The organism is Mesorhizobium sp. HAY1-8B (genome assembly GCF_056868045.1).
In genome coordinates this window covers 5825642-5937919 of record NZ_CP200321.1, presented here as the reverse complement: position 1 = coordinate 5937919, position 112278 = coordinate 5825642, and the positions used below count along the sequence as shown (strand labels likewise).

The window sequence follows — 112278 nt, the reverse complement described above, 5'->3', positions numbered from 1 at the left end:
TCGACGGAGACGCTGAACTATTACGGCTACATCGTCGCCTTCACCAATTTCGACATTTCCTACGCGCTGGCCATCGCCGTCATCCTGACCATCTTCACCAATGTCGCGCTCTTGACCATGTACAGCGTCCTGTTTCCGAAAGCGGGAGAGCGCTGATGGGCCGGCGCGCGGTTTTCTATGTCGGGCTGCTCATGCTTTTGCTGGCGGTGCTGTTCCCGCTCTATTGGGTGGTGGTGACCTCGTTCAAGACGACGCGCGATGCCTTCGCCATCCCGCCGGTCTGGCTGTTCGACCCGACGCTCGACAATTATCGCACGGTGTTTGCCAATCGCGGCTTCCTCAGCGCCTTCGCCAACTCCTTCATCATCTCCATCCTGTCCAGTGCGCTGGCGGTGGCCATCGGCTCGATCGCCGCCTACGGGCTGGCGCAGCAGCCGGCCGACCTGCGCCGTTCCAAGGAAAAATTCATCCTCAGCCTGCGCATCGCACCGGCGCTGCTGTTCGTCATTCCGATGTACTACCTGGCGACGCGGATCGGCGCGCTGAACCAGCACTGGCTGCTGATCGCCGCCTATGCCTTCGTCAACGTGCCGTTCGCCATCTCGCTGCTGATCACCTTCTTCGACGACATTCCGAAGGAACTGCGCGATGCGGCCCGCGTCGACGGCGCGCGCGAGTTCGGCGTTTTCTGGCATGTCTATTTGCCGGCGGCGCGCGGCGGGATGATCGCGACGCTGATCCTGTGCGTGCTGTTCACCTGGAACGAGTTCTTCGTCGCTTTGGTGCTGACCGGCCGCGACACGCAAACCTTGCCGGTCTCCATCACCTCGTTCCTGACCTTCCAGGGCATCCAGTGGGGCGCGCTGACGGCCGCCGCCACGCTCATCATGCTGCCGATGATCGTGCTTGGCGTTCTGGTGCAGGGGCAGATCGTACGCGGCATGACGCTGGGCAGCGTGAAAGGCTGAGGGGATACGATGGCGAATTTGTCGATACGGTCGGTGTCGAAATCCTACGGCGCGGTCAACGTGCTGGACGATGTCTCGGTCGAGGTCGAGGAGGGCTCCTTCGTCGTGCTGCTCGGGCCTTCGGGCTGCGGGAAGTCGACGCTGCTGCATGCCATTGCCGGACTGAACCCGATCGATTCCGGCACCATCGTCATCGGCGACCGCAACGTCACCAATCTGCCGGCGCGGGAGCGCGACGTGGCGATGGTGTTCCAGTCCTACGCGCTCTATCCGACCATGTCGGTGGCCGAGAACATCGCCTTCCCGCTGAAGATGCGCGGGCTCGACCGCAAGACATCACAGGAAAAGGTCGATGCGGTGGCGAAGCTGCTGCAGATCGAACCCTTGCTGGGGCGCAAGCCGCGTGAGCTGTCCGGCGGCCAGCGCCAGCGCGTCGCCATCGGCCGGGCGCTGGTGCGCGATCCCCGGCTGTTCCTGTTCGACGAGCCGCTGTCCAATCTCGACGCGGCGCTGCGCACCGAATTGCGCGCCGAGATCAAGCGCCTGCACCAGTCGATCCGCCGCACCATGGTTTATGTAACGCACGATCAGACCGAGGCGCTGACGCTCGCCGACAAGATCGTCGTGCTCAAGGCCGGCAAGATCGAGCAGATCGGCACGCCGCTGTCGCTCTATGACGACCCCGACAATGCTTTCGTCGCCAGCTTCATCGGTTCGCCGCGCATGAATTTCCTCAAAGCGCGAGCGGCCGAGGACGGGAAGGCCGTGCTCGTCGGCGATGCCAGGGTCGACGTCTCGCATCTTGTCGCCAAGCTCGTCGGCGGCCAGCAGGTCACCCTGGGCATCAGGCCGGAGCATCTAGACGAAAAGCAGGGCGTCGAGCTTACGCTCGCCGTCGATGTCACCGAGCGCCTGGGATCGACCTCCTATGTACACGGCGCCCTGCCGAGCGGCGAAACGGTGGTCGCCGAACGGCGCGAGGACCAGCCGCGTTTCGGCGAGACGATCACGTTGCGCTTCCAGCCCGGCCGCACGCGCATCTTCGACGCGCACGGCTTGCGTGTTCGCTGATCCCTGTGCTTCCTGCGTGATTTCAACGGCTTGTGGCTGGACCCGGCAGTTCTGCGCGAATCTCCGCGTCGTGTTCGCCGCGCACCGGACTTTTCGCCGGCGTCTTTTGCGTCTGTCCGGAAAAGCGGGGAGCGGCGGCGGCCTGCAAAATGCCGTCCACCGTCTGCCACGAGCCGCGTGCGGCCATGTGCGGATGCCGTTCTGCCTCCTGCGGGCTGAGCACAGGGGCGACGCATGCGTCCGAGCCTTCGAACAGCCTGGCCCATTCGTCGCGCGGTTTTGCGGCAAAGATCGCCGCCAGCCGGCTGCCGAGCTGCGGCCAGAGAGCGCGGTCGAATTGGTTGGCGAATTGCGGATCGCCGGCGAGGCCGAGCCGGTCTAGGAACAGCGCATAGAATTTCGGCTCGATGCACTGGACGCTGATGAAGCCATCATCGGATGTGCGGTAGACGCGGCACCAATGCGGCCCGTCGAGAAGGCTTCTGCCGCGTTCGGCGGCGAGGCCGCCGATGTGGCCGAGCACCATCATCAGGTTCATCATGTGGGCCGAGCCGTCGACGATCGCCGCGTCGACCACGGCGCCTTCACCGCTTGCGCGCGCGTTCATGATGGCGGCCAGCATGCCGATCACCAGATAGAGCGCGCCGCCGCCTATGTCGCCGACCAGCGTCGGCGGCGCCATGGGCGGCTCGCCCGGCAAGGAAGCGTACCAGAGCGCGCCCGACACGCCGATATAGTTCAAATCATGCCCGGCGGTGTGGGCGAGCGGGCCGTCCTGTCCCCAGCCGGTCATGCGGCCATAGACCAGCTTTGGATTGGCCGCCAGGCAGGCCTCCGGGCCGAGCCCGAGACGCTCCGTGACGCCGGGCCGGAATCCCTCGATCAGGCCATCGGCGGTGGCGACGAGACGCATCAGCAGGGCGGCATCTTCGGCATCTCCGAGGTCGAGCGCGATGGAGCGCTTGCCGCGATCGAGCAGCGAGCGTTCGGGCAGGCCCGGCAGGTGCGCCTGCTTGCGGTGGACGACGATAATGTCGGCGCCGAGATCGGCAAGCAGCATGCCGGCGAAGGGCGCCGGCCCGAGCGCCTCGATCTCGACGATGCGGACACCTCTGAGCATTCCACCCTCCACGGCGTTCATCCCCTTTGGTATCGCGCGGGGCGACGGTGTGTAACCCCACTGTTTTGGCATTGAAGCACGCGCCGCTCGCATATACTTCAGGGCCATGAAAAAAATCGGTTTCCTGTCATTCGGGCATTGGACGCCCTCTTCGCAATCGCAGGTGCGCTCGGCTTCGGACGCGCTGCTGCAATCCATCGATCTCGCCGTCGCGGCCGAACAGCTCGGCGCGGATGGCGCCTATTTCCGCGTGCATCATTTTGCCCGCCAGCTCGCTTCGCCATTCCCGCTGCTGGCGGCTGTCGGCGCCAAGACCAGCCGCATCGAGATCGGCACCGCCGTCATCGACATGCGTTACGAGAACCCGCTCTACATGGCCGAGGATGCGGGTGCCGCCGACATCATCGCCGGAGGCCGCCTGCAGCTCGGCATCAGTCGTGGCTCGCCCGAGCAGGTGATCGATGGCTGGCGCTATTTCGGCTACCAGCCGCATGAGGGCAAAAGCGACGCCGACATGGCGCGGCATCACGCCGAGGTCTTCCTCGACACGCTGCGCGGCGAAGGCTTCGCCCAGCCCAATCCGCGGCCAATGTTCCCCAACCCGCCCGGCCTGCTCAGGCTCGAGCCGCATTCGGAAGGCTTGCGCGAGCGCATCTGGTGGGGTGCTGCCACCAACGCCACCTCGGAATGGGCGGCCAAGCTCGGCATGAACCTGCAGAGCTCGACGCTCAAATTCGACGAGACCGGTAAGCCGTTCCACATCCAGCAGGCCGAGCAGATCCGGGTCTATCGCGAGGCCTGGAAGGCGGCCGGCCACGCGCGCGAGCCGCGCGTCTCGGTCAGCCGCAGCATCTTCGCGCTGGTCGACGACCGCGACCGCGCCTATTTCGGGCGTGGCAATGAAAGCCGCGACCAGATTGGCTTCATCGAGGAGAACACCAGGGCGATCTTCGGCCGCAGCTACGCCGCCGAGCCGGATGTGCTGATCAAGGAATTGGCGCAGGACGAGGCGATCGCCGAGGCCGACACGCTGCTGCTCACCGTGCCCAACCAACTCGGCGTCGACTACAACGCCCATGTCATCGAGGCGATCCTGACCCATGTCGCGCCAGCGCTGGGCTGGCGCTGACGGCCGCGCCGTGTAACCATCTCCCGAAGCGCGGCGTGCGGATCGGGAGGTTCACGGCATGGCGAAGAGGGCCCTGATTGCCTGGGGCGGCTGGGAAGGCCACACGCCCGAGCGTAGCGCCGAGGTTGTGCGCAAACTACTTGAGCGCAACGGATTTGATGTCGCGCTGGGCGAGGGCACGGCGATGTTCGCAGATCCGGAATTGCCTTCCTTCGACCTCATCGTGCCCGTCATTACGATGTCGACGATCGAGAAGGCCGAGCTTCAGAACCTGACGCAGGCCGTTCGGGGCGGAAGCGGGCTCGGCGGCTTCCACGGCACGATGGGCGACAGTTTTCGCAACGAGCCCGACTACCAGTTCATGACCGGCGGCCAGTGGGTCGCGCATCCCGGCAACATCATCGACTACCGGGTGGTCATTACCCGGCCGGACGATCCGATCACCAGGGGGATCGGCGACTTCGCCTATCGGTCGGAGCAGTATTACATGCATGTCGACCCGAGCAATGAGGTGCTCGCGACGACGACGTTCCGCGATGCCCATTTCCCGGGCATTGGCGGCGTCGTCATGCCGGTGGTCTGGAAGCGGCGGTATGGCGCGGGGAAGATCTTCTACAGTTCGCTTGGGCACACGGCGGATGAGTTCGCGGTGCCTGAGATGGCACTGATCGTGGAACGCGGTTTGCTCTGGGCGGCGCGGGGTTGACCTATACCGGTCACCAATTGCAATGGGGCAGCCGGGAACCAAGGCGGCAGCGGTGTCCGCATTCCTGCAATGGCTGGAAAGCCGCCGCTATCGAATTACCATCCGGTGAATGGCGAGGGGGACAGAATGGATCACCAGCGGACTGTATTCCTGGTCGGAGGGGGCACGGGCGGAGACGAGGAAGCCGTGTTTACACTGCATGTGGACGGCGCCGTCTGCAGCCTCACATGCGACTACCGCGGCAAGGTTATCAAGGCCGATGAGGAAGACTTTTTCGAGGCTCTGTTCCAGATCCGTCAGGCACTCGAAGTCGATGGCTTGCTGCCCTTCTGTTACGGGGCAAGTGCCAATGTCTATCCCGAAAATACCGTGATGGAGAAAAGTCGCGGCCTGATGGCCTGCAAGGTGAAGATGGGACAGCTTCCCCAGCAGACCGATCTGGTCGACATATTTGACGATGGCCCTGACGTGGTTCCGGTTTTCGTCCATATGCAGCAGGAGTTTTGGGAAGAATGGCTGGCTTCGCTGCCTTCCTAGCAACTGGCGTTCATCCAATCCCGCCGGTGACGGTGTAGGCGCCCGCGCTGCGTCCATCCTCCAATCGCACCACCGCCGTAACGATCGAGCCATACGAGCCGCGCCAGACGCTGTGGAAGCGCTGATGCTCGGCGGCCGGAACAAGCGCCCGTCCTTTGAAGCGCGCGTCGCTCCGCTGCATGGCGACGGGCTCTCCGTTGACGTGCACCTTGATGCTGGCGTTCGTCGCCTCGATGGGCAGATCGAGCGCGATGACGATTTCGTCCCGTCCGTCCAAAGTGCGCGTCTCGGCGGCAAGCGCGATTGCGAGTGGTGGCGCCTTGCCGCTGCCGGCTCGAGTGGACCGGCGTGAAAACACATCATCGGCCAGCTCCGGCGTGCGTGGCGGGCTCGTGCGGCGCTGCGTGGCGCGTTCATAATCACCGGCCATGCGCAGCAGGCTTTCGTCGTCATAGGCCTTGCCGGCGAAGGTGAGGCCGACGGGCATGCCGATATCGGCCATGGTGCCCATCGGCACGGTGACGGTCGGGATGCCGAAATGACGCCAGACCAGATTGCCGTTGGCGACCCAGGTGCCGTTGCGCCAGGCGAGCGCGGCCGACGCCTCGCTGATGTCGGCGTCGGCGGGGCCGACATCAGCCACGGCGGGCAGCACGACGGCGTCGATGCCGTTTGCGTCCAGCCAGTCCTCGAGATCGACGCGCCTTGTTGTTTCCAACCCTTTCAGCCCATCTGCAATAGTCGGGATGTCCTTGAAGGGCGTGACACCGGATTTGGCGCGCTCGACATATTCAGCGACATCGAAGCCGCCTTCATAGCGGTCGGGCAGCGTGCCGGGCGGCTGCGGAAAGATCCTGGGGCCGTCGACCGAGGCGAGATCGGGCAGCGTCGGGTCGGCATTGGCGCGCAGGAAATCGTCCCAGCCCCAGATGCACAGGTCCCAGATTTCGCGGTCGGCGAAATCCGGCGGCACCAGCCCTCGCTCGGCCATGGTGCGCGCGCCGGGGCGGTCGCGTTCGTAATTGGAGACGACAGGAAAATCGACCTCCACCACCTCGGCGCCCAGCCTTCTTAGGTCGGCGGCTGCCTGTTCCCATAGTGCAAGCACCGAGGCCCGGGTTTCGATCGGCCGGTTGGCCTCGCCGTCGCGGCCGATATACATGCGGGGCACGCCGAGCCGTTTGCCCTTCAGCGAACCCCCGAGCGTCAATTCGGTGTAGCGTGGCGGCCGCACCTCCGAGTTCCTGGGCAGCACGACCCAGGGCTGCGCGCGCCAGAAGTCGCCTCGCGTCTCAGGATCCTCGGCGACGATCACGTCGAGCAGTTCGAGCATGTCGGGCACGCTGCGCGTGTGCGGCACCACGACATCCATGGTCGGCACCAGCGGCCAGTTGCCGCGCACGGAAATCACGCCGCGCGAGGGCGTGTAGGCGACCAGCGCGTTGTTGGTGGCCGGCGCGCGCCCGGACGACCAGGTTTCCTCGCCCAGCCCGAAAGCGCAGAAACTGGCTGATGTCGCCGTGCCGGAGCCATTGGACGAGCCCGACGCGAAGGCGGCTGTCAGGTAATCGGCATTGTAGGGGCTTTCGGCGCGGCCATAGACGCCGCGCTGCATGCCGCCATTGGCCATTGGCGGCATGTTGGTGAGGCCGACCAGCACCGCGCCGCCGGCGCGCAGCCGGGCAATGGTGAAGGCGTCCTCGTTGGCGACGAGATGCTCGAAGGCCGGCGAGCCCGCGGCGACCGTCAGGCCTTTGACCTTGTAGCTGTCCTTGGCGGTGTAGGGGATGCCGTCGAGCGGCCCGAGCAAGGCGCCGTCGCGCCGCCGCCGGTCGGAAGCGGCGGCCTCCTCGAACATATCAGGATTGAGCACCGGAACGGCGTTGAGGCTGATGCCGTGACGGTCGAAATGCGCGATGCGCCTGAGATAGGCCCCGACCAGTTCGACGCTGGTGGCGAGGCCCTCGTCGAGCGCACGGCGCAATTGTTCGATGGTGGCTTCGACGATGTGCAGGCTGGCATCGGTCATCTTCTGGTCCCTGGGGCGTTTCCAGGCCATGGATGAGCGAGGCCGCCAGCTTCGGCAAGGGCCAACAAGCAGTCTTTGCCGGAACGTGTTGTTCCTGCGGCCGCTGGCCGTGTTCAGACGTCGGTCTCCAAGCGATTTTTTGCGCGTCCCGCCGCATGGCATGGGCCCAGTCGGCGATGCCACTGGCATATACGTTCCATTGTGATAAAAAAAACATCACCCGTTGCAACTTCCGGCGAACGGTTGCGTTAACGACTCCCCGGGGGGAACACGAGGTTTGCATTGGACCGTTTTGAGATCCTGAACGAGCCGACAGGCACGTATTCCATTTTCGACAGATTCACGGAGTTGCCGGCGACGGTGGGAGGCAAGACATTCATCGGGCTCTACCGGCACGAAGTGCCACTGGCCCTGCTCGCCGCAATGGATGCTTTCAGGCCTGGAGCCGGGTCGCTGCTGCAGTCACTCACGGTGCTGGGCGGCTGGCGTCAACAAAATGACTTGAAAGATCGTCCGCCGGACGGGTTGCAAGCGTAAGTTGAAGCTCGCATAAGTTGTACAAAGAGCATATCATAGAAGAAAACACCGCCGTTATCCCAGCATGAGAAGGGGAATCATGTCTGACCAGAATGCCCTTATCCGCGCGGCCATTGGACGGCTGCTTTCGGAGAAAACCGGAGTCGCGGTCATTTCCATGAAAGAGAGTGTCGCCGAGCTGCTGGCCATGACCGGTGCGGCGCTGACCGTCGAAACCCTGCAGGACCTGCTGCTGGAAATGGCCGAGGTGCGCGGCATGACGGTCATGCTCGACGTCTAGGGCAAGCCACCGTTTCACACGTTCCCGGAGCAGCTTCAGCGCAATTCGAACACAGCCGGTACCGTTCAACTCGCGTGGCCAAGGCGCTCCGCTTTCCGCGCCGGTGCCAGCGTGCCATCGCCGTAGATCATCCGGCCGGCGCGGAAGGTAGCACGGACGCGTGGCACCGGATGGCGGTCGGCCACCACGAGATCGGCCAGGAGGCCGGGCTCGATGGCGCCGCGATCCGTGAGCCCCAGGGCCCCGGCAGGATTGGCGCTTGTCAGCGCCGCCGCCGTCACGAGCCCTTCGCCACGCAGCGCCGCCAGGCCGAGCACGGCCGGCAGGATCGAGGCCGGGTGGTAGTCGCTGGCCAGCATGTCGAGCAGCCCGGCCTCGTAGGCCTGCCGCGCGGAAAGATTGCCGGAATAGGATTCCCCGCGCAACGCGTTGGGCGCGCCCATGGCGGTGTGCATGCCGAGCCTGCGGGCTTCCCGCGCTGCCTCGAGCGTCACCGGGAATTCGCTGAGCGCGGCGCCCAGGCCATGGACGAGCTCCACCTTCTCCAATGTGTCGTCGTCATGCGAGGCCAGCACGACGCCATGGGCCCGCGCGCGGGCCGACAGGTCCTGCAGCGCGTTCAGCACATCGCCCTGGCCCTTGCGGCCGGCCATGCGCTTGCCGACGACCTCGGAGGCCGCGGCAACGGACATGCCGCGCTCGTTGGCGATGCGGGCGATGTAGAGTTCGACGTCGCGGTATTGTCCTTGCCCGGGTGTGTGATCCATCAGCGAGATCAGGTGCAGCCGACCGGCATCCATCAGCTTCTGCAGCATGGCGATCGCGGGGGTGAAGGTCACCTCGAAGCGGGCATGGATGCGGTGGTCGACCAGCAGGTCGTCCTTCAGTTCGGCCATGGTCTCGATAATCGCCGACGTATGATCTTCCGAGCGCAGCACGCCGCTGGTGACGCTGGCGCCGATGAAGGAGAGCGCGGCATAGGCCGTGGTGACGCCACATGAGGCAAGCTTCTTGTCGAGCTCGGCGATGCCGATCCGCATCGGCACGTGGACGCCGGTGCGCGGCTCGACTTCCTTCTCCACCATGTCGCCATGCATGTCGATGAAGCCCGGCAGAAGCAGGCGCCCGCCGCCCTCAATGTCGGCATGCTCGACAGGCGCGTCGCGGATCTCGGCAATCCGGCCGTCTTCGATCCTGACGGCGCCGTTCGGGACGACACGGTCGCGCAGGACGATCTCGAATTCACTCAGCCACATCTGATGTCTCTTGCAAGGAAGCTGTTTCAAGGTGGGTTTCGCGGTCGGCGAGGCGGGCGACATCATCGGAGTGATGCGTCTCGAGGACCTTGCCGAGCCTGGATCGATAGCACGAGGACCGATCAATCAAGGCGAAAATTGTATGGCCATCGCAGGTCCTGTGGCTTGGCGTGAACGAGTTGACGGGGGCGCCGACCCGGCGGACTGGTCGGTAGCTCATGTTCCACGAATCAACCCGTCGCGCGTCACCATAACGCTGCCCGCTATCGTCCTTGTGACACCGGAATCGTGTGAACGAGCAACATGTGCCGCGGCGCCCGTGCCGCAGCCTTTGGCGGGAAGGGCGGATCAGCTTCATCCGCGACTATCGCTAGTCGGCTATGTCACCGACGAAGCCGAGCTGGTGCTGCCAGCGGACGCGGATCCTTCGGCCGCGGCACCGGATACTGATGAGGGGCGACCTGGCGCCGATTTCGCTCAGCGACGTTTTGGCAGCCGGCAGCGATGCGCAAGCATCACCGCCGGCCTGATGGCAGGTTTAGCGGAAGTCGTTAACCGCGCTTTTCAATCACGGCGTACAGCACGTTGCGGTTCTCGCCGAAGTACACCCGCGCCTCGACGGTGTTGCGGTCGACGCTGGCATTGACGATGTTCCACATGTCGACTTCCGAGCGCAGCAGCAGCACCCAGTCCATGAACGTTTCCCGGTAGCCGGCGTCGGGGGTTCCCTCGGCGTAGTTGGCGAACAGGAATGTACCGTTCGGCTTCAGCATCTGCAGGCAGGTCTTGGTCAGCTTCACGGCGACGTTGTGCTGGAGGTAGTCGTAGAGGCCGGAGGCGTAGATGAGGTCGAACTTGCCGAGTTTGTGGCCCCTGGTGAGCACCGTCCGCACCGAGCCGTCGATGGCCTCGACCGCGGTGCCCTGGAAGTCGCGCGCGATCAGTCCGACACTCTGCGGATCCTGGTCGAGCGCGACCCAACGCTTGAGACCGCCTTCGGCCAAGGCGACGGAGCGATTGGCTTCGCGCAAATGGCCGGCGGCGATCGCCAGCACCTCGGTTTCGGGTCCGTTCCGGGCCGCGACCTCATCGACATAGCGGGTCAGGAGATCGCGCCGTTCCCGCGCCGCGACGCATGACGGAACGTTCTGGGTATGGCTGTAAAGCGCCTTGCCGATCTCCGAGGCGTTGGCCACGCTCTCGGCCACGTGCGGGTCGCAATAGATGTAGTCGAGCAGCTCCGCGTCGCCGGAATACCCCCTGGGCTTGGTGAAGGACCAGTGCGTCAGCGGATCCTGGAGGAAGTAGTTCAGGATCGGGTGGTTCTGCGCCACCGGTATCAGGGCTTGCCAGACATCGGGATGAACCTTGGCACGCAGCGCATTGAGCAGCGACAGCAGGCGGCGGACGATCTCGGCGGGAAATTTCTGCTGCTCGACCTGTTGCTGTGTCGCGTGGAGGATGAGCGCCAGTTCCGCGCGGGCGGTTTCGAACGCTTCGCCATGATGCTCAAGCGTGCCTTTACGCAGACTGCCGGCGATCGTCTCTGCGGTAATCAGGCTTTGGCCATCGAACACGGTTTGCACAACCAGGACTCCTTGGTTAACAGTCAGTTAACTTATTACTTAGAATGCTCCATTTGCCAACGCGGGCCGACCGCATTTTATTGTTATGATTAATTTCCCGCTAACCATCTCAATTTATTAGCGATCTTGCAGATAAGATTCTGGGTTCGAGTTAACGCAAACTTGTCTGGCGCCACTGCATTTTACCGCGTGGCAATCGTGTCGCGTCCCAAGGAGTCGTCCTGCGTGGGGGCAGAAGCTGGAAAAGAGTTCGGACCGCAAAGTCCCCTTCAGCAGGGGTTTGTGGACGAGCGCGCGTCATCCAGATTGGCCGACACGGTGGATGTGGAACCGTACGATCCGCGTCACGAACTGGGGGCCGACGAACTCCGCATCCTTTACCGCAGGGAAGCCCAGGCGAAGCGAAGGGCGGAAGCCAGGCCGGGCCTGTGGATCGCCGTCGTCATCTATTTGCTGTTTTCGGCATCGGATCTGCTGCTGATACCTGACGTGGCGGCCTACACGATCACCGCGCGCTTCGCGGTTGGCCTGACCGCACTGCTGGTCCTGGAAGCACAGCTTCGCCGGGGAGCCGCGACGGAATGGCTTGACGTGACTTGCGCCGCGGCCATCATCTTTGGCTATATCGGGTGGTTGTTGCCGGCATCCATGGGTGAAAACAAGGAAAGCGTCGCTTATTACATGGTGTTCGGCACCATTTTCATGATGAGTGCCAATCTATTTTTTACGTTCAGGTTCAAAGTGTCGATCATAACGTCGACAATCATATTGTGCATCTTGTATGTGGTAAATTACTTTGTTCCGGCGTCGCTGACGTACAAGATGGTGTTTGGTACTTTCTACGTTTCGTGCTTCACGTTCACCTCCTATGTGAACTGGAAGCTGAACGAGGAGCGCTACAACGTCTTCCTGAACGCTCTCGAGGCCAAGATCCAGCACAAGGAGGCCACCGAACGCGGCAAGGCCCTGCTGAGGCTGTCGCGGACGGATCCGCTGACAGGCCTGGAGAACCGGCGCGCGATCGACGAGAAGCTGCGCGATTACTGGAGCGACTGGCAAAAGCTTGGCAGCAAGTTCGCGGCCATCCTCATCGACGTCGACTTCTTCAAGAAATTCAACGACTGCTACGGCCACCAGGAAGGCGACCGCTGCCTGATCCATGTCGCCAATGCTCTTAGCGATCTGATCAAGAACCACAATGGCTCGATCGGGCGCTATGGCGGCGAGGAATTCATTGTGCTCGCCCGCATGGACAAGAAGAGCCAGGTGGCGGAACTGGCGGAAGCCATCTGCCGCACGGTGGAGAACCTGGCGCTTACCCACGAACTCAGGCGGGATGGGATCTCGATCGTCACGGCGAGCGTGGGTGCCGCCTTCACCAGGACGCAGGCCGGTGCCAAGCTGGAGAAGATCATCCACGAGGCCGATCGCGCGCTCTATCTGGCGAAGGCCAGCGGCCGCAATTGTGCCCGGCTGTTCGACCCGACCGATCCGCAAAGCAGCGACGAAAGCGAAAACCTCGCGGCCTTGCTGAAGATCGCGATCGGCCAGGGCCTCGTTTCGCTCGTCTATCAACCTATCCAGGATGTCGTGTCGGGCCGGGTCGAAGCCGTGGAGGCGCTGATGCGTCTCAAGATGCTCGACGGTACATTGGTTCCACCGAGCCTGTTCATTCCCGTCGCGGAGCGAACCGGCGCGATCCTGGAACTGGGGCGCTGGGCGATAAGGACGGTCTGCTGCGAACTCCTGGCGGACGATCACATCCCTCTCGTCAGCGTCAACGTCTCTCCGATCCAGCTCAAGACGCCTGGCTTCGCGGCGTCCGTCGCGACCATTCTGGGCGAGACCGGCGTGACCGGCAACAGGCTGGCCTTCGAAATCACCGAAGGGCTTGAGATGGAGATGCATTCGGACATCCTGCGCTGCATCAGCGACCTGAAGCTGCTTGGCATCAAGATCTGGCTCGATGATTTCGGGACCGGATTCGCCGGCCTTTCATGGCTGCGTCTGATCGATTTCGATACGGTCAAGATCGACCGCTCGTTTCTTCACGACTGCGGCACCCCGAAGGGCATGGCCATGCTCCAGGACATTATTGCCCTGGTCCGCAATCGCGGCCACCAGATCCTGGTCGAAGGGGTGGAAACCGACGAGCAGATCGCCCTCATGCGCGAGTTCGGCATCGACAAGATCCAGGGCTTTCGCGTCGGCCGACCCGTTCCCGCCGCGAATTTCCAGGCAAAGAGGGCCCTCCACAAACGCCCGTTCCTCAAGTCCGCCTGACAGGCGCGGGCGAACGCGGTTTCCGAGGCAGCGACCGGCTTGCGGCGGCGCGCGAACTCACCCCAGCAGATTGCGTGCCGTGCGCATGAAGATCCTCGACCCGATCGGGATCAGGTCGTCGGGAAAGTCGTAGTCCGGATTGTGGAGCGCCGGGTGGCGCTCGCCGGCGCCCAGGAAGAACATCGCCGATTTGGCGCTGTGGCCGAACAGGCCGAAATCTTCCGAGGCGCGCATCGGCAGGGCTTCTTCACCATGCACGACGCCTTCTTCCTGAAGCGCGCGTTGCAGGTGTTCCACCGCATCCGGCGCGTTGACGCTGGCGACGAAGATCTCGTGATAATCCCAGCGGACGGAAAGGCGGTGCCTGCCCGCGATCTCCCCGGCCAGCGCCTCGGCGGCGGCGCACAAATCCGCCATGCGTTCGTCGCGGCGGGTGCGCAGCGTTGCCCAGACCTGCGCATGCGCGGGCGCGATGCCGAACACGGCTTCGCCCATTTCGGCATGGGTGACGGTGACCATGGAGAAATCGTCATCGGCGAAGGTGGCGCGGCCGAGCGCGGGCAAAGCCGGCATCAGCTCCGAGATCGCCGGCATGGGCGAAATACCGGTCTCCGGCATGGAGGAATGCGCGGTCTTGCCTTCCAGCACGATGCGCATGCCGCGCGAGGCGCAATTGACCACGCCGGGCTTCAGCCGCACCTCGCCGAACGGCACGCCGGGCAGATTGTGCAGCGAGAAGGCGAAATCGGGCGCGATCTCGCCGTAGCGGGGATCGGCGACGACGCCGGCGGCGCCATTGCCGGTTTCCTCCGCCGGCTGGAACATCAGCACGACGCGGCCGCTTGCCGGGCGTTCTCGGCCGAGCTGACGGCCAAGGGCGGCCAGGATCGCGGTGTGTCCGTCATGGCCGCACATATGCGACTTGCCCGGCACCCGCGAGGCATGCGGCACGCCCGAAAGCTCCTCGATCGGCAGCGCGTCGAGTTCGGAGCGGAACAGCACGGTCGGGCCGGCCTTGCCGCTGTCATAGACCGCCGCCACGCCGTGCCCGCCCAATCCCGTCAGCACCTTGTCCGGGCCGGTATCGGCGAGGAAGGAGACGACCTCTTGCGCCGTCTTCTCCTCTTCATTGGAGATTTCCGGCTGCCGGTGCAGCTTGCGCCGCCACTCAGTGATCTCGACGATATCCCGGTTGGTGAGGGTCACGCGTTTCCTCCGCCGTTTGCCCTGATCGGCGCAGTGTCGCAAACGCCGCTAGCGTACGCGATTGGGGCAGAGCGCTTTGAACTGGTCCAGCGTGACATCGTATGACGAGGCGCCGGAGCCATCGAGCACCACATTGTCATCGATCGATGTGATCAGATAGTCGGTGGTCACGTCCGTGCCCTTGTTGCGGCCCTGGAACAGCATGTTGGCGCCGTAGAAGGTGGTGAATTTGCCGGTCTTGCAGTTGGCCGTGATCTCGAAGTGCAGAGGCGCCTTCATTTCCGCGTCAATGCACTCCTTGGAGAAATCGTGGCCATATTCGCGGCAGTAGACACCCGCTTTGCGCCTGTCGTGTTTGGCCAGGATGCTGGCATGCGTGGAGCCGATGCCTGACTTTTTGACGATGGTCAGTTCCATCCCCACCTTGTTGCCGTAATAGATCGTACTCGCCTGCGCCGCTGTCGCCAGGATCAAGGCGGGCAACACAACCAACAGATGTCGCATGGAACTCCTCCCTTGGCCGGGAAAGGATTCACGCCCGCGATCGCGCGGTCAAGGCCCTCGATGCACAACCGCCGCCGACGGACATGCCATCGGTGGCGGGCACTTTCCGGACTGGCCTTATTGATTGATCTCGGGCTCGACGAGCTTTGCCAGGTTCCGCAGCGATTCCTGCCAGCCGAGATAGCAGGCCTCGACCGGGATGACGTCGGGGATGCCGGCCTGGGTGATGTCGATCTCGGTACCGACCGAGACCTTTTTCAGGATCACTGTCACCTGGATCTCGCCGGGCAAATTGGGGTCGTCGAACCGGTCGGTGTAGCGCAGGCGCTCGCCGGGAACGAGTTCGAGATACTCGCCGCCAAAGGCATGGCCGCCGCCCGTCGTGAAGTTGCGGAAGGACATCTTGAACGTGCCGCCGACCTTGGCCTCGAGATGATCGACCGTGCAGGTGAAGCCGTTCGGCGGCAGCCACTTGGCCAGCGCGTCGGCTTCGACGAAGGCGCGATAGACCTTCTCCGGGCTGGTGGTGAGAACGCGGTGCAAACGTACGGTTCCGGGCATATCGTGTCCTTTCATGATGCGTGTTCGATGTCCCAAGGACGAACGGGGCTTGACCGATCCGACACAGGCTCTCAAATTTTTGAGAACCGGCGGCAATGCGGCCGTGCAGGCTTGGCGTAGGGCAATTCCGGTTGATTTGGGACTCGATTTTGCGGCGGCTGGACCAATCGTCGCAAATGACGAACCGGATAGCCATTATGAGGAGAGTGTTTATAACGGTCGCTGAAATCGCGATATCCAAGGGGAGACGATGCGCTACATACGTCCGCTTTCAATCGAAGATGCCGTCGGCCAACTGGCCGGATCGGCTGGCACGGCAGCCATCCTGGCCGGAGGCAGCGACCTTCTGGTGAGGATGAAGGGGGGCTTTGTCGAGCCCGACCTGATCGTCGACATCAAGTCGATCGCGTCCTTGAGCGAAATCCGCGAAACGGCCGACGGCTTCAGCATCGGGGCCGCCGTTCCCTGCGCCGTGCTGGGCGAGAACGTGGCCCTGAAGAAGGCATGGCCCGGCGTGGTCGAGGCGGCCAAGCTGATCGGCTCCAAGCAGGTGCAGGGCCGCTGCACAATCACGGGCAATCTGTGCAACGCCTCGCCGGCGGCGGACAGCGTGCCGGCGCTGGTGGCGGCGGGTGCAAGGGCCGTGGTTGCCGGGCCTTCGGGCAAGCGCACCATCCCCGTTGAGGCCGTGCCGACCGGACCGGGCAAGACCTCGCTCGCCAAGGGCGAGATCATCGAGGCGATCCTGCTCGACAAGCGCACGCCGCGCTCGGGCGACGCCTATCTCAGGTTCATTCCGCGCACCGAGATGGACATCGCCGTGGTCAGCGCCGGGGTGAACCTGACGATCGACGAACACGGCGTCATCACCGCCGCCCGCGTGGCGCTGGGTGCTGCGGCACCCACCGTGCTGCTGGTCGAGGAGGCCGCCGAGGCGCTTATCGGCAGGAAGCTGGACGAGGCAGCGCTTGAGCGGCTGGCAAAAGTCTGCGCCGGCGCCTGCCGCCCCATCGACGACAAGCGCGGTACCATCGAATTCAGACGGAAGGTTGCGGGTGTGCTGGCCAAACGTGCCGCCACATCAGCCTACGCACGTGCAGGAGGCAAATGATGGCTGGCATAGCAGTCTCGACGACAATCAACGGCGACAATATCGAATATCTCTGCCAGCCTGACGAGACGCTGCTCGACGTGCTGCGCGACCGGCTCGGCCTGACCGGCGCCAAGGAAGGCTGCGGCACCGGCGACTGCGGCGCCTGCTCGATCATCCTCGACAACCGGCTGGTCTGCTCCTGCCTGGTGCTGGGCGCCGAGGCCGAAGGGCGGCGTATCGAGACCGTCGAGGGCATGGCGCATGGCGACCAGCTGCACACGCTGCAGCAGAAATTCCTCGAGCATGCCGCGCTGCAATGCGGCATCTGCACGCCGGGTTTTTTGATCGCGGCCAAGGACCTGCTCGCCAAGAATCCCGACCCGAGCGAGGAGGAGATCCGCTTCGGCCTCGCCGGGAACCTGTGCCGCTGCACCGGCTATGACAAGATCGTGCGCGCCGTCCAGGACGCGGCACATGTGATGAAGGGAGCCTGAAGATGAATTTCGATCCGCGTTTTTCCGGGCGTAAATTCACATCCGTCGGCACACGCCCCATCCGCCCCGACGGCGTCGACAAGGTGACGGGCCGCGCCCGCTACGGCGCCGACTTCAACATGGCCGGCCAGTTGGTCGGCCGCGTGCTGCGCAGCCCGCACGCGCATGCGATCATCAGGAAGATCGACACGTCGAAGGCGGAAAAGCTGAACGGCGTGAAGGCGGTGATCACGGCGAAAGACCTGCCCGACCTGACCGATGGCGATGCCGCCATGTACGACATCCTCGACAATTGCATGGCGCGCACCAAGGCGCTCTATGACGGCCATGCGGTGGCCGCGGTCGCCGCCGTCGACGCCCGCACGGCGCGGCAGGCGCTGAAGCTGATCGAGGTCGACTACGAGATCCTGCCGCATGTCACCGATGTCGACGAGGCGATGCGGCACCACGCTCCGCTGATCAACGACACGATCTTCACCGAGGGGCTGGAGGAAAAGCCGGTAAAACCCTCCAACGTCACCAAGCGCAGCCAGTTCGGCCATGGCGACGTCCACCAGGGTTTCGGCCACGCCGACTTCATCGTCGAGCGCTCCTTCAAGACCGAGCAGACGCACCAGGGCTATATCGAGCCGCATGCCTGCGTGGCGAGCGTCTCGTCCGACGGCACCGCCGACCTCTGGGTCTGCACGCAGGGCCATTTCGTCTATCGCCAGCACTGCGCCCAGCTGCTTGGCATGGAAGCCTCGAAGCTGCGCGTCACCTCCTCGGAGATCGGCGGCGGCTTCGGCGGCAAGACCCATGTCTGGGCCGAGCCGGTGGCGCTTGCGCTGTCGCGGAAGGCCGGACGGCCGGTGAAGCTGGTGATGACACGCGACGAGGTGTTCCGCGCCTCGGGGCCGACCAGCGCCACCTCGATCGACGTCAAGATCGGCGCCCGCAAGGACGGCACCATCACCGCCGCCGAAGCGACGCTGCGCTATTCCTGCGGCCCCTATGCCGGCGCCTGGGCCGAGATCGGCGCCATGACGGCGTTCGCCTGCTACAAGCTCGATAACGTCAAGACGGTCGGCTACGAAGTGCTGGTCAACCGGCCGAAGACCGCGGCCTATCGCGCGCCCTCGGCGCCGATGGCGGCCTTCGCGGTGGAAAGCGCCGTCGACGAGCTCGCCAAGGAGATCGGCATGGACCCGGTCGACTTCCGCATCAAGAACGCCGCCCAGGAAGGCACACGCTCGTCCTACGGTCCGGTCTACGGACCGATCGGCATCGGCCCGACGCTGGAAGCGGTGAAGCACCATCCGCACATGAAGGCGCCGCTCGGCAAGAACCAGGGCAGGGGCATGGCCTGCGGCTTCTGGTTCAACTTCGGCGGCCAGACCTGCGTGGACCTCAACATCGGCATGGACGGCTCGGTGTCGCTGGCCGTCGGCACGGTCGATGTCGGCGGGTCGCGCGCGTCGCTGTCGCTGGTGGCGGCGGAGGAGCTCGGCATCGACTATGCCCAGCTCAAGGCGGTGGTCGCCGACACCTCCACCCTCGGCTACAACGACATGACCGACGGCAGCCGCGGCACCTTCTCCTCCTCGATGGCGACCATCTCGGCCGCCCGCAACGCGATCAAGATCCTGCGCGAGCGCGCCGCGCAGATGTGGGACATTTCCGTCGACGACGTGGTCTGGGAACAGGGCCACGCGGTCGCCAAGGGCGAGAAGCACGGCAATCTCGGCAAGCTCTCGCTGAAGGAGATCGCGGCGCAGTCCGGCAAGACCGGCGGGCCGATCGCCGGCCACAGCGAGCTCGTCGCCGACGGCGCCGGCGTCTCCTTCGCCACCCATATCTGCGACATCGAGGTCGACCCCGAGACCGGCTCGACCAGGGTGATCCGCTACACGGTGGTGCAGGATGCCGGCAAGGCGGTGCACCCGACCTATGTCGAGGGCCAGTACCAGGGCGGTGCCGCGCAAGGCATCGGCTGGGCGCTCAACGAGGAGTATATTTACGGCAAGGACGGAAGGCTGCAGAACGCCGGCTTCCTCGACTACCGCATCCCGGTGTGCTCCGACCTGCCGATGATCGACACGCAGATCCTGGAAATCCCCAACCCCAACCACCCCTATGGCGTGCGCGGCGTCGGCGAAACCTCGATCGTGCCGCCGCTGGCGGCGATCGCCAACGCGGTGTCGAACGCGGCGGGCGTGCGCATGACCCACATCCCGATGTCGCCGCCACGGATTCTCGCGGCCATCGAGGCGGAACGGGGAGGTTAAGTCTGGTCGAAGTCACCCTTTGGGGCGCGCTCGGCCAGCTCGCCGGCGGCAAGAGCAAGGTCGAGGTCGAAGCCAAGGACATCAGGGAGCTGTTCAGGAAACTGGCTGAACAGTATCCCGGCTTCGAGCCGTGGATCGATCGCGGGATTGCTGTCGCGATCGACGGGGTGATTTATCGGGATACGTGGAGCAAGGAGCTACCGCCGGGCGCGGAGATTTTTCTGCTGCCGCGGTTGGCTGGGGGGTGAATGCCTAGGTTACAATCTTCGTCGGACTTTGTTTGGCCGACATAAAGTTACAAACTTTATCCGCCGTTCCTGAGCAGACGAATAATTCTGGTGAGGGGGAGTTACTGGCCGCAATTTTGGTAGCTATTCTGCGGTCAACAAATTTTCTTTTTGCAAATATTCCCCAATAATATAGCATTACGGCCCGTGTCAAAAATCTAGTTGGGACTATCAACTTGCTAAAAATCAACAGGCGGCCTGGCACTCAAGATATCTCTTGGTTTCTGGATCAACATGCGCTTAGCAGGCTCGACCTGTCGCCGCCGTATCAGCGGAGAAGCGTGTGGACCCCCAAAGATAGGAGATATTTTTTGGACACGCTGTTCCGTGGCTTTCCATGCCCTCCTATCTACCTGCACAAGACAATCGACCAGACAGGAGGTGCGGTCTTTCATATTGTAGACGGGAAGCAACGGATTGAGACGATCATACGGTTCTCTCAAGGAAAACTCCGTATTCCAGAGGACTATGGCGATGATCGCCTCAACAATAAACGTTGGAAAGATATCCTTGCGGACACTCCGTTGAGAAACCAATTTCTAAACTATCCATTTGTCGTAGAGTATTTTGATGATGTTGACAGTACCGTCGTAAATGAAATTTTTGAAAGAATGAATAAAAACTCTCGCAAGCTTACTCAGCAGGAGCTTAGAAATGCTCGTTATGATGGCTGGTTCAGCAATGAGGTTGACCGAGAACTTGAAGAGCCTATCTGGCGAAATCTTGGCATAGTAACTGCTGGTCGAGCTCGTCGAATGGCAGATGCGCAATTCATTGCAGAATTGTTCATGGTTGTAATTGACGATCGTATCGTCGGATTTGAACACAACTTAATTGATGAAGCCTATGCCAATTATGAGGATCCTGAAAATCCCGACTTAGCTTTCAACAAAGAGTCTTTCTCTGAGCGATTAGCAAAATCCCGATCTGACCTCCAAAAAATCTATGAAGCAGATAATTCGGTATCCGCATTTTTGTCGAGCGTCTCCAATCTGTACACTTTGTGGGCCGTTCTCGTTCTTGATCGAGAGAGGCTGCCTAGTGATACGGAGTTGAGTGACCGGTACTTGAAGTTCGTTTCGGAGATAGACGCGGTTGCGCAGCAGAAGAAAATCGAAAGAACTGCACCGATTCCAGGCGAGGATGCACTCCAAACGGCGGTAGATTATGGGTCGTTGGCTTCTCCTGAAGCCTTGGATTACTTTGACGCCAATCAGAGTGCGACGACCGAATTTCCGCAACGGGCCAAACGTTTCAGCGCACTTCGCCGGGCTTTGAAAATTGAAAATTGATAAAGCAATAAGGGATGCTTACGACGACCAGCTGAAACTGAGCAGCCTCGTCGAGAGCGATGTAATAGCGTTAAGCAAAAAGTTTCCCCCAGAGTGGCATTTTACTTCTCGACTTAAATCTATCGAGAGTTTCGCGCAGAAAATTGAAGCTGGCCTATGCCATTCGAATATGGCCATTGATGATTTATTTGCGTGCACTATTGTTGTCAGGAATTCAACGGAGATCACGCGAGCAACCGCGCTCGTCGAGGATGTATTTGATATCGTTGAACGTCGCCCGGCCAGCAGTACGGCAACCAAAAGCAGGCCTACGGAATTTCATTTCGACGATCTTCGCCTTTATGCCAATTTAAAGGAATCGTTCCGAGGGCGGCAGCCTATCAATGATGTTCGCTTCGAAATTCAGGTCAAAACTTTCCTTCAGCATGCTTGGGCAATCGCCACGCACGATCTGACATACAAAACGGATAAAGTCAGTTGGGCCAAACTTCGTGTAGCATCGCAAATACGCGCAATGCTGGAGCACGCCGAATTATCTATCGACCAGTTCGATAAGCTGGCCGGCTCTGAGATTCTCGCCAAAGATCACAAGGAATTTCGCGAGGTTGCTGAGATCATCGTTCTGCTACAAGCCCATTGGGAGTCGGCCGCGCTTCCACGCGATCTTCAACGGTTGGCGCAAACGATCAGGGCAGCATCTCTAACCTTTGATTTGTCCGTAAAGTCGATGTTCGGGTATCTCGTCGATGAGAGGAAAAAAGGTGGTGGCGTAGCCAGCCTCGATCATTCTCCCTACGGGGAACTAATCCAAGCAGTGCTGCATCAGCATGTTTTCGACGGAGAGAGGCTGCTTGATCGTGCAAAAAAGCATCGTTGGCTGGATAAGATAATGGTTTCGCCTTTCATCGATTTGCCGTCCAATCTCGAGAAATTGAAGGGCGTTATCATCGAAACCTATTGAGTCCTCCGCAGCCTGATTTTACGGTGACGGCCGAGGCTTCTTTCTATCTCGCGAAGCGATTCTTTGTGAAGGAAGCCCCTGTCAATCCAAAACTGATCTGCGATCTGTGCTGCGCTATGATATTCTTTGTTGCGCAAACGAATGTCTACTTTATGGAATGCGGCGTCGACGGCAGCATCGTCCGGGCCGTCGAGAATCACTCGTAACCTTCTAACGTCGCGGGGCTCATGCTTGAGCAAGCCTGATCCGTATGGCCTGCCTTCGAGTTCCGCTGACAGCTGCCCAAACGACGATGCCAGTGAAAGGGCGATTTGCTTTTTTGAAAGAGCCGCAGCGGAATCGAAGAAGATTCTATAGAGGGTATTAGTGCAATGCAGACGCTCCGGATTTAAAGCCATTCTTGGGGCAATGTGGGACATTCCAGTGAAGAACGCATCTGCAATCAAATGATCGAACGGCTGATGCCAAATATCTCTCTTTTGGAAAGTAATATTGCTCGCTATTTTAGCCTCATCCATTTTTTCCAAATATGTTGTAACTTCGGCGTCGATCTCTGTATCGCCGGATCTCGTATCTAAAATTGCCGACCGTTCGCCAGAGGCGAACGCGGTCAATAAGTCATTGGCGGAAACTGTTAGCCCGTTAATTTGATCGGCCTTAGATACTATTGGCAAAAGCCAATTGCCGGTGATCCTGGTTCGCCGTGCTTTTTCGACGTCGAAAAGGAAGAAGTTTGAATCGCCCGTGACTAATCCGATTCTAATCTTGCATAGATCGCCTAACTGTCGAGTCCGTCCTAGGTCCAGACCGTGTTCGTCAAGGCGCTTTGGGGACTCCGGAATATCAGCATTGCCAAAGAGAATATTCTTGACAACATTTATGTCATTGACGGCAACTATCGAAATTGTCGAACTAGCCTCATTTCGTCTTTGACCCCAGCCGTCGGCGAACAAGAGAACCGATCTCTCACTGGCTCCCTCGTTTTCAAATAGGTGTTCTCTGATTGAGAAGGCTTGTACCTCTTTGAAATGCGTCGCAATGTACTGTCTTATTTTTTCTGCGTAGGTTGCGTGCAAGAAACTGTGGGGCAATACAAATGCCGCCCTCCCACCAAGGCGCAAAAACCGGGTCGCTTGTAATAGAAAAAATGCCCAAAGATTTGCTTGCATTGGCATGTCTATGCCAATGGCTTTCTTTACAAGTTTGGCATTCTCTCGAATCGTCTGACCAAATACATGGTGGCGAACGTAGGGCGGATTCCCGACGACGACGTCAAATCCAGGCACATCAAAGGCGTCAGTTGAAAGTGATAGAAAATCCTCATTCTTGAACTGCGTCGGTTCGGTCGAAAAGCCTCGCTCTTTAAGCACCTGAAAAGCGGAGGGGTCGATGTCGGTTCCCATGACCTGTTTCGACGGCGCATACGAGCCAAGCGAGATGAGACGCCTTTGGATTGCGGCGATAAATTCGCAACCCCCAAAGCTCGGTTCAAGCACCAAGTCGGTGCCGGTTCTTACAGCCCACCTGCACAGCAGATCCGCCACTGGCGCTGATGTATAGTATGCCCCCAAGGCTCGCCGGCTGTGATTTTTGAGATGACGGTCCACGGCAGGTCCCTACTTGGTATGGGCATGTCAGTTATCGGGCCGGCTTCCAACGGGCCGCCGAATTGGGCACAATCGAACGCAAACCCGAACTGGTCAGCTTCGGGAATCAGCTTCGGCTCTCTAGGTTTCGTCTACTACGAATCTCAGCAATCGAGCAGCGAATTGGCCTTTTGAGCAAAGCGTCGTGTTTGCATCCCTAAAATCTATTGTCGCTGGCCTCCAAATTAACGGCAACTCTGCCGTAGCGTCGTTGTCGCCTGCATCTCAAAGCCCTAGTCAACTCCTCCTTAGACCGTCTCCCAGTCTGGGGCTCGGTTCACACAAATCTGGCTCAGCTGTATCCTGCTTCCCGTAGGATTGCTCTACGCCCCAACCACCCCCGCCGCCTGCGCCCGCACATACGCCAGCCCGGCCACCGCCAGATCGCCCACAGCCATGCCCCGGAACACAAACGCCGTGGCCTCGCTTGCGCTCTGTCGCCCCGCAAAGTCGCCGCAGACAAGGCCCGTCAGGTCGCCGGCGACCAGCGCTGCGTCGACCATGGGTTTGGGCATCTGCTTCTCCTGCTCCAGGTCGTCGACGACGATGCGGTCGAAGCGGCGCATGGTTGCGGGCAGCCAGGGCAGGGCTAGGTCGGTGATTGCGGTGAAGCTGCCCGGTTTCAGCCAGTTGGCGTCGAGGAACGGTTCGGGTTCGGGCACCAGGGTCACGGTCGTCACCACCATGTCGGCACCCTCGACTGCGGCCCTTGCCGTGTCGCTGGGGATTGCCTGGAGGCCGCGCGAGCGGGCCATCTCGCAAAGCGCGTCGCGATTGCTTTTGCCGCGACCGAAGGCGCGGATTTCGCGCAGGGGGAAGAGGTCGGCGAAGGCTTCCAGGTGGCCGCGCGCTTGCACCCCGCAGCCGATGAAGGCGACGGATGATGAATTGTTCCGTGCCATGCGCCGGGCGGCGACGGCGCTCAGGCCCGCCGTGCGCTTGGCCGTCACCCAATTGCCGTCGACCAGGGCCAGCGGCAGGCCCGTCTCGGCGTCGAGCAGCGTGATCAGCGAATTGATCGTGGCCAGTCCGCGCTGGGCGTTGCGGGGGTTCACCACCAGCGACTTGGTGGCCAGCACCGGCGGCACGGTGGCGACGCCCAGCGTGGCCATGAAGTAGCGGTCGTCGCCCGGCCACACGGCGGCCTTCGGCGCGCACCAGACTTCGCCGCGCCGCTGGCCGGCGATCTGGCGTTCGATCTCGTCGACGATGTCAGGCGTGGAAATCGCCAGGCGATCGAGAACCGCCGACGAGAGATAGGGCAGCGTTTCGGCGGCCGGGGACTGGTTGTTCATCTTGTCATGTTCCCTAGAGCATGATGCCGAAAAGTGTGAAGCGGTTTTCGGACGACATCATGCTCTATCTGTTTGATTTTAGAGACGGATTCAGATTTCAGGTCGATTCGACCTGAAATCATCCGGCTCTAGGAGATCATCAGACTACACGATGCGCGCGGGACCGAAAGCCTCTCGCCGCGAGCGGCGTGTGCAAGGTCAGGCCGCGCTGCCGCTCTGGCGCCTTGCGGCGGGGTCGAAGAGCGCTTCCGCCGCGAGCGTCCGGCTGGAATGGCCCGCTTCATAGGCGAGCGCCTCGGGCGCGGGGAGGGCGGGCGAGAACAGAAAGCCTTGCGCGACCATGCAGTCGAGGGAGCGCAGGATCAGGCGGTCGGCGTCCGTCTCGACCCCCTCGGCCATCACCTCTATGCCCAGCGCGCGGCCGAGATCGATGACCGTCTTGACCAGCGCCTGGTCCTCCACGGACTTGGCCAGGTCGCGCACGAAATGCTTGTCGATCTTGATCTTGCGGATGCGGCTGTCCTTCAGCGCGACCAGGGTCGAAAAGCCGGTGCCGAAATCGTCGAGCACGATCGATATGCCGGCGTCGGCGAGGCGGCCGATCTTTTCGTCGACCCGGTCGCGGTCGACCGGCGCTTCCTCGGTGATCTCGATCTCCAGCATCGCCGCGGGCAGGTTCCTGGCCTTCAGCATGTCCAGGATCATGTCGTCGACATTGCCCGCCTCGAGCTCGCGCGGCGACAGGTTCATCGCGACCCGCACATCGCCGCGGCCGCTCCCCGCCAGCGCCTCGATCATGGCGCAGCAATTGCGGAACACCGTTTCCGTCAGCAGCGGCAGCAGGCCGGTCTCGCGCGCCGCGGTGACGATCTCGGGCGGCGAGATCGCCCCGTGGAGCGGGTGTTGCCAGCGCAGCAGCGCCTCGAAACCCACCACCGCGTTGGTGTCCAGGCGCACCAGCGGCTGGAACCATGAGCACAGCGCGCCGGCCTCGATGGCGCCGCGCAGGTCGCGCTCGATGCAATGCTTGCGCTCCAGCGCCTGGTCGAGCCCGGCATCGAAGATACAGTATTCGTTCCTGCCCTTGCGCTTGGCCGCGTAGAGCGCGAAATCGGCCCGCAGCAGCATTTCCGTCAGTCGTGGATTGTCCGAAACGTAGATGCCGACCGAGGCGCCGACGCGCACCGAGTTCAACGCCGGATCCGGCTGCGCGATCGCCGCGATGAGCGCGCTGGCGAGCGCGCCGGCCGCATGCGCGGATCGCGCGGCGGAAAACAGCAGCACGAACTCGTCGCCGCCGATGCGCGCGATCGTGGCGCCTTGCGGCGCATGGCTTTCGATCCTGCGCGCGACCTTGACCAGCAGGTCGTCGCCGATGTTGTGGCCATAGGTGTCGTTGACGGATTTGAAGCCGTCGAGGTCGACCAGCATGGTCACGAACGGGCCGTCGGAAGGCCCCAGCTGTCGGATTGCCTGCTCAAGCCCGTACCGGTTGAGCAAATTCGTCAGCGGATCGCGCCTGGAATTGCGGTCCATCTCGGCGGCGAATTCCCGCGCCTCGTATTTGAGGCGGCTCGTCTCGCGGAAGCTGGCCTGGCCGAGCAGCGCGCTCCTGACCATTCCGCCGAGGAAAAGCACGATGGTGAAAGCCAGGACGTAGTTCTCGATACCGCCCCTGGCCAGCACGCATCCTGCGGCGACCAGAAGCGGCAGCGTCATGAAATTGATCGCCGCCGGCGTGTACGAGGCCGAGTAGGTGACGGAGCCGGCCGACAGGCCCGCCAGCACGATCAGATAGAGCGGCGCCTGCGCGGTGGTGTATCCGTCGGCCAGCACGGCCAGGAAAGCCCAGGCAATGCCGGACGCCAGAGCCAATGCGCCGTAAAGGGAGAGCCGGGCGCTGACCGGCCTCGGGCCGTTCCCGGAAATGTCCGGCTGGGCGGCGGCGAGCGCCAGGCGCGCGCCGTTGATGATGCTGACCGCCGCGAACCACAGCACCGCGCCAAGGCCGCCATGCGAGAGCATCTGCACGGCCAGGATCAGCGCCGACAGCATCGAGGCGATCGGCATGGAAATGAAGATGCCCTTCCGCAGATCAGCGAACTGATCGCGGAGGATCCCGGTTGCCACGGCTTCGCTCTGCCCCTGGGGAGAAGGGCCAGCAAACAAGCGCTTGAAATGCCCTGCCATGGCATCCTCGTTAGGACAGTGGAATGAAAATCGTGTTAAGGATTTCAGCGGTTTACGGCGTATCTCTCAAATAAAGGCCGGCGGTGGGCCGTGGCGGAGGATCGCAGCAAGCGTCCGTGACCTCGTGTCCCGGTTTCGCGGCAAAGGCCGGAGAAACTCATGGTCTCGGCGCAGGTTTGACTGGCGCGCGGATGCCGAACACCTATACTGGGAACATCAAGCGAGTGGGGTCGCCATGAGCAAGGAATTCAGTGTGGCCGACGCCTATGGCACGGGCCGCGCCGTCTTCATGGGACTTGAGCTGATCGTCGCGCCCGGTGCGCTCGTGCCCCGGCCGGAGACGGAGTTGCTCGGCGCGACGGCTCTCGATGTCTTGCATCAGATGAACCTGCCGGCGCCGCGCATCATCGACATGTGCTGCGGCGCCGGCAATCTGGCCTGTGCCATCGCCCACCGCGTGCCCGCCGCACGCGTCTGGGCGAGCGACCTCACCGATGGATGCGTCGAGGTGACACGACGCAACGCCGCCCATCACGGCATGGCCGACCGTGTCTCGGTGCATCAGGGCGATCTGTTCGACGCCCTCTCGGGCCAGGGACTTGAAGGGACGATGGACGTGATCGTCTGCAATCCGCCCTACATTTCAGAAAAACGGCTCGAGGGCGACCGCGCGCATCTGGTCGAGCTCGAACCGCGTGAAGCGTTCGCGGCAGGCCCTTACGGCCTCAGCATCCATATGCGGGTGGTGAAGGACGCGCCGCGATATTTGCGGCCTGGCGGCGTCCTGCTCTTCGAGGTCGGCCTTGGCCAGGACCGGCAGGTGATGGCCCTGCTGGAGCGCAGCAAGGCATATGAGAACATCCGCGCCGTCTCCAACGAAGCGGGCGAGGGCCGGGTGGTCCTGGGACAAGCCAGGGCGCAGGCATGAGCGTGCGGAACGCCTGGGCAATTCCAGGAAAACTGTGAAGCGGTTTCGCCCAAAATTGCGTGGAAACAAAGGGATAGGGCGCTTCGCGTTGAAACGGATTCATGCGATGCGCTTCAAGTCCTTGTTTTCATGCATGCCGTTTTCCCAAAGCCGGGGTTGCTTCCGGGCGACATCCATCAAGGCCTACGCCGGCAATCAATTCATCTTGCGCAGGATGTACTGCTCGATGCCCTGAATGGAATCGAGGTTTTCAGGCAAGAGCTCGCTGTCTTCGACGATGATGCCGAAGGTCTCCTCGATGAAGCCGATAATCTCGAGCACCCCCGTGGAGTTGACGATGCCCTGATCGAGCAGGGACGTGTCGTCCACCAATGCCTTGGCGTCGCTCACGTAGAAATTCGAAACCAGGAAACTGCGAATTTGCTCGCTGTAGATTCCGGTGCGTTCCTTGGTAGTCAACATGAATTCGCCCTCCGTTGCGGCCTCAAAAATCCAGCGACTTCGTCCCCCAAAGCGCCTCGCGTTGAAAAGGATTCATGCGACGCTCTTTCCAGGTCCTTGTTTTCATGCATGTCGTTCTCCCAGGATCGGGGTCACTTTCGAGCGGCATGCGGTGGCCCGCCTCATGACAGGGCCGTCTTCTTGAGTTTGCCGGTGTCCGTCATCGGCAGGCTGGCCACGACGACGATGGACTTCGGAACCATGAAGTTCTCCAGTCGCTTCTGGCACTCCATCCGCAACTGCTTTTCGCCGATGATCCTTCCATTCTCCATCACGACAAATGCCTTCACCGCCTGCCCAAGGAGTTCGTCCGGAACACCGATCACCGCCGCTTCCCGGACCCCTGGAATATCCATGAGCACGTTCTCGACCTCCTTCGGCGCCACCTTCTCGCCGCGCGATTTGATGATCTCGTCACCACGGCCGACGAAGTAGAGATAACCCTCCGCGTCCATCCGGCAGTAGTCGCCGGTGTACAAGACCTGCTCGCCCGGCAGCGGGCCGGGCTTGAGCTTCCTGGCCGTCGCCTCGGGCTTGCCCCAATATCCCTTCATCACCGTCGCGCCGCGGATGACGAGCTGGCCGACGACGCCGGGGCCGACCCGCCTGTCATGTTCGTCGACAATCCACATCTCCGTGTTCGGGATCGCGATCCCGACGCTCAACGGCTTTCGCTCGAGGTCCTCTGGCGGCAGATAGGTGCAACGCTTGCATTCGGTGAGGCCGTACATCGAATAGATGCGTGCACTCGAAAACAGCTCGCGAAGCATGAGAATATGCTTGAGCGGCAAGGCGGCCGCGGTGTTGGTGACGTAGCGAATGCGTGAGAAATCCTGGTCCTTGAGGGACTTGAGCTCGGAGAGCGCCGCAAAGATGGTCGGCACGCCGGGAAAACCCGTAACCCCCTCTTGCCTGATCAGTTCAAGGACCCGCGCCGGGAAGGCGAACGAGCGCTCGAGCACCAGCCGGGCGCCGGTGCGGAAGGCCATGATCATCTGGTACAGGCCGTAGTCGAAAGCCAGGGGCAGGACGTTGAGGATCACCTCGTCCTCGCCAAGCTCAAGGTACGAGGCGATCGACGTGCAGGCGGTCATCATGTTTCTGTGCGTCAGCATCACGCCCTTGGGTTCACCCGTCGAACCGGAGGTGTAGATGATGGCGGCGAGATCGACATCGATGCAGCGCCGCGCCGGCGGTGCGCGGCCGTCGGCGGCGGCCGCGGTGTCCCAGCGCACGGCATGCGGCAATCGGGAGAGCTCGACGTCGTCGATCGACCCGGAAACGATCATGCGCAGAAGCGACGGGCAGCCGCGCACCGGCTCGCGGAAGATCGCGTGCAGATGCCCGTCCGTGATCAACGCCGTCGGCTTGCAGTCGTTGAGCAGGTAATCGAGCTTGTCGCTCTTGGTGAGCGGGTTGACGATGCATACCACCGCGTTCGCCTTGAGCACCGCCCAGAAGCTCACCACCGTCTCGACGGTGTTGTCGGCGAAGATCATCACGCGGTCGCCGCGCACGACCCCTGACGCGGCCAGATCCCGGGCGATCGCATTGGCGCGCGTCTCAAGCTCGCCATAGGTGACACGTTGCTTGTTGCACACCAGTGCAACCTTGCCGCCGAGCCGGCTGGCGGAGTGGGCGAGGTAGTCATGCAGCAGTGGTACGGCATCATGCAACATGCAAGCATTCTTCCCGATGTTCGCGATCGACGTCGACGCTGAGCGCATATTCGCGAGTTGCACTGGGACAGCTCGCGACAAACTGCCGATGAAGGAGTTGGGTCGACAGCACGCCGACCAGCGCCATGTTGTCGGCATTGGACAGATCGCCGTCGCCGGTCCTGGCCTGGCACTTGCCGAGCAGGCGCGTGACCGCCTTCGGATCGAAGATATTGGCCTCGCGCAGCGCCGTCTCCGAAAGCGCCTCGCGAACGTATTCCGGCGCGTCGTCGGCGACGAAGCAAAGCGCGTTGGGCGCGCGGAATGGCTGCTTCTTGCGGGTGACGATCTCGGAGGGCACGATCGGTTCCGCGACGCGTTTCAGCACGTGCTTCTCGTCGAGGACGCGCAGCTTGTAGGCGGCCGGAAGCGAATTCGCCAGGCTCACAAGTTCATCGTCCAGGAAGGGGAAACGCCCCTCGACGGAGTGGGCCATCAGCATCCTGTCGCCTTGCGAGGAGAGCAGATAGCCCGACATCAGCGTCTGGACCTCGAGATACTGGTCCTGCGCGAGCGGGCTCCAGCGCGGGAACTCCGCGGGTAGCCGGGCGAGCAACTCGGACACGGCGTCGCGGCGCTCGGTCTCGGCGCGCATGTCGGCGGAAAACAGGCGCTTGATGGCGCTGGTGGTGTGCCAGCGTGTGTCATGGGCAAAGCCCGGCGCGTCATAGGCCTGGATGTTGCGCCCGAAGAACTGGCGCGCCATCGCCTGCTGTTGCACCGGCGAGCGGGTGAGGTAGGGGTAAAGACGTTCCAGGAGCCGCGAGCGCCGTGTCGATGCCGGCTGGCGGCCCCAGAACCGGCGGACCTTGCCTTCGCGGAACAGGTCGTAGCCGGCGAACATCTCGTCAGCCCCTTCGCCGGTCAGCACGACCTTGATGCCACGCTCGCGCACCAGCCGCGAGAGCAGGAACAGCGGCGCCGGGGCGGTCCGCAGTATCGGGCGCTCGGTGTGGTGGATCACCGCCGGAAAGATGGCGGCGATATCGCCGCGCGAAACCACCACTTCGTGATGCTCGCTGCCGGTTGCCTCGGCAACCAGGCGCTGGAAGCGGGTTTCGTCATATTCGGCGTCGGCGAAACGCAAGGAGAAGGTCTGGAAGCGTTCGCCGGCGAAGCGCCTTCCCAGCGCAGCCACGAGCGAACTGTCCAGTCCACCGGAGAGGTAGCACCCGACAGGCACGTCGGCGCGCACCATCCTGAGCGCCGTCGCGGCCTCAAGGGCGTCACGCACGCGGTCCACCGCGTCACCGCAAGACCCGGTGAACCCGCCCTGCCGCGATCCGGAAATCTCTGGGTAGGAGGGCCGCCAAAAGGCCCGCTCGCGAACGGTGCCATCCTGGTAGGTGCGGACATGCCCCGGCTCGAGTTCATGGATTCCCTGGAATACCCCTTGCGGCGGAACGACCGTCCAGAGCGTGAAAGTCTGATCGATGCCGGCCGGATCAAAGGCGCGAGGGACGGTTCGATCGGCCGCGAAGATGGCCTTCACCTCGCTGGCGAAATAAAGGCGGCCCGCGTGCTCGCACAAATGCAGGGGGCAAATGCCGAACCGGTCGCGCGACAATACGAGACGACCCGCCATCGAGTCCCAGATTGCGATTGCCCATTGGCCGTTCATCCGCTCGAAGGCTGCTTCGCCCCACGCACGATAGGCATGGAGCGCGACCTCGGTGTCGCTGCGGGTCCGGAAGCGATGGCCGAGCGCGATCAGCTTTTCCCGCAGCTCGACGTAGTTGAATATCTCGCCGTTGAACACGATCCAGGTCGTATCGCCTGTGTCCGCGAGCGGCTGCTGGCCGTTGGAAAGATCGACGACGGAAAGCCGCGCGTGCGCCAGCCCCGCGCGTCTGTCCCGGTAAAGGCCGTGCTCGTCCGGGCCGCGATGCGCCAGCGCCCCCACCATCCGCATCAGCGCCTCACGCGAAGGAGAAGCCGCCGCGGCGTTCAGCCCCACAATTCCAGCGATGCCGCACATCCCCGGTCAATCCTCGTCAATTCCGGCGGACAGCAAGGGCCGCGCGTGAAGATAGTGGGCGGCCCGCCGTTTCGCGTCGATGTCCTTGAAGACTTTCTGGAGCTGGGGCTCGGTGAGGCCGGCCGCCGCCGCGACCTCATCGCCGGCGATCCCGTGGTTCAGGCCATAGAGGCATAGATCCATCAGGTGGTAGGGTAGCGCGAAATAGAATTCCTCTTGGCTTTGCGCCATGGAGAAGGTGTCGGTGGTGGGCGCCCGCCGCTGGATTTCCTCGTCCACCCCGAGATATTCCGCGAGTTGATAAACCTGGGTCTTGTAAAGGTGGACGATCGGCATCACGTCGGCGGTTCCGTCACCCTGCTTGACGAAAAAGCCCTGGTCGTACTCAAGGCGGTTTGGTGTCCCGGCAACCGCGTATTTGAGGCGGTCGGCGTGGTAGTATTCCGTCATCTTGCGCAGGCGCTGCTTGTAGTTGGTCGCGGCGACGATCTGCAGGTAGGCGGCAGGCGACAGGCGCACCGTGTCGACCTTGCCCTCCGGATCCTGGACCGTGAGCCGGGTGATGTTGAGGCCGTTGCTCTCCAGCACCGATGCGAGCACCAGCTTGCATTTCCAGCCCTCCCCATAGTCGGGAACGACGGTCCGGATCGCCTCGATCTGCCGGCTGTAGGCGCCAGTGGCCTCCAGTGCCGGTGCCATGTCCTCCACGACGTTTTCAATGCCAAGCTGTGCCGCGACACGGCGGCCAAGTCTCAGCGAGTTGCCGGAGGAATCCCGCTCCGGCATGAACAGTCCTAGGACCCTGTCCTTGCCGAACGCGTGCGTGCACAAGGTCGCGACGACGGAGCTGTCGATGCCGCCGGAAAGGCCGACAACCACGCCGCGACGATGGAGCGTGCCAAGGACCTGCGTGCGCAAGGTGTCAACGATGCGATCGACCTGCGCACGAGCATCGAGCAGCAGCGCGTCCTTGCTGAAGTGTGAGATCACGTCGATGACAAATCCTCCCTTTTGCGAGACTCGGCCGGGGAGTAGGTCTGCACAACCGCCCTCTCGATGAGGGGACGGTTGGTGGCAAGATGAGGCTCCACGACAAGGTCGATGTGGTTGCCGTTGATCGCAACCACGTCCAGCCGTGCCAAGGCGCTATCCCAGCCCAAGGCCCGAGGCATTCCCTCCCGGCGGCATCGAAACAAGGTGCCGGCGATCGGCAGGGCCGGTTTCGGTGCGTCCAGCCACTGGAAGAAAGACCGCGCCCGCAAGACCTCCTGCAGTTCCAGTTTGGTTCTGAAGCTCGTCGGGTTGAACTCTCCCTTGGCCGAGCGGTCGAGAAACCTGGCGAGATACGCCTCGCAGCCCATTGCAACGGTGATCTTCGCAAGGGCCCGGCAAGCCATCCGGTGGGCGGATATGCGATTTGTCCGAATGCGATGGAATGTGCGGGTCAGCGTTGCCCAGAAGTCGCTCGGCTCGTTCAGAAGGCTCGTGTCGAGGATGCCCAGAAACCTGACCGGCCGACCGGCGGCCAGCAGCCGTGCGGCAACCTCGAATGCGACCGCGCCGCCAAGCGAATGGCCGAGAAGCCGCACGGGGCCGGCAGGCTGGGCGCGGCCTATCTGTTCGAGCGCGGCGGCAGCCATGGCGGAGAGAGAGTTATGTCCGTCCAATATCGCGGCGAGGCCGGGGTACCTGATGGGATTGACCCGGGCGACTTTGCCCATGGCGGCCGCGAAGGCGGCCAGGCTCGGACCATAGCCGACGGATCCCGGAAACAGGAAAAGAACCGGGGGGTGATGCTTCTTCTCGCGCCGTTCGCCTGCCTGCGCGGACGCGACCGCCTCAACCATCTCGTTGAAGCTCATTCCGACGGTGAAGGCCTCAAGGCCTAGTTCCTGCCCGATGGCGCTTTCGATCGCCATGACGCAATGCAGCAGCTGCAGCGAATCTCCTCCCGCCTCGTCCCAGTTTCCCGCCGCAACGCCCGTGTTGAGAACCTGCATCCACGCGTGCTGCACGATTTGCCTGGTATTCAGTTCGCCTCCGGCGGGCGGCGGTCGGGCAGCGGGCGGTTGGGCGGCTGGCGCCGTCTTTCTGTCCGAGCGATCCAATTGGATGAGGCTTGCCAGGTCGACCTTTCCGCCCAGCAGGCGCGGGATGGCGGCGATGGTGTGCAACCTCGAGGGACGCAGTGGCGCCGGCAATGTCGTTCTGACGAGCTGGCGAAGCTCCTCCGCGAAAGCAGCCCCGGCCAAGTGTTTGGGAACCGCGAACGCGATGAGTTCTTTCTCCGGCGTCACGATTGCCACGGCATCCGCCACCGAAGGCGCGCCACGCAGGACCCGTTCGAGTTCGGCGGGTTCGACGCGTCGACCATTGATCTTGATCTGGCGCCCCTTGCGGCCGACGACCCACAACAGCCCATCATCGTCCAGCCGAACGAGGTCGCCCGTCGCGAAAACCCGAACACCGGGATCGTCCGGGTCCGGCCGCGCGGGAACGACGACGCCGTTCTCCCAGTGGCCAAGCAGCACATAGGGGCTCTTGATCAGAAGCTCTCCACTCTCGCCTGTCCTGACACCGCGGTCCGCTTCGTCGACAATGGCGAATGCCATCCCGGGAAGCAGCCTGCCAACGGGGACCGACGTGTCTTGCTCCGGCCAGTTCGCCGGCAAGAACCATTGCGAACCGGTGGTCTCGGTCGACGAGTAGCCGATCTGGATCAGGCACTGGTCCGAAACGGCCTTGCGCAGCAACCCGATGTCCGTCCACGACACCTTCTCCCCGCCGATCCGGGCCACTCTGAGTGAGTGGAAGGCGTCGGCGGGGGCCTCGGTCAGGAGCGCCCGAAGCAGCGCCGGCACCAGGTAGGCGACCGTCACGCCTTCGGTTTGCAACCGGGCGCGCACCGCGCGCAGGCCGACCGCCTCCACCTCGAGAAGATGCAACGCGGCGCCCGTCAGCAGCGCGGCCAGAATCTCCCGGCAACCGGCAATCGTGGCCGGCCCGGTCAGCGGCAGGAACACGTCATCCGCGTTTATATGGCACGCGTCGACATATTGCAGGACCCGCCAGAGCAGGCTGCGTTGGCTGTTGACGATCCCCTTGGGACGCCCGGTGCTGCCTGAGGTGTAAAGCACCATTGCGGGCGCATCGACGGAAACGGGCGGCGGTTGTGGTGATGCCCGCTGAGCGTCCGGCGCGACGCCGGCGGCAATATCGATCCACAGCACGTCCTGCGCCAGATCGACGGGGCGGCCATTTCCAGAGCCTATGATGGCGCCAAGCCGCGCGGCATTCACAATCTCGATGATCCGAGAGCCGGGATCTCTCATGTTGAGCGGGACCGAAGGCCGTCCGGCCGCCATGCTCGCCAGCATTGCCACCGGGTACCAGACCGAGTTGGCCTGAAGGATCCCGACCGCCTGTCCTTCGGGGACGACGGCAGCAAGACGGCGGGACAGTGTCTCGACAGCCCGGAAAAGCTGGGAGTAAGTCAGGCGGTCGGCACCGTCGCTGATCGCGAGCTTGTCCGGATATTGCCTTGCGACATTTGCGAGGTGATCGAAGATGGGACTGTCCGCAAAATCGGCGCCCATCCGCTGATAGCGGCGCCAGACAGGCCCACCCTCGTCAAGAGCATATTCGGGCACGTCAGACCATCCGCGGGGTGTCGTTGGTCGACAATCCTCCTGTAGATCCTGATCCACTGCTTCCGATTGCAAATACGCTGGAGACATTCAGAGCCCCACCAAGCTGAATGCCGACCATCGCTCGCCACCGGAATCTTTTCATCAATCATTCGGATGATGCCTCGATCGTGACCGGACAGCTTCTTCCCGGCCGGCCTTCGCCGGAAGTACTCTAATGCCCTCCGGCAACAGCCGGGTCCGCCCCAAGGTCCCCGGCGGCGAGACGTTTGCCCAGGACCAATGCCACCTGTCTCCGGGGCAGGAACCCATGAGCCCTCCCAAGAGTCCACGGGTCTGAACAGTCATTCAAATGAATGTTGGTGGGGTTTGTAATCTGGCTAAGGTTCGAGTCGCAGGTGAGTGACTGCCTGCTTGGAGACGCTGGGCATTTCGGCATGATCATCGAGTTGTTTGGGCCGCCTGGTGCAGGCAAGACCACACTTCTTCGCGGCCTCTGCCAGGGGATGGCGAAGCAAGGCATCAACGTCAAGACAGTGAACGGCTATCGCCTGATTGAATACGGGTCGGCCCAGGATGACGGCCCGGAGGTACGCCATGGCATTGGGCGTATCGGCAGAAAGATCGCCACCTCGGGTCCTGTCTTGCTATCGACCTTGCCAAGGGACGGGGTAGCGGCGCGGCTTCTGGCGTCGATCCCCCTGCGGAGCCTCACATGGTCGTGGCGCATGAAGGTCGACATCGCCCTGCTATGCGAGTCCTGGCGCAAGGCGCAGGAATCGGAAGGTTACTTCATTTTCGAGGAAGGCCTGATCCAGGCTTTGTGTGCGCTGGTTCTGCTGGCGCGCACTCCAAGCATCGACGCGGTTCGTGACACCCTGGCATTCCTGCCAAGACCGGATGTCCTTATCCAAATCGATGCGCCGCAGGAAACCTTGCGCCGCCGTCTTATGGACCGCCATGCCGGGCAACCGGCGATCGAGGTCCTCCTGTTCGAACTCGGCGTGGACAGGGGCTTGAAGCAAGCCAATATCTCGAGGGAGGTGGGCGAATGCTTGCGCCAGGACGGATGGCCCTTGATAAAAGTCAACGGCGCCGACCCTCACGATTTCGACAGGATCATCAAGCGAATCCTGGGAGAGCATGTCAATGAGACCGCCGTGGCGTGACCAGGACGATAAAGGCTAATCACCGGATAGCAGCATCTCAGGATTTGAATAGTCGCGTGGTTCGAGCCCCCGGAGCGATCCGGCGGGGCTGTATCTCGTACCGATTTTACCGTCCGACCGGACTACGCAGGCTGCTCGGGCACCCATCCAGGCCGACACATGTCCGTCGTCGGCCCGAGCGCTCACCCTCACAACAAAACGTTTGCCTCTCTCGCAATGTCGTCGCGATGGCGGCAAGGCCGTCCCCGATCTCTCGTCCGCTGACGTGGTTCGCATCGGCCGTGGCGCGTCTTTGACGATCGATCGCGGCGGTCCGCCTGGCCGATGAGAGCCTCGGGGCGGTCGGGCGATCTTGCTTAAAACCTCGTTCTTGGGCTGAATACTTGGACATTCGCCACGTTGCCGAAACAAGTGAAACAGGGACCGCCTCCGCGCATCGGCCTGCCGGGCGCGAGAATCATCGAAGGAGAGCATTGTGATGAACGAAGCCAGTCCAAGGCCTCTCGCGGAAATCGCCAGCTATCACGCCCACATCTACTATGACGGAGAGACCGAGCGGCAACGCGCCGAATGGCTTCGTCTTCGCATCGGCGAGCGTTTCCGCGTACGCCTGGGCAATTGGCACGACGAGAAAGTCGGCCCGCATGACCAGGCCATGTACCAGGTCTCCTTCGCCAACGAGATTTTCGGCACGCTCGTTCCTTGGCTGATGCTGAACCATGGCGGCTTGAGCATCCTCATCCACCCGAATACGGAGAACCCCAAGCGCGACCATCTGGTCGATCCAGTCTGGATCGGCCGGCCGCTGGGGGTGCATGGCGACGTGCTTCCGGACGACCATGAGGCGGAAGAGCCGCTGGAGCCGAACACCGAGCCGTCGCTGCCGGCGTAACGCTTCCCGGCGCGACCGGGTTCTCCCCGGATGTCTCAGCCGGCGCGCTTCCAGCAGGCGATGAAATGGCCGGCTTCAACTTCCCGGGCGACAGGTTCGGCCTCGAGGCAGCGGGCGTCGGCCAGCGGGCAACGGCCGGCGAAGGCGCAGCCGCCCGGGCCGGCCTCGAGGGCGGCTTGCGCTTCGGCCATGGTCGTCGCCTGCCCATCGTTCGAGGACGCCGCCAGCAGCATTTGCGTGTAGGGATGGTTGGGGCCGGCGAAGACCTGGTCGGAGGAACCGGTCTCGACCAGGCGGCCGCGATAGAGCACGCCGATGCGGTCGGCCATGTAGCGCACGACCCGCAGATCATGGCTGATGAAGAGGTAGGCGGTGTCCTTGCTCTTCTGCAGGTCGTTGAGCAGGTTGAGCACGGTCGCCTGCACCGACACGTCGAGGGCCGAGGTCGGCTCGTCCAGCACCACCAGCCTCGGCAGGCCCGCGAAGGCGCGCGCGATGGCCGTGCGCTGGCGCTGGCCGCCTGACAGCGTGCCGGGCTTTTGTTCCGCCGTGGTGGGGGCGAGGCGCACCGAAGCCAGGAGGTCGCCGACGCGGCGTGGCACCGCGCGGCGGGGCAGGCCGGCCAGCCGCCGCAGCGGCCGGCCAAGGATGCGGCTGATGCGCTGGCGCGGGTTGAGCGTGCGGTCGGGCGACTGGAACACCATCTGCACATCGCGTCGCTCGCTTGGCTGGCGCCGTTCGACCAGTGGCGCCACGGTCTTGCCGAACAGCGCGACGGTACCAGCCGTCGGCGGCTGCAGGCCGGTGACGATGCGGGCCAGCGTCGACTTGCCGGAGCCGGACTCCCCGATCAGCCCGAAGGTCTCGCCGCTGGCGATGTCGAGGTCGATGCCGTGCAGCACCGGCTGGCCGCCGAAGGATTGTCTTATGCCGCGGCAAGACACGGCGATTTCGCGCTGCGGCGTGGGCGAGGCAATGTCTTGTTGTTCTTCGGCTGGTGCATCCGAAGCGAGGTCGATGGGGCTAGCATCCTCGGCCAGCCTGCCATCGCGCTTGGTGCGGTTGAGCGTTGGAATGGCGGCGACCAGCGCCTTTGTGTAGGCGTGGCGCGGATTGTCGAAAACCTCCCCGGCAGCACCGGTTTCGACAATCGAGCCGGCCTGCATCACCGATACCCGGTCGCAGGAACGGCGGATCAGATTGATGTCGTGGCTGATCAGCAGGATCGAGGTGCGGTGCTCGCGGCGCAGATCGTCGAGGATGGCGATGATCTCGGACTGGACGCTGGCGTCGAGCGCCGTGGTCGGTTCGTCCATCACCAGCAGTGCCGGGTCGAGGGCGATGGCGATGGCGATGTTGGCGCGCTGCTGCATGCCGCCCGACAATTCGTGCGGATAGAGCTGTAGTACGCGTTCGGGATTGGCGACGCGGACGCGGCCAAGCAACTGTGCCGCACGGCCAAGGGCCTCGTCGTGGTGCATCGGGCGATGGCGCAGGATCGTCTCGGTGATCTGTCCGCCAATGGTCATGCTCGGGTTCAGCGCCGAGCCCGGATGCTGGTAGACGGCGGCGATGCGGTCGCCGCGCAGCCGGCGCAGCTCGTTGGTCGAGAGGTCGCGGATTTCGCGGTTTTCGAAGGCCAGTTGCGCGGCCTCGACCCGGGCGTGCCTGGGCAGATAGCGCAGCACGGCCAGCGCCACCGAGCTCTTGCCGGAACCGGATTCGCCGACCAGCCCAAGCGCTTCGCCCTGGGCGATCTCGAGCGAAATGTCATCCACCGCGCGGTGGATGCGCCGGGCTCCCCTGTAGGAGACGGAGAGGTGCTCGACGTTTAGAACCGAAGACGACGATGAAGAGGACATGCCCGAAACCACTTTCTGTCCGCGCGGCGATCAGGGGCAATCGCTTCCGCTTTCATATGGAACAATCTCTATAAAATTACTCGAATTAAACCCGAGCGCAATCTAACTTTCGCTGACTGGAAGATTTTCGGGGCACGGCCACAGGCCGCGGCACCGGCGGTTTTCCGCATCCGCAGGGAAGGGTATCCAGATGTCGCACATGATCCTCAGCGCGTTCTTCTTCAACCCGCAGGGCGACCATCGCATGGCATGGCGCCACCCCCGCGCACCGGGCCGCGAAGTGCTCGATTTCGACTATTATCGCGAGCTGGTGCAGGCGGCCGAGCGGGCCAGGATCGACACCATCTTCGTCGCCGATCACGTGTCGATCTGGGATTCGGTGAAGAGCGGCGTCGCTCACTACGCCAATGCCCGCCTCGAACCACTGACGCTGCTGTCGGCACTGGCCGGCGTGACCAAGCATATCGGCCTGATCACCACGGCGTCGAGCTCCTACAGCGAGCCCTACAATGTCGCGCGCCTGTTCGCCTCGCTCGACCATATCAGCAAGGGCAGGGCGTCCTGGAATGTCGTCACCTCGGCCATGGACGAGGAGGCGCGCAATTTCGGCCGCGACGGCAATATCGAGCACGCTTTCCGCTATGAGCGGGCCGGCGAGTTCCTCGATATCGTCAAGGCGCTGTGGGACAGCTGGGAGGACGAGGCGCTCCTCATCGACAAGGAGACGGGCTATTTCGCCGACCCGGACAAGGTCCATCCGATCGACCACAAGGGCAAGCACTTCAAGGTGCGCGGGCCGCTCAACGTGTCGCGGCCGCCACAGGGCCATCCGCTGATCGTCCAGGCCGGCTCGTCCGAGGACGGCAAGAATTTCGCCACTGCCCAGGCCGATGCGCATTTCGCCATCTACAGCACCAGGGAAGACGGCATCAAATACCGCCAGGACATCAACGAGCGGCTGGCGCGCCACGGCCGGCGGCCGGAAAGCTTTAAGATCCTGCCCGGCATCCTGCCGATCGTCGCGGCTTCCGAAGCCGAGGGCCGGGACAAGCAGGAATATCTGCAGACGCTTCTCCCCGACCAAGTCGGCATCGATCTTCTGTCGAGCTGGAGCGGCATCGACCTGTCGGCCTACCCGCCGGACGGCCCGCTGCCGCCACTGCCGGACGAAAGCACTTTCAATGGCGGACGCACATCGCTCAACCGCGTCAAGCAATGGTCAAAGCAGAATCTCAGCCTGCGCGACATAGCCCGCAAGCTCGCCAACAGCGGCTCGGTGCCGACGGTCGCCGGCACGCCGAAGCAGATTGCCGACCAGCTTGAGGACTGGTTCGTCTCGGGAGCCGCCGACGGTTTCAATCTGATGTTCCCGCTGCTGCCTGAGGACTGGGTGAACTTCGCCGAACAGGTGGTGCCGGAATTGCAGAGGCGCGGCCTGGTGCCGACCGAATATGCGCCGGGCACCTTGCGCGACCGCTTCGGGCTTGCGCGACCGGCCAACCGCTTCGCCGAGCAGCGCGCCAATGCGCGCGCCGTGTCCTGAGGCAACGGCCATGACCGCCGCACCGAACCTCCAGCCTCGCGAAGCCACCGCTCCGCGTCTCGTCAACGTCCTGCATAGCCCCAAGCGGGTGCGCGTCAAGTTTGGCGGCCGCACCATCGCCGACAGCCGCAATGTGCTGGTGCTGCGCTCCAACCATTTCCTGCCGATCTATTTCTTCCCGCCGTCCTCGGTCGATCCGTCGGTGCTGAAGCCGTCGCTGCATCGCGAGCCGCACGCGGTCGGCGGTGAGACCGCCTATTGGGACATCGACAGCGGCGACAGGCGCGCCGCCAATGCGGCGTGGTCGTTCACGGCACCGCCGGACGAAAACCTGTCGCCGCTCGCCGGCCGCATCGCCTTCACCTGGAAGGCGGTCGACCAGTGGTTCGAGGAGGAAGAAGAAGTCTTCGTCCACGCCCGCGATCCCTATGCGCGTATCGACGTGCTGCACAGTTCCAGCCACGTCCAGGTCTGGTTCGACGGCGACATCATCGCCGACAGCCAGCGCCCGGTGCTACTGTTCGAAACCCATCTGCCGACGCGTTTCTACCTTCCCGCGGAGGATGTCCGGCTGGACCGGTTGGCGGCGTCCGTTTCCACGACGCGATGTCCCTACAAGGGCATCGCCTCCTACTGGTCGGGTCTCTTGAAGGACGGTTCGGTTCGCCCCGACATTGCCTGGAGCTACCGCGACCCGATCGACGAAATGCCCAAGATCAAAGGCCTGATCGCCTTCTATCCGCAAGCGGTCGACCGCATCCATCTCGACGGCCAGCCGGCCTGACGGCGGCTTTCCCACCCATTCATGCCCATCATCCCATTCAAGAAAGAGAAAAAATGACGAAACGGTCCGATATCGATTTGCTGCGCAACCAGGCTGGACGTGACCACATCGGCGACATCTGGAATGTCGCGGTCGACGAATACGCGCAGGGCTTCCTCAAGCGCCGCGATCTCCTGAAATACGCAGCACTTCTCGGTCTCACCGGCTTTGCCGCCTCGCAGGGCCTCTTCACGCCACGCGCGGCACGCGCGGCAGGAGCCGGTGGCGGCACGGTCCGCGTCGGTCTCGGCCAGCCGACCAAGGCGATCGATCCCGTCACGGTGACCGATCCGGCCAGCATCGGGGTGATCAGCCAGGTCGGTGAATATCTGATCCTCGACGATCCCAAGGATGGGCTGCAGCCGAAGCTTGCTTTGTCGTGGGAAGCCGACGAGACGGCCAAGCGCTGGACCTTCAAGCTCAGGCCCGGCGTGAAATTCCATGATGGCCGCGCGGTCACCGCAAAGGACGTGGTTGCGAGCTTCGAGCGGCTTGTCGATCCGGCCAGCGGCTCGTCCGCCTTGTCGGCCTACAAGGGCATCCTCTCCAAGGGCGGCGCCAAGATCGTCGACGACGAAACCGTTGCCTTCGACCTCGACCAGTCGAACAGCAACTTCCCGTTCTATGTCTCCTCCGACGTCTACAATGCCGTCATCCTGCCGGCCGACTATGCCGGCGATTTCGAGAAGAATTTCAACGCCACCGGCCCGTTCAAGCTGGACTCCTTCCGCCCCAAGCAAGGTGCCAGCTTCGTGCGCAACCCCGACTATTGGGGCGACAAGGCGCTGCCCGACCGGGTCGAGATCAAGTTCTTCGACGACGAGCAGGCACAGGTGCTGGCGCTGCAGGCGGGCCAGCTCGACGTCATCCCCTCCACCACGCGGCTGGAACTGGCGATCGAGGGCAATCCCAACTTCAAGCTGCTCAGCGTGCAGGCAAGCTCGCATGACGAAGTGCATCTGCGGACCGACCAGGCGCCGTTCACCGACAAGCGCGTGCGCCGGGCGCTGGCGCTCACCATCGACCGCGAGGCCGTGGTCAAGGGCCTGCTGAAGGGCCGCGCCATCGTCGGCAACGACACCCCGTTCGCGCCGATCTTCCCCTCGGCCGATCCGTCCGTGCCGCAGCGCAAGCAGGACATCGAGGAGGCCAAGCGGCTGCTTGGCGAGGCTGGCGTGCCCAACGGTTTCGAGGTGACGCTGACCACCGAGCGCGCCTACGACATTCCCGACTATGCGGTGCTGATCCAGAATTTCGCCAAGAAGGCCGGCATCGACATCAAGCTCAACGTGCTGCCGCAGGATGCCTATTACGGCTCGGCGACATTCGGCAGCTCGCCATGGCTGGATTCCAATCTCGGCATCACCGATTTCGGCCATCGCGGCACGCCCGACATCTTCCTCAACGCGACGCTGAAGAGTTCGGGCGCCTGGAACGCGGCGCATTTCAACAATCCGGACTATGATGCGCTGCTGGCCGACTACGGCAAGGCGCGCGACCTGCAGGCGCAGCGCGTGGCCGCCGGAAAGATCCAGACCCTGCTGCTCGACGAGACGCCGCTGATCATCGGTTATTTCTCGCAATACAGCCGCATTGTCTCCTCGAAGGTCGAAGGCGTGCGCTTCACCGCCATCTCGCACCTGCTGCTCGACAAGGTGTCGTTCGTTTGAACGGCATCGCCTCGATGGCGATCGTGCGGCCGCTGGCGGCACGCGCGGGCTCGCTGCTGTTGACGCTGTGGCTGGTCAGCGCGCTGGTCTTCCTCGCCGGGCAGGTGCTGCCCGGCGATGTCGGCCGCGTCATGCTCGGCCCGTTCGCCGATGCGCAGGCGGTCGCCGAACTCAATCGCAAGCTCGGCACCGACCAGCCGATCCTTGCCCAATACTGGCACTGGTTCAGCCGGGCTATTTCAGGGGATTTCGGCGACTCGCTGTCGATGCGGGCGCCGGTGGCGCCGTTCGTTCTGTCGAGCATCAAGAACTCAGCCGCACTGGCCGGCGTCGTGCTTTTGTTCCTGGTGCCGATCGGCATCGGCGCCGGCGTCGTCGCGGGCCTGCGCTCGGGGAGCCTTGTCGACCGCCTGATCGTGCTGACCGGCGTTTCGCTCTCGATCGTGCCAGACTTCGTCTCCGGCCTGCTGTTGCTGATGGTCTTCGGCCTGTGGCTGGCCTGGTTTCCGATCACCGGCACCGCGCCTGATGGAGCCGGCTTCTGGACGTCCAGCTACCATCTCATCCTGCCGGCGCTGCCGCTGGTGCTGAACCTGATCGGCTATGTCGCCCGCATGACCAGGGCAGGGGTGATCGAGGCCCGCGCGGCGGACTATACGCGCACCGCGATCCTCAAGGGGCTCAGCCCGTCGCAAGTCTTGTTCAAGCATGTGCTGCGCAACGCGCTGGTGCCGACGGTGGCCGTCATCGCCACGCAGAGCGGCTTCCTGCTCGGCGGGCTGGTGGTGATCGAGGCGCTGTTCGGCATACAGGGGCTCGGCAATCTGGTGCTGAGCGCCGCCAAGGCGCGCGACTTCCCGATGCTCGAGGCCGGCGTGTTGGTGATGGCGACGATTTTCGTGTCGACGGCGGCCATCGGCGATCTCCTGCAGGCGCTACTCGATCCGCGCCAGCGCCGGCGCAACGCGCCATGACCGATCTCGTGCAGTCTCCCGTGCATGGCGACATCAGGCTTTCCTGGATCGGCCGGCTGCGTGGCCTTCTGCCTGACGCGGCGCCATCGACCCTGATGGGTTTGGCGGTGCTTCTGTTCTGGGTCGTCTGCGCGGTGTTCGGTTCGCAATTCGTGCCGTTCGACCCCTATGCCGAGGATTTCCTGTCGATGATGACGCCGCCCGACGCGGTGCACTGGTTCGGCACCGACCAGCTTGGGCGCGACGTGCTTTCACGCATCATCGTCGGCTCGTGGGATATCCTGCTGGTCGCGCCGCTGGCGACACTGGCGGGCGTCACCGCGGGCAGCATCATCGGGCTGGTGCTCGGCACCTTCGGCGGCCTGGTCGATGCGGTCGGCGCGCGGCTGCTCGACGCCGTCATGTCGCTGCCGTTCATCGTGCTGGTGACGATGGCGCTGGTGGCGATCGGCCCGTCCAACCTCACCGTCATCCTGGTGATCGGCCTTGCCTATGCGCCGCTGGTGGCGCGCACGGTGCGCACCGCCGTGCGCGAACAGCGCGAGCGCGACTATGTCAGCGCGGCGCGGCTCGCCGGCGAAGGACGGCTGGCCATCATGTTCCTGGAAATCCTGCCCAATGTGCGGGAAACCATCCTGATCGAGCTGATCACCCGGCTCGGCTACGCCTTCTTCTCGATCGCGACGCTGAGCTTCCTCGGCCTCGGCATCCAGCCGCCATCGGCCGACTGGGGGCTGGCGATCGCCGACGGCTACGGCTTCCTCACCGGCGGCAAATGGTGGGTGGTGGTGTTCAATTCAGCCGCCATCATCTCGCTGGTGATGGCCACCAACCTCATCGCGCAAGGCATCGGCGCCTTCGAGAACAGCGACAAGTGAGTCCGTAGAGTCTAGTCGAGCAGGCCCTGGATGGTGGCTGCAACCGCCGCGGCCTCATAGGGCTTGGGTAGAAAGACGCCGCCGCTCGGCATGGCGTTCCGCGCCGGTTGTTGCTTGCCGGAGGTGACGATGATCTTGACCGGGGGCCAGCGGTCGCGCACGGCGGCGGACAGGCGCAGCCCGTCCATGGAACCGGGCATGTCGATGTCGGTGAACAGGATGCCGATGTCCTGATGGGTCTCCAGCAGGCTGATCGCCTGGTCCGCATTGCTGGCTTCGAGCACATCGTATCCCGCCTCGCGCAGATCGTCGGCGATGGCGAACAGCAAAAAGGCTTCGTCTTCGACAACGAGGACGGTGACGGGGCTCTGAGTGGTCATGGCATGCCCTATGTAGTCAGTACGGTGCTGTCGGCAACTGGGGTGCCGGTGCGTTCAACACGCACTCAACGCCGTCGGGGTGGTAATCGATCCGCACGGTTCCGCCGAAGTCGGTGCCGAAGACCCGCTCGATCAGGAAGCGGCCGAAGCCGCGCCGGCTGGGCGGCGTCACCGGCGGACCGCCACTCTCGCGCCAGCGCCAGATCAGCCTGATGTCGCTGGGCCTATCTTGCGATGGCTGCAGCGACCATTCGATCGACACCTTGCCGCCCGGTGTCGACAATGCGCCGTATTTCAGCGCGTTGGTGGCGAGTTCGTTGACGGCGAGCGCCAGCGTCAACGCCATCTTGGGATTGATCGGCAGCGCCGGGCCGGAAATCGAAATCTGTTCGAGCGGGAAGGTGGCGACGGTGTTGTCGACCACCTCGCGGATCGAGGCACTGGTCCAGCGGGTCTTGTTCAGGATGTCATGGGCGTTGGCCAGCGCGCGCAGCCGTTCGTTGAAGGTGGCGCTTGCGGTGGCGATGTCGGTGTTGCGCAGTGTCTGCGAGGCGATGGCCGCGACCATCGCCAGGATGTTCTTGATGCGATGTTCAAGCTCGTGGGTCAGCAGTTCCTGACGCGCCTGCGCCCCGCGCCGGTCGGTGACATCCTGCATGACGCCGAACATCTTGACCGGCTTGCCGGTCTCGTCGTGGACGAAATCGATGTGACGCGACAGCCAGCGCAACTCGCCGGTGTCGGGCCGCCGGATGCGGTATTCCACCGCCGGCACGGCGGTGCCCTTCTCACGCGTTTCCTGGTTGGAGCGGATATCCTTGTCGTCGGGAATGACGATGTTTTCCAGCACGGAGATGTGCACGCTGTCGCGCGGCGATAGCCCCCAGAGACCCCAAAAACCCTCGGAGCCGACCACGGTTCCGCTGGCAATGTCGAGTTCGAGGGCCGCGATGCCGGCGGCATTCTGCGACAGCTGCAAGCGACGCTCGCTCTGCAGCAGGGCCTGCGCCGCCTGCTTCTGCTCGTCGATATCGGTGTTGGTGCCGATCCAGCGCACGATGGCGCCGTCGGTATCGCGGATCGGAACGGCGCGCGCGATGAACCAGCGATAGATGCCGTCATGGCGACGCAGTCGGAACTCGGTCTCGTAGAATGTGCCGGCGGCCGCCGTCTGCCGCCACTTCTCCGAGGCCGCGACGATGTCGTCGGGGTGCACGATATCGGCCCAGCCATCACCGTCAAGTTCGCCCGGCTTGGCGCCGGAATAGTCGTAGACACGCGGGTTGAACCAGTCGAGCAGTCCCTCCGGCGTGGCTGTCCAGACATGGTTGGGCATCGCCTCGGCGAAGGTGCGGAACTGCGTCTCGCTCTGGCGCAGCGCCTGTTCGGCAATCAGCCGGTCGGTGACGTCGACACCTTGCACGAAGATGCCGAACACCTCGCCCGCGGGGTTGCGCACCGGCTGGTAGACAAGATCGATGAAGCGGTCTTCGATCGCCGCGCCCGGCGTGCGCTGCAACTCCGCCTTCAAGGCGTAGCCAATGAATGCCTCACCGCTGGTGAAGACCCGGTCGAGCAGTTCGAAGAAGCCCTGGCCCTCTATCTCCGGCAAGGCCTGGCGGATCGGCAGGCCGATGATGTCGCGGTGGCCGACGAGTTGCATATAGGCGGCATTGGTCAGTTCGACGACATGCTGCGGACCAGACAGCATGGCCATGAAACCCGGTGCCTGTTCGAACATCTGGCGCTGGCGGTCGCGCTCGCCGGCGCGCCAGCGCTCGGCGGCGACCTTGGCGGTCGTCTCGATGACGATGGCGATGACGCCGGCCGGCTCTCCGCTTTCGTCGAGCACTGGTGAATAGTCGAGATCGAGCCAGACCTGCTCGGGCTTGCCGGTGCGGTTCAGCGTCAGCACCTGTTCGCGATAGGCAAGCGTGCCGCCGTTGCCCAGGCACACTTTCATGATGTTGTCGTTGAAGTCGGCCACCTCGGGCCAGCCTTCGCGCACTTTCGAGCCGAGCAGTTGCGGATGGCGGCCGCCGGCGAATTCCGAATAGCCGTCATTGTAGATCATGACGCCGTCCTCGCCCCAAAGCATGACGATCGGCACCTTGGAGCGCAGGATCAGCGACACCGCTGTCTTCAGGCTCTGCGGCCAGCCCCCGATCGGTCCGATCGACGTCGAGGCCCAGTCGAACGCGGCGATCAGGCGGCCAAGCTCTCCGCCGCCCGACAGGAAAGCGAGATGAGGATTGCCTACGGTCGCTGTGCTGGTTTGCGGCATGGAGTCCCGGATCGGTCGGCGTTGTTCGAGGGTCGATTGGCGGCTAACGTGTCAGATTCTGTGGATCGTTCGCTTTATGCCGGCCCGCACGACATCGCGGCGCGGGCGCGACCATGGGCCATGACGGATAGCAGCTGGCGAGATGTGAACAGGCATTTCCTCCCCGATCGCCACAACCCCGGGACAGGCCCTTCGGTTCCCGGTGCTGCCGATTTTCCTTCGACAGGGTTTGTCGGATCGAGGCGGGAAAGCCGGCTATTTGATCTAATTTCTTTGCAGGCGGTTAATTCGGCCATGCTGTTAATAAGTGTATTCTAATGCATGTTCACCGGAACCGCGTGGCGGTTTCGCGATAAGGACATGCGCGAAACTGATTGGTTTGGCGCGGGGTACGCAAATGACCAAGAATCTCGGCAATGCACGCTATGTGCCGCCCAAGGACACAAAAGCGTCCTTCTTCAGCAAGGCCGCGCCGGCGCTGTTCCCGCTGGTCGTGGCGGCGCTGGGCTACATGATCGGGCGGCAGTTCTTCGGCATATAGATTCCGGCACCTCGGCCGAGGGTGTATCAGGCGCTGATTTCGGCTGCCGTCTCCTCGGTGTTGGCGTCAGCCCGCTTGACGCGTTCGCTGGCCAGAAGCACGACCGGGCAGGCGACCGCGGCTAGTACCGCTGTCGCTGTGTCGCCGAAGAACAGCTCCTCGCCCGGCCGTTGGGTGACACCCATCACCACCATGGCGGCCCCTTTGGCCACTTCCCTGGCGATCGATCTGTCGGCCGTGGCCCGGGTGCGGATCGCGGTGTCGACGGCAACGCCGTAGCGGTCCGCGAGATCGGCGACATCCTTGAGCACGGCTTCCTCCCGGCGGTGCGAAACCGAGCCGGGCCGGTTGCCCTGCCTGGCTTGCGAGACATAGAGTACCTTGACGCGGGCCCGGTGCGGCCGCGCCAGCGCCAGCGCGAAATCGGCGGCGCGGCGTGCGACCTCGGTGCCATTGACGGGGACCAGTATCGTCGTTCCGGCGCGCAGTACGGGCATCTTTCCATTGGCTTTGGCGCCGTTCAGCACGAGGCAGAGCGGGCCGTCGAAGCCACTGCTGATGTCCTTCAGCGCGCCGCTGAAGATACCTTTGTCGCTCAGAGTGTTCTCCAGCCCAACCAGCAGAAGCCCATAGCCCTTGCGAGCTTCCGCCGCGATTGTCTCGGCGCTGGCTTCAGGCTCGGTGCGGGCTGTCAGATGGACCTTGTCGACAGGCGTGTCCTCGGCCTTGCTGACGGCCCTTGCACTCCTGGCGGCACCTTTCTTGACTTCCCTGGACGCGCGCTCCGGGCCTTTGTCGCTGACCTGCCGGGCGAGCTTGCCATCCTGGAGATGAAGCAGTGTGGTCGGCATGCCGCTGCCGCCGCCGACCAGGCCTGCGAGGTAAGCCGTGAACTTGCCGGCCGGGCTGTCGTCGACCAGCAGCAGCAGGCGCTCCAGCCTGGAGACGAAGCCGCGCTCGTCGAGCAGTTCGCGCTCGACGCGCTGCTTCTCGGCATGGTTGACGGGCAGGCGACCGAGCGCCCAGCGCAACATGGGCGGCATGGCGAGCGTGGTGATGACGGCCATGGTTACGATCATTGTGAACAGATTGTGGGACAGGATGTTCATCGACAGGCCGATGCTTGCGACGATCACCTCGGTCGAGCCGCGCGCGTTCATGGCGCTGCCGACGGCGATGGCTTCCTTCAGCGACATGCCGGCCAGCCGGCCGCCGAGGAAGGCGCCGCCGAACTTGCCGACGCTGGCGATCGCCACCAGCGCAAGCGTCAGCAACGCCAGCGTCGGGTCGGTAAGCACGGTGAGGTCGGCCGAGAGGCCGGCCATGCCGAAGAACACGGGCATGAACAGAGCTGTGATGACGCCGCGCAGCTGGCTCTCGATGTGATCGGACAGGATCGGCGATTCCCCGACCAATATGCCGGCGACGAAGGCGCCGAGCACGGTATGGACGCCGATCAGGTTGGTGATCAGCGCCATCACGCCCATGATAATCAGGATGACCGTGATGACGGCGTATTCGCCACGGAAGGAGTCATTGCTCCAGCGGATCAGCGTGAACACCAGACGGCGGCCGATGGTGAAGGAAAACACCATGAACAGCGCCACCTCGGCCACCGTGGTGACGAGCGGCAGTACCTGCAGGCTGCCATTGGTGGCGATGCCGAAGGTGACGGCGACGATCAGCCAGCCGATCGTGTCCTCGATAATGGCCGAGGAGATGATGACCTGGCCGAGATTGCGGCGCATGAAGTTCATCTCGCGCACCACCATGGCGACGATCTTGACCGAGGAGATGGACAGCGCCGTGCCGATGAACAGCCCGGCAACGACGCGCTGCGTCGGGTCCGGCAAGAGCGAGTCCGGCAGGAACTGCGCCAGCGCGAAACCGAGGGCGAAGGGTACGACGACGCCCGTGATCGAGATCGAGAAGCAGGCGGCGCCCACCCGGCGCACCAGGCGCAGGTCCGTCTCCATGCCGGTCAGCAATAGAAGGAGAAGGATGCCGAGCTGGGAGACGGCATCGATCATGCTCTTTTGCGCCGGGTCGTTGGAGAAGATCAGGTGCTGGGCGTCGGGCCATATCCAGCCGAACAGCGATGGCCCGAGCAGGATGCCGCCGATCAACTGCCCCATGATCGCCGGCTGGCCATAGCGCTGGAAGATTTCGCCCAGGCCCCGGCCGACCAGCAGGAGAAGAACGATCTCGGCGACGAACACGCCTTCGGCCGAGCCGCCCATGCCCGAGGCATGTCCGGCCGGTTGCGCGGCCAACGCCTGGCTTGCCGGCGCCAGGACGACAATGGCCGGCAGAAGGGCGGCCACGATGCCGTGTGACCTTGTAGCCGGTTGACGGTTCATGGGTCCCCCAAGATGCGCTGCGTCGGGCTGACCATCACAACGCGCGACCGGTGTTTGCGTTGCAGCCGCGTGGCCTCAGCCATCGAACTCAGACATGGACATCGCCGAAGGAGAGTTCGCCATCGTCGCCCGCCGCGAAAAAGACGATGGCGAGCAATCCCACATAGAACGCGGCCACGATCGCGACGATGGCGACGCCTGGAATGGCACCAAGGGCGGCGTTGTCGACCGTCTCGCGCAGCGAGCCGACAAAGCCGGTCCTGACGCCGACGGTTTGAAGGCTGGGTGTCGATATTTTCAGCACCCAGGCCAGCAGCAGGATGAGGAACAGGTAGATGTAATTCCGTCGCAGGCGGCGCGCCAAGGCGGCACGCTGCGACAGCAGGAACTTCGGCGCACGCAGGCCTTCACCGACAATGAGCAGCCAATCCGATGCGAAGTCGGGCTGCGGAGAGAATATCTGCGCGAAATAGTGGCGTTCGAACTGGCGCACGCGTGCCCGGTAGAAGTCGAAGAACCGGTAACGGCGCGCCTCGATCCACAACAGCAGCAGGATCAGGAGCATGGCAAACAACAGCACGCCATGATGGGCGCTGGCCGTCGACAGCGACACCGACAGCATGGCCGCCACGACGGTGATCGCCCAGTTCGTCGTCCTGTCCAGACGATCGCGCCATCCGGCCATGCGCGCGATCTCGGCACGGTGGAAATGCGACAGCGTGTTCACGCGCTCCGTCGATGAAAGGGCGGGGCCAGCAGGCTTTGCCGACGCGTCGTTCATGGCATCCTCCGGCAAGGACTAGAACAGTTTGCCGGCAATATCGTTCCCGGTTTCCGCAGGCAGCGCGCCGATCGCCAATCGGCGCGACAAGGAAGCGACTCGGTCCCGGCGACAGCGCCCTGGCGGTAATCGCGAGCCGGCGGACGCCCCCCGATGTCCTGAATTGCCCGCATCTGTCCCTAACTGCCGGTATCGACGATCGGCGCATGCCTCTAGCGTTTTGGAGGGCCACCGGCCGGTGTGCCCGAGGGGATGTGCGCGGGCCGGAGGCCGGTCCGCAGGCGATGGGGCAGGGGCGGAATGGACAATCAACTGATGGCAGGCCGGCGACCGATGGCAGGCCGGCGTGCCTCGCTTGCGCTGGGGCTGGCGGCGCTCCTGCTGTCCAGTTCGTCCCTGGCGCTGGGGGCGTCGCTGACCTGGAACGGATCAAGCTCGGGCAACTGGTTCACATCAGGCAACTGGACGCCGTCTTCGCTGCCGATCGCCAGCGACCAGCTCACCATCAACAGTGCCGGCGTCAACACGGCAACCATCAGCTCTGCCGGGGCGGCGGCGCAGACAATCAATATCGGCAGCTCGGCCGGTTCGAACGGCGCGCTTGTCGTCACCGGCGCCGGCACGCTGTCGGTGGCGAGCAACTATCTCATCGTCGGCGATTTCGGCGCCGGTACGCTAACCGTTTCGGCCGGCGGCAAGATCACCAGCGCGGGCGGTGTCGTCGCCAACAATCCGTCATCTTCCGGCACGGCCACCATCACCGGTACCGGATCGCAGTGGACGAACAGTTTCCTGTCGATCTCGGCCGACGCCGGCGCGGTGGGGCGCATGAGGGTCGAGGCCGGGGGCAAGCTGTCGTCCAGCGGCAATGTCATGGTCGGCGAAAGTTCCACGCTTGCCGATGGCCAGCTGATCGTCACCGGCAGCGGCTCCGATTTCACAATGACCGGATCGATAGCCGCCCAGTTCGTCATCGGCGCGACCGGCAAGGGCGATTTCCAATTGCTCGACAATGCCACGGCGACGACCATCCGCACCTATGTCGGCGGCAATGTCGGCACCAGCGGGGTCGGCACCGCCACGGTCTCGGGCGGCGCATCATGGTCGACCGGCAATCTGTTTGTCGGATTCCAGGGCAAGGGCGACCTGACCGTCTCGGGCGGCGGCAAGCTCACAACCACCTACACGGTCGGGGCCAGCACGGCGGCCAACATCGTCAACGGCAAGGTGACGGTGACCGGCGCCGGATCACAATGGAAGATCACGGGCGCCTACAGCAATGTGCCGCTGGCGATGGGCTCCATCAGCCAGACATCGGAACTCAATGTGCTGGCCGGCGGCACGGTGCTGATCGATTCCACCGCCAGTGGCTTCCTCAACGGCGACGCCAGGATCGCCAACACCATCAACTCCAAGGCGGCGATCACCGTCGACGGCGGGGGCTCGAGCTTCACCACGCCCTACCGCCTCTATCTCGGCAACGCCACCAACTCGACCGCTAGCGTGGCCGTTTCGGGCGGCGGCAAGCTCAACACCGGCTACACCAGCATCGCCAGTGCCAGCGACGCCACGGCAACAACGTCGGACATGGTGACGGTGACCGGCGCGGGGTCGCTGTGGACAATCAATGACACGCTTGGCTCAGGTCCCAGCGATCTGCAGGGACTTACCATCGGGGGCGCCGGCAAGGGCGTGCTGACCATCGCCGACGGCGGTGTCGTCAGGGTCAATGGCGGCACCGGTACGGTCGGCATCGGCGCCCTGGCTGGCTCCTCGGGCACGCTCAACATCGGCGCCGCCGCCGGCAGCCCGGCGGCAGCGCCCGGCACGCTCGAAGCGGCGCAGGTGATGTTCTCGGGCTCCGCCACCGGATCGATGGCGATCAATTTCAACCACACCTCCAGCAACTATGTCTTCGCGCCGAACATTGCCGGCTTCGGTCCGTTGGCCGGCCCCGCCGCCGTCAACATCCTTGCCGGAACCACTATCTTCACCAGCGAGAACGCTTATTCAGCGGTCACCAACATCAGCCCTGGCGCTGTCCTGCAGCTCGGCAATGGCGGCACGACCGGCAGCATCCGCGATGGTGTCGTCAACAATGACGGCACGCTGATCATCGACCGTTCGGCCGATATCTTCCCCCGCTATGCCGGCGTCATCTCCGGCTCGGGTTCGCTGATCAAGAACGGCACGGGGCTGATCACGCTGATAGGCGCCAACAGCTATAGCGGCGGCACCATCATCAATTCAGGCGAGCTGCGTATCGGCAACTTCGACAACGACGGCGCGCTCACCGGCGACTATGTCAACCATGCCAAGCTGTCGGTGTTCTTCAACGGCACGCCGTCCTATTCCGGCGTGATCTCGGGCGAGGGCAGTTTCGAGAAAACCGGCAACGGCACGCTGACTTTGAACGGCGCGCACACCTATACCGGCGGCACGCTGGTGTCGTTCGGCAGCCTGATCCTTGGCGGCGACAACCGGCTGGCATCAGCCGGCGCGCTTACCGTCAATGGCGGCATCTTCGACCTCAGCAATTTCAGCCAGACGGTTGGCGACCTTTCCGGCTATGGGCGGATTTTCGTTGGTGCCGGCAGCCTGACCGCCGGCGGCGCGGCCGACACCTCCTTCATCGGCCTCATCACCGGCAGCGGTACCTTCACGAAGGAAGGCACCGGCACGTTGACGATGGTCCCCAACACCACCTTTTCCGGCACATTCACGGGCACGACCAACGTCAATGCGGGAACGCTCAAGGTCAACGGCTCGATGGCGTCGAGCACTTTTCAGGTCAATTCCGGCGGCCGGCTCGGCGGTACCGGATCGCTGGGCGCCACGACGGTCGCCAATGGCGGCACGCTGCTGGGCGTTGCCGGCCAGACGCTCACCATGGCCTCGCTGACGCTGAACGACACCTCCAGCCTCAGCGTCTCGCTGGGGGCGGCGAACTCCATGCCCCTGTTCGACGTCACCGGCGCGCTGACGCTGGATGGCAAGCTGTCGGTGAGCGACGCCGGCGGCTTCGGCAACGGCACCTACCGCATCGCCAATTATGGCGGCACCTTCACCAACAATGGCCTGGTGATCGGCAGCGTGCCGCCGGGCTTCAACCCCGGCGACTGGTCGATCCAGAGCGGCGGCGGCGCGGTCAACCTTCTGGTGGCGAGCGGCGCCGGCGAACAATATTGGGACGGCGCCAACATGACGCCCGGCGTTGTCGCCAACGGGCGTGGCGGCAACGGCGTCTGGGATTCCTCCAGCACCAACTGGACGAATGCGGCCGGCGACATCAACGCCGCCTGGGCAAGCCAGAAGGCGGTGTTCGCCGGGACGCCGGGCACGGTGACGGTGGTCGGTGCGCAGACCTTCACCGGCCTGCGCTTCGTCTCGCATCCGACAGACTGGACCTACACGCTTGCAGCCGGTGCGGGCGGCTCGCTGGTCACCAATTCGGCGGCCACCGAAATCATCGTCGCCGCCGATCCGGGGGCCAGCGTCAACAACGCCATCGTCAATGTCGGCATCTCCGGCACGGGCAGCATCGTCAAGCTCGGCGACGGCTCACTCACGCTGGGCGTGGCCAATGCCTATCAGGGTGGCTCGACCATCAAGGAGGGCGAACTCATTGCGGCGGCCAATGGCGCGCTCGGCACCGGCGGGGTTTCGGTGACCGGCGCGCCGGCGGCAACATTGAAGCCTGTTCTGCGCTTTGCCGGCCCGGTCAGCGCCGGCGGCCTGTCGATCTCGACGCAGAACGGTTCCGTCGTGTTCGACAACCAGTCGAGCGCCGGCACGTCCACGCTCACCAACCAGGGTGACGGCAAGACGGTGTTCCTGGCCGGCAGCAGCGGCGGTTCGGCCGTCATCGCCAACCAGGGCGGCGGCACCACGGCGTTCCGCGGCGACAATGCGTCCAATGCGGCCAGGATCGTCAACCAGGCCGGCGGCAAGGTCGATCTCTCGACCTTCGACGCGGCGGGCCTGTGCAACTGCGTTTCGCTGGGTTCGGTGTCCGGTGACGGCGACATCCTGCTCGGTGCGCATACGCTTAGAGTTGGCGCGCTCAATCTCGACGAGATGATTTCGGGGGTGATTTCCGATGGCGGCGCCCTGGCCAAGGGCAGCTTCACCAAGGACGGCACCGGCAAGCTCATCCTGTCCGGCGCCAATACCTATCTCGGCACGACGACGGTCAATGCCGGCATTCTGCAGGTCGACGGCTCGCTGGGCTCGGCCGATCTTGTGGTGGCGAGCGGAGCCACGCTTGGCGGCAATGGTTCGATCGGAGGAGTGGCCGGCGGCACGGTGACCATCCAGGCCGGCGGCCATCATGCGCCCGGCGCCTCGATCGGCACGCAGACCATCAACGGAAATTACAGGCTCGCCGGCACGCTCGACATCGAGGTCGACACGGCCAGTGCCGACAAGGTCGTGGTGACGGGCACTGTCGACCTGACCGGCGGCACGCTTGCGTTGCATGAGCTGACCGGCACCGGCTGGCAGCCGAGCCAGACCTACACCATCATCGACAACCGGGGCGCCGGCGCGGTGACCGGACAGTTCGCCGCGATCAGCCATGTCTACGCCTTCCTGACGCCCGACGTGATCTACACCGGCGGCGACGGCAACAATGTCCTGCTGACGCTGACCCGCAACGCGGTCGACTTTTCGTCCGTGGCCGAAACGCCGAACCAGAGCGCGGCGGCCGGCGGCATCGAGGCGCTCGGCGCCGGCAATCCAGTCTACAATGCTGTCGCCCCGCTTTCGGCCGACGGCGCGCGCTTTGCCTTCGACCAGCTGTCGGGCGAGGTGCATGCGGCGGTGTCCGGCGTGCTGCTCGACGAGAGCCGGCTGCTGCGCGACGCAGCCCTTGCGCGGACGGGGGCTGCAATCGCCAATCCCGGCGTGCGGGGTTTCTGGATGCAGGGCGCCGGCCTCGCGCGCTCGCTCGACAGCGACGGCAATGCCGCCGATGTCGACGCCAGCACCGGTGCCTTCTTTGCCGGTGTCGATGCGACGGTGGCCGACGGCTGGACGCTCGGCTTCCTCGGCGGCATCAGCGTCACCTCGCTCGACGTCGGCGACCGCGCCTCCTCGTCCGGAATCACCAGCGTGCATCTGGCCGCCTATGGCGGCGGCATGGTCGACAGCGTGCAGTTGAAGTTCGGCGCCGGCTACAGCCATCACGACATCGACACCACGCGCGATCCGGCCTTCTCCGGCTTCAGCGACCAGCTGAAGGCCAGCTACGGCGCCAGCACCGTGCAGGTGTTCGGCGAGGCATCGCGCGCCTTCGATGTCGGCGCGATGAAGGTCGAGCCTTTCGCGGGCCTGGCCTATGTCCATTTGTCGACCAACGGCTTTGGCGAAGAGGGCGGCGCGGCGGCCCTAGCCTCCGAGGGCATCGCCAACGACGCCACCTTCACCACGCTTGGCGCGCGCCTGTCGCGGACGTTCACGGTCGACGGCTCGGCGCTCGAAGCGCGTGCCTCGCTCGGCTGGCGGCATGCTTTCGCTGACCTGCCGGCGGCGCGGTTGTCCTTCGCCGGCGGGGACGCCTTCACGGTGACCGGGGTGCCGATCGCGAGGGACGCGCTGGCGCTGCAGGCCGGCATCGACGTCGCCATCGGCCAAGCGAGCCGGCTCGGCTTCACCTATGACGGCCAGTTCGCCTCCGGGGCCATGGAGAACGCCTTCAAGGCAAGCTTCTCGACGCGGTTCTGAAGACGGAAAGATATTCGCCTGCGGTGGCGAGGGGCGCCGTTTGCTTGGGGGAAACCCTGCAATTCGTGCCGAAAGGCCGCCCGGAAAGATTCCATCAGGTTCTATTCCAGTCGATTTTCCGCTCAAGGAAGTCAAAGCGGCGATTTTACTGCCCAACTTGCACGCCGGCCCTGGTTGTTGGATAGTGACGCCAACGAACTGGGGGTTCGGGTGAAAACCAGGCGGATCGCCAGGGCTTCTGGCCCTGGCTGTCTCATTCCCAGATCCGGCGCTCAGGCGCAGGATGTCCATTGCCCTTCGCAGGACAGGATAAAGGGCGAGCTGTTTGCATCCGTATTGCGCCGGCTGGGTACCGGCGGATTGACAGCCTGATGCCGGCAGCGCCGGCAATCGAACAGGAGTGGCAAAGCAGTGTAGGTCTTGGAGGGGCAGGAGATGGGCAGGAACATCGTCGTCTTCGCCGACGGCACCGGCAACAGCGCCGCCAAGGCGTTCAAGACCAATGTCTGGCGCCTCTACCAGGCGCTGGACCTCACCGGGGGCGACCAGATCGCCGTGTTCAGCGACGGCGTTGGTACCTCGCAGTTCAAGCCGTTCGAGATCATCGGCCTGGCGCTTGGCTTCGGTGTCAAGCGCCGCGTGCTGGCGCTCTACAAGTTCCTCTGTCTCAACTATGAGCCGGGCGACAGGATCTTCGCCTTCGGCTTCAGCCGCGGCGCCTTCACCATTCGCGTGCTGGTCGGGATGATTGCCCGCGAAGGGCTGGTCAACTTCAAGTCGGAAGAGGAACTCGACCGCAACGCGCTCGCCGCCTATCGGGCATACCGCCCCCAGGCCTTCGGTTCCTCGCTGCCCTGGGTCGTGTTCGCCCGCTTCGTGCGCGACAGGGCGGTCGACCTTTGGAATGAGATCACGGGGAGCCGCCCCTACAGCGCGGTCAAACCCGGGGATGACGATGACCGTTCCGCCGCCAGGATCCGCGTCGCCTTCATTGGTGTGTGGGACACCGTCTCCGCCTATGGCCTGCCGGTCGACGAGCTGACCAAGGCGGTGGACAAATGGGTCTGGCCAATGACATTCGCCAACAGGGACCTTCTCGGTGCCGTCGATTGTGCCCGGCAGGCCTTCAGCATCGACGACGAACGGCGCACATTCTTTCCGATTCCCTGGAATGAACGCGCCGCGGCAATGGCCGATCCACGCCTGCTGCAGGTCTGGTTCGCCGGCTGCCATGCCAATGTCGGCGGCGGCTACCCGGACGACAGGCTTGCCCACATCCCCCTGTGCTGGATGATCGGCGAAGCCGCGGAGCAGGGCCTGCAATTCAAGAAGGATCTGGTCGCCGACTATTGGGACTACGCGTCCGAGGCCGGGCGCATCTACGATTCGCGATCCGGCATCAGCGTCTTTTACCGCTACCATCCGCGCGACGCCCAGGATCTGATGGAGCGTGACGGCCGGCGCATCAATCATGGCGTAAAGCCGCTGGTCGATGCGAGCGTCATAATCCGAATGGCCAAGGGATGCGACGACTACGCGCCGATCGCGCTGCCCGAACATATCGACGTGCTGTCGCCGCTCGGCGCACGGATACCTTTCACCGGCCTGCCGGACAATCGCCTGGCGCCGATGAGCGAGGCCGCCCTGATCGACAAATTGCCGCTCCCGGCCGGACGCAAGCGCGATCTGGCCGACATGGAAAACAACTTCCGCGAAGCGCTGGGCAAGCTCCAGGAGAACGACACCGGTGAGGCGCCGGCGTCTGGCGAAAAGGCCGCCGGCCGCGGTTATTCGCAGGGCCGCCTGGAACGCGCGCAGCTGATGCGCGACACCGTGTGGTGGCGCCGTGGGCTGTACTATGCGCTGCTGTCGATCGGGGTCCTGTTCCTGGCGTTTCCGCTGTTTGCCGGCTATGTCACGCTCGATGTCGGCGGTGAGCTCGGAAAGTCCGCCTCCGGCCTCATCGGGCCGATCTTTGGTCTGGTCAGCGGCTTGCTGCCTGGTTTTGCCGCGCCATGGATCGATGCGGTGGTCAATCATCCGCCGGCGGCCGCGATCCTGGCCGCGCTGCTTGGCATTCTCCTGTGGGTCAACGGCGTGTTGCGCACGCGCATCAACGACCGTGCGCGGGCCGCCTGGAATGTCAATGCCGGGCGCAGCGCGACAATGCTGCAATCAAGCAGGAATGACGCGCATCGCCGCACGTCGCTGTTGGGAGCGGTCAGCTTCGGCATCGGTGCCTTGGCCGTGTGGCTTGGCGGAAATTACTACACCGGCTGGGTCTTCGCCGCAGGGGCGCTCGGCTCGTTCGCAGCCTATCTCCTGCTGACCCGCAGGGGGCCGCGCCGCGGGGTCGCGCCGACCCCTGTCTCGCTCCGCTTCGCCCGCGCCGTGCGGACGAACCCGCTCGCCCAATGGGTCTACGACAAGCTGAGGGAACTTGTGCTGCCGGCGGTATTTCTTATCCTGTCGATCGGCCTCATCCTGTTTGCCGTCAACAAGGCCACATTCGAGGTCGCCGATTCGATGGGCGCGTTCTGCGCCAAACCCGGGCTTGGCGACCCGCCGGAAGGCGAAAGGCTGACGGGAACACCCTATCTCCTCCACACCGCCGACATGTGCGGCGACACCGGCAACTGGCTACAGGAAGGGGTTCGCTACGAGGTGGAGATTTCCATCATTACCGGGGACCCATGGATCGACGGAGACGGGGACAAGGACAAGGCGTGTGCCGATACACGTGGCCTCGCCAGCGGCAGCGTCGCGCATTATCTGGGAACACTGATGAAACGCTGGTGGGCGGAGCCTTATTTCAAGCCCATCGCCCGCGTTAGCCGCTTCGGCAACGACGAGTATGTCCTCAATGCCGTCGAGCCGGTGATCCCCGGCCAATGCGCGAACATGAAGCTGACCGCCGAGATCAAGCCCAAGGCATCGGGTGAGCTCTATGTCCATGTCAACGATGCGGTGTTCGGCCTGCCCGGCGTCTACGACTTCTTCTACCGTCACAACCATGGATCGGCCGAGGTGAAGGTCAGCAAGGTGAACGTGTTTCCCTGAGCCGGCTGGCCGTCACTCCGGCCCGCCGATCCAGTCGACCAGCAGGGCGGCAAGGCCGAAGATCGCGCCGATGGCACAGACACAGGGCCATCCGCCCCAGCTCCAGCCTATGCCGGCCAGCAAGGACCCGACGGCGCCGCCAAGGAAGAAGATGCCGACGAACAGGCCGTTGAGGCGGCTGCGCGCCTTGGGCTGCAACAGGTTGATGGCGCGGCGGCCGAGCGTCTGGTCGCCGGTGACGCCAATATCGAGCAGTACGGCGCTGGCGCCAAGCAACGCCAACGGTTGCCATGCGGCTCCGGACTGGGAGGAGCCGGCCCAGGCGGCGAGCGCCATCGCGCCGATCAGCACGAGATGGCAGACGATGGTGGCGGATCGCGTCCAGCCATGGTCGCCGGCGCGGCCGAACAGCGGCGTGACCACGGCGCCTCCGGCGCCGACCAGTGCGAAGAGCGCAATGCCGCGCTGGCCAAGGGCGAAAGGCGGCTCTGCCAGGCGCAAGGCCACCGCCGTCCAGAACAGGCTGAACGCCGCCATCACCAGGGCCGCCGTCAGTGCGCGGCGCCGCAGCATCGGTTCGTCGCGCAGCAGGTCGAACAGTGAGGCGATCAGCGCGCCGTAGGAGGACTTCACCTGAGGGCGCCGGCGCGGCAAGGTGAAGGCGAGTACGCAGGCGAGCAGGACCAGTGCGGTGGCGCTGAGGCCGTAGAAGGCCCGCCAGCCCCAGGCGCCGGCGACAAGGCTGGCCAGCGGCCGCGCCAAGAGGATGCCGATCATCAACCCGCTCATCACGTCGCCGATGACGCGGCCGGCCGCGCCGGGCGGCGCCATCGAGGCGGCGATCGGCACCAGGATCTGGATCGCCGAGCAGGCGGCGCCGAGGACGAACAGGACGATCAGCAGCGAGGCGATGGTGGGCGCGAAGGCGGCGACGCCAGCCGCCAGGGCGGCCGCCAGGAGCATGCGCAGGATCAGGGCGCGGTTCTCGGCGAGATCGGCCAGCGGCACCAGGAAGAACAGGCCGGCGGCATAGCCGAGCAGGGTGGCCATGGCGACGAGACCGACGCTCGCGGCACCGGCGCCGAGCGACGGGCCGATCAGCCCGACCAGCGTCTGCGGCGCGAACAAATTGGTGACGATGATGCCGGTAGAGGCGGCAAAAAGCAGCGTCTGCGGACCGGTGATGGTGCCGGCGGGCAGCCGCTCGCACACTTGGCCGTCATTGGTGTCGAGCATAAGGTCCTCAATAAGGTTGCATACTGGGTGAGGACTTTATGCCGAAGGATTATCATGCTACAATTCAATCAATTCGATAATGATTATGCGAGATACGCATGAATATCCATGATCTCGAAGCCTTCATCGCGGTGGTGGAAACCGGCTCGATCGTCGGCGCCTCGGCCAGGCTCAACCTCACCCAGCCGGGTGTCACGCGCCGCATCCAGAACCTCGAGGATGGGCTGGCGACGGCACTGCTCGACCGCCAGTCAAAGCCGCTGAAGCCGACCGCCTCTGGGCGCCAGGCCTATGAGCATGGAAGGCGCGTGCTGCGTTCGCTGGAAGATCTCAAGGCCGGCGTGTCGCCGCAGGGCGAATTGAACGGCGAGTTCCGGCTGGGGATCATGCCCTACCTGTCGGATGCGGCCCTCGCGCTGCCGCTCGACCGGCTGCGCGCGGCGTTTCCGAACCTCACCTTGCGCATCAAGTCCGGCTGGTCGCCACGGCTGGTGGAGCAGGCGGTGCGCAGCGAACTCGACGCGGTCGCGGTCTGTCTTCCCGACGGCGTCAAGCCGCCGGACGATCTGGCCTGCGACGATCTCGGCCTGCAGTCGGTGCTGCTGGTCGCGGCACCTGGTCTCGGCGTGCCGAAGCCCGTTGATCTCGCCACGCTTTCACGCTTTCCCTGGGTGATGAACGAGAATGGCTGCGGCTTCCGCGCCTTTATCCGCCACACGCTGGAGGCGGCACGTCTGCCTTTCCAGGTCGGGGTCGAGGCGATGAGCGCGGATCTGCGCATGTCGCTGGTCGCGCGCGGCCACGGCATCGGCCTCGTCACGCCGGCGGCCTTCGCCGAAAGCCCGTGGCGCGACAAGGTCGAGATCATCGACTGCACGGATTTCAAACCGCGGGTGCGGGCGTGGATGCTGCATCGCCCACCGGCCGGACGCCTCGGCCGGCCGATCACGCTGTTTCGCGACGCATTGCTGGAGGGGCTGGAGGCGCCGCTGCCGCTGTCGTCGTAGTGGTTGGCGAAACTGGCAGTTGTAGTGGTGCTCGCCATGGCTAGGATTGCCACATGAGGTACAATTTGCTGAACTTCGCCTTATCGCCAGCGCAAAAGGCTGCAGCGTAAGACGGCTGTGATTGAGTTGCGGAACTCTTTCAGGCGTTGGCGGGACAGAGGGGGCGCGAAGGAACGAGGCGTGTCCATTCTCGCATCGCCACCCGCGATCATCCCAAAATAGCATCCGGGCCGGCGCCGCAGACGATGGCGCAGACGCCCTCGCCCTGCTTCAACCGCGCTCGGCCCTCGGCCAGTGCCGCGATGGCGGCGGCGCCGCTGAGGTCGGCGGCGAGGCCCATCTCGAACCACAGGCTTTTGGCGGCGCGCAGCATCTCGTCGTCGTCGACCAGCACGATCTCGTCGACCTTGTCACGGACAATGTCGAAGATGCGGTCGTCGGTCTTGGCGCAGGCCATGGTCGCCACCGAGGTCGTCACCTTGTCCAGCGCGACATTGCGCCCGGCTTCGAGTGCGCGCAGCAGCACCGGCGAGCCTGTCGCCTCGATGCCGACAATGCGCACATGCGGCGCCAACGCCTTGATCGCGGTCGCGACGCCGCTGACAAGGCCGCCGCCGCCCATGGCGACAAGCACCGTGGTGACATCCGGCATCTGGTCGAGGATTTCTAGGCCGACCGTGCCTTGCCCGGCGACCACCGCCGGGTCGGCGAAGGGGTGGAAATAGACGGCGCCGGTTTCGCGGACGAAGGCCTGCGCCGCCTCGTTGGATTCGTGCCAGGCCGAGCCGACGATGTGGGTGGCCGCGCCCCAGGCGCGCAGCTTCTCGATCTTGGCCGGCGAGGCGTTGGTCGGCAGGAAGATGGTTGCCGGCACACCGGCCATGAAGCCCGCGCGGGCGGTAGCTATGCCATGGTTGCCACCCGAGGCGGTGACGATGCCATGCTTCAGCACGGCGGGGTCGAGCGAGAGCAGCCTGTTGGTGGCGCCGCGCGCCTTGAACGATCCGGTGACCTGCAGCAGTTCCAGCTTCAGCATCAGGTCGACGCCGCCGGCCAGCGGCGTCTTGAGGTTGCCGGCGGCGATCATCGGCGTGCGCCTGACATTGCCTTCGATGCGCGCGGCGGCAGTGCGGATGTCTTCCAGCGCGATCACGCCAGCTCTCCGTCATAGCGCGTGGCGACGGTGACGCAGCAATTGCCGACAACGACACGGCCGGGCTGGCGGCGGCCATAGACGATGCCGTCCGAGAGGTAGCGCACGGTCTCGGGCGCGCGGCCGGGATCGGCCAGATTGTGGATGCGGCCGGCGTCCTCGCCGGCATGCACCTCGGCGCCCAGCGCGTGGAACGGTTCGAACACGCCATTGGTGGTGGCCAGCACATAGCCGTCATGGCCGGGGATGCGCAGGATGTTTTCGGGCCTCGCGGCGGGCGGCCCGCCTGTCGGCGGCAGCACGCCGAGGTGGCTCAGCACATTGCGCACGCCCTTGCGGCAGATGCCGAGCGCGTCGAGCGAGACCGTACCGGCGCCGGCCATCTCGGTGCCGACGGTGGTCAGCCCGGCCCGCACCGATGTGGCCGTGGAGGTGCGCGGCTCGCCGAGATTGTCGATGACGACGGTGAGCGGAGCGTCGAAGGCGAGCGCCGCCTCCATGTTGCGCCTGCGGTGAGCGGCGTCGGGCGCCGGCTCGATGATGGCGCTGGGCAGGATGTTGAGCGAGGAACCGCCGGAGTGGAGATCGACATAGGCATGCCCAAGCGGCATGACGACGTCGCTGACATAGGCCGAGATCTGCTGGGTGATGGTGCCGGTTGGATCGCCGGGGAACGTGCGGTTGAGGTTCAGCCCGTCGACAGGCGAGGTGCGGCGGCCGGCCAGCACGGCCGGCAGGTTGATCGCCGGCAGGAAGATGATGCGGCCGCTGACCATGCCCGGGTCGAGATCGCGGATGAGTTCGCCGAGCGTGATCGGCCCCTCATACTCGTCGCCATGGTTGCCGGCCTGCAGGATGACGGTCGGCCCGTTGCCGTTCTGGATCACCGCGAGCGGAATGCGGGTCGCGCCCCAGGCGTCGTCATGCGGCGAATGCGGAATGTCGACGAAGCCGATCTGCTTGCCGGAACGGTCGAAATCGATGGTGGTGCGGGCGGTGGACATGCGGGCCATGTTTCTCTTTGAAACTCTGCGGGACTGGAGATGGCGAGGGAGGGGCGGCGAGGGCGGAAAGGCCTCCGCCGCCGAAAAAGGTCAGATCGGCGGCAGGGTCGGCAGCGTGGTGCCGATCCACTTCTGCGACAGCGCCGAGAGCGAGCCGTCGAGCATGCCGAGATGGATGTAGGTGTCGAGCCAGCGCAGCAGCTCCGGGCTGCCCTGCTGGATGCCGATGTAGCAGGGCGAGAATTGCAGGATGAATTTGGGCTTCAGCTGCACCTTGGCGTCCTTGTCCATCAAATCCTTGGCCACGACATCGGCGGTGGCCAGCAGTTGCGCCTGGCCGGAGGTGAAAGCGGCCGCGGCGGTGGCGTCGTCGTCGAAGCGCACGATCTTGGCGTTGGGCGCGGCCTTGGTCAGTTCGAGATCCTGCGTCGTGCCGCGCGCCACGGCGATGGTCTCGTCCTTGAGTTCGGCCGGGCTCTTCACCGTGATGCTGTCGGGGCCGAAGACGCCGATCGAAAGCGCCGCATAGGGCGAGGTGAAGGCGATCTGCAGCGCGCGCTCCGGCGTCGCGCCCATGGCGGCGATGACGATGTCGAGGCGGTCGGTGACCAGATAGGGCACGCGGTTGGCGCCGGTGATCTGCTGCAGTTCGAGCTTGACGCCCAGCGCCTCGGCGATCTTCTTGGCCATGTCGACATCGAGGCCGACCGGCTCGTTCTTGGCGTCGACCGAACCGAAGGGCGGCACGTCGATCGGCACGCCGATGCGTACCGTGCCGGCGGACAGGATTTTCTGCAGGTCGGCCGCTCGCGCCGGTATTGCCGAGACGGCGCCGGCCAGGAGCACGGCTGTGACGATCCTGGTGAGATGCTTGAACATGGAACTTCCCCTTTTTCTGGTTGGACTTTCTTTTCTTAGTGAAGGACGGCGCTCAGGAAGCTCCTGAGTTCGGCCGTACGAGGCTCGAGCAAGGTCTCACGCGCTGGTCCATCCTCGTGGATGCGGCCCTCGTGCATGAAGATCACGCGGTCGGCGACGTTCTTGGCAAAGTTCATCTCATGGGTGACGAGCATCATGGTCATGCCTTCGCTGGCGACGCTTTCGAGCACGCGCAGCACTTCGCCGACCAGTTCGGGGTCGAGCGCGGAGGTGATCTCGTCGAACAGCATCAGGGTCGGCTGCATGGCCAGCGAGCGCGCGATGGCGACGCGCTGCTGCTGGCCGCCGGACAACTCGTCGGGATAGGCAAGCAGCTTGTCGGCGAGGCCGACCTTGGCGACCACGGCGCGGGCGACTTCGCGGGCGGCCGGCGTGTCCAGCTTGCGCACCAGCTTCAGCGCCAGCGTGACATTGCGCTCGACATTGAGATGCGGGAACAGATTGTAGCTCTGGAACACCATGCCGGCGCGCTGGCGCAGGAGGTTGAGGTCGGCCCCGGGCGCGGTGACGTCGATGCCGTCGACGACGATGCGGCCGGCCTGCACCTTCTCCAACCCGTTGATGCAGCGAAGCATGGTCGACTTGCCCGAGCCCGAGCGGCCGATGACGGCGACGATCTCGCCTTTTTCCACGTTGAGCGAGATGCCCTTCAGCACCTCGACGGCGCCGAAGCGCTTGCGGATATCGGCGATTTCAACGAGCGACATGAAGTCTCCTTTCCAGCATGCGGGCGAGCTGGGAGAGGGAAAAGCAGATGACGAAATAGATGACGGCGGCGGTGAGGTAGACCGGCAGCGGGGCGAAGGTCGCGCCGCTGATGATCTGGCTGGCCCGGGTCAGTTCGACGAAGCCGATCAGCGCGGTGAGCGAGGTGTTCTTCACCAGCTGGACGAGGAAGCCGACGGTCGGCGCGACGGAGATGCGGATCGCCTGCGGCAGCACGACATGGCCGAGGCGCTGCGCATAGGTGAGGCCGAGCGCGGCGCCTGCCTCCCATTGCCGCTGCGACACCGATTGCAGGCTGCCGCGCCAGATCTCGCCGAAGAAGGCCGAAGCGTAGATCGACAGGGAAAGTGCCGCCGCCGTCCAGGCGTCGACCGAGAGGCCGATCAGCGGCAGGCCGAAGAAGAAGACGAAGAGCTGGCCGAGCAGCGGCGTGCCCTGGATCAGGTTGATCCAGGCGATCGCCAGCCAGTTGAGCGGCCTGAACGGGATGACGCGCAGGACGGCGACGACGATGCCGAGCAGGCCGCCGCCCACGGTGGCGGTGAGCGCCAGCAGCAGCGTCCAGCGTGCGGCCTCGATCAGGTAGACGATATCGGTGCCGCCAAATTCGCGGATCATCGGCGCGGCCTCCTGACGAAGACCATCCAGTAGACGCCGGCGAAGAAGGCCCGGAATCCCAGCGTCAGCACGAGATAGGAAACGGTGATCAGCGTGTAGGTCTCGAAGGAGCGGTAGGTGCGCGAGTTGATGAAGGCGGCCTGGTGGAACAGCTCGGTGGCGCCGATGGAGGAGACGACGCTGGTGGTCAGCATGATCAGCACGAACTGGCTGGCCAGCGCCGGGTAGATCGTCTTGACCGCCTGGAACAGCACGACATGGCGGAAGGTCTGGCCGGCGGTGAGGCCGAGCGAGCGGCCGGCCTCGACCTGGCTCTGGCGCACCGACTGGAAGCCGGCGCGCAGGATTTCCGCGCCATAGGCGCCCATGTTGATCGACAGCGCGATCAGCGCGGCGGTGTTGGCGCCGAGCTTGATGCCGATCGAAGGCAGGCCGAAGAAGACGATGAACAGCTGCACCAGCAGCGGCGTGTTGCGCAGCGCCTCGACATAGACGCGGGCGCAGGCGCGCAGCGGCATAAGCGGGCTGATCGAGGCCATGGCGACGATCAAGCCGATGGCAAGGCCGCAGAGCATGGTGACGACCGAGAACTGCAAGGTCAGCAGCACGCCTTGCGCGATCTCGGGGATATAGCGCAGCAGGACATCAAATTTGAAATTATAGCTCATGGATGCAGAGCGTCCCCCTATGCAACTCCAGGCAGATCGCTATTTTCCGCTCGGATTTGCTGGACACCACGCTATCGTCGCTTCATATGTGACGTCAAGCGTCATCTATGAAGCGGATGCAAATGACGGACGACAAGCTCAATTACAGCGCGCCGGCCCTCGAAAAGGGGCTGGATATCCTCGAATTGCTGGCCAATGCCGGCCAGCCCATGGGCACGCGCCAGATCGCGGACGAACTGGGGCGATCGAAGAACGAGATCTTCCGCATGGTCCATGTGCTGCTTGCGCGCGGCTATATCCAGCGCGATGAGGGCGGCGAGGGGCTGATGCTGTCAAACAAGCTGTTCGGGCTCGGCATGCAGACGGCGCGCGCCCGCGACCTGGTCAGCACGGCGGCCCCCATCGTCGAGCGCTTCGCCGAGGAGGTGCATCAGGCGGCGCATCTGGTCGTCGCGCATCGCGGCGAAACCGTCATCATCGCGGCCGCGTCGGGCGGGGCGGACATGAACTTCTCGCTCAAGCTCGGCTATCGCCGGCCGCTGGCGGATGCCCATTCCGGGCTGGTGCTGATGGCGTTCCAGCCGAAGCCCGTGCGTGACCGGATGATCGCCGAATGCCTGATGCTGATGCGCGAGCCGCCGGATCCGACGACGCTCGCCGCCGAACTCGACGCGGTGCGCGAGCGCGGCGCCATCATCCACGAGAGCCGCGACATCATCGGCGTGACAGACGTCGTCTGTCCGATCATCGCCGGCGATGGGCGCGCCGTGGCCTGCGTGACGGTGGCGGCGGTCAGCCGACGCAGTGCCGCGCCCAATTTCGAGGCCATGCTGGCGCGGCTGAAGCTCGCCTGCGCCGAGATCGCGCATGAGCTTGGAGGGTAGCGGGGCTCAGCCCGCGACGATGATGTCGCGCGGCGTGCGGGACAGCACCTGCGCACCGGTCGTGGTGACAAGCACATTGTCGATGATGCGGGCGCCAAGGCCTTCGGCGCCGATATAGACCGGCGGCTCGATGGTGACCACCATGCCGGCCTTCAGCATGTGCGGGCTGTCGCCGATCATGTGCAGCGGCTCGGCCCAGCTCGGCGGAAAGCCTGGCCCCAGCGCATAGCCGGATGTGTGGACACGGCAGGCTTCGAGCCCGGCCTCGCCGATGACGGCGCGGGCCGCGTGGTGCGGCACGGTTGCCGGCACGCCGTCGCGGATCGCCGCTATCATGGCGTCGCTGGCGCGCAGCACGATGTCGTGCAGTTCGGCCATGCGCGGCGTCGGCGTGCCCAGCGCGAAATTGCGGCCGATGGTGGCGGTGTAGCGGTTGAAGGTAGCGCCGAATTCGATGTTGCCGAAATCGCCATGTTCAAGCCGGCGTGCGGTCGGCGCGCCGTGGCTGTAGGCGGAGCGCGGGCCGGAGACGAGGTTGATCGGGCTGGCGGCGATGCCGCTGCCGTTGCGCAGCAAGCTCTCGTGGATGCCGCCGGCCAGCGCCAGTTCCGACAGGCCCGCCGCGAGCTCGCCGGCAAAACGCTCCATGCCAAGGTCGGCAAGGGCCGCCGCGCGCCTGATATAGCCGATCTCGGCCGGCGACTTCACCAGCTTCAGGCCGGCGATCAACTCGGTCGCCTCGGTGACCATGGCATCGCCGATGACGGCGCGAAGGCCGAGATAGTGATGCGGGTGGAGGTAGTAGGCCGGCACTTCGAGGCCGACGCGCCTGCCGAGCACGCCGTGGCGCCGCGCCACGCCGGCGAAGGCCGCGACCGGATCCTCGTTCTCGCCGCCGCCATAGCCCTGCACCTCGCCGGCAAGGGCGTCCGTCTCGAATTCATGCACCTCGCCCTGGCGTGTCAGCACGACCAGCGGCTCGTTGCGCGCGCCGACCAGCAGGCATTGGAATTCCTGGTAGCTCTTGGCGTCGCTGCCGGTCAGCCAATGGATGGAGGCGGGGTGAACGGCAACCAGCCAGTCGAGGTCGTGTGCGGCCATGGCGGCGCGGACACGCGCCAGCCGATCGGCGAACTCGGCGACGGTGAAATCGTGTTTCGACATCAGTCTCGCGTCACCGCCATTGCCTCGATCTCGATCAGCAGGTTCTCGAAGGCAAAGCCGGCAACGCGGATCGCGGTCACCGCCGGACCGGGCTCGGGGTAGAATTCGCGCTGCACGCGGGCAATCACCGCGCGCGTGGCCTCGATCCCGGCCCAGCTGCCTTCGGCGTGATAGTAGATATAGAGCTTGGCGACGTCGCTTTCGTCGAGCCCGCCTTCGGCCAGCGTGCGGCGGATGAACTCGAAGACGTTGCGGGTCTGCGTCTCCATGTCGTCGCCGACGGCCTGTGCCTTGTTGTCGGCCGAGATCTGGCCGCCGATGAAGGCGAGCCCGCCGATCTTCCAGCCTTGCGTGAACTGGGTGTTGGGAATGCTCCAGTCCCAATGGTCGGCAGGCTGCAGGCGCTGCTTGTCGTCGCCGAGCATGCCGATGCCCTCCACCTGGATCAGTTCGTCGGCATTGCCCATGCCCTGGATGCGCAGTCCGGCACCGGCCGCCGAAGGCACAGACATGTAGCGGCGGCGCACATTGGTCATCTTCTCCCAGTAGTCGGTTACCTCGCGGCCCTCGCCGAAAAAGCGGAAATAGGTGTTCTGGCGCATCAGGCTGTGGCGGTCGCCGCCGCCCGACCGCAGCATGGTGTCGAGGTTGCGGAAGGCCTCGTCGGTCTGCACCTCGATATCGCCGAGCCCGAGCACATTGCCCTCGGCATCGAGCGAGCGCTGGCCGCCGACAAACAGCATGTCACCAACCTTCCAACCATGGACGAAGGGCAGATCCTTGCGCCAGCGCCAGTGACCCGGCGGGTCGAGCAGCTCGCGCTTGCCGCCGATCACCACCCAGGCGTCGACCATCAACAGCGCGCCCTCGCGGTCGAGGCCGCAGCGGATTTCCGTGGTAGTCGGGCCGGGGGCCGCGAAGCAGCCGGCGCGCACGGCATCGAGTTCGTCGAGGAAGGCGCCGACGGCATCGGCCTCGCAACTGAAATAGATGTTGTGCTTGACCACATCGGCCATCCCGGCGCCGGCCTGGGCGAGAAGGGCCGCCAACCGGTCGAAGATGGCGCGCGCCTGACCGGTTATGCCGGTTGCGACGATATTGCCTCTGGCGTCCGTCGCCATCAGCCCGCCGATGAAGACCAGGTCGCCGGCGCGGACGGCCTGTGGCGTTGATCCTTCGATATCGCTGAATGTCTGCATCCGCACCACGTATCCTCCCCGCTGATTTTATACTTACTTACCTGCAAGTCAGTTTCTCGTCAAATGCTGGGGATGCCGCAAAGCTTCGGCGTCCAAGGCCAACGCATTTGGCTATGATGGAAGCATGGACGAGACCGACACCAGACAGGCGATCAAGGATACGGCGCTGGAGCTTCTGGTGCGTCATGGCTATCGCGGCACCAGCTTCGGCGATATCTCGGCGGCGCTCGGCACGACGCGCGCCAACATCCACTATCATTTCGGCAACAAACAGGCGCTGGTCGACGAGGTGCTTGGCGACTACATGCAGGCGACGCTGAGCGGCTTGCGCGCGGTCTGGTCGGCGGAGGGAGCCAGCCTGTCCGATCAGGTCGAGGCGATGATCGCCTACAGCCGCGCGCGTTTCAGCCATTTCAATCCGAGCGGTACCGAGGGGCACGGCTGGAGCCTGATCTCGCGGCTGCGCCAGGATGCCGATCTCTTGGGCGATCGCGGCCGGCAGATGCTTAGCCATTTCGGCGTCGAGCTCTCGGCTCTGTTTGCGGAGGCGCTGTCGTCGGCGGATCGGCGCGGCGAGCTTGCGCCCAATGTGGTGCCGGCCGACGCCGCGCTGCTGTTCGCGGTGATAGCCGACAATGCCGCGCCGATCACGCTTGCCGAGGGCGGTTTCGAGCGGCTGGAGCGGACCTATCGCAGCCTGCGGCAGATGATCGAGAACCGGCCCTGAACGGATCAAGGGCCGGCTCTATCCGCTTGTTTATCCTTGGCTAATCTCGCCCGCCTTGAGACGGGTGCGAAACTCCTCCAGCTCGGCATCGGCAATGCCGGCGATCTCGGTCTCGGCCGGATAGCCGCCGGCGGCGACCTCCTTGCGAAAGCCTGACAGCGCCTCGACGCGAGCATCGCGGACGGCCTTGTGGAGGGCGGCCAGATTGCCCCAGGCGCGGGCGTGGCGGGGCAGGCGGGCGCTTTCGCCTGATATGTCCGAGGTGAACAGGAACATCACATCGGCTGATGGACCGGAACCCAGCGAGACCGTGACCAGCCCGGTGCGGCGGTTGATCTCGGCCATGACCTCGGCTGGAATGATTTCGCATTCGACGGCGAAAGCGCCGGCATCTTCCAGCCGGCGGAAGCGGTCCCACAATTCGAGCGCCTCGATGGCGGTCTTGCCGACGGCGCGTATGCCGCCGACCCAGGTCGATTTGCGCGGCACGAAGCCGAGATGGCCCATCACGGGGATCTGCTCGTTGGCGAGCATGCGCACGGTCTCGTGGCCGCGTCCGGTGATGACGGCGTCGGCGCCGGCCGTGATCGCGCTGAAGGCGGTGCGCAGGATCTCGTCCGATGTCACCGCGTCGGCGAAGCCGAGGGCGGCGGTGACGAAGACACGGCGCGAGCCTTCGCGCACGCGCGCCACATTGGCGGCGCGGCACACCACCATCTCGATGCCGGCGGCCTCCGCCGCCGCAGCCTCGTCCACCGTCTCGGCCGTCACCTGCGCGACGTGCCGGCCGCTGCCCTTCAGTGCCCGCAGGCTGGCGACGGTTGCGCTGCGCTCGACCTCGCGGCCGCCGAAGTCGAAGATGCGGGGCATGTCAGCCCTTCAGCTTCTTCGCATAGTAGTCGGGCGCGACAACGCCGGGCTTGGAGAACCAGGCCGGCACGTCGACACCGGCATAGAGCAGGATGTTGCCCCAGGGGTCGAAGGCGCCGGTGCGCACGATGACCTTGGCCTTTTTGGCCATCTCGCCGAGGATGGTCTCGTGCGTGGTCGTCTCGAAATCGGCGTCCGGGAACAGGCGCTTGAGCTTCGCCAGCAGCGGCGCGTTGTGCACCGGCAGCGTGTCGGCATAGCCGACGCGCTCGGCGATCAGGTTCGCCGCGATCGGGCCGAGCACCGTTTCCAGGTCCGGCACGTCGGGCGAGATGGCGAGGTCGATGCGCCAGGCGCTCGACGGGATCGGAAAGCCCGCGTCGCAGACGATCATCAGATCGCCGTGGCCCATCGAGGCGATGGCGTGCGACAGTTCGGCGTTGAGCAGGCGGTTCCGGTTCATGTCGTTTCCTTCCAAGTTGTCTTGAGGGCTTGCGCATAAAGCGCGTCGGCCTGACCGCGTTCGGGCAGGCCGGGAATGACGCCGAGCCTTGTGCAGGCTATGCCACCGCAGACGACGCCGAAGCGCACGGCGTCGACAATGTCGCGGCCCTCGGCCAACGCCACGGCAAAGCCTGAGTTAAAGGCGTCGCCGGCGCCGGTGGTGTCGACCACCTCGACCGGCACGGCCGGCACCATGATGTCGAGCTCGTCGGTCAGGATCAGCGCGCCGCTGCGGCCAAGCGTCACCACGACGTTGCGCACGCCACGGCGGCGCAGTTCGCCGGCCAGTTCGCGTGACGAGCGCGGATCGTCGGCGGGCAGGCCAAGCAGGATGCGCAATTCGCTTTCGTTCGGCGTTAGATAGTCGACATTGGCGAAGATCGCGTCGGGAAGCTGGCGCGCGGGGGCTGGATTGAGGATGGTACGGGCGCCGTGCCTGCGGCCAAGCTCCATGGCGCGGGCGGCTGCGGGTATCGGCACTTCGAGCACGGTCATCACCACATCGCTCCGCGCAATGCGCTGTTCCGCGGTATCGACGACTGCCGCGTCCATCAGCTCGTTGGCGCCCATGTCGAGGATGATGAAATTCTCGCCCTTGTCGTTGAGGATGATGAAGCCGACGCCGGTGGCGCGTTCCGTCCGTGTCGTCACAAAGCTCGCATCGACGCCCTCGGCGGCATAGAGGTCGGTGGCGATGCCGGCGAGCTTGTCGGTGCCGATGATGGCGACCAGCGAGGAGGCGGCGCCGAGCCTGGAGGTCGCCACCGCCTGGTTCGAGCCCTTGCCGCCGGCGCCCATGTCGAAATCGGTGCCGAGCATGGTCTCGCCGAAGATCGGCAGTTTCGGCGCCCGCATGGTCAGGCCGACAGCGAAGCTGCCGACGATGGTGATCCTTGGTGCGGTCTGGGGTTTGCTCATCAATCGCCTCGTTCAGGACGCCATGGCGCGCGCCAGGATCGCTTCCTCGTTGATGCCGGCTCCGGTCAGTTCACCCGAAACGCGGCCATTGCGCAGCACCAGAACGCGTTCGGCGTTCATGATCAATTCGGGAATCTCCGACGAGATCATCACCACCGCCACGCCTTCGCCGGCAATGCCGCGCAATATGGCGTAGATTTCGGCCTTGGCGCCGACATCGACGCCGCGCGTCGGCTCGTGCAGCACCAGCACGCGCGGATTGGTGACGAGGCTGCGGCCCAGGATGATCTTCTGCTGGTTGCCGCCGGACAGCGTGGCGAGCTTCTGGCCGAGATGTGAAATGCGCGCATCGAGCCGGGCGACCTGCGCGCGGGCCTCGCGGCGCACGGCACCACGCCGCATGAAGCCGGCCAGCGAAAAGCGCGGCAGCGAGGCCGAGACGACATTGTTGGCGACGCTCATGCTCAGCAGCGCGCCGGCGCCGCGCCGGTCGGCCGGCACCAGCGCCATGCCGTTGCGGATCGAGGCCCGCGGGTCGGCGGCGCGCAATTCCGTGCCGTCGATGGTGACGCGCCCGCGCCGGGCGCAGAGGCCAAACAGGGCTTCGCCGAGCATGTCCTTGCCGGAATCCGGCAGGCCGCCAATGCCGAGAATCTCGCCGGCGCGGGCATGGAAGCTCAGCTCGTCCAGGCTCGGCGCGGTCAGCTTTTCGACGGCGAGCACGATCGGCGCGTCATGCGAGCGCGCCTCGGCCTGCAGCGACCACTGCGCCGCCGTGTCGAGTTCGCGGCCGACCATGGCGCGGATCAGCCGGTCCTCCGACAGGCCGTCATTGTCGATGGTCTCGATGGTGCGGCCGTCGCGCATCACGGTGATGCGGTCGGCAAGGTCGAGCACTTCCTTCAAATGATGCGAGACGTAGATGACGGTGACGCCTTCGCCGCGCAACTGTTTGACGATCTCGAACAGGCGGTCGCTCTCGCGCTTGGAGAGCGCCGAATTGGGTTCGTCCAGCACCAGCACGCGGGCGCGCTGGCGGATGGCGCCAGCGATCTCGACCAGCTGCATCTCGGCCACCGACAGGCGCGAGACCCTGGTGTCGGGATCGAGCGCGCCCATGCCGAGCCGGGTCAGCGCCTCGCGCGCCTCGCGCCGCATCTCGTCGCGCGGCACCAGCGACACGACGGAGCGCGTCGCCATGTCCGACATCATGATGTTCTCGGCGATGGTCAGCGTCGGGCAGAGCGCCAGTTCCTGGTAGACCACCGTGATGCCGGCGGCGCGGCTGGCGAGCGGCGAGGCGATAATTGCCGGCTTGCCGTCGATGCGGATCTCCCCGCCATCGGGCTGCAGATCGCCGGCCAGCATGTTCATCAGCGTCGACTTGCCGGCGCCGTTCTCGCCGATCACGGCATGTACCTCGCCGGCGCGGAAGGCGACGGAAATACGATCAAGCGCCAGCACGCCGGGGAACCGCTTGGTCAGGCCGGAGATTTCGACGATCGGGGCAGGGGTCTGTTGTTCTGTCATCGGCTGGCTGGCCAGGCGGGCCCGCCGGTCCCGAGGACCGGCGGACCGCAAGGCTGGCTTGTTACTTCTTGGCCACCTCGGCGATGTTTTCCTTGGTGTAGATGCCGACGCCGGTATCGACATTGTCGATCGGCTCGCCCTTGAGGAACTTGACCAGCAGGTCGACGGCGGCAAAGCCCTGCTTCTCCGGCGCCTGGTCGATCGTGGCATCGACATTGCCGTCCTGCACGAGCTGCACCGTCTGGTCGAGCAGGTCGAAGCCGACCACCTTGACCTTGTCGGCGGCCTTGTTGCGTTCCACCCAGGTGCCGGCGGCCGGCGTCGAGCAGCATTCGAGCGACAGCACGCCCGAGATCGACGGGTTGGCGAGCATGGCGTTCTCGATCGCCGAATAGATCTTCTGCGGGTCGGTGCCGGTGTTGAGCGTGTTGACAACTTCGATGCCGGGCTCGGCCTTGAGCGCTTCGCGAGCGCCTTTCTCGCGGTCGAGCGACCATTGCGCGGCGGCGTCGATGGTGGTGATCATCACCTTGCCCTTGCCGCCCAGCACCTTGGACATCAGCTTGCCCGCCTCGCGGCCGGACTGGACGAGGTCCTGGCCGGCGAAGGCGAGGCGCTTGCTCTGGGGATTGTCGGTGTTGAAGGTGACGACCGGGATGCCGGCGGCAATGACGCGGTCGATCACCGGCGCCAGCGCGTCGGTCGAGACCGAGGAGATCGCCAGGCCGTCCATCTTGCCCATCAGCGTCTCGATCTCCGAGATCTGGCCGTCGGCATCGGCGCCGACCGGGCCGATGAACTGAGCGCCGACCTTGTCCTCCTTGGCGGCGCGCTCGACGCCCGCCTTCATGAACGGCGCGAATTCGTTGGAGACGTCATGGTAGGAGACGTAGAAGTCGAGCGGCTGGCCGGCATCGATCTTGGCCTTGATGCGGGGCGCAAGCTGGAAATCGGCGAGCTTGGATTCGGCATGGGCCGAGAGCGGAAGAAGGCCGATCGCTGCCGCGAGAATGACGTGTCTGATGTTCATGGATAGTCCTCCCTTTTTGGTTCTGGTTGCTTCTGTCTTCTGCGATTAACCCGCTCGGCGCGTGCTCCATTTGTCGATGCCGACCGCGATGATGATGACCAGGCCGATCATCAGTTCCTGCACGAAGGGCGACACGCCGAGCAGCACTAGGCCGTTGCGCATGACGCCGATGATGAGCACGCCCAGGATGGTGCCGAGGATCGTGCCTTCGCCGCCCGACAGCGAGGCGCCGCCGACAATGGTCGCGGCGATGACGTCGAGCTCGAGGCCAAGGCCGGTGCGTCCGGCCTGGCTGGAGGGCAGGAAGGCGAGGCCCAGAATGCCGGCGAAGGCGGCAAGCACGCCCATCAGGATGAAGGCTGATATCTTGACCTTGTTGACGGAAATGCCGGAAACGCGCGCGGCCTTGGCGCTGCCGCCGACGGCATAGACGCGGAAGCCGAAATTGGAGAAGGACAGGACAAGCCAGGCCAGCACCGCGACGATGACCAGGAACACCAGCTGCATGGGAATGATGGTGAAGAGATAGCCCTGGCCCATGAAGGAGAAGGCCTGCAGCACATCGGGCAGCGCGCCATTGCGGGCGTTGACCGTCACCGGCTGGCCGTTGGTCAGGATCAGCGCTGCACCGCGCACGATGGACAGCATGCCGAGCGTGGCGATCAGCGAGGGCAGGCGGCCATAGGTGGAGAGCACGCCGTTGATGAGGCCGATGACGACGCCGGTGGCGAGGCCGACGCAGATCGCCGGCAGCAGTGCCCAGCCGGCGATGATCAGCATGCCGGTGGCGAGGCCCGAAAACGCATAGGTCGAGCCGACCGACAGGTCGACCTCGCCCGCGATCAGCACGAACGTCATGCCGACCGCCATGATCCCGAGCAAGGAGATCTGGCGCCCGACATTGAGCAGGTTGAGCGATGTCAGGAATCCATCGGTGGCGAAGGACAGGAACAGGCACAGCACGAGCAGGGCGATGAACACACCTGCCTCGCGCGCCCGCAAAAGCCGCGCCAGCGTGAATCGGTCCGTGGCTGGCGCGCGCGCGCCGGTCCTGACCGCATGGGCCATACAGCATCCTCCCTCAGCGTGATCGGCCGGTCCTCACCAGCGTGACCACTCTTCCATTCCATCGACCCGAGCCGAGCTCGTGCGCGGGCCGATGCATTCGTGCCGATCCCAAACTGATTCAGGGTCGGGCTCTATCTCCCTGTTCAGCCATGATCTTTCGGTGAGCCGTGTGCGGCTCCGGGGATCATGGCCATGGCGTGGGCGTCGCCGCCCATGCCGGTATTCTCCGGCGTCAGGACGCCTGGCGGAACGAACCGGCCGGCACCTTGCGCAGCTCGTCGAAATTCCCGTATTCGCGAACCTTCTTGAACGGCGCGTTCTCGACGGCGTTGTAGGAGCAGATGTAGCCCCAGCGATAGGTGTCGGACCGGTTGGCATCGGAGCGGTGCAGGAGATTGCCGTCGAAGATCAGCGCGTCGCCGGCTTCCATCTCGACATAGATGTGCTCGTAGCGCTTGAGTGCTGCTTCCAGATGTTCCTGTTCGACATTGGTCTGGTCGTTCTCGCGGATATGATTGAGGCGGCCGAGCTTGTGCGTGCCCTTCAGCACCTGCAGGCAGCCATTCTCGCGGGTTGCCTTGTCGAGCGCGACATAGATGCTCATCATCTCCGGCGCCAGGCAGCCGTAATTGTACCAATAGCCGAAATCCTGATGCCATTCCCAGGCGCCGCCCTCATTGGGCTGCTTCATCGTCATCTTGTGGCTGTAGAGGTAGATCGGCTTGCCGACGGCGTCTTCCGCCAGATCGACCATGCGCTCGTCGCGGGCGAGCAGCCCGTATTTGTCGTCCTCGGCCTTGGTCCACATCTTCAGAAGGGTGGTCTTGCCCTCCTTGTCGCCCTTGGCCATCACGGCGCCATTCTTGTTTTCCGCTTCCAGCTGCGCGCGGGCATGGTCGCGAAAATCCTCCACTTCCGCCACGCTGAGCAGTCCTCTGCGGATAATATAGCCATCACGGGCGTAGTCTTCCGCCTCTTTCCTCGTCATCGCCAACATCGTCTTGCCTCCCTGGACTGTCGGGCCGTCAGCGGCGCAAGGCGCCGGGAAAACCCGTGAAACTGGGGTTCTCGGCAAAAGCCCGCAGAAATCCCCGACCTCATGCGAGCAACCATAGCGACGCTGGGCGGCGAACAAAATGGACAGCAAGACGCTTGTTTTGTATAAAACGCGCATATGAGCAAGACGGATGTTTTCGAGAGTTTCCACTATGTGCCGGCCGCGGGCTGGACGCGCACGGCCTTCAGCGTGCTGCGCGCCGGCAAGGTGGCGGCGGCGCGCGATTACCGCATAGAACGGCCGGTCTATCCCGGCCAGGACATCCTCTACTGCCTGTCGGGGAGGGGCCATGTCGAGACGCTTGGGCAGCGGCTGGACGTGCGCGCTCACCAGCTGGTGTGGATGGCCAACGAGGCGCCGCATGTGCATTGCGCCGATCCGGACGAGCCGTGGACGCTGTTGTGGTTCCGGCTCGACGGTCCGGATCCGGCGATCCTGCGGCGCAAGCTGTTCGGCGAGGGCGTGTTGCGCACCGCCTTCACCGAAGCCACCAGCCCGGCGCCATGGTTCGAGCGGCTGTTTTCGGCGCTGCGTCGGCGCGACGCCGGTCTCGACCTGCGACTGAACCAACTGGTCGCCGAGTTCCTGCTTCTGGTCGACCGCGCGGTGAACGGCGCCGGCAATGACGATCTGCCGAAGCCGCTTGCCTCGGCGCTCGACGCCATGCGCGCCGAACCCGGTTTTGCGTGGGCGGCATCCGATCTTGCCGCCGTCACCGGGCTGGGCGCCTCGCAGGTGCGGCGGCTGTTCCAGAAACATCTGCGCACCAGTCCGCACCAATGGCTGATGCGCGAGCGGCTGATGCAGGCGCAATCGCTGCTGGTGCAGGGTGATCAGCCGCTGGCCGAAGTGGCGGAAGCCTGTGGCTTCTGCGACGTCTATCATTTCGGGCGCGAGTTCAAACGCTCCGTGGGCATTTCGCCGGCCGCCTGGCGACGCAGCGAGTTGAGCGCGGCGCCGGGGCGGTAGGAGAGGGCATGGATGGTGGCGGCTTATCTCGGCCGTTAGCGGAAACGCCCGACACTTCGTCATCCACGGGCGGAGCAAGGAGCGTAGCGACGCGGCGCAGACCCGAGGATCCATGCCGGGACTCCGATGCGCTGCCACGGTGCAGAATCCTGCTCCGCTGCACCCTCGGCCAAGGTGGCGGCATGGATCCTCGGGTCTCCGCGACGGAGCTTCGCTCCTGCTCCGCCCGTGGATGACGAACGCGAGGTGGCTTCGGCCAATTCCAATGCTGTGCGCCGAGTCTTTTCAAGCGTTTGAGCGCGCCCGCTCAGATTCTGAGTCGGCGCCCGAGACGCTCTGGCCCTTGAGAATCCCTCTGCCTTCAGCAACATGACGAACATGAACAAGCCGACTTCCATCGCACCGCGCAAATCGCAAATGGCGCTGACCGAGGAACTCGTCGCGCGCACCATGCGCGTGGTCGAGGATGCCGGGCCGACGCCGGGCATGGTCCATATGCTGGACGCCGACTATGCGCGGTTTCGCGACGAGATCCTGGCCTCGGCACCGCCTGGACCGCTGAAGCTGTTCGCCTACGGCTCGCTGCTGTGGAAGCCGGCCGGCGAGGTCAGGGGAGGCGAGCGTGCGGTGGCGCGGGGCTGGCACCGGTCGTTCTGTTTCACGGTGCAGCGCTTTCGCGGCACGCTTGAGCAGCCCGGCCTGATGATGGCGCTCGACCGCGGCGGCCAGTGCCAGGGCATGGTGTTCGAGATCGCCGAGCCGGTCGCGGCCAATCTGGAAGCGCTGCTGCGCCGCGAGATGACCATCCTGCCCGCCGTCAACGTGCCGCGCTGGCTGCGGGTCGGCACGGAAGGCGGAGCGGGCCGGGCGCTTGGCTTCGTCGTCGATCCCGCCAATCCGCGCTATGCCGGCAAGCTCGACAGGGCTGCGGTGGCGGCGACTTTGGCCAGGGCCGTCGGCCATTGGGGCTCGGGCGCGCAATATCTGTTCGAGACGATCCGCCACCTCGACGCCTTCGGGATACGCGACCGCAATCTGTGGCAGTTGCAGGAGCTGGTGGCGCAGGAGATCGGGCGAGTGCATGCAGGGGTCTAGTGGCTCTATACCAATCGCCTGCGTCGACGGATCGCTTGTCTTCACGATTGGCGGAAGCCGCTCAACTTCGTCATCCCTGGGCGAAGCAGGAGCGAAGCTCCGTGGCGGAGACCCTGGGATCCATTCCGTGACCTCAGCCGCGGAGTGCAGCGGAGCAGAATTCTGGACCGTTGCAGCGCATTGAAGTCGCGGCATGGATCCCTTGGGCTGCGGAGCAGCTCCAGGGGTCTGCGCCTCGCTCCTTGCTCCGCCCGTGGATGACGAAGCGGTGGATGTTTCCGGCCAATTTCCATCCAGTTGGTACCGCCGTCTAGGCTTCCTTCCGCACTCCAAGCGCCATGCGAGCCAGGAAATCCCGGAAGCTTTCCGGCGGCTTACCCGCAAGCGCGATGAAATCGCTGGAGGTCGTGGCGTAGCGACCCTCGGCGATCGAGGCGCACAGGGTGGCGAAGGCCTGCGGCCAGGGGGCGTCGAGGCGTGCCGACGCGGAGGCCAGGTAATCGTCGAGGGAGCAGCGACGATAGCGCAGGGGCTGTCCTGTCGCCTCGCCATAACCTGCGGCGATCTCGTCAAAGTTCAGCGTCTGGTTTCCGGTGATCGTGTAAAGGGCGCGGGCGGCGCCCGGTCTGGCCGCCACCGCCGTGATGGCCGCCGCAACGTCACCGCGCGAGACAGGCGCAACCAGGCCCTGTCCGGCAGGCAGCACCAATTCCCCCGAGGCTGGCGCCAGCCAGGTGTCGAGGATGAAGTCGCTGTAGAGGCCGCAGCGCAGGATGGTCGAGGGCAAGGCGGCCAGCCGGAGCTCCGCGTCGCGGTAGGCCGGTGCGTAGTAGAAAGGCGAGGATTCGCCGATATCGACGATGCTGGTGAAGGTGATGTGGCGGACAGACGCCGCCCCTGCTGCCTCGATGGCGTTGGCGTGATGGCGCAAGACCGTGTCCGCATCGCCATCGCTTGAAATCAGGACCAGTGCGTCGATGTCGGCGAAGGCCGCCTTCAGAGAGGAGACATCCTCGTAGTCACCGACGCGCAGCGCTGTTTCCTGGGGCAGGCGCCCTTGCGCGGCCTCAGGCTTGCGGACCAGCGCGGCGACCTCATGGCCTGATGACACCAGCCTCGAGACGACGGCGCATCCGACATGGCCGGTGGCTCCGGTGACGAGGATCATTCCTGCCGCTCCAATCTCGCTCTTGACGAACATATATCCCTGTGGTTATACGTCAACCAATAGCCAACGGGTTATCGATCCGACATGCCGGACGCTCATGACATGCTCTTCAGGACACTCGCGGACCCGACCAGGCGGGCGATCTTCGAACGGCTGTGCCGCCAGGGCGAGCAGACGGTGGGGGCGCTGACGAGCCAGTCCGGGGTCTCGCAGCCGGCGGTGTCGAAGCATCTCGGCGTGCTCAAGCAGGCCGGTCTGGTGCGCGACCGCCATGAAGGGCGCCAGACGCATTACAGCGCGCAGCTTGGCGCGCTGGCGCCGCTGATGGACTGGACGCGTGAGATGGCCGGGTTCTGGGAGAGCCGGTTCGACGATCTCGAGGATTTGCTCAAAAGGATGGACCAATGAACGATAGTGCCACCGAGACTCGCACTGTCGTCGTCGAGCGGGAGATTTCCCATCCGCCGGAAAAACTCTGGCGCGCGCTGACGCAACCGCACCTGATCGAGGAGTGGCTGATGAAGAACGATTTCAAGCCTGATGTCGGCCACCGCTTCAACATCAGCGCCGATTGGGGCGGCGTGCTGGACTGCGAGGTGCTGGCCGTCGAGCCGAACAAGACGCTGTCCTACAGCTGGAACCTCGCGCACCAGGATCCGGCGTTCGATCTCAGGAGCGTGGTGACCTTCACGCTCACCCCGACGCCAACCGGAACGCATCTGCGCATGGAACAATCCGGCTTCCGCCCCGATCAGCGGCGCGCCTATGGCGGCGCAAGAACCGGCTGGCCGCAGTTTTTCGAGAAGCTGGAACAGCTTCTCGACCGGACGGACTGACCGGCCGATTGAACCTTATGCCTGACCAAACAGGGCGGCTTGCCGCCAGCAAAACCTATGGAGAAAGACGATGAAGATCAAACTGACCAGCATCCATGTCGACGACCAGGACAAGGCGCTTGCCTTCTACACCGGTGTGCTGGGCCTGACCAAGAAGGCCGATTTCAGCAATGGGCTGTTCCGCTGGCTGACGGTCGCCTCGCCTGACGAACCCGAGGGCACCGAACTGCAGCTAGCGCTCAACAACCAGCCGGCGGCCAAAGCCTATCAGCAGGCGATGTTCGAGCAGGGCCAGCCGGCGGTGATGTTCTTCACCGACGACGTCAAGGGCGATCATGAGCGCATCAAGGCGCGCGGCGGCACGTTCGCCATGGCCCCGACCGAAGTGACCGGCTCGACCATCGCCAAGCTGAACGATGGCTGCGGCAATCTCATCCAGATCACCGAACTGGCGCGCTGGTAGCGGCGCCCGGGTGGTTTCACGCGTCTTTCTACGGGAGGTAAAATTGGATTGGAGCAAGTGGATCAGGCAGGCGCATCGCTGGCTGTCGATCATCTTCACCGTAACCGTCGTCGCCAACTTCGCCACCATGGCGTTTGGGCAACCGCCGGCCTGGGTGGTCTATTCGCCACTGCCGCCGCTTTTTCTTATGCTGTTCAGCGGCCTCTATATGTTCGTGCTGCCCTACATTGCGAAGGGACGCGGCGTGCAGCGCGTCAACGGCTAGGAAGGGAGGGAAGGCATGGCAAAACCGAACAGGCCCGCGGCAAACGTTGAGCCGCAGCTGCTTTCGGGCGGCAACCCGCAGATCGCCAAGGGCTATGGCGACGCCCCGGTGCAGGCCTATATCGCGGCCATGCCGGGCTGGAAGCGCGCGATGGGCGGGTGCCTCGACACGCTCATCGAGCGCGCCGTGCCCGGCGTGCACAAGGCGGTGAAATGGAACTCGCCGTTCTATGGCATCGAAGGCGAGGGTTGGTTCCTCAGCTTCCATTGCTTCACAGCATACATCAAGGTGGCTTTCTTTCGCGGCATGTCACTTGATCCGGTACCGCAGGGCGAATCCAAAAGCCGTGACACGCGCTACCTCGACATCCATGAGGACGATCCGTTCGACGAGGCGCAGTTCAACGCCTGGGTGAAGCAGGCCAGCCACTTGCCTGGCGAGCGCATGTGAGCGCGCTATTGTTCATTTTTTGAGGAGAATGGCATGACCGGATCGCAGGAGAGCAAATCCCCCTCCGAACTGATCGACGGCAGGATCACGGAACTCGGCGACTGGCGCGGCGAGATGCTCGGTCGGCTGCGCGCGCTCATCCATCAAGCCGATCCCGATGTGGTCGAGACGTGGAAATGGCGCGGGGTTCCGGTGTGGGAGCATGGCGGCATGATCTGTACCGGCGAGACCTACAAGAGCGTCGTCAAGCTGACCTTCGCCAAGGGGGCGGCGCTGCCCGACCCCTCGCGCCTGTTCAATTCCAGCCTCGAGGGTAACACGAGGCGGGCTATTGATTTTCAGAAGGGCGAAGAGGTTGACGAAGAGGCTTTCAAGGCGCTGGTGCGCTCCGCCGTGGCGCTGAACAAGTCGAAGGGTCGAAAGTAATTCTGCTGCGTCATCGCCACTACGCATGAATGTCAACGTCGGCGCCGCCCCTCACTGTCCTGCCGGACATCTACCCCGTAAACGGGGCGAGAGGGGCTGGAGCAACGCCAGCCAGCCACTCCACAAAGCCAGCCGCGTTTACGATCTGGGAAGCTTGATGGTGCTAGACATCTCGGAATGATGGCTGGCCGGGTTGGCCGGCCCCGGATGGATTTGCCATGAACAGCCCGATGCGCATGCCGTGGGTGGACACGGCCAAAGGCCTCTCGATCATCCTCGTGGTCATGATGTATTCGGCCTACAACACCGGCGAGTACACGGGCGGTGTCGGCTTCCTGCACTATGTCATCGGCTTCGCGACGCCGTTCCGCATGCCGGAATTCTTCCTGATCTCCGGACTGTTCCTGTCGCAGGTGATCGACCGGCCGTGGCGGCGCTATGTCGACCGGCGCGTCGTCCACTATCTCTATTTCTACGTGCTGTGGGCGATCATCTCGATCGGACTGAAGATCGGCATCTTCAGCCGGGATCCCGGCGGCATGCTGCACGACCTCGCAATGGCCGTCGTCCAGCCCTATGGCGTGCTGTGGTTCATCTACATGCTGGCGGTGTTCGGCCTGGTCGCGAAGCTCTTGCGGCAATTTCGCGTGCCGGCCTGGATCGTCATCCCGGTCGCTGCCGGCCTGCAGATGTGGGCGCCGCATCCAGACAGCTATGCGCTTGAACAATTCGCGGCCTATTTCGTGTTCTTCTATCTCGGTTTCGTGCTGGCACCGTTGGTGTTCCGGCTCGTCGAGTGGACGCAACCCCGCCCGATGCTGGCCGTTGCCGGCCTGGCTCTGTGGGCTGTCGTCAACGGTCTGCTCGTCTATTCGCCGGGCTATGCCATGCAGCCGGTCGGCATGCAGATGGGCCTGGCGGCATGGCCGCCGCTGCATCTCACTCTGGCCGTCGCGGGCGCCGTGGCGCTTTGCGTTCTTGGCGGCTTCCTGTCGCAATTTGCCGCCATGGAATGGCTGCGCTGGCTCGGCGAACATTCGCTGGTCGTCTATGTCGCCTTCACCATCCCGATGTCGCTCTTCCGGGGCGCCGCACTTGCAAGCGGCCTGCTGACCGACACGGGCGTGCTCAGCCTGGCGGTGCTGCTGGTCTCGATCATCAGCCCTGTCGTGCTCTACCTCATCATCCAGCGCGTCGGCTTCGGCATGTTCCTGTTCGAGCGGCCGGCCTGGGCGCATGTCGACAGCGGCGCGCCGCAAGCGGCATCGAAGACGGCGCTGCCTGCCACCGCCGCCCAATCAAGCCGGACATAGTCGTGAGAGCGGGAAGGCCCGCCTCAGCCGTCCCGCAGCCACCCTGCCATGCACGCTATCGCCAAAGACCCGCTGCTTGGAAATGTGTGCGTGCCGTGGCCACTCCCATGGGGCGAGGAGCCTCACGGCTTGTCAGCGAAGTCTTAAGGGCTGTTGCGCCATGGTGGTCGCCCGCCAGGAGTTTCTCCATGCCCGATACATCATACACCCCGAAAGGCCCGGCCTCGCAGCCCGGCAAGCGGGTGGGGCAAGGCAGCGCCGACGAACAGCGCCGCGATGCCGCAACCATCGCCAGGCTCAAGGCGGAACTCGCCGCGCAGGCCGCGCTGATCGCCACGCAGCAGGTTTCGCTGGCGCACGGCCGCAAGATCTTCGACCGGGCGTCGGTCGCGGCGCGCATCGGCGTTTGGGAATGCAGCCTGCCCGACGAGCGGCTGACCTGGACCGATGTGATCTATGATCTGTTCGATCTGCCGCGCGGCGCCGCGCTCGATCGAAGCGAAATCATCAAGTGCTATCCGGCGGAGTCGCGCAAGGCGCTGGACAGTTTGCGCAGCCAGGCCATTGCCGAACGCAGCGGTTTTACCCTCGACGCCGAGATCACCACTTTCGCGGGACATAGCCGCTGGATCCGTATCACCGCGAGCGTCGAGTGCGAAGCCGGCGTGCCGGTGCGCATCTTCGGCATGAAGCAGGACATCACCGAGGAAAAGATCCTGTCGGATCGGATGCGCTATCTCGCCGAATTCGACGCCATGACGGGGCTTGCCAACCGCGCCCGGTTCCAGGCGCGGCTGGCGCATGCGGACGAAGCACGTCCGCTCGGCGCGCTGCTTTTGATCGACCTCGACGGCTTCAAGGCGGTCAACGACACGTTCGGCCACGTCATCGGCGACGAGTGCCTGAAGGCGGCGGCCGAGCGCCTCGCCGGCGGATGTGGCGAGGCGGAATTGGTGGCGCGTGTCGGCGGCGACGAATTCGCGGTGCTGCTCGGGTCGCATCTCGACCGCGGTGCCGTCTCCGGCGTGGCGCGCGACATCATCGAGGCGATGGGCAGGCCGGTCGCGATCCGCGGCCAGTCGCCGAAGCTCGGCGCCTCGGTCGGCATAGCGTTTGCCGGGGCAGGCTCGCCTTGCGACCTGTTCGCGCAGGCCGACACCGCGCTCTATGCCGCCAAGGCGGCGGGCCGCAACACGTTCCGCATCTTCAAGGCGGAAGCCGGCGCGAAAGGCCGCAGTGCCGCGGCATAACCACTAGGCCTTCCTGGTCTCGAGGCGGGGAGGCATTTTGCAACGTGCCAACAGAACGCGCTCCGCGCTTAACTTTTCCGCAAGCATTTGCCGGTTAGGTCGACCGCGATGGCCTCGTGGCGGAGCGGCGACGCTGGAGACTGCAAATCTCTGAAGCCTCGGTTCGATCCCGAGGCGAGGCCTCCAAAAGTCACTTAGAAGAGACCCTGCGCCGGACCTTATCGCGGCCGATTTGCGCGTTCCGGCCGTGAAGGCGAGGGGCGAGCTTAAAACCATTTATTTGAATTTGGCATGCAGGGCGCTCGCCAAAAGAGTGCTATGGCAAGGGGGCGGGCATGCTTGCTCCGATTTTCCCCGACATTCGAGGTCATTTTCGTGCGTGAACCGTCGCTGCTGCCCGTCTTTGGAAAACTTGGCACCAAGCCACCCGTCCTCGTCAAGGTGGCGCCGGCCGCTTCGGCAGGCATCGTGTCGCGCTTGCGCGAGGCTGTCGCCACGCATGGCGGGATGGCGCTGAAGCTGTCGGTGATTGCCTGGACGATGCTGGTCCTGGGCGCGGTGTTTTTCATGATGCAGGGATGAGCAGCATGGCAAATCGATACGCACTGCGCATGGACTTGCCCCAGAGCTGGGCCATCATCGATGTCTTCACCGGCCAGCCGGTCGAGGTCAGGCAAAGAGTAATGGTCGGCATGAACCCGCGCGACGCCAACGCCATGCTCGATCAGATGAATGTCCGCGACATCAAGCGCCGGGAGAGGGCGGAGCGCAAGGATTGAACGCTCCGGCCGCCGGCTCAAAGGGCGGACCAAAACCCCGCCCAAACAAAATCAGAGGATTCCCGTGAGAGCGAGCCTGAGGCAAAAGATACTGGCGGTTTGCGACCGCAAGATCTCCGAGAAAGGGCCCGCCGTCGGCGTGTCGTTCTACGCGTTTTTCGCCAACAGGAACGATGACCCCGAACTGCTGATGGAAGCAGCGGAATGGTGGATCAGAACCCACCGCCTCGACCATTTCGAAAAGGCCGAGAAGATACGGAAGATGGTCGAGGACATGGACTCTTAGTCTTCGTTTCCATGCATGTCGTTGTCTCAAAACCGAGACCACTCCTGAGCGACATGCGCGTAGGCTGATCAGCCGAAGTCGGCGGCCGTCAGCACATACATGCTCTTGCGGGTGCGGTCATAGGCCTTGGCCGCCACGTCGCGGATGGCGCTGCTCTCGGTGTCGAACGTAGCGAGGTAACCGGCCTCGTTGGCCGCGGTCGCCGGCTGCATCCGGGTCATGGCGTCGGCGGCGACGGAAAAGGAAATCTGGAACATGCCGTCATGGCCGACGAAACGGATGCGTTTGCCGGCTTCGTCATAGCTGCGGCTGCGGTTGGGGAAGGTGAGGCTCATGTCTTGACCTCCGTTGCGGCGGCCTTCTTGGTCGCCCGCTTCTTCTTCGGCGTCGGGTTCAGGGCTTCGGCGACCCGGTCGGCTTCTTCCTTGGCCAGTCGCAAAATCCTGAGCTTGGCCGTCTTGATCTCCCTGGCCTTCGCCTCGGACATATACTCGGCGGTTGCCTTGTTGCGCTCGGCCGTCTTCTTCTGCTTGTCGACAAAGCGAGCTTCAGCTTTTTCCATGATCGTCTGATTGCCGTCGGCCATCGAACAAATCTCCCTTGGGTTTGAAATCGTGAAAATGAACTTGTCCGATAAATAGGCACTCGACCGGCAAAATTCAATTTTTTGAATTATTTGGCGCCTTGCCGATATCACGAAATGCCAGGCCGAAATAATACTTTTATATATTTAACCGGCACCCCGAATAATTTTTGGCACTCCTATCTATCGAGTGCCAATGCGCCTATATGATGGGAATGGGCCGCCTATGCTGGCCCCAGAAGGAAGTTTTCATGAAGTTTCGGCCACTCCACGACCGCGTCGTCATCCGGCGCGCCGAAGGCGACACCAAATCCAAGGGCGGCATCATCATTCCCGACAATGCCAAGGAAAAGCCACAGGAAGGCGAAGTCATCGCTGTCGGCCCCGGCGCCCGCGACGAAAACGGCGCGCTTGTTCCGCTCGACGTGAAGGCAGGCGACCTGATCCTGTTCGGCAAATGGTCGGGCACCGAAGTCAAGATCGACGGCGAGGACCTTCTGATCATGAAGGAAGCCGACATTATGGGCGTCATCGACAAGAGCGAGACGGCCACCGAGAAAACCGGTGCCGCCAAGACCGTGCCCGCGAAGACCGTGGCCGCCAAGAAAGCCGCCTGATCAGTGCATCGCGTGTCCTTCGGGACGCCGCAAGACTTAAGCGACGACAGCGCTGCGCGCACCGCGCGGCGACTGATCCACTCCAAATACGAACTGGATAACAACAATGTCTGCCAAGGAAATCAAATTCTCAACCGACGCGCGCGACCGCATGCTGCGCGGCGTCGAGATCCTCACCAACGCGGTGAAGGTCACACTTGGCCCCAAGGGCCGCAACGTCATCATCGACAAGGCCTATGGCGCGCCGCGCATCACCAAGGACGGCGTCACCGTCGCCAAGGAGATCGAGCTCGCCGACAAGTTCGAGAACATGGGCGCGCAGATGGTGCGCGAAGTGGCCTCGAAGACCAACGATCTTGCCGGTGACGGCACCACCACAGCAACCGTGCTGGCCGCCTCGATCCTGCGCGAAGGCGCCAAGCTGGTTGCCGCCGGCATGAACCCGATGGACTTGAAGCGCGGCATCGACCAGGCGGTTGCCGCCGTCGTCGGGGAAATCAAGTCGAAGGCCAAGAAGGTCAAGTCGTCGGCCGAGATCGCTCAGGTCGGCACCATCGCCGCCAATGGCGACGCGACCGTCGGCGAGATGATCGCCAAGGCGATGGACAAGGTCGGCAATGACGGCGTCATCACCGTCGAGGAAGCCAAGACCGCCGAAACCGAACTCGACGTGGTCGAGGGCATGCAGTTCGACCGCGGCTATCTCTCGCCGTATTTCGTCACCAATGCCGACAAGATGCGCGTCGAACTGGAAGAGCCCTATATTCTCATCCACGAAAAGAAGCTCGGCAATCTGCAAGCGATGCTGCCGATCCTCGAAGCGGTGGTGCAGAGCGGCAGGCCGCTGCTGATCATTTCGGAAGACGTCGAAGGCGAGGCGCTCGCCACGCTGGTCGTCAACAAGCTGCGCGGCGGCCTCAAGGTCGCTGCCGTCAAGGCGCCGGGCTTCGGCGATCGCCGCAAGGCAATGCTGGAAGACATCGCGGTGCTGACCGCAGGCCAGATGATATCAGAGGATCTCGGCATCAAGCTCGAGAACGTCACCATCGAGATGCTCGGCCGCGCCAAGCGCGTGCTGATCGAGAAGGACACCACGACGATCATCGACGGCGCCGGCACCAAGGCGACGATCCAGGCGCGCGTCGCCCAGATCAAGGGCCAGATCGAGGAGACCACCTCCGACTACGACAAGGAAAAGCTGCAGGAGCGGCTGGCCAAGCTGTCGGGCGGCGTTGCCGTGATCCGCGTCGGCGGCGTCACCGAGTTGGAAGTCAAGGAAAAGAAGGACCGCATCGACGACGCGCTGAACGCGACGCGTGCGGCGGTCGAAGAAGGCATCGTGCCCGGCGGCGGCGTGGCATTGCTGCGTGCCAGGTCGGCGCTTGCCGGCCTGACCGGCGCCAATGACGATGTGACGGCAGGCATCTCGATCGTGCTGCGCGCGCTCGAGGCGCCGATCCGCCAGATCGCCGAGAATTCCGGCGTCGAAGGCTCGATCGTCGTCGGCAAGCTCACCGACAGCAAGGATCACAATCAGGGCTTTGACGCCCAGAACGAAACCTATGTCGACATGATCAAGGCAGGTATCGTCGATCCGGCGAAGGTCGTGCGCACCGCGCTGCAGGATGCCGGCTCGATCGCGGCCTTGCTGATCACCGCCGAAGCCATGATCACCGACATTCCGGCCAAGGATGCTGCACCGGCGGGTGGTGGCGGCGGCGCCATGGGCGGCTACTAAGGATTCAGCCGGCTGCAAGGGCGGCTTCATGGAAGCCGCCCTTCGACCTGACCTGAATCTCGACAAGTCGGCTCTTCTCTGAGCCGGGAAGACTACCGCCGGGGGATTCTCTCCCGGCGCGCAGGCCTCTAGCCCAGGAGATCGATCCATGATCGTGTTCGCGCAGAAGCCACAGACGGTCGTCACGACCGAAACCACCGAGGAAAGCCGCTTCGACCGCATCCGCAGGATTGCCGCCGAAAAGCACAAGAAATCCGATTCCGACACGGCAACGCCACAAAAGGGCGAACCCAAGCGCCCGATGTAAGCGTCGCGGTGGCGGGGCCGCTACGTTCCGCTCAACCTCAACACCACGTCGCGGGTGAGCGGCGCGAGTTCGATGCCGTTGGCTGATCCCGGGGCGAGCCAGATCATCTCCTCGATCTCGGCGCCCGGTACCGGCTGGCTCTCGATCGAAACCGCGAACAGCTCCGCCTCGACCGTGCTGTCCGGTTCATTGGCGGCCTTGGCGCGGAACAGGCCGAGCGGCACGGCCGTGGCGGGGTCGATCACCAGGCCAAGCTCCTCGCGCAATTCCCGCACCAGCGCATCGACCGGCGCCTCATGCGGCTCGATCTTGCCGCCGGGCTGCATGAAGGCGCTGGTGGCGCGCTTGCGTACCAGAAGCAGCCTGCCGGAAGCATCCGCGATGATGGCGGCGGCAATCCTGATCTTGCGGCTTTCGCCGGGGGTGGGATTCACGCTAATGTCGTCCGGTGGTCGTTTGGTGCAGAGAGCTTGCGGAAACGGAACCGCGATTCTCAGTTCGGAGACAAGCCATGTTTGCGGCCAAGGCCATCGACACCACGGACAAGGCCGCGTTCTACCGCGACCTCGCCGCTCAACTGAAGGCGCTGCTCGAAGGCGAAAGCGACTCGATCGCCAATGCCGCCAACACCGCGGCGCTGATCTTCCAGATGGTGCCCGACCTTAACTGGGCGGGCTTCTATTTCCTGGCCTCGGACGAGGAACTGGTGCTCGGGCCCTTCCAGGGCAAGCCGGCCTGCGTGCGCATCGCGGTCGGCAAGGGTGTGTGCGGAACGGCGGTCGAACTCGGCACCTCCATGCTGATCAAGGACGTGCACGATTTCCCCGGCCACATTGCCTGTGACGCCGATTCACGCTCGGAACTGGTCGTTCTTCTGGAAGACGAAGAAGGTGTCTTCGGCGTGCTCGATCTCGACAGCCCGCTGCCAGGCCGCTTCGACAAGGCAGACCAGGCCGGCATCGAAAAGCTCGCGGCGATCTATGCCGCGTCGAGCTCGTTCGAGGATTGATCAGCCTACAAACTTCACCAGCACCAGGCTGAATCCGCCGATGAACAGGAAGGCCGAGAAGGCGAGCGCCAGCGGGCGCAGGCCGCGCGAGCGCAGTTGCGAGATGTCGGCCTGCAGGCCCATGGCGGCGAGCCCCATGGTCAGCATGATGGTGGTGGCGAGCACTATTGCCGACTTCACTTCGGCGGGCACGGTGACCAGGCTGTTCAGTGCCACGACGGCGACGAAGGCGGCGACGAACCATGGCATGGGCGGGCGCGCCCCGGATTGATCGCCTGACTGGCCGCTGCTCGTCTTGCTGCGCGCCATCAGGCCGAGCGCGATGACCATCGGCGCCAGCATGGCGACGCGGGTGAGCTTGGCCACGGTGGCGATTTCGCCGGATTGGGTGCCGTTCTGGAAGCCGGCGCCGATGACCTGCGCCACCTCATGGATGGACGCGCCGGCCCACAGGCCGAAAGCGTGCTGGTCGAGACCGAGCAGCGGCGCCAAAAGCGGGAAGCCGAGCATGGCGACGGTGCCGAACAGCGTGATCGAGGCGACGGCGTAGGTCACGTCCTCGTCGCGCGCATCGGTGACGATGTTGGTTGCGACGATGGCCGAGGCGCCGCAGATCGAGGTGCCGGCGGCGATCAGTTGCGCCAGCTTCCGGTCGACGCCGATCAGCCGGCCGAGCGTGATGGTGAAGAGGAAGGTGGCGCCAAGCGTGGCCGCCACGATGCCGATGCCGCCGGCGCCGATCGAAACGACCTGGCCGAGCGTCAGCTGGAAGCCGAGAAGCACGATGGCGAAGCGCAGCAGGCGCTTTTGCGAGAAGGCGATACCGGCCCTGGCGTGGGCAGGCGTGCCGAGCACGTTGGAATAGATCATGCCGGCAACGACGGCCAGGATCATCGGGCTGAACAGGGCAAAGCCGGAGACATCGTGCGCCGAGAAGGCGACCGCCGTGATCATTGCCACCAGCACGATGCCGGGGATGATGCCGTTCCACATCGAATCGAGGCGCTTGCGGCCGGCGGCCAGATCGGCAGGCATCAGGCTTTTCGGAATATCGTTCGCGATGCGGGCGGCGGAAGACAATGCAATTCTCCAGGCGGGTATGCCGGAGGAATGCCATTTCATATTCGATCTTTCCAACGAATTGTTATGGTTAGAATGATCGATTTTTACGAACGGTCGTCCGGCTACAACAATTCCTGCCACCGACGCGCGCCATGAATCACGCGCACGATCTCGGCACCGTCGTCGATCTGGCGATAGAGGATCAGTTAGTTTCCCGCAGGGAATGTGCGCAAGCCCGCTCGCACGTCCGGCCGGGCAACACCCATTCCCGGCATGTCGGCGATGCGCTGGCAATGGGCATGGATTTCGTCATACCAGCGCAGTGCCGCCGAGGGACTATCCTCGGCGATATAGAGCGCGATGGCTTCGATATCCGCTTCGGCTTCCGGCCGTAGGCGCGGTGTCATCGCGACGTGCGCTCGGCGATCCTGGCATCGAGCTTGCTTTTGATCCGAGCGAAGGCTTCGCCACCGTCGACGGCGTTACCGCTTGCCATGCCTTCATCCCAAAGCCGGCCCAATTCGTCGACAGCCTGATCACGCTGCATCCGGCGAAATTTCCATTCGCGCAGCGCCTCACGCATGACTTCGCTCGCCGAGGCGTATTCGCCCGCCGCAACGACCTCCCGCATCATGCTTGCCATTTCAGGGGTGAGGGCAACGCTCACTTTCTCGACATTGGCCATCTGTGTCTTCTCCTGCGACACAAGGTAGGCAAGTTACCACCAGCTGCAAGGAGGAGACATTCATCTCACCCGAAATCAAATCTGCGCTTCGATCGCCGCCTTGTCGATGACCGACCACACGTTCCTGATCCGGTCATCCAGATACTCATAAAAAACATTCTCGCTGAAGGAGACCTTTTTGCCGTTGATGGGCAAGCCGAAAAAGGTCCCCTTCGGCGTGCAGTTGAACTGAAGGCGGCTGGCGATGAAGGGTGGCTCGGCAATCAGCAGCTGGACATCGAAATAGAGATCCGGAATTTCCCGGAAATCCCGTTCCAGCATGGCGCGGTAGCCTGACAGGCCGACCCGGTCGCCATTATAGTGCACCTCGTCATGGACGAAGCGATGCAGCCGCTGCCAATCCTGGTTGTTGAGGCAGTCGATATAGCCTCGGTAGAGGTCGGTTTGGGTCACGGCAACGGCTCCAGTTCGGCAGATTCGGCAGGAAGATAGAACGACCGTGGGGACAGTCCAGATGGAGCGCTTCGGATTTCGAATTTGCCCGTCACCTTCTCCGGACGCTGGCGCTGCCGATCTCGGCAATTGAGTGGTCGCCGCCATACATTCGGCCAGTCTTGACAGCGCCGCCCTTCCTGTTCCAGCTTGGCCCCATGTTCGCCCTCGCGCCCACCAACACCCAGCGACGCCGCCGCACCACACGGAGCGGCAAGCTGATTGCGCGACGACGAAGGCCGGCAGGATAGATCCGGTTCGTTCGTTTCCAGCCCCGCCCGCGACAACGCCGGCGGGGTTTTCATGTCTGGAGTCTTGTGATGACGAATAATTCCATCCGGTTTCGGCCGGCCGAGCCCGCTGACGCCGCCGCGATCAGGGACATCGTGCGATCAGCCTATGCCAAATGGGTGCCGGTGATCGGCCGCGAGCCGCTGCCCATGCGCGCCGATTACGACAAGGCCGTTGCCGAGCATCCGTTCGATCTTGCAATCGCGGACGGCCGCGTCGTCGGCATGATCGAAACCGTGCTGGCCGACGACCACCTGTGGATCGAGAATGTCTGCGTGGCGCCACGGGCGCAGGGCAGGGGCATCGGCCGGCTGTTGCTGGAGCGGGCCGAACAGAAGGCGCTCGAAGCCGGTCGCCCGGAGCTGCGCCTGCTGACCAATGGTGCTTTCGCCGCCAATGTGTCGTTGTACAAATGGCACGGCTATGTGATCGACCGGGAGGAGCCATTCATGGGCGGCATGACGGTCTATATGAGCAAGAAATTGATACGATAGCGGCGATCGGAAGAACGAGACCGACAATGGCTGCCAGGATCAAATTGAAGCAACTTCCCGGGCTTTACGTGATCTCGCGGCTCGATGCGGGCGACGGCATTCCCGCTTGGGCGGACGGACCGGGCTTCGTCAGCATCACCAGGACCGACGACGAGCTCTCGGTCGTCTGCCTGCAAGATCGCGTTCCGGACAGTGTCAGGCAGGACGGCGAATGGGTCGCCCTCAAATTGCAGGGGCCCTTTGCTTTCGACGAAACCGGCATCGTGTTGTCGGTCATCCGGCCGCTGTCGGAAAACGGGCTGGGCATCTTCGTGGTATCCACCTTCGACGGCGATCATCTGCTGGTGAAAGCGGCGGATCAGGAAGCGGCGAGACGGCTGTTGGGCGAGGCGGGACATACGCTGCTGTAATTCATCCCGACCTCTGCCATCGAAAGCGGTCAGGTCCGCTGGGCCAAAGCGTCTGGCTCAATCACTGGCGTGCTGGCTCAACCGCTTCGGGGTTGCGTTTGACAGCGGCGTTTGTGCATCGTTATCTCTAGCTGGATATCACGGCCGGAACGGCCCTGCGGCACCCCCAAGGAGAAACCATGTCACACAATCTGCAGTTCTATATCGACGGCGCGTGGGTCGATCCTGTCGTGCCCAAGACGCTCGATGTCATCGATCCCTCGAACGAGGATGCCTTCGCGCAGATCTCGCTCGGCTCCAAGGCCGATGTCGACAAGGCGGTGGCCGCCGCCAAGCGGGCCTTCAATACATTCGGCTTCACCTCGGTCGAAGAGCGGCTCGACATCCTGAACCGCGTCATCGAGGTCTACAAGAAGCGCTCCAAGGACCTGGCGCTCGCCGTATCGCGCGAGATGGGCGCGCCGCGCCAGATGGCGCTCGACAGCCAGGTTGGCGTTGGCCTTGCACATCTGCAGAAGATGGCCGAGACGCTGAAGACCTTCCAGTTTCGCCACGTCAAGGGCAGCGCGCTGATCGTCAAGGAGCCGATCGGCGTCGTCGGCCTGATCACGCCGTGGAACTGGCCGCTGAACCAGATCACCTGCAAGGTCGGCCCCGCGCTCGCCGCAGGCTGCACCATGGTGCTGAAGCCGTCCGAAATCGCGCCGCTCGACGCCATCATCTTCGCCGAGATCATCGACGAGGCGGGCGTGCCGAAGGGCGTGTTCAATCTCGTCAACGGCGATGGCCCTGGCGTTGGCCAGGCACTGTCCAGCCACCCCGACGTGGACATGATGTCGTTCACCGGTTCGACCCGGGCCGGCATATTGGTGGCCAAGGCCGCCGCCGACACGGTCAAGCGCGTGCACCAGGAGCTTGGCGGCAAGTCGGCCAACATCCTGTTTCCGGATGTCGATCTCGCCACCGCGGTCACCAAGGGCGTCGCCGGCTGCTTCGGCAACAGCGGCCAGTCCTGCAACGCGCCGACCCGCATGTTCGTGCCGCGCGAGCGTCACGACGAGGCGGCGGGCTATGCCAAGGCGGCAGCCGAAAAGTTCGTGGTCGGCCCGGCCGACGGCGCCAACACCAAGCTTGGCCCCGTCGTCAGCCAGGTCCAGTTCGACAAGATCCAGGACCTGATCCAGAGCGGCATCGACGAGGGCGCGACGCTGGTCGCCGGCGGCCCCGGCCGCCCGGCCGAACTCAACCGCGGCTACTATATCAGGCCGACCGTGTTCGCCGACGTCACCCACGACATGCGCATCGCGCGCGAAGAGATCTTCGGGCCGGTGCTGGCGATCCTGCCCTATGACACGGTCGAACAGGCGGTCGAGCAGGCCAACGACACCGTCTACGGCCTTGCCTCCTACATCCAGGCCAAGGACATCCAGAAGGCCCGCGACGTGGCGGCGCGCATGCGTTCCGGCAACGTCTACATCAACTACCCGACCTGGGACGCCGGCCTGCCCTTCGGCGGCTACAAGCAGTCGGGCAATGGCCGCGAATACGCCGAATACGGGCTTGAGGATTTCCTCGAGATCAAGGGCATCGCGGGGTACGAGGCGGCGGAATAACGCCGAGCCAGCGCGCCGCTCATGCGGCGCGCTGACCTTCCTACATGGTGCGGTGGAGTTGATTGCCGTGGCAATTTAGGTTCTCGTCACGCGTTCGAAACGAAGCGATTGCGTGGCGTATCTCTGTCTTCTTCTTGCCAATTGGCAAATGCATGCTATATCTCTGCCAATAGCAGGGTGAGCAACATGCAGCTTCAGTCTATCGTCACAACGCCGGCCACGGTCGGCAGCGCCATCTCGGACGAGGAGGCGGGCGCCCTGGCGCGCACCACGGTCAATCTGTTCAAAGCGTGGAACCTGACCGATCTGGAGGCCTGCATCCTGCTCGGCGGGATGTCCGCACGCACCTGGGCACGCTGGAAGGAAGGCGGCATCGGGCGGATCGACCGCGACCTGCGCACCCGCATGGCGCATCTGATGGGCATCCACAAGGGCCTGCGCTATCTCTTCACCGAGCCGGCGCGCGGTTATGCCTGGATCCGCAAGCCCAATGCCACTTTCGGCGGCCAGTCGGCGCTCGACCTGATGCTGCGCGGCGAAATCTCCGACCTTGCCGCCATGCGCGAATGGCTCGATGCGGAGCGTGGTGCATGGTGAGTGGGTTCGCGGTCCGGCGCCGCGTCCACTGGCACCAGACTTTTCGCATCATCCGCTCCATCCATCCGCCGATCGACCTGTTCGAGGACATCGCCGATCCGCGCGACTGGGAGGCGCTGGCGTCCGTCGAGGAGAAGACCAACCCGCGCATCAGGCTGGAGATCGGCGACCTCGGCAAGGTGGCGGCGGCAAGGCGGGTGACCGGGCCCGGCGCCAGCTTCGTCATGGCGCCTTTCGTGCATTGTTCGACGCTGCGGCCCGGGCGCTTCTCCGATGGCAGCTACGGCCTCTATTATGCCGGCGACAGCGAGGATGTGGCGCTGGCCGAAACCATCCACCATCACCAGAATTTCATGCGCGCCACCAAGGAGGATCCGGGCTGGACGGCTGACTTTCGCGTGCTGATCGGCAGCGTCGACCGTGACCTCGATGACGTCAACGCCGTGCCCGGCGTGCTCGACCCGGACGATTACACCGCCTCGCAGGCGGAAGGGCAGGCGCTGCGGGCGCAAGGCAGCGACGGGCTGGTGTGGAACAGCGTGCGCATGCCGGACGGGCAATGCATCGGCATTTTCTGGCCCGACGTCATTCCGGTCCCGGTGCAGGGCCGGCACTACAGCTACCACTGGGATGGCAAGCGTGTGGATTTCGTGCGCCAGCACGATACGGGCAAGGTGCTGGCGGTCACCTGACGGGATGGCGGCGCGTTCGCCGCGGCGGCCGGCGCCCGGCGGCGCCATTTCCGGTTTCGTGCCCTGGCCGGAGATCAACATGCTGTGATTGCAGCAAATAATGGCATGGATTTCCTGCCATATCGCCTCCACCCGATCTATATATCGGTCGAGATCGATGCGAGGTGAAGATGGACCGCGACATCATATTGAAGGCGCTGGCGCATCCGGTTCGACGCGATGTCCTGGCGTGGCTGAAGGAGCCTGAAAAGCACTTCACCGCGCAGGAGCATCCGCTGGAAATGGGCGTCTGCGCCAGCCAGTTCGAACGTTGCGGCCTGGCGCAGTCCACCGTGTCGACGCATCTGGCGACGCTCGCGTCGGCCGGCCTCGTCACCACGCGGCGGGTCGGCCAATGGGTGTTCTACAAGCGCAACGAAGAAACCATCGCCGCCTTTCAGGCCGCCTTGTCCGATCTCTGACGATCCTCCCCGCTTCCTCCCCGAATGCATGAAAGGCATTTCTCATGGCTACCCTTTTTGATCCCCTGCGGGTCGGCGACCTGGCGCTGGCGAACCGCATCGTCATGGCGCCGCTGACGCGCAATCGCTCGCCCAATGCGGTGCCCGGCGACCTGTCGGTGACCTACTACAGCCAGCGCGCCACGGCCGGGCTGATCGTGACGGAGGCCACCGCCATCAGCCATCAGGGCCAGGGGTACGCCGACGTGCCCGGCCTCTATGGCGCGGATCAGCTTGCCGGCTGGAAGCGCGTCACCGATGCCGTCCATAGAGCCGGCGGCAAGATCGTGGTCCAGCTCTGGCATGTCGGACGCATCTCGCACACTGCGTTGCAGCCCGGCGGCGGCAAACCGGTGGCGCCGTCCGCGATCAGGGCGAACTCCAAGACTTTCCTGGTCAAGCCCGATGGCAGCGGTGAGTTCGTCGAGACTTCCGAGCCGCGCGCGCTCGATGCGGCCGAACTCCCCGGCATCGTCGATGATTTTCGCCGTGCCGCCAAGGCGGCGATCGAGGTGGCGGGTTTTGACGGCGTCGAGATCCATGGCGCCAATGGCTATCTCATCGACCAGTTCCTGCGCTCCGGCACCAACCATCGCACCGATGATTATGGCGGCTCCATCGAGAACCGGACGCGGTTCCTGTTCGAGGTGGTCGACGCGGTGACGGGCGCTGTCGGTGCCGGCAGGACCGGGATCAGGCTGTCGCCGGTGACGCCCGCCAACGACACTTCGGACGCCGATCCGCAGCCGCTTTTCAACCATGCGGTGGCAGGCCTGGGCGGCCGCGGCCTGGCCTATGTCCATATCGTCGAAGGCGCGACCGGCGGCGCGCGCGATTTCAGCCAGGGCGACAAGCCGTTCGACTACGAACAACTCAAGGCCAGCTATCGCAAGGCCGGCGGCACAGGCGCCTGGCTGGTGAACAATGGCTACGACAAGGAGTTGGCCGAAAAGGCCATCGCCGACGGCTATGCCGACCTTGTCGCGTTCGGCAAGCTGTTCATCGCCAATCCCGACCTCGTCAGCCGGCTGAAGCGAAATGCCGAACTGAACACCCCTGACAAGGCGACGTTCTATGGCGGTGATGCCAAGGGCTATACGGACTATCCGACGGCGGCCTGAGCCGCCCGTCGGGACGGCCTTTCGCCGGCCCACGACGGAAGAGCGGCCGGCTCCCCATGCGGGGGGCCGGTCAGCCATCGCGCTGATGCGCGACCGGACGACCATTTGGCCGAGAGCCACGGGCATTGAGTTGGGCCTGGCTTGGCCGGATTTCTTTTTTACGGTGACTTGCGAAGATCAAGAATTTGTCTGATCAGTCGGCATAGTGCCCTGTCGCATTTGACCAGAGAACCACGGTTGATCCCTGTGACGAGGAGGGGAGCAATGGCAGACCACCTCGTCGGCGACTGGAAAGTCCGCCGCACCATGATCGATTTCCTGACCGGTGCGACCCACCGCTTCGCCGGCGACGCCGTGGTCACGGCCGATGCCTTCACCGAGCATGGAACCATGCGGATCGGCTCCAACGAAATGCCGGCAAGCCGGCGCTACCGGCTCGAGCAGCGCGACCGTTCGATGCGCATCCTCCATGCCGACGGTCGCGACTTCATCGAGCTTGGGCCGGAGGCGGCGCAGACCGTCCGCCATCTCTGCGGCGCCGATGTCTATGTCGGGCGCTTCTTCTTTCGCGGACAGGACGAATGGGTGGAGGTCTGGCGGGTCAAAGGGCCGCGCAAGAACTATGCGAGCCTTGGGCGGTTCTTTCGCATCGACAACGCCGGTCCATAGTCCTCAGGCCAGCGCCGCCGCCAGCAGTTTCGCTTGCGGTGTCAGTTGGCCGAAGCTGCGGGCGCAGAGATTGAGCTGGCGCGTCGCCCAGTCGTCGGTCAGCCGCAGGCTGCGTAGCCGGCGGGCCGAACGGCGCGCGGCGCTTTCGGGCACGATGGCGATGCCGGCGCCTTGCGCGACCAGCCGGCAGACATTGTCGAGGCCGGGCACGCGGATGCGAATATGCAGGTGGCCGCCAAGACGGGCGGCCTGGCGGGTGATGTGCTCCTGCAGCGCGTGGCCGAGGCCGAGGCCGACAAAGGATTCGCCCAGGATGCCGGCGAGGCTGACGGCATGCACGCCGGGGAGCCCGGGCCAGTCGCGCGCGGCGATCACCATCAGCCGGTCGATGAAGAACGGTTTCTGCTCGAGATGCGACAGGCCGGCCCATGTCGCGGCGATGCCGAGATCGGCCGCACCGCTGGCCACCGCCTCGGCGATCTCATGGCTGGGGCGTTCATCGAGATCGACGTCGATGCCGGAATGCGCCACCAGGAAGGCCGGCAGGATGTCGCGCAGCAGCTCGGCCGTGGCGGCGGTGTTGGCGATCAGCCGCACGCGCGCCCGCAGGCCGCCGGCATAGGCGCCGAGGTCGCCGGCCATCGCCTCGATCTGGTTCTGCACGGCGCGCGCATGATGCAGCAGCGCGTGGCCGGCCGCCGTCGGCACCACGCCACGGCGGCGGCGCTCCAAAAGCGGTGCACCGAGCCGCTCCTCCATGCCCTTGATGCGGGCACTCGCCGAAGCCAGCGCCAGCCCGGCGAGTTCGGCGCCATGGGTGATGCTGCCGCGCTCGGCAACCAGCAGGAACAGCCGGAGATCGGTGAGGTCGAAGCGCATCCTTTTGTTCCCTGCAAGACAGTCTGACGGTTCGGAAAGTCGGCTGACCCCCCGACGATCAGCCTTCGCCACAGCCGAAGGCTGGCAGCGCAACTTCCACATTGTGCGCGGTCCATGTGTCAGTCAAATCATTCGCCATGGAGATGTGCGATGAGTGACAGGATCTCAGGCCGGCAAGGCATCCTTGAAAGCGCGGCGATCGTGCTGGCGGTCGCGGTTGCCTCGCTTGCCGTGGCGCAGGCGCAGTCTGGTTTGCGGGGATGCGCGGCATCAGCCGGCAGCCGCGATGCCGCGCCAAGACCCGGCCTTGATGCCGACGCGACGGACATGCTGCCGCATGACTGATCCCGTGGAGACGGTGCGGCCGTGCTGAGCGCCGGCGTCATCGCGTGGATCGCCGCCGTCTTCCTCGCCGCCGGCTTCGTCAAGGGCGTTGTCGGCATGGGGCTGCCGACCGTGGCGATGGGGCTGCTGGCGGTAACCATGCCGCCGGCCGAGGCCGCCGCCCTGCTGTTGATTCCGTCGCTGGTCACCAATCTCTGGCAGTTGTTCACCGGTCCTTCCTTCGGCGGGCTCATCAGGCGGCTGTGGACGATGATGGCGGGTATCGTGCTTGGCACGGTCGCCGGGGCGGGGGTGCTCACCGGCGCACATTCGGGCGCTGCCTCGGCAGGGCTCGGCGCTGCGCTGGTGCTCTATGCCCTGCTCGGCCTGTTCAAGTTCGGGGTCATTGCGCCGGCGCGCCACGAGGCCTTGATGTCACCGCTGGTCGGCGTGGCGACAGGGCTGGTCACCGGCGCCACCGGCGTCTTCGTCATTCCGGCGGTGCCCTATCTGCAATCGCTGCGGCTGGAGAAGGAAGACCTGATCCAGGCGCTCGGCCTGTCCTTCACCATATCGACGGTTGCGCTTGCCATCGGCTTGCTCCGGACAGGCGCCCTGGCGTCGCCGGCGACGCAACTGACGGGCTCGGTCCTGACGCTGGCGCCGGCACTGGCCGGCATGTTCATCGGCCAGGCACTGCGCCGGACAATGAGCGTCGAGACTTTCCGCACGGTGTTCCTGATCGGCCTGCTGGTGCTGGGCGCCTACCTCGCGGGGGAGGCGCTGCACTAGCCGCGCTTGCGGCGCGCCCTATCGAACGACCAGCACCGGGATTGCGGTGTAGGACAGCACTTCCGCCGTCTGGCTGCCCAGAAGCAGCTTGCCCAGTCCGCGGCGGCCATGCGAGGCCATCACGATCAGGTCGCAGCCCAGCGCCTGCGACAGTTCCAGGATCGCCTCGGCGGGCCTTTTGTCCTCGACATGGACCACCTCGGCGGAGACGCCGGCCGCATCGGCCGAAGCCTTGCACTTGGCCAGAACCTCCTTGCCGTATTTGCGCGATTCTTCCTGGTAGACGGCCAGTTCATCGCCGGCGGCGTAGCCGGCCATGGCGCCGCCCCAGGCGAAGATCGGGAATTGTTCCGAGACGGTGACGAAGGTGACGGCGGCGCCGATGCCCTTGGCCAATGTGAGGCCATGGGCGACGCCCTTGTCCGCCAGTTCCGATCCGTCGGTGGCGATGAGCAGATGTTTGTACATGGTGATCTGACCTGTTGTGCAAGGGCCGATGCCCTTGGGGTGGCGGGAGCCTTGGTGCGGCTTACCCTGATATAGTTGCGCGGCGGGCCTCCTCACAGGGCCAGCTTTATGTGGATCAGGGCCAGGCGAGGAGGGTGGGACCTGAAACCGGCGTCAGGCCGGTCCGATGGAGCCTGCTATTGGCGATGCGGCCGCCTTTCCGCAAACAATGCCGGTCCCAAACAACTGGCCGCCGGGCATGCCCGGCGGCCAATTGTGAAACCGTATGATCCCGTTCCAGGCTTAGAACGGCATCGCCGGCAGCTCCTGGGTGCCTTCGAGCTTCACGGCCTGGAGTTCGTTGGCGTCATAGCCAAGGGCCCGCAGGATGGTGGGCGCTACCTGCGTCGTCTGCACCAGGGCTGGCACCGACCTCGGCTTGAGCGAAGGACCGCTGATGAGGAGCGCCACGTTGCGATCATTCGCATTGGCGCCACCATGCTCGGCAATCTTCGAACCAGATGTGTAGACCACGCCCGGATTGACCGTGGCTATGAAGTCCGGCGTACGGCTGTCGGTGGCCGGATCCTGATAGGCGAGAGCCAGCGCATTCGGCGGCTGGATCTGGGCGATGCCTTCGGCCTTGCTCGATTTCTCGAGATAATCCCGCGCCGCCGCGAGGTTCTTCACCCTGTCTTGCGGCTTGAGCCAGATCAGCGCGGCGTCGTCGGCGATGTGGAAGGCGTAGCCTGGTGTCTTCGTGTATGGATCATCGTCCAGCGGCTGGAACGTCGCCGGGTCGATGGGCGACTGGCCATGCTTCGAGGCCAGTATGATCAGGGTCGAACTGGCGAGATGGTTGTCCTTGAGTGCCGCCATCAATTCGCCGAGGGCGCCGTCGACATAGGCGAGTTGCCCCGCAAGACCATTGCTCGGCGCGCCGCTGGCATCCAGATAGCCGCCGACCAGACCGGCCTCGTCGCCGGGACCGGCCTTGGGAAGCTTCTGCCCCACGCTGACCGCCTGGAAATTCATGCCGAAAAGCGCGGGAACCGCAACGTGATGCGCGCCGGTGCTGTCGAGGCCCTTGATTTCGTTGATCACCGCCTGGACCCGCGCTTCGTCAAAGTCACGTTCGGCCTTGAAGCTGCCCGTCGTCTTGACCTTCGTGCCGGGGATCAGGCTGTCCTGTTCCAACGCGTAGAGGTCGTCGACGCCTTTGCCCGAAGGTCCGTTCAGCCATTCGTAGGCCGGGTGCTTGTCGGACCAGGCTGTGCGGCCACCATGAGCTTTCACGATCTCGAAGACGTTGTTGACCCGCACGAAATCATGCGGATAGACCACCGAGCACTTGCCGTTGATCAGCGTCATCGGCAGCTTTGCCGGGTCGATCTGGCTGCGGAAATCGCCCGGCTTGCCGCCACCATCAAGGCGCTTCGAATCGACGTCGATGTTCTCGGCGAAGGCCACTTCGGCACCCGGCTCGCCCTTGCAATCCGAGGCCGGCGCGAAATAGGTGCGGTCGTAGCTGTCGTCGTAGAACACGCCCGTCGATTTGGGCGTGCCGCCGGTCACCTGTGCGACAAAGCCAGGGAACGAGTCGGACGGGGCGCTGGTCAGCGCGTTGGGATAGAAAATCCCCGTATGGGCGAGCGTGGCGAACGCGCTTTTCGGATTTGCGGCGACATAGTTTGCCAGATCGAGTGCATGGAGCCCGTCGATACTGATGAGCAGTACGTGCTTGTAGGGTGCGGCGTTGGCGCTGGAAACAGACAGCGCGCCCGCCAACGCCGTCGTAAGCGTGCCGGCGGCCAGCGCCAGAGATAGCATTTTCATTGAAGTGTCCCTCATGTCGCGGCCCGCGATGGATCAGAAATAGGCGCGATGGATCAAGGATAGGTGCGGGCACATGACAGGTTCATGAAACTCGTTGGCAAAGGACCTTACGGATTGGTAAGGCGGCCAGCCCCCGGCTGGAGGTCCGGCCGGGACCGTTAGCCGCCGGGTCTTTCGCTGTGTTGTGCCGACCGCTACAGCTTGGCCTGACATCAACGAAAGGCAGCCCATGAGCAACGCGTATCCGCAAATCCATCTGGTCCGGCATGGCGAGACGGCGTGGAGCCTTTCGGGGCAGCATACCGGACGCACCGACATGCCGCTGACGCCGGCCGGCGAAGCGGCCGCGCGTGGCGTGGCGGAGCGGCTCAAGGGCCTGTCGTTCTCGGCCGTCTGGTCGAGCCCCTCGCAGCGCGCCTACAACACCAGCGTGCTTGCCGGCTTTGGCGCGACAAGCGTCAGAAACGATGATCTGCAGGAGTGGGACTACGGCGCCTATGAGGGGCGCACCACCAAGGAGATCCTGGCCGAGCGGCCGGGCTGGACCGTGTTTCGCGACGGCTGCCCGCAAGGCGAGACGGCGGCCGATGTCGGCGCCCGCGCCGACAGGATCATCAGACAGCTTCGTGAAGCCGGCGGCTCGATCCTGATCTTTTCCAGCGCGCATTTCCTGCGCGTGCTCGCCGCCCGCTGGCTCGGCCTGCCGCCGGAAGGCGGCGCGCTGTTCGTGCTCGATACGGCCAGCATCAGCGTGCTCGGCTATGAGCATGACCTCAGCGAGCCGGTGGTGCGCAGGTGGAACCTGAAGTAGCGGCGGCAGCGGCGCTCGCTCGGCACGGACGCCTCCTCGAGTTCGTCGTCCCAGGGCGAAGCAGGAGCGAAGCTCCGTCGCGGAGACCCTGGGATGACGAACGCGGGGAGGCTCCGGCTAATTCCCGATGCCTGGCGCTGAACCGCACGGCTCGCTCCCTATTTATCGAACTTCCGGATCGCCTCTGCGCTCACGGGCGTGAAGAAGTTCACCAGGTTGCCGTCGGGGTCGCGGAACAGCAGCGAGCGGTTGCCCCAGGGCATGGTGGTCGGCTGCTGCACGGTCACGTTCCTGATCAAGTCGGACAGCCTGGCGAATTCGGCATCGACGTCGCCGACGCGGAATTCGAGGATGGCGGTGTGGTTGTCGGCGGGGCGGGCAATATCGCCGCCGAACAGCATCAAGGTGCGGGTGCTGCCGATCGCCAGCGTGCAGGAAGGCGTCGCCAGTTCGGCGAAGTCCTCCGTGTAGACCGTCACCGGCATGCCGGTGATCTCGCCGTAGAAGCGCACGAGGCGCTGAACGTCAGATGTGATGATGCGGACAGAGACGAAATTCATCGCAGGGCTCCTTGATCGTCGAAGCCGCGGCCGGGCTCCCAGCCTCTCTATAGGCCAGGCCTCCTGCCAGCTTTCTGTCAGGAGAGAGATGTAAGCTTCACGCTTCCGGTTCGGACCAGCTCCCCTGCACCACGGGCGGCAGGCCGAAGGCGGCGAACAGCCCTGCCGCGAGCGGGCCGACATAGATCGTCAGCGAGGCGATGCCGCCAGCGGCCGGCTCGATGACGTGCAGCGAGTGCGCGCGCCATTCCGGGTCCTGGTGGCGCCGCGCATGGATCGCCACGGCGGGCTGGCGGTCGGCCCGCGTGGCCACGGCGCGGTAGCCGGCCCTGCAGAACAGGAACGAGGCCCTGACGTCCGTCCCCCAATTCGACGGAAGTCTTCCCAGCCCTGTCCTGGATGGGTGCCGACGGAGCTTGTCTCGATCCTGTGCCGATAACCATGAATTGATGGATGCGACTGCTTCCGTGATTGGCCGCTTTCCTGTGGCTGTCATAAAACGGTCGGTGGGAGAATTCACGGGTTGGGGGAGCTGGCATGAATTGCCGCGCGACAAGTGTCATATCGGGGCTTGCGCTTCTGGGATTTACGGCCTTTCCGGCGGCTGCCTACACCCGCTCATCCACCTACCAGAAGACTGCGCTTTCGGGCCAGGAGATCTATGTCTTCGGTGGTACGACCCTGAACCCGGACTGTTCCAGCGCCGGCAAGGACGACGTGCGAGTGGTTTCCGGCCCGAGCCATGGAAATGTGAAACTCGTTCACGGCAAGGTGCATCCGTCTTATTCCAAATCGAACGAGCGTTCGAAATGCAATGCCCGCATGGTGGATGGCGTCAAGGCGCTTTACCGGTCGAAATCCGGATTCACGGGTTGGGACCAGGTCACGTTCTCGGTCCACACCTATGAGGGCAATGCCTTCAGATTTGTCGCCAACATCAAGGTCGAGTAGCGGGAAAGCGGTGCCGCAATCGCCCGCCTCTCGGCCGGGGGGAGACTTCATGCAGCCAGGAGATCGCTGAAAAATGGTGCATAAAACGGCAGGCTTCGTCGCGGCATTGACGGTTCTGGGATTGGCGGCCTGGCCGGCGGCCGCGGGGACGGAGAGCTATCGAAAGACGGCGCTGTCCGGACAGGAGATCTATATCCTCAGGGATGTGAGCCTCAACGAGGACTGTTCGAGCGCGGGCGCCAACGATGTCAGGGTCATCGCCGGCCCAAGCCACGGCAAGGTCAGGCTTGTGCACGCAAAGCTCTATTCCGGTTTCCCAAAATCGAATGAGCGCTGGAAATGCAACACGCACAAGGTCAACGGCATCAAGGGGCTCTACCGGTCGAATCCCGGGTTCAAGGGACACGACGAGGTCACGTTTTCGACCCATACCTATATGGGAAATGCCCATAAGACGGTCGTGAGCATCGACGTCGAATAGCGCTTCGCGCGCGCAACCTCGGTGCTCAGCCCGCCAGCAGCGCCAGCTCCTCCGGCGTCAGATGCCGCGCCGAGCCCTTGGCGAGGTCGCCCAGCGGCAGCCGGCCGATGGCGATGCGGATGAGGCGCTTGACCTCGATGCCGTGCGCGGCGAGCAGCCGGCGGATGTGGCGGTTGCGGCCTTCGTCGAGCACGATCTCCAGCCAGGCGGTGCGGCCGCCGCTGCGCAAAAGCGCGATCGAATTGGCGGTCAGGGTCTCGCCGTCGACGGTGACGCCCGCGCGGAGTTTGCCCAGCATCCCGGTATCGGGCACCGTGCCGATCTGCACATGATAGGTCTTGGGCAGATGCGAGGCCGGGTCCATCAGCCGGTTGGCGAAGTGCGTGTCGTTGGTCATCAACAGCAGGCCTTCGCTCGCCTTGTCGAGGCGGCCGACCGGCGAGACGAAGGGCAGGTCGAGCCCTTCGAGGCAAGCATAGACGGTGTCGCGCTGTTGCGGGTCGTCGCGTGTGGTCACCAGCCCGCGCGGTTTGTTGAGCATGACATAGACCTTGTGCTCGGCAACCACCTTTTCGCCATCGACGACGATGCGGTCGCGGTTCAGGTCGACGCGCAGCGCGGCATCGCGCACCACCTTGCCGCCGACACGCACACGGCCCTCGGCAATCAGCAGCTCGGCCTGCGTGCGCGAGCACAGGCCAAGCTTCGACAGCGCGCGATTGAGGCTGACGCCCGGCGACTTGCCGGCGGGTGGTTTCCCGGTGGGTGGTCGTGCTGCCATGCTGCCGCGGGTCTGTCCGTTGAACCGGACAGATGGCACGGGTGATACCGGCATCGCAAGCGGCCGGCTGGCCCGCCGCTTACACCGCCATTGCGACCAGCGCGCCGATATCGGCGGTGAGCACCATGGCGAAGGCACTTCGCTGGTTGGCGAACAGATTATAGTGAAGGCCACGTCGCCTGTTCATGGCGATCCAACGGAGCCCGATTTTGGGGGCATCGCTGGCGGATGCGCTGCGAGGCAATCATCGGAGGCTCAGCATCTGGAGGTTTTGCGTTGAATCAAAGCCTGACCCATCCATTGGGTTAAAGATGCCGTTGGCCATCTGGCCGCCGATGGAATAGAGGCGAAATCCGATGAAACTCATGGCATGTCTGGCGCTGGCTACATATCCCGAAGCGAATACGGCGAAGGTCGCCTCGAATGCAGTGGCGCTCGCCAGGCAGGTGGGGGCAGCGCTTCATGCGGTCGTTGTCGATGTCGACATTCCCGACGTTTCGAACGCGCTTTCGAGCTATCTGCTCGATCTTCCAAGCAAGATTCGAGAGGTCGAGGCGACCAGCCGCAAGTGCGGCAAGATCTTGCTGGAGGCGGTTGCCAAGGAGGCCTCACAGGGCGCGGTGACCCTGACCACGCAGGAGATCGCGGCGCCCCCGGCCCTGATGGGTGATGCTGCCGCGGAACAAAGCCGCTATTTCGATCTCTCACTGGTCGGCCTGGCCGCGGACAATCCGACGGCGCGCATGACTGCCGAGGCCATACTGTTCGGCGCAGGCCGGCCGACGCTCCTTTTTCCCGAAGCGACGGATGTTGGTGTGCTCGACCATGTCGTCATCGCCTGGGATGGAAGCCGCGTGGCGGCACGGGCCGTCGCCGACGCGCGGCCGTTCCTGGAACGCGCCGCCAGGATCACGGTCATCAGCGTGGTCGACGAAAAGCCGCTTCCCGGAAAGGACATCGGCGAACGCCTTGCCGAGGGCCTGCGGATGCGGGGACTGACCGTCGAAAGCGCTGCGATCCGAGCGGGCGACCGTTCGATAGGCGCCGCTCTCCAGGAGCATGCCGTCAAGATTGGTGGCAAGCTGCTGGTCATGGGTGGATACGGTCATTCGCGGGTCAGGGACTTCGTGCTCGGCGGCGCAACCGAGGGTGTTCTTGCGGATTTGCGGCTCCCCATCCTCCTGTCACACTGAGCCCTCTACCTCGCTTCATGATGGTCCTTTATCAGCGCCGCGAAGCAGTTAGGTCCTTCCACGAGCCAACTTGCGTCGAACAGGCCATCAAGGATAGCTGACATGGCCGAGGTGCCGACAGATCCCTTTCCAGGCCTTTCGGAGGCCGAGGCGCAAGCCAGGCTTGCCGCCGAAGGGTACAACGAACTGCCGAGGTCCAACCAACGCACGCCGTTGCGGATTGCCTTCGAGGTCATTCGCGAGCCTATGCTGGCGCTCCTGCTTGGCGGCGGCGTTGTCTATCTCATTCTGGGCAATCTGGAGGAAGCGCTGATCCTGCTGGCCTTTGCCACGATGTCAATCGGCATAACCATCATACAGGAGACACGCACCGAGCGTGTCCTGGAAGCGCTGCGTGATCTAACCAGCCCTCGCGCCCTGGTCATACGCGGTGGTGAACGCAAGCGCATTGCCGGTCGCGAGGTTGTTCGGGGGGATCTCGTCGTGCTCGGCGAGGGTGACCGGGTACCGGCCGATGCCAGGCTTCTCCAGAGCCAGGATCTGCAGAGCGACGAATCCCTGCTCACCGGCGAATCCGTACCGGTCCGAAAGATTGCCGCCGACGGCGCCCCGCCACTGAGCGAATGCCGACCAGGCGGTGACGACCTGCCTTTCATATTCTCGGGTTCGCTGATCGTTCGCGGTTCAGGCATGGGCGAAGTCCTGGCGACGGGGCCACGAAGTGAAATCGGCAAGATAGGGCACTCGCTGAGTTCAATGGAGACGGAACCGCCGCGATTGCAGGCACAGATGCGGCGCGTCGTACGCATTTTCGCAATGGTCGGTGGCGCGGTCAGCCTCGTCGCGGTCCTGCTTTATGGGCTTCTGCGGGGCGGATGGCTTGACGCCGTGCTCGCGGGCATCGCGCTCGGCATGTCGATGCTGCCGGAAGAGTTTCCCGTCGTGCTGACGATCTTCATGGCCATGGGTGCGTGGCGCATATCGCAGGCGCGCGTCCTGACCCGCAGGGCCGCCGCGATCGAAACGCTTGGCTCGGCGACGATCCTCTGCACCGACAAGACAGGCACGCTCACCGAGAACCGGATGACGATTGCCGAACTTCGGTCGGCGGATGGAATGTCGTTTCGGATGGCGGACAAGCCGGGCACCGACCTGCCGGCGGCATTCGCCGATCTGGTCGAGACGGGTGTGCTTGCCAGCGCCCAGATTCCTTTCGACCCCATGGAGATCGCATTTCACAAACTCGGCAAGGAACGGCTGTCCGAGCACAGGATTCTGGACAAACCGGGTTGGGAACTGGTCCACGCATATCCGCTTCGACCCGGACTGCTGGCGATGTCGAATGTCTGGCAATCGACACGTGGCGATGGCAATTCGCTGGTTGCGGCAAAAGGCGCGCCAGAGGCGATCGGGGCGCTGTGCCATCTGAACGCAAGGGACTTCAAGGCCCTGAAGAGCTCGGTCGAGGCCATGGCGGCCGAGGGGCTGCGTGTGCTCGGCGTGGCCCACGGGTCTCATCGCGGCACCGACTTGCCGAAGACGCAACACGATTTCAAATTCGAATTTCTCGGGCTGGTCGGCCTGACGGACCCCCTGCGCGCGCGCGTTCCCGAAGCCGTGAGCGACTGCCGTTCCGCCGGCATCAGGGTGATGATGATCACCGGCGACTACCCGGCAACCGCCAAAATGATCGCGCGCCAGGCGGGCCTCGATGCCGAAAGCGTGGTGAC

At 64.3% G+C, this 112278-nt stretch carries 112 protein-coding genes and 1 tRNA gene (2 of these 113 only partly in view); 63 read left to right on the top strand and 50 right to left on the bottom strand.

The window, feature by feature from the left end:
- The 3 genes in view from AC1VON_RS28540 to AC1VON_RS28530 are tightly spaced (at most 9 nt apart) and all read left to right on the top strand, a layout consistent with a single transcriptional unit that may run on beyond the window.
- Window positions 1-156 carry the 3' portion of a carbohydrate ABC transporter permease gene (locus tag AC1VON_RS28540; protein ID WP_483125665.1) on the top strand. It extends 720 nt beyond the left edge of the window, so 156 of the gene's 876 nt are visible here — the last part of the coding sequence; its start codon lies off the left edge, out of view; its stop codon occupies window positions 154-156.
- Window positions 156-968, top strand: coding sequence for a carbohydrate ABC transporter permease (locus AC1VON_RS28535; RefSeq protein WP_483125664.1), 813 nt, complete (start codon window positions 156-158; stop codon window positions 966-968). Before AC1VON_RS28540 ends, AC1VON_RS28535 begins: the two co-directional genes overlap by 1 nt.
- Window positions 969-977: 9 nt before the next feature.
- Window positions 978-2039: an ABC transporter ATP-binding protein gene (locus AC1VON_RS28530; RefSeq protein ID WP_483125663.1), complete on the top strand. Its 1062-nt coding sequence runs from the start codon at window positions 978-980 to the stop codon at window positions 2037-2039.
- A 22-nt stretch (window positions 2040-2061) separates the two neighbouring features.
- On the opposite strand, the gene AC1VON_RS28525 is transcribed toward AC1VON_RS28530, so the two are convergent.
- Window positions 2062-3159: a CaiB/BaiF CoA transferase family protein gene (locus AC1VON_RS28525; protein ID WP_483125662.1), complete on the bottom strand. Its 1098-nt coding sequence runs from the start codon at window positions 3157-3159 to the stop codon at window positions 2062-2064.
- A gap of 106 nt (window positions 3160-3265) precedes the next feature.
- Here AC1VON_RS28525 and AC1VON_RS28520 point away from each other — a divergent pair, with 106 nt between their 5' ends.
- The 3 genes from AC1VON_RS28520 to AC1VON_RS28510 all read left to right on the top strand — a co-directional run bounded on the left by AC1VON_RS28520 (window position 3266) and on the right by AC1VON_RS28510 (window position 5531).
- On the top strand, window positions 3266-4288 hold the full coding sequence (locus AC1VON_RS28520; protein WP_483125661.1) for an LLM class flavin-dependent oxidoreductase: 1023 nt from the start codon (window positions 3266-3268) through the stop codon (window positions 4286-4288).
- Between the two features lie 58 nt (window positions 4289-4346).
- Window positions 4347-4994 carry a ThuA domain-containing protein gene (locus AC1VON_RS28515; RefSeq protein ID WP_172349289.1) on the top strand — a complete coding sequence of 216 codons (648 nt, stop codon included), beginning with the start codon at window positions 4347-4349 and terminating at the stop codon, window positions 4992-4994.
- Between the two features lie 126 nt (window positions 4995-5120).
- Window positions 5121-5531, top strand: coding sequence for a hypothetical protein (locus tag AC1VON_RS28510; protein ID WP_483125660.1), 411 nt, complete (start codon window positions 5121-5123; stop codon window positions 5529-5531).
- Window positions 5532-5541: 10 nt separating this feature from the next.
- On the opposite strand, the gene AC1VON_RS28505 is transcribed toward AC1VON_RS28510, so the two are convergent.
- Window positions 5542-7560 carry an amidase gene (locus AC1VON_RS28505; protein ID WP_483125659.1) on the bottom strand — a complete coding sequence of 673 codons (2019 nt, stop codon included), beginning with the start codon at window positions 7558-7560 and terminating at the stop codon, window positions 5542-5544.
- A 282-nt stretch (window positions 7561-7842) separates the two neighbouring features.
- Between AC1VON_RS28505 and AC1VON_RS28500 the strand changes: the two genes are divergently transcribed.
- Window positions 7843-8097 (top strand): hypothetical protein, encoded by a 255-nt coding sequence (locus AC1VON_RS28500; RefSeq protein WP_172349291.1) that lies wholly within the window; start codon window positions 7843-7845, stop codon window positions 8095-8097.
- 79 nt (window positions 8098-8176) lie between these two features.
- Window positions 8177-8377 (top strand): hypothetical protein, encoded by a 201-nt coding sequence (locus AC1VON_RS28495; protein WP_172349292.1) that lies wholly within the window; start codon window positions 8177-8179, stop codon window positions 8375-8377.
- Window positions 8378-8442: 65 nt separating this feature from the next.
- Here the strand turns inward: AC1VON_RS28495 and AC1VON_RS28490 are convergent, their stop codons facing one another.
- Both AC1VON_RS28490 and AC1VON_RS28485 read right to left on the bottom strand, forming a co-directional pair.
- The gene (locus tag AC1VON_RS28490; RefSeq protein ID WP_172349293.1) at window positions 8443-9633 is read right to left on the bottom strand and encodes an alpha-D-ribose 1-methylphosphonate 5-triphosphate diphosphatase; all 1191 of its coding nucleotides are present in this window, start codon (window positions 9631-9633) and stop codon (window positions 8443-8445) included.
- Between the two features lie 551 nt (window positions 9634-10184).
- Complete coding sequence (locus AC1VON_RS28485; protein ID WP_172349294.1) at window positions 10185-11219, bottom strand: class I SAM-dependent methyltransferase; 1035 nt, start codon at window positions 11217-11219, stop codon at window positions 10185-10187.
- Between the two features lie 282 nt (window positions 11220-11501).
- Here AC1VON_RS28485 and AC1VON_RS28480 point away from each other — a divergent pair, with 282 nt between their 5' ends.
- Entirely contained in the window at window positions 11502-13502 is a 2001-nt protein-coding gene (locus tag AC1VON_RS28480) for a putative bifunctional diguanylate cyclase/phosphodiesterase (RefSeq protein ID WP_483125658.1), read from the top strand.
- A 57-nt stretch (window positions 13503-13559) separates the two neighbouring features.
- Here AC1VON_RS28480 and AC1VON_RS28475 read toward each other — a convergent pair whose 3' ends face one another.
- The 3 genes from AC1VON_RS28475 to AC1VON_RS28465 form a co-directional block, all read right to left on the bottom strand.
- Complete coding sequence (locus AC1VON_RS28475) at window positions 13560-14708, bottom strand: amidohydrolase (RefSeq protein WP_483125657.1); 1149 nt, start codon at window positions 14706-14708, stop codon at window positions 13560-13562.
- A 48-nt stretch (window positions 14709-14756) separates the two neighbouring features.
- Window positions 14757-15212 (bottom strand): hypothetical protein, encoded by a 456-nt coding sequence (locus AC1VON_RS28470; protein ID WP_172349296.1) that lies wholly within the window; start codon window positions 15210-15212, stop codon window positions 14757-14759.
- Window positions 15213-15329: 117 nt separating this feature from the next.
- Window positions 15330-15773: an SRPBCC family protein gene (locus tag AC1VON_RS28465; RefSeq protein WP_483125656.1), complete on the bottom strand. Its 444-nt coding sequence runs from the start codon at window positions 15771-15773 to the stop codon at window positions 15330-15332.
- A 49-nt stretch (window positions 15774-15822) separates the two neighbouring features.
- Between AC1VON_RS28465 and AC1VON_RS28460 the strand changes: the two genes are divergently transcribed.
- The 7 genes from AC1VON_RS28460 to AC1VON_RS28430 all read left to right on the top strand — a co-directional run bounded on the left by AC1VON_RS28460 (window position 15823) and on the right by AC1VON_RS28430 (window position 22167).
- On the top strand, window positions 15823-15999 hold the full coding sequence (locus tag AC1VON_RS28460) for a hypothetical protein (RefSeq protein WP_483125655.1): 177 nt from the start codon (window positions 15823-15825) through the stop codon (window positions 15997-15999).
- A 24-nt stretch (window positions 16000-16023) separates the two neighbouring features.
- Window positions 16024-16884, top strand: a complete 861-nt coding sequence (locus tag AC1VON_RS28455) for an FAD binding domain-containing protein (protein ID WP_483125654.1) — start codon at window positions 16024-16026, stop codon at window positions 16882-16884.
- Window positions 16884-17360: a (2Fe-2S)-binding protein gene (locus AC1VON_RS28450; protein WP_172349299.1), complete on the top strand. Its 477-nt coding sequence runs from the start codon at window positions 16884-16886 to the stop codon at window positions 17358-17360. The genes AC1VON_RS28455 and AC1VON_RS28450 overlap by 1 nt, the downstream gene beginning before the upstream one ends.
- Window positions 17361-17362: 2 nt before the next feature.
- Window positions 17363-19627: a xanthine dehydrogenase family protein molybdopterin-binding subunit gene (locus tag AC1VON_RS28445; protein ID WP_483125653.1), complete on the top strand. Its 2265-nt coding sequence runs from the start codon at window positions 17363-17365 to the stop codon at window positions 19625-19627.
- Window positions 19628-19629: 2 nt separating this feature from the next.
- Window positions 19630-19875, top strand: a complete 246-nt coding sequence (locus tag AC1VON_RS28440) for a MoaD/ThiS family protein (protein ID WP_095200421.1) — start codon at window positions 19630-19632, stop codon at window positions 19873-19875.
- 215 nt (window positions 19876-20090) lie between these two features.
- The gene (locus AC1VON_RS28435; protein ID WP_483125652.1) at window positions 20091-21206 is read left to right on the top strand and encodes a GmrSD restriction endonuclease domain-containing protein; all 1116 of its coding nucleotides are present in this window, start codon (window positions 20091-20093) and stop codon (window positions 21204-21206) included.
- A complete protein-coding gene (locus AC1VON_RS28430; RefSeq protein ID WP_483125651.1) occupies window positions 21196-22167 on the top strand; it encodes a hypothetical protein in 972 nt (323 codons plus the stop codon). Before AC1VON_RS28435 ends, AC1VON_RS28430 begins: the two co-directional genes overlap by 11 nt.
- Here the strand turns inward: AC1VON_RS28430 and AC1VON_RS28425 are convergent.
- The 3 genes from AC1VON_RS28425 to AC1VON_RS28415 all read right to left on the bottom strand — a co-directional run bounded on the left by AC1VON_RS28425 (window position 22161) and on the right by AC1VON_RS28415 (window position 27238).
- Window positions 22161-23774, bottom strand: coding sequence for an Eco57I restriction-modification methylase domain-containing protein (locus tag AC1VON_RS28425; protein WP_483125650.1), 1614 nt, complete (start codon window positions 23772-23774; stop codon window positions 22161-22163). The genes AC1VON_RS28430 and AC1VON_RS28425 overlap by 7 nt on opposite strands.
- A gap of 362 nt (window positions 23775-24136) precedes the next feature.
- Window positions 24137-25108 carry an ornithine cyclodeaminase family protein gene (locus tag AC1VON_RS28420; RefSeq protein ID WP_483125649.1) on the bottom strand — a complete coding sequence of 324 codons (972 nt, stop codon included), beginning with the start codon at window positions 25106-25108 and terminating at the stop codon, window positions 24137-24139.
- Between the two features lie 198 nt (window positions 25109-25306).
- On the bottom strand, window positions 25307-27238 hold the full coding sequence (locus tag AC1VON_RS28415) for a putative bifunctional diguanylate cyclase/phosphodiesterase (RefSeq protein ID WP_483125648.1): 1932 nt from the start codon (window positions 27236-27238) through the stop codon (window positions 25307-25309).
- A gap of 295 nt (window positions 27239-27533) precedes the next feature.
- Here AC1VON_RS28415 and AC1VON_RS28410 point away from each other — a divergent pair, with 295 nt between their 5' ends.
- Window positions 27534-28226, top strand: coding sequence for a N5-glutamine methyltransferase family protein (locus tag AC1VON_RS28410; RefSeq protein ID WP_483125647.1), 693 nt, complete (start codon window positions 27534-27536; stop codon window positions 28224-28226).
- A 195-nt stretch (window positions 28227-28421) separates the two neighbouring features.
- On the opposite strand, the gene AC1VON_RS28405 is transcribed toward AC1VON_RS28410, so the two are convergent.
- From AC1VON_RS28405 to AC1VON_RS28385, 5 genes are all read right to left on the bottom strand, one after another.
- Window positions 28422-28688 carry an acyl carrier protein gene (locus AC1VON_RS28405; RefSeq protein ID WP_483125646.1) on the bottom strand — a complete coding sequence of 89 codons (267 nt, stop codon included), beginning with the start codon at window positions 28686-28688 and terminating at the stop codon, window positions 28422-28424.
- A 161-nt stretch (window positions 28689-28849) separates the two neighbouring features.
- Window positions 28850-30406 (bottom strand): class I adenylate-forming enzyme family protein, encoded by a 1557-nt coding sequence (locus AC1VON_RS28400; RefSeq protein ID WP_483125645.1) that lies wholly within the window; start codon window positions 30404-30406, stop codon window positions 28850-28852.
- A complete protein-coding gene (gene asnB / locus AC1VON_RS28395; protein ID WP_483125644.1) occupies window positions 30396-32423 on the bottom strand; it encodes an asparagine synthase (glutamine-hydrolyzing) in 2028 nt (675 codons plus the stop codon). Before asnB ends, AC1VON_RS28400 begins: the two co-directional genes overlap by 11 nt.
- 6 nt (window positions 32424-32429) lie before the next feature.
- A complete protein-coding gene (gene nadE / locus AC1VON_RS28390; protein ID WP_483125643.1) occupies window positions 32430-33413 on the bottom strand; it encodes an NAD(+) synthase in 984 nt (327 codons plus the stop codon).
- The gene (locus AC1VON_RS28385; RefSeq protein WP_483125642.1) at window positions 33410-36160 is read right to left on the bottom strand and encodes an AMP-binding protein; all 2751 of its coding nucleotides are present in this window, start codon (window positions 36158-36160) and stop codon (window positions 33410-33412) included. The genes nadE and AC1VON_RS28385 overlap by 4 nt, the downstream gene beginning before the upstream one ends.
- Window positions 36161-36507: 347 nt before the next feature.
- Here AC1VON_RS28385 and AC1VON_RS28380 point away from each other — a divergent pair, with 347 nt between their 5' ends.
- The gene (locus AC1VON_RS28380) at window positions 36508-37239 is read left to right on the top strand and encodes an AAA family ATPase (RefSeq protein ID WP_483125641.1); all 732 of its coding nucleotides are present in this window, start codon (window positions 36508-36510) and stop codon (window positions 37237-37239) included.
- Between the two features lie 478 nt (window positions 37240-37717).
- A complete protein-coding gene (locus AC1VON_RS28375) occupies window positions 37718-38131 on the top strand; it encodes a DOPA 4,5-dioxygenase family protein (RefSeq protein WP_483125640.1) in 414 nt (137 codons plus the stop codon).
- Between the two features lie 35 nt (window positions 38132-38166).
- On the opposite strand, the gene AC1VON_RS28370 is transcribed toward AC1VON_RS28375, so the two are convergent.
- Window positions 38167-39993, bottom strand: a complete 1827-nt coding sequence (locus tag AC1VON_RS28370) for a dipeptide ABC transporter ATP-binding protein (protein WP_483125639.1) — start codon at window positions 39991-39993, stop codon at window positions 38167-38169.
- 190 nt (window positions 39994-40183) lie between these two features.
- Between AC1VON_RS28370 and AC1VON_RS28365 the strand changes: the two genes are divergently transcribed.
- From AC1VON_RS28365 to AC1VON_RS28345, 5 genes are read left to right on the top strand one after another with little or no spacing between them, the layout of a single operon-like run.
- On the top strand, window positions 40184-41536 hold the full coding sequence (locus AC1VON_RS28365; protein ID WP_115142507.1) for an LLM class flavin-dependent oxidoreductase: 1353 nt from the start codon (window positions 40184-40186) through the stop codon (window positions 41534-41536).
- A 10-nt stretch (window positions 41537-41546) separates the two neighbouring features.
- Complete coding sequence (locus AC1VON_RS28360) at window positions 41547-42320, top strand: DUF427 domain-containing protein (protein WP_483125638.1); 774 nt, start codon at window positions 41547-41549, stop codon at window positions 42318-42320.
- 53 nt (window positions 42321-42373) lie between these two features.
- Complete coding sequence (locus AC1VON_RS28355) at window positions 42374-44029, top strand: ABC transporter substrate-binding protein (protein ID WP_483125637.1); 1656 nt, start codon at window positions 42374-42376, stop codon at window positions 44027-44029.
- A gap of 20 nt (window positions 44030-44049) precedes the next feature.
- Window positions 44050-45003, top strand: a complete 954-nt coding sequence (locus tag AC1VON_RS28350; RefSeq protein ID WP_483126390.1) for an ABC transporter permease — start codon at window positions 44050-44052, stop codon at window positions 45001-45003.
- Window positions 45000-45881, top strand: coding sequence for an ABC transporter permease (locus tag AC1VON_RS28345; RefSeq protein WP_483125636.1), 882 nt, complete (start codon window positions 45000-45002; stop codon window positions 45879-45881). The genes AC1VON_RS28350 and AC1VON_RS28345 overlap by 4 nt, the downstream gene beginning before the upstream one ends.
- Window positions 45882-45892: 11 nt before the next feature.
- Here the strand turns inward: AC1VON_RS28345 and AC1VON_RS28340 are convergent, their stop codons facing one another.
- Window positions 45893-46261, bottom strand: coding sequence for a response regulator (locus AC1VON_RS28340; protein WP_483125635.1), 369 nt, complete (start codon window positions 46259-46261; stop codon window positions 45893-45895).
- A gap of 16 nt (window positions 46262-46277) precedes the next feature.
- Window positions 46278-48545 (bottom strand): PAS domain S-box protein, encoded by a 2268-nt coding sequence (locus tag AC1VON_RS28335; protein ID WP_483125634.1) that lies wholly within the window; start codon window positions 48543-48545, stop codon window positions 46278-46280.
- Window positions 48546-48942: 397 nt separating this feature from the next.
- Here AC1VON_RS28335 and AC1VON_RS28330 point away from each other — a divergent pair, with 397 nt between their 5' ends.
- Entirely contained in the window at window positions 48943-49086 is a 144-nt protein-coding gene (locus AC1VON_RS28330) for a hypothetical protein (protein WP_140774202.1), read from the top strand.
- Between the two features lie 26 nt (window positions 49087-49112).
- Here AC1VON_RS28330 and AC1VON_RS28325 read toward each other — a convergent pair whose 3' ends face one another.
- Both AC1VON_RS28325 and AC1VON_RS28320 read right to left on the bottom strand, forming a co-directional pair.
- Window positions 49113-51446, bottom strand: a complete 2334-nt coding sequence (locus AC1VON_RS28325; RefSeq protein WP_483125633.1) for a cation:proton antiporter domain-containing protein — start codon at window positions 51444-51446, stop codon at window positions 49113-49115.
- Window positions 51447-51534: 88 nt separating this feature from the next.
- Complete coding sequence (locus AC1VON_RS28320; protein WP_483125632.1) at window positions 51535-52227, bottom strand: DUF2270 domain-containing protein; 693 nt, start codon at window positions 52225-52227, stop codon at window positions 51535-51537.
- Window positions 52228-52542: 315 nt separating this feature from the next.
- On the opposite strand from AC1VON_RS28320, the gene AC1VON_RS28315 reads away from it, so the two are divergent.
- Window positions 52543-57951 (top strand): autotransporter domain-containing protein, encoded by a 5409-nt coding sequence (locus AC1VON_RS28315; RefSeq protein ID WP_483125631.1) that lies wholly within the window; start codon window positions 52543-52545, stop codon window positions 57949-57951.
- A gap of 435 nt (window positions 57952-58386) precedes the next feature.
- Window positions 58387-61011 carry a DUF2235 domain-containing protein gene (locus tag AC1VON_RS28310; protein WP_483125630.1) on the top strand — a complete coding sequence of 875 codons (2625 nt, stop codon included), beginning with the start codon at window positions 58387-58389 and terminating at the stop codon, window positions 61009-61011.
- A 12-nt stretch (window positions 61012-61023) separates the two neighbouring features.
- Here AC1VON_RS28310 and AC1VON_RS28305 read toward each other — a convergent pair whose 3' ends face one another.
- Window positions 61024-62247: an MFS transporter gene (locus tag AC1VON_RS28305; RefSeq protein ID WP_483125629.1), complete on the bottom strand. Its 1224-nt coding sequence runs from the start codon at window positions 62245-62247 to the stop codon at window positions 61024-61026.
- Window positions 62248-62345: 98 nt separating this feature from the next.
- On the opposite strand from AC1VON_RS28305, the gene AC1VON_RS28300 reads away from it, so the two are divergent.
- Window positions 62346-63254, top strand: coding sequence for a LysR family transcriptional regulator (locus AC1VON_RS28300; RefSeq protein ID WP_483125628.1), 909 nt, complete (start codon window positions 62346-62348; stop codon window positions 63252-63254).
- A gap of 208 nt (window positions 63255-63462) precedes the next feature.
- Here the strand turns inward: AC1VON_RS28300 and AC1VON_RS28295 are convergent, their stop codons facing one another.
- The 6 genes from AC1VON_RS28295 to AC1VON_RS28270 form a co-directional block, all read right to left on the bottom strand.
- Window positions 63463-64407, bottom strand: coding sequence for a threonine ammonia-lyase (locus tag AC1VON_RS28295; protein ID WP_483125627.1), 945 nt, complete (start codon window positions 64405-64407; stop codon window positions 63463-63465).
- Entirely contained in the window at window positions 64404-65420 is a 1017-nt protein-coding gene (locus AC1VON_RS28290) for a succinylglutamate desuccinylase/aspartoacylase family protein (RefSeq protein WP_483125626.1), read from the bottom strand. The genes AC1VON_RS28295 and AC1VON_RS28290 overlap by 4 nt, the downstream gene beginning before the upstream one ends.
- Window positions 65421-65501: 81 nt before the next feature.
- Window positions 65502-66290: a transporter substrate-binding domain-containing protein gene (locus tag AC1VON_RS28285; protein WP_483125625.1), complete on the bottom strand. Its 789-nt coding sequence runs from the start codon at window positions 66288-66290 to the stop codon at window positions 65502-65504.
- Between the two features lie 35 nt (window positions 66291-66325).
- Window positions 66326-67057: an amino acid ABC transporter ATP-binding protein gene (locus AC1VON_RS28280; protein WP_172349321.1), complete on the bottom strand. Its 732-nt coding sequence runs from the start codon at window positions 67055-67057 to the stop codon at window positions 66326-66328.
- On the bottom strand, window positions 67044-67694 hold the full coding sequence (locus AC1VON_RS28275) for an amino acid ABC transporter permease (RefSeq protein ID WP_483125624.1): 651 nt from the start codon (window positions 67692-67694) through the stop codon (window positions 67044-67046). Before AC1VON_RS28275 ends, AC1VON_RS28280 begins: the two co-directional genes overlap by 14 nt.
- The gene (locus AC1VON_RS28270) at window positions 67691-68362 is read right to left on the bottom strand and encodes an amino acid ABC transporter permease (RefSeq protein ID WP_483125623.1); all 672 of its coding nucleotides are present in this window, start codon (window positions 68360-68362) and stop codon (window positions 67691-67693) included. Before AC1VON_RS28270 ends, AC1VON_RS28275 begins: the two co-directional genes overlap by 4 nt.
- A gap of 122 nt (window positions 68363-68484) precedes the next feature.
- Here AC1VON_RS28270 and AC1VON_RS28265 point away from each other — a divergent pair, with 122 nt between their 5' ends.
- Window positions 68485-69246, top strand: a complete 762-nt coding sequence (locus tag AC1VON_RS28265; RefSeq protein WP_483125622.1) for an IclR family transcriptional regulator — start codon at window positions 68485-68487, stop codon at window positions 69244-69246.
- Between the two features lie 6 nt (window positions 69247-69252).
- Here the strand turns inward: AC1VON_RS28265 and AC1VON_RS28260 are convergent, their stop codons facing one another.
- On the bottom strand, window positions 69253-70410 hold the full coding sequence (locus AC1VON_RS28260) for a M24 family metallopeptidase (RefSeq protein ID WP_483125621.1): 1158 nt from the start codon (window positions 70408-70410) through the stop codon (window positions 69253-69255).
- Window positions 70410-71609: a RidA family protein gene (locus AC1VON_RS28255; RefSeq protein WP_483125620.1), complete on the bottom strand. Its 1200-nt coding sequence runs from the start codon at window positions 71607-71609 to the stop codon at window positions 70410-70412. Before AC1VON_RS28255 ends, AC1VON_RS28260 begins: the two co-directional genes overlap by 1 nt.
- A gap of 124 nt (window positions 71610-71733) precedes the next feature.
- Here AC1VON_RS28255 and AC1VON_RS28250 point away from each other — a divergent pair, with 124 nt between their 5' ends.
- Window positions 71734-72336 (top strand): TetR/AcrR family transcriptional regulator, encoded by a 603-nt coding sequence (locus AC1VON_RS28250; protein WP_483125619.1) that lies wholly within the window; start codon window positions 71734-71736, stop codon window positions 72334-72336.
- A 30-nt stretch (window positions 72337-72366) separates the two neighbouring features.
- Here the strand turns inward: AC1VON_RS28250 and AC1VON_RS28245 are convergent, their stop codons facing one another.
- The 7 genes from AC1VON_RS28245 to AC1VON_RS28215 form a co-directional block, all read right to left on the bottom strand.
- A complete protein-coding gene (locus AC1VON_RS28245) occupies window positions 72367-73206 on the bottom strand; it encodes a 3-methyl-2-oxobutanoate hydroxymethyltransferase (protein WP_483125618.1) in 840 nt (279 codons plus the stop codon).
- A 1-nt stretch (window position 73207) separates the two neighbouring features.
- Window positions 73208-73669: a D-ribose pyranase gene (rbsD, locus tag AC1VON_RS28240; RefSeq protein WP_483125617.1), complete on the bottom strand. Its 462-nt coding sequence runs from the start codon at window positions 73667-73669 to the stop codon at window positions 73208-73210.
- Window positions 73666-74628, bottom strand: coding sequence for a ribokinase (locus tag AC1VON_RS28235; protein ID WP_483125616.1), 963 nt, complete (start codon window positions 74626-74628; stop codon window positions 73666-73668). Before AC1VON_RS28235 ends, rbsD begins: the two co-directional genes overlap by 4 nt.
- 12 nt (window positions 74629-74640) lie before the next feature.
- Window positions 74641-76158, bottom strand: coding sequence for a sugar ABC transporter ATP-binding protein (locus AC1VON_RS28230; RefSeq protein ID WP_483125615.1), 1518 nt, complete (start codon window positions 76156-76158; stop codon window positions 74641-74643).
- Window positions 76159-76219: 61 nt separating this feature from the next.
- Window positions 76220-77188 (bottom strand): sugar ABC transporter substrate-binding protein, encoded by a 969-nt coding sequence (locus AC1VON_RS28225; RefSeq protein WP_140774181.1) that lies wholly within the window; start codon window positions 77186-77188, stop codon window positions 76220-76222.
- Between the two features lie 45 nt (window positions 77189-77233).
- The gene (locus AC1VON_RS28220) at window positions 77234-78256 is read right to left on the bottom strand and encodes an ABC transporter permease (protein ID WP_172349331.1); all 1023 of its coding nucleotides are present in this window, start codon (window positions 78254-78256) and stop codon (window positions 77234-77236) included.
- A 232-nt stretch (window positions 78257-78488) separates the two neighbouring features.
- On the bottom strand, window positions 78489-79253 hold the full coding sequence (locus AC1VON_RS28215; RefSeq protein ID WP_056570923.1) for a phytanoyl-CoA dioxygenase family protein: 765 nt from the start codon (window positions 79251-79253) through the stop codon (window positions 78489-78491).
- A 177-nt stretch (window positions 79254-79430) separates the two neighbouring features.
- On the opposite strand from AC1VON_RS28215, the gene AC1VON_RS28210 reads away from it, so the two are divergent.
- Together AC1VON_RS28210 and AC1VON_RS28205 are read left to right on the top strand one after the other, a co-directional pair.
- Entirely contained in the window at window positions 79431-80282 is an 852-nt protein-coding gene (locus AC1VON_RS28210; RefSeq protein ID WP_483125614.1) for a helix-turn-helix domain-containing protein, read from the top strand.
- 378 nt (window positions 80283-80660) lie between these two features.
- A complete protein-coding gene (locus tag AC1VON_RS28205) occupies window positions 80661-81377 on the top strand; it encodes a gamma-glutamylcyclotransferase (RefSeq protein WP_483125613.1) in 717 nt (238 codons plus the stop codon).
- A gap of 310 nt (window positions 81378-81687) precedes the next feature.
- On the opposite strand, the gene AC1VON_RS28200 is transcribed toward AC1VON_RS28205, so the two are convergent.
- On the bottom strand, window positions 81688-82545 hold the full coding sequence (locus AC1VON_RS28200; RefSeq protein WP_483125612.1) for an NAD(P)H-binding protein: 858 nt from the start codon (window positions 82543-82545) through the stop codon (window positions 81688-81690).
- An 84-nt stretch (window positions 82546-82629) separates the two neighbouring features.
- Here AC1VON_RS28200 and AC1VON_RS28195 point away from each other — a divergent pair, with 84 nt between their 5' ends.
- The 12 genes from AC1VON_RS28195 (at window position 82630) to AC1VON_RS28140 (ending at window position 88613) form a co-directional block, all read left to right on the top strand.
- The gene (locus AC1VON_RS28195; protein ID WP_056570925.1) at window positions 82630-82953 is read left to right on the top strand and encodes an ArsR/SmtB family transcription factor; all 324 of its coding nucleotides are present in this window, start codon (window positions 82630-82632) and stop codon (window positions 82951-82953) included.
- Window positions 82950-83381: an SRPBCC family protein gene (locus tag AC1VON_RS28190; RefSeq protein ID WP_483125611.1), complete on the top strand. Its 432-nt coding sequence runs from the start codon at window positions 82950-82952 to the stop codon at window positions 83379-83381. The genes AC1VON_RS28195 and AC1VON_RS28190 overlap by 4 nt, the downstream gene beginning before the upstream one ends.
- A gap of 70 nt (window positions 83382-83451) precedes the next feature.
- Entirely contained in the window at window positions 83452-83844 is a 393-nt protein-coding gene (locus tag AC1VON_RS28185; protein WP_483125610.1) for a VOC family protein, read from the top strand.
- A 43-nt stretch (window positions 83845-83887) separates the two neighbouring features.
- Window positions 83888-84109, top strand: a complete 222-nt coding sequence (locus AC1VON_RS28180; protein ID WP_483125609.1) for a hypothetical protein — start codon at window positions 83888-83890, stop codon at window positions 84107-84109.
- A 15-nt stretch (window positions 84110-84124) separates the two neighbouring features.
- Entirely contained in the window at window positions 84125-84559 is a 435-nt protein-coding gene (locus tag AC1VON_RS28175; protein WP_483125608.1) for a DUF1801 domain-containing protein, read from the top strand.
- Window positions 84560-84592: 33 nt separating this feature from the next.
- Window positions 84593-84985, top strand: a complete 393-nt coding sequence (locus AC1VON_RS28170) for a DUF1801 domain-containing protein (RefSeq protein WP_483125607.1) — start codon at window positions 84593-84595, stop codon at window positions 84983-84985.
- Window positions 84986-85203: 218 nt separating this feature from the next.
- Window positions 85204-86298: an acyltransferase family protein gene (locus AC1VON_RS28165; RefSeq protein ID WP_483125606.1), complete on the top strand. Its 1095-nt coding sequence runs from the start codon at window positions 85204-85206 to the stop codon at window positions 86296-86298.
- A 188-nt stretch (window positions 86299-86486) separates the two neighbouring features.
- On the top strand, window positions 86487-87548 hold the full coding sequence (locus AC1VON_RS28160) for a diguanylate cyclase domain-containing protein (RefSeq protein WP_483125605.1): 1062 nt from the start codon (window positions 86487-86489) through the stop codon (window positions 87546-87548).
- A gap of 110 nt (window positions 87549-87658) precedes the next feature.
- A tRNA-Cys gene (locus tag AC1VON_RS28155) sits at window positions 87659-87734 on the top strand.
- Window positions 87735-87887: 153 nt separating this feature from the next.
- Window positions 87888-88130, top strand: coding sequence for a hypothetical protein (locus AC1VON_RS28150; protein ID WP_483125604.1), 243 nt, complete (start codon window positions 87888-87890; stop codon window positions 88128-88130).
- 5 nt (window positions 88131-88135) lie between these two features.
- The gene (locus tag AC1VON_RS28145) at window positions 88136-88327 is read left to right on the top strand and encodes a hypothetical protein (RefSeq protein WP_483125603.1); all 192 of its coding nucleotides are present in this window, start codon (window positions 88136-88138) and stop codon (window positions 88325-88327) included.
- A 64-nt stretch (window positions 88328-88391) separates the two neighbouring features.
- A complete protein-coding gene (locus AC1VON_RS28140; RefSeq protein ID WP_172349345.1) occupies window positions 88392-88613 on the top strand; it encodes a DUF6500 family protein in 222 nt (73 codons plus the stop codon).
- A gap of 68 nt (window positions 88614-88681) precedes the next feature.
- Here AC1VON_RS28140 and AC1VON_RS28135 read toward each other — a convergent pair whose 3' ends face one another.
- Entirely contained in the window at window positions 88682-88948 is a 267-nt protein-coding gene (locus tag AC1VON_RS28135; RefSeq protein WP_172349346.1) for a DUF1488 family protein, read from the bottom strand.
- Window positions 88945-89199 carry a hypothetical protein gene (locus tag AC1VON_RS28130; protein WP_172349347.1) on the bottom strand — a complete coding sequence of 85 codons (255 nt, stop codon included), beginning with the start codon at window positions 89197-89199 and terminating at the stop codon, window positions 88945-88947. The genes AC1VON_RS28135 and AC1VON_RS28130 overlap by 4 nt, the downstream gene beginning before the upstream one ends.
- A gap of 248 nt (window positions 89200-89447) precedes the next feature.
- On the opposite strand from AC1VON_RS28130, the gene AC1VON_RS28125 reads away from it, so the two are divergent.
- From AC1VON_RS28125 to AC1VON_RS28115, 3 genes are all read left to right on the top strand, one after another.
- A complete protein-coding gene (locus tag AC1VON_RS28125; protein WP_172349348.1) occupies window positions 89448-89813 on the top strand; it encodes a co-chaperone GroES in 366 nt (121 codons plus the stop codon).
- A gap of 106 nt (window positions 89814-89919) precedes the next feature.
- Window positions 89920-91551: a chaperonin GroEL gene (gene groL / locus AC1VON_RS28120; RefSeq protein ID WP_483125602.1), complete on the top strand. Its 1632-nt coding sequence runs from the start codon at window positions 89920-89922 to the stop codon at window positions 91549-91551.
- 148 nt (window positions 91552-91699) lie between these two features.
- Window positions 91700-91858, top strand: a complete 159-nt coding sequence (locus tag AC1VON_RS28115; RefSeq protein WP_483125601.1) for a hypothetical protein — start codon at window positions 91700-91702, stop codon at window positions 91856-91858.
- Between the two features lie 20 nt (window positions 91859-91878).
- Here AC1VON_RS28115 and AC1VON_RS28110 read toward each other — a convergent pair whose 3' ends face one another.
- On the bottom strand, window positions 91879-92292 hold the full coding sequence (locus AC1VON_RS28110) for an NUDIX hydrolase (protein WP_483125600.1): 414 nt from the start codon (window positions 92290-92292) through the stop codon (window positions 91879-91881).
- 77 nt (window positions 92293-92369) lie between these two features.
- Between AC1VON_RS28110 and AC1VON_RS28105 the strand changes: the two genes are divergently transcribed.
- Window positions 92370-92867, top strand: coding sequence for a GAF domain-containing protein (locus tag AC1VON_RS28105; protein WP_483125599.1), 498 nt, complete (start codon window positions 92370-92372; stop codon window positions 92865-92867).
- On the opposite strand, the gene AC1VON_RS28100 is transcribed toward AC1VON_RS28105, so the two are convergent.
- The 4 genes from AC1VON_RS28100 to AC1VON_RS28085 form a co-directional block, all read right to left on the bottom strand.
- Window positions 92868-93902: a YeiH family protein gene (locus AC1VON_RS28100; RefSeq protein ID WP_483126389.1), complete on the bottom strand. Its 1035-nt coding sequence runs from the start codon at window positions 93900-93902 to the stop codon at window positions 92868-92870.
- 233 nt (window positions 93903-94135) lie between these two features.
- Window positions 94136-94336 (bottom strand): type II toxin-antitoxin system RelE/ParE family toxin, encoded by a 201-nt coding sequence (locus tag AC1VON_RS28095; RefSeq protein WP_483125598.1) that lies wholly within the window; start codon window positions 94334-94336, stop codon window positions 94136-94138.
- Window positions 94333-94614 carry a type II toxin-antitoxin system ParD family antitoxin gene (locus AC1VON_RS28090; RefSeq protein ID WP_172349353.1) on the bottom strand — a complete coding sequence of 94 codons (282 nt, stop codon included), beginning with the start codon at window positions 94612-94614 and terminating at the stop codon, window positions 94333-94335. Before AC1VON_RS28090 ends, AC1VON_RS28095 begins: the two co-directional genes overlap by 4 nt.
- 75 nt (window positions 94615-94689) lie before the next feature.
- Complete coding sequence (locus tag AC1VON_RS28085; RefSeq protein ID WP_172349354.1) at window positions 94690-95067, bottom strand: ester cyclase; 378 nt, start codon at window positions 95065-95067, stop codon at window positions 94690-94692.
- A 356-nt stretch (window positions 95068-95423) separates the two neighbouring features.
- Between AC1VON_RS28085 and AC1VON_RS28080 the strand changes: the two genes are divergently transcribed.
- The 8 genes from AC1VON_RS28080 (at window position 95424) to AC1VON_RS28045 (ending at window position 101493) form a co-directional block, all read left to right on the top strand.
- Complete coding sequence (locus AC1VON_RS28080) at window positions 95424-95891, top strand: GNAT family N-acetyltransferase (RefSeq protein WP_483125597.1); 468 nt, start codon at window positions 95424-95426, stop codon at window positions 95889-95891.
- A 26-nt stretch (window positions 95892-95917) separates the two neighbouring features.
- Window positions 95918-96301 carry an ACT domain-containing protein gene (locus AC1VON_RS28075; RefSeq protein WP_483125596.1) on the top strand — a complete coding sequence of 128 codons (384 nt, stop codon included), beginning with the start codon at window positions 95918-95920 and terminating at the stop codon, window positions 96299-96301.
- A gap of 179 nt (window positions 96302-96480) precedes the next feature.
- Window positions 96481-97914, top strand: a complete 1434-nt coding sequence (locus AC1VON_RS28070) for an aldehyde dehydrogenase family protein (protein WP_172349357.1) — start codon at window positions 96481-96483, stop codon at window positions 97912-97914.
- Window positions 97915-98100: 186 nt separating this feature from the next.
- Window positions 98101-98511 carry an MbcA/ParS/Xre antitoxin family protein gene (locus AC1VON_RS28065; RefSeq protein WP_140611808.1) on the top strand — a complete coding sequence of 137 codons (411 nt, stop codon included), beginning with the start codon at window positions 98101-98103 and terminating at the stop codon, window positions 98509-98511.
- On the top strand, window positions 98505-99203 hold the full coding sequence (locus AC1VON_RS28060) for an RES family NAD+ phosphorylase (RefSeq protein ID WP_483125595.1): 699 nt from the start codon (window positions 98505-98507) through the stop codon (window positions 99201-99203). The genes AC1VON_RS28065 and AC1VON_RS28060 overlap by 7 nt, the downstream gene beginning before the upstream one ends.
- A 170-nt stretch (window positions 99204-99373) precedes the next feature.
- Window positions 99374-99664 carry an ArsR/SmtB family transcription factor gene (locus AC1VON_RS28055; protein ID WP_483125594.1) on the top strand — a complete coding sequence of 97 codons (291 nt, stop codon included), beginning with the start codon at window positions 99374-99376 and terminating at the stop codon, window positions 99662-99664.
- A 44-nt stretch (window positions 99665-99708) separates the two neighbouring features.
- Window positions 99709-100824, top strand: coding sequence for an alkene reductase (locus AC1VON_RS28050; RefSeq protein WP_483125593.1), 1116 nt, complete (start codon window positions 99709-99711; stop codon window positions 100822-100824).
- A gap of 264 nt (window positions 100825-101088) precedes the next feature.
- Window positions 101089-101493 carry a DUF6314 family protein gene (locus AC1VON_RS28045; RefSeq protein ID WP_483125592.1) on the top strand — a complete coding sequence of 135 codons (405 nt, stop codon included), beginning with the start codon at window positions 101089-101091 and terminating at the stop codon, window positions 101491-101493.
- A 3-nt stretch (window positions 101494-101496) separates the two neighbouring features.
- Here AC1VON_RS28045 and AC1VON_RS28040 read toward each other — a convergent pair whose 3' ends face one another.
- Window positions 101497-102372, bottom strand: a complete 876-nt coding sequence (locus tag AC1VON_RS28040; RefSeq protein WP_483125591.1) for a LysR substrate-binding domain-containing protein — start codon at window positions 102370-102372, stop codon at window positions 101497-101499.
- Between the two features lie 150 nt (window positions 102373-102522).
- On the opposite strand from AC1VON_RS28040, the gene AC1VON_RS28035 reads away from it, so the two are divergent.
- Together AC1VON_RS28035 and AC1VON_RS28030 are read left to right on the top strand one after the other, a co-directional pair.
- Window positions 102523-102717 carry a hypothetical protein gene (locus AC1VON_RS28035; protein WP_483125590.1) on the top strand — a complete coding sequence of 65 codons (195 nt, stop codon included), beginning with the start codon at window positions 102523-102525 and terminating at the stop codon, window positions 102715-102717.
- A gap of 21 nt (window positions 102718-102738) precedes the next feature.
- Window positions 102739-103488 (top strand): sulfite exporter TauE/SafE family protein, encoded by a 750-nt coding sequence (locus AC1VON_RS28030; protein ID WP_483125589.1) that lies wholly within the window; start codon window positions 102739-102741, stop codon window positions 103486-103488.
- Window positions 103489-103506: 18 nt separating this feature from the next.
- Here the strand turns inward: AC1VON_RS28030 and AC1VON_RS28025 are convergent, their stop codons facing one another.
- Together AC1VON_RS28025 and AC1VON_RS28020 are read right to left on the bottom strand one after the other, a co-directional pair.
- A complete protein-coding gene (locus tag AC1VON_RS28025; RefSeq protein ID WP_140774137.1) occupies window positions 103507-103956 on the bottom strand; it encodes a universal stress protein in 450 nt (149 codons plus the stop codon).
- Between the two features lie 282 nt (window positions 103957-104238).
- Window positions 104239-105771: an alkaline phosphatase family protein gene (locus tag AC1VON_RS28020; RefSeq protein ID WP_483125588.1), complete on the bottom strand. Its 1533-nt coding sequence runs from the start codon at window positions 105769-105771 to the stop codon at window positions 104239-104241.
- 229 nt (window positions 105772-106000) lie between these two features.
- Between AC1VON_RS28020 and AC1VON_RS28015 the strand changes: the two genes are divergently transcribed.
- Window positions 106001-106582, top strand: a complete 582-nt coding sequence (locus AC1VON_RS28015; protein WP_483125587.1) for a histidine phosphatase family protein — start codon at window positions 106001-106003, stop codon at window positions 106580-106582.
- 158 nt (window positions 106583-106740) lie between these two features.
- Here the strand turns inward: AC1VON_RS28015 and AC1VON_RS28010 are convergent, their stop codons facing one another.
- Window positions 106741-107142 carry a VOC family protein gene (locus tag AC1VON_RS28010; RefSeq protein WP_475459295.1) on the bottom strand — a complete coding sequence of 134 codons (402 nt, stop codon included), beginning with the start codon at window positions 107140-107142 and terminating at the stop codon, window positions 106741-106743.
- A gap of 97 nt (window positions 107143-107239) precedes the next feature.
- Entirely contained in the window at window positions 107240-107455 is a 216-nt protein-coding gene (locus AC1VON_RS28005) for a hypothetical protein (protein WP_483125586.1), read from the bottom strand.
- A gap of 224 nt (window positions 107456-107679) precedes the next feature.
- On the opposite strand from AC1VON_RS28005, the gene AC1VON_RS28000 reads away from it, so the two are divergent.
- Both AC1VON_RS28000 and AC1VON_RS27995 read left to right on the top strand, forming a co-directional pair.
- The gene (locus tag AC1VON_RS28000; protein ID WP_483125585.1) at window positions 107680-108093 is read left to right on the top strand and encodes a hypothetical protein; all 414 of its coding nucleotides are present in this window, start codon (window positions 107680-107682) and stop codon (window positions 108091-108093) included.
- A gap of 73 nt (window positions 108094-108166) precedes the next feature.
- A complete protein-coding gene (locus AC1VON_RS27995; RefSeq protein WP_172349368.1) occupies window positions 108167-108574 on the top strand; it encodes a hypothetical protein in 408 nt (135 codons plus the stop codon).
- Between the two features lie 25 nt (window positions 108575-108599).
- Here the strand turns inward: AC1VON_RS27995 and AC1VON_RS27990 are convergent, their stop codons facing one another.
- Complete coding sequence (locus AC1VON_RS27990; RefSeq protein ID WP_483125584.1) at window positions 108600-109355, bottom strand: pseudouridine synthase; 756 nt, start codon at window positions 109353-109355, stop codon at window positions 108600-108602.
- Between the two features lie 356 nt (window positions 109356-109711).
- Here AC1VON_RS27990 and AC1VON_RS27985 point away from each other — a divergent pair, with 356 nt between their 5' ends.
- On the top strand, window positions 109712-110548 hold the full coding sequence (locus AC1VON_RS27985) for a universal stress protein (protein ID WP_172349370.1): 837 nt from the start codon (window positions 109712-109714) through the stop codon (window positions 110546-110548).
- Between the two features lie 102 nt (window positions 110549-110650).
- A protein-coding gene (locus tag AC1VON_RS27980) for a cation-translocating P-type ATPase (protein WP_483125583.1) crosses the window boundary here: on the top strand, window positions 110651-112278 show its 5' portion. 934 nt of this gene lie beyond the right edge of the window; only the first 1628 of its 2562 coding nucleotides appear in the window; it begins with the start codon at window positions 110651-110653; its stop codon lies beyond the right edge, outside the window.

Bases quoted from the DNA above. Each gene is read 5' to 3' on its own strand.
- AC1VON_RS28065 (WP_140611808.1), top strand. From the start codon at position 98,101: ATGCAGCTTCAGTCTATCGTCACAACGCCGGCCACGGTCGGCAGCGCC.
- AC1VON_RS28105 (WP_483125599.1), top strand. From the start codon at position 92,370: ATGTTTGCGGCCAAGGCCATCGACACCACGGACAAGGCCGCGTTCTAC.
- AC1VON_RS28335 (WP_483125634.1), bottom strand. From the start codon at position 48,545: ATGCCGCAAACCAGCACAGCGACCGTAGGCAATCCTCATCTCGCTTTC.
- AC1VON_RS28145 (WP_483125603.1), top strand. From the start codon at position 88,136: ATGGCAAATCGATACGCACTGCGCATGGACTTGCCCCAGAGCTGGGCC.
- AC1VON_RS28300 (WP_483125628.1), top strand. From the start codon at position 62,346: ATGAATATCCATGATCTCGAAGCCTTCATCGCGGTGGTGGAAACCGGC.
- AC1VON_RS28525 (WP_483125662.1), bottom strand. From the start codon at position 3,159: ATGCTCAGAGGTGTCCGCATCGTCGAGATCGAGGCGCTCGGGCCGGCG.
- AC1VON_RS28470 (WP_172349296.1), bottom strand. From the start codon at position 15,212: ATGCGACATCTGTTGGTTGTGTTGCCCGCCTTGATCCTGGCGACAGCG.
- asnB (WP_483125644.1), bottom strand. From the start codon at position 32,423: ATGTGCGGCATCGCTGGAATTGTGGGGCTGAACGCCGCGGCGGCTTCT.
- AC1VON_RS28195 (WP_056570925.1), top strand. From the start codon at position 82,630: ATGCCGGACGCTCATGACATGCTCTTCAGGACACTCGCGGACCCGACC.
- AC1VON_RS28325 (WP_483125633.1), bottom strand. From the start codon at position 51,446: ATGAACCGTCAACCGGCTACAAGGTCACACGGCATCGTGGCCGCCCTT.
- AC1VON_RS27985 (WP_172349370.1), top strand. From the start codon at position 109,712: ATGAAACTCATGGCATGTCTGGCGCTGGCTACATATCCCGAAGCGAAT.
- AC1VON_RS28175 (WP_483125608.1), top strand. From the start codon at position 84,125: ATGGCAAAACCGAACAGGCCCGCGGCAAACGTTGAGCCGCAGCTGCTT.
- AC1VON_RS28250 (WP_483125619.1), top strand. From the start codon at position 71,734: ATGGACGAGACCGACACCAGACAGGCGATCAAGGATACGGCGCTGGAG.
- AC1VON_RS28310 (WP_483125630.1), top strand. From the start codon at position 58,387: ATGGGCAGGAACATCGTCGTCTTCGCCGACGGCACCGGCAACAGCGCC.
- AC1VON_RS28260 (WP_483125621.1), bottom strand. From the start codon at position 70,410: ATGTCGAAACACGATTTCACCGTCGCCGAGTTCGCCGATCGGCTGGCG.
- AC1VON_RS28405 (WP_483125646.1), bottom strand. From the start codon at position 28,688: ATGTTGACTACCAAGGAACGCACCGGAATCTACAGCGAGCAAATTCGC.
- AC1VON_RS28445 (WP_483125653.1), top strand. From the start codon at position 17,363: ATGAATTTCGATCCGCGTTTTTCCGGGCGTAAATTCACATCCGTCGGC.
- AC1VON_RS28285 (WP_483125625.1), bottom strand. From the start codon at position 66,290: ATGTTCAAGCATCTCACCAGGATCGTCACAGCCGTGCTCCTGGCCGGC.
- AC1VON_RS28040 (WP_483125591.1), bottom strand. From the start codon at position 102,372: ATGCGCTTCGACCTCACCGATCTCCGGCTGTTCCTGCTGGTTGCCGAG.
- AC1VON_RS28255 (WP_483125620.1), bottom strand. From the start codon at position 71,609: ATGCAGACATTCAGCGATATCGAAGGATCAACGCCACAGGCCGTCCGC.
- AC1VON_RS28100 (WP_483126389.1), bottom strand. From the start codon at position 93,902: ATGCCTGCCGATCTGGCCGCCGGCCGCAAGCGCCTCGATTCGATGTGG.
- AC1VON_RS28465 (WP_483125656.1), bottom strand. From the start codon at position 15,773: ATGCCCGGAACCGTACGTTTGCACCGCGTTCTCACCACCAGCCCGGAG.
- AC1VON_RS28135 (WP_172349346.1), bottom strand. From the start codon at position 88,948: ATGAGCCTCACCTTCCCCAACCGCAGCCGCAGCTATGACGAAGCCGGC.
- AC1VON_RS28505 (WP_483125659.1), bottom strand. From the start codon at position 7,560: ATGACCGATGCCAGCCTGCACATCGTCGAAGCCACCATCGAACAATTG.
- AC1VON_RS28265 (WP_483125622.1), top strand. From the start codon at position 68,485: ATGACGGACGACAAGCTCAATTACAGCGCGCCGGCCCTCGAAAAGGGG.
- AC1VON_RS28015 (WP_483125587.1), top strand. From the start codon at position 106,001: ATGAGCAACGCGTATCCGCAAATCCATCTGGTCCGGCATGGCGAGACG.
- AC1VON_RS28200 (WP_483125612.1), bottom strand. From the start codon at position 82,545: ATGATCCTCGTCACCGGAGCCACCGGCCATGTCGGATGCGCCGTCGTC.
- AC1VON_RS28380 (WP_483125641.1), top strand. From the start codon at position 36,508: ATGATCATCGAGTTGTTTGGGCCGCCTGGTGCAGGCAAGACCACACTT.
- AC1VON_RS28290 (WP_483125626.1), bottom strand. From the start codon at position 65,420: ATGGCCCGCATGTCCACCGCCCGCACCACCATCGATTTCGACCGTTCC.
- AC1VON_RS28410 (WP_483125647.1), top strand. From the start codon at position 27,534: ATGAGCAAGGAATTCAGTGTGGCCGACGCCTATGGCACGGGCCGCGCC.
- AC1VON_RS28090 (WP_172349353.1), bottom strand. From the start codon at position 94,614: ATGGCCAATGTCGAGAAAGTGAGCGTTGCCCTCACCCCTGAAATGGCA.
- AC1VON_RS28060 (WP_483125595.1), top strand. From the start codon at position 98,505: ATGGTGAGTGGGTTCGCGGTCCGGCGCCGCGTCCACTGGCACCAGACT.
- AC1VON_RS28025 (WP_140774137.1), bottom strand. From the start codon at position 103,956: ATGTACAAACATCTGCTCATCGCCACCGACGGATCGGAACTGGCGGAC.
- AC1VON_RS28360 (WP_483125638.1), top strand. From the start codon at position 41,547: ATGACCGCCGCACCGAACCTCCAGCCTCGCGAAGCCACCGCTCCGCGT.
- AC1VON_RS28235 (WP_483125616.1), bottom strand. From the start codon at position 74,628: ATGAGCAAACCCCAGACCGCACCAAGGATCACCATCGTCGGCAGCTTC.
- AC1VON_RS28245 (WP_483125618.1), bottom strand. From the start codon at position 73,206: ATGCCCCGCATCTTCGACTTCGGCGGCCGCGAGGTCGAGCGCAGCGCA.
- AC1VON_RS28535 (WP_483125664.1), top strand. From the start codon at position 156: ATGGGCCGGCGCGCGGTTTTCTATGTCGGGCTGCTCATGCTTTTGCTG.
- AC1VON_RS28490 (WP_172349293.1), bottom strand. From the start codon at position 9,633: ATGTGGCTGAGTGAATTCGAGATCGTCCTGCGCGACCGTGTCGTCCCG.
- AC1VON_RS28160 (WP_483125605.1), top strand. From the start codon at position 86,487: ATGCCCGATACATCATACACCCCGAAAGGCCCGGCCTCGCAGCCCGGC.
- AC1VON_RS28230 (WP_483125615.1), bottom strand. From the start codon at position 76,158: ATGACAGAACAACAGACCCCTGCCCCGATCGTCGAAATCTCCGGCCTG.
- AC1VON_RS28455 (WP_483125654.1), top strand. From the start codon at position 16,024: ATGCGCTACATACGTCCGCTTTCAATCGAAGATGCCGTCGGCCAACTG.
- AC1VON_RS28370 (WP_483125639.1), bottom strand. From the start codon at position 39,993: ATGTCCTCTTCATCGTCGTCTTCGGTTCTAAACGTCGAGCACCTCTCC.
- AC1VON_RS28305 (WP_483125629.1), bottom strand. From the start codon at position 62,247: ATGCTCGACACCAATGACGGCCAAGTGTGCGAGCGGCTGCCCGCCGGC.
- AC1VON_RS28020 (WP_483125588.1), bottom strand. From the start codon at position 105,771: ATGAAAATGCTATCTCTGGCGCTGGCCGCCGGCACGCTTACGACGGCG.
- AC1VON_RS28045 (WP_483125592.1), top strand. From the start codon at position 101,089: ATGGCAGACCACCTCGTCGGCGACTGGAAAGTCCGCCGCACCATGATC.
- AC1VON_RS28215 (WP_056570923.1), bottom strand. From the start codon at position 79,253: ATGTTGGCGATGACGAGGAAAGAGGCGGAAGACTACGCCCGTGATGGC.
- AC1VON_RS28035 (WP_483125590.1), top strand. From the start codon at position 102,523: ATGAGTGACAGGATCTCAGGCCGGCAAGGCATCCTTGAAAGCGCGGCG.
- AC1VON_RS28115 (WP_483125601.1), top strand. From the start codon at position 91,700: ATGATCGTGTTCGCGCAGAAGCCACAGACGGTCGTCACGACCGAAACC.
- AC1VON_RS28510 (WP_483125660.1), top strand. From the start codon at position 5,121: ATGGATCACCAGCGGACTGTATTCCTGGTCGGAGGGGGCACGGGCGGA.
- AC1VON_RS28400 (WP_483125645.1), bottom strand. From the start codon at position 30,406: ATGTTGCATGATGCCGTACCACTGCTGCATGACTACCTCGCCCACTCC.
- AC1VON_RS28520 (WP_483125661.1), top strand. From the start codon at position 3,266: ATGAAAAAAATCGGTTTCCTGTCATTCGGGCATTGGACGCCCTCTTCG.
- AC1VON_RS28070 (WP_172349357.1), top strand. From the start codon at position 96,481: ATGTCACACAATCTGCAGTTCTATATCGACGGCGCGTGGGTCGATCCT.
- AC1VON_RS28125 (WP_172349348.1), top strand. From the start codon at position 89,448: ATGAAGTTTCGGCCACTCCACGACCGCGTCGTCATCCGGCGCGCCGAA.
- AC1VON_RS28000 (WP_483125585.1), top strand. From the start codon at position 107,680: ATGAATTGCCGCGCGACAAGTGTCATATCGGGGCTTGCGCTTCTGGGA.
- AC1VON_RS28205 (WP_483125613.1), top strand. From the start codon at position 80,661: ATGAACAAGCCGACTTCCATCGCACCGCGCAAATCGCAAATGGCGCTG.
- rbsD (WP_483125617.1), bottom strand. From the start codon at position 73,669: ATGAACCGGAACCGCCTGCTCAACGCCGAACTGTCGCACGCCATCGCC.
- AC1VON_RS28375 (WP_483125640.1), top strand. From the start codon at position 37,718: ATGAACGAAGCCAGTCCAAGGCCTCTCGCGGAAATCGCCAGCTATCAC.
- AC1VON_RS28190 (WP_483125611.1), top strand. From the start codon at position 82,950: ATGAACGATAGTGCCACCGAGACTCGCACTGTCGTCGTCGAGCGGGAG.
- AC1VON_RS28165 (WP_483125606.1), top strand. From the start codon at position 85,204: ATGAACAGCCCGATGCGCATGCCGTGGGTGGACACGGCCAAAGGCCTC.
- AC1VON_RS28075 (WP_483125596.1), top strand. From the start codon at position 95,918: ATGGCTGCCAGGATCAAATTGAAGCAACTTCCCGGGCTTTACGTGATC.
- AC1VON_RS28275 (WP_483125624.1), bottom strand. From the start codon at position 67,694: ATGATCCGCGAATTTGGCGGCACCGATATCGTCTACCTGATCGAGGCC.
- AC1VON_RS28385 (WP_483125642.1), bottom strand. From the start codon at position 36,160: ATGTCTCCAGCGTATTTGCAATCGGAAGCAGTGGATCAGGATCTACAG.
- AC1VON_RS28185 (WP_483125610.1), top strand. From the start codon at position 83,452: ATGAAGATCAAACTGACCAGCATCCATGTCGACGACCAGGACAAGGCG.
- AC1VON_RS28225 (WP_140774181.1), bottom strand. From the start codon at position 77,188: ATGAACATCAGACACGTCATTCTCGCGGCAGCGATCGGCCTTCTTCCG.
- AC1VON_RS28330 (WP_140774202.1), top strand. From the start codon at position 48,943: ATGACCAAGAATCTCGGCAATGCACGCTATGTGCCGCCCAAGGACACA.
- AC1VON_RS28365 (WP_115142507.1), top strand. From the start codon at position 40,184: ATGTCGCACATGATCCTCAGCGCGTTCTTCTTCAACCCGCAGGGCGAC.
- AC1VON_RS28130 (WP_172349347.1), bottom strand. From the start codon at position 89,199: ATGGCCGACGGCAATCAGACGATCATGGAAAAAGCTGAAGCTCGCTTT.
- groL (WP_483125602.1), top strand. From the start codon at position 89,920: ATGTCTGCCAAGGAAATCAAATTCTCAACCGACGCGCGCGACCGCATG.
- AC1VON_RS28495 (WP_172349292.1), top strand. From the start codon at position 8,177: ATGTCTGACCAGAATGCCCTTATCCGCGCGGCCATTGGACGGCTGCTT.
- AC1VON_RS28530 (WP_483125663.1), top strand. From the start codon at position 978: ATGGCGAATTTGTCGATACGGTCGGTGTCGAAATCCTACGGCGCGGTC.
- AC1VON_RS28450 (WP_172349299.1), top strand. From the start codon at position 16,884: ATGGCTGGCATAGCAGTCTCGACGACAATCAACGGCGACAATATCGAA.
- AC1VON_RS27995 (WP_172349368.1), top strand. From the start codon at position 108,167: ATGGTGCATAAAACGGCAGGCTTCGTCGCGGCATTGACGGTTCTGGGA.
- AC1VON_RS28270 (WP_483125623.1), bottom strand. From the start codon at position 68,362: ATGAGCTATAATTTCAAATTTGATGTCCTGCTGCGCTATATCCCCGAG.
- AC1VON_RS28055 (WP_483125594.1), top strand. From the start codon at position 99,374: ATGGACCGCGACATCATATTGAAGGCGCTGGCGCATCCGGTTCGACGC.
- AC1VON_RS28210 (WP_483125614.1), top strand. From the start codon at position 79,431: ATGAGCAAGACGGATGTTTTCGAGAGTTTCCACTATGTGCCGGCCGCG.
- AC1VON_RS28515 (WP_172349289.1), top strand. From the start codon at position 4,347: ATGGCGAAGAGGGCCCTGATTGCCTGGGGCGGCTGGGAAGGCCACACG.
- AC1VON_RS28320 (WP_483125632.1), bottom strand. From the start codon at position 52,227: ATGAACGACGCGTCGGCAAAGCCTGCTGGCCCCGCCCTTTCATCGACG.
- AC1VON_RS28095 (WP_483125598.1), bottom strand. From the start codon at position 94,336: ATGACACCGCGCCTACGGCCGGAAGCCGAAGCGGATATCGAAGCCATC.
- AC1VON_RS28345 (WP_483125636.1), top strand. From the start codon at position 45,000: ATGACCGATCTCGTGCAGTCTCCCGTGCATGGCGACATCAGGCTTTCC.
- AC1VON_RS28220 (WP_172349331.1), bottom strand. From the start codon at position 78,256: ATGGCCCATGCGGTCAGGACCGGCGCGCGCGCGCCAGCCACGGACCGA.
- AC1VON_RS28170 (WP_483125607.1), top strand. From the start codon at position 84,593: ATGACCGGATCGCAGGAGAGCAAATCCCCCTCCGAACTGATCGACGGC.
- AC1VON_RS28280 (WP_172349321.1), bottom strand. From the start codon at position 67,057: ATGTCGCTCGTTGAAATCGCCGATATCCGCAAGCGCTTCGGCGCCGTC.
- AC1VON_RS28420 (WP_483125649.1), bottom strand. From the start codon at position 25,108: ATGAACAACCAGTCCCCGGCCGCCGAAACGCTGCCCTATCTCTCGTCG.
- AC1VON_RS28010 (WP_475459295.1), bottom strand. From the start codon at position 107,142: ATGAATTTCGTCTCTGTCCGCATCATCACATCTGACGTTCAGCGCCTC.
- AC1VON_RS28315 (WP_483125631.1), top strand. From the start codon at position 52,543: ATGGCAGGCCGGCGACCGATGGCAGGCCGGCGTGCCTCGCTTGCGCTG.
- AC1VON_RS28050 (WP_483125593.1), top strand. From the start codon at position 99,709: ATGGCTACCCTTTTTGATCCCCTGCGGGTCGGCGACCTGGCGCTGGCG.
- AC1VON_RS27990 (WP_483125584.1), bottom strand. From the start codon at position 109,355: ATGGCAGCACGACCACCCACCGGGAAACCACCCGCCGGCAAGTCGCCG.
- AC1VON_RS28355 (WP_483125637.1), top strand. From the start codon at position 42,374: ATGACGAAACGGTCCGATATCGATTTGCTGCGCAACCAGGCTGGACGT.
- AC1VON_RS28340 (WP_483125635.1), bottom strand. From the start codon at position 46,261: ATGACCACTCAGAGCCCCGTCACCGTCCTCGTTGTCGAAGACGAAGCC.